We start from the raw sequence: 112640 nt of genomic DNA, 5'->3' as shown, positions 1-112640 counted from the left end.
GCGTGATCTTCGAGCGCGTGGCCGCCCGCATCGCCGCCGGCGAGCTCGGGCCCCATGCGAGCGGACTGGCGGGCCTGCGCGTGCGGCTCAACGAATCGCACGTGGCCTGGGCGGCGTACGAGGCGGTGCTTTGACGGGGGAAGGCCGCTGCAGCTTCCTGGTGCCGGGGGACCTCGGCACCCGCACCGGCGGCTACGCCTACGACCGGCACATCATCGAGGGATTGCGTGCGCGGGACTGGGCAGTCGAGGTGCTGTCGCTGGGCGACGGCTATCCGGCGCCGGATGCCGCCGCACTGGCGCGCGCCGCACAAGTCGTCGAGGCGCTGCCGGACGGCGCGCTCGCCGTGGTCGATGGCCTGGCCTTCGGTGTCCTGCCGGAGCTCGTGCGTGAGCATGCGCAGCGGCTGGACTGGGTCGCGCTGGTGCACCATCCGCTGGCGCTCGAAACGGGGCTGGATGCCGATCGGCAGCGAGCGCTGTTCGACAGCGAGCGGCGTGCACTCGCCCATGCGCGCGGGGTCATCGTGACCAGCCCGTCCACGGCGCGCGCGCTGGCGGACTTCGATGTCGTGCCGTCGCGCATCGTGGTGGTTGAGCCGGGGACCGAGCCGGCGCCGCCGGCGTCGGGCTCGGGCGGCGATGTCCTGTCGCTGCTGTGCGTGGCGACCGTGACGCCGCGCAAGGGCCACGTGCTGCTGGTCGAGGCGCTGGCCGGATTGAAGGATCGGCACTGGGTCCTGCACTGCGCTGGCAGCCTGGTGATGGACGCCGCCTGCAGCTCCGCGCTCGTGCAGGCCATCGACGCCCACGGCCTGCGCGAGTGCGTGCTGCTGCATGGCGAGCTGGACGAGCCGGGCCTGCGCGCGCTCTACGCCCAGGCCGACGCTTTCGTGCTGCCTTCGTTCCACGAGGGTTACGGCATGGCGCTGGCCGAGGCGCTGGCGCATGGGCTGCCGGTGATCAGCACGCGTGCGGGGGCCATCCCCGACACCGTGCCGGATGCGGCGGGCATGCTGGTGACGCCTGGCGATGTCGGCGAGCTGCGCGACGCGCTGCAGCGCCTGATGGACGATGCGCCGTGGCGTGCGCAGCTTGGTGCCGCAGCGCGGGCCGCTGGCGGCCGCCTGCCTGGCTGGGCGCAAAGCAGCGCGCGCTTCGCATCTGTGCTCGCGGGCTTTCGGCGGCAGGCGGTGGCCAGGCCATGACAGGCTTCAGTGCCGACTGGCTCGCGCTGCGCGAGCCTTTCGATCTTGCGGCGCGTGCCGAATCCGCTGCGACGCTGGACTTGCGCGGCATGGCGGGGCGGATGCGCCACGATGCGCGTCCGCTCGATGTCCTGGACCTGGCTTGCGGCACCGGCGCCAATCTGCGCGCGCTGGCGCCAAGCTTGGGCGGTGCGCAACGCTGGCTGCTGGTCGACCATGATCCGCGGCTCCTGGCTGCGCTGCCGGGTGCCTTTGCGGCGTGGGCGCACGCGCAGGACCTGATCTTGCGCACCGATGACCAACGCCTTCACGTCGAAGGGTTGGATTGGAATGCAGAGGTGCGATGGCAGCGCGCCGATCTCGCGAGCGCGCTGGACGCAGTGCCCTTTGCGGGTGCGCAGCTCGTCACCGCGGCGGCGTTGCTGGACCTTGTTTCCGCATCCTGGCTCGATGCGCTTTTCGATCGGGTGTGCAAGGCGAACGCGGCGGCGTTCTTCGCGCTCAGTGTCGATGGGCGCGTGAGCTGGGACCCTGTCGTCGAAGAGGATGAAGCCGTCGACCGGCTGTTTGCGGCGCACCAGCGGCGTGACAAGGGCTTTGGTGCTGCGCTCGGCGGCAAAGCTCCGGCGGCAGCGGCAGCTCGCCTGGCTGCCGAGGGTTGCCGCGTCACCTTGTCGGACAGCGATTGGCGCATCGAGGAGATGCGCATGCTGCAGGCCATGATCGACGGCGTGGGCAGCGCTGCGCTGGAACAGGCTCCGAGCGCGCACGCGCTCGTTCAGGCGTGGCAGGTGAAACGGCGGGCGCTAGCGCCACGCAGCTGCCTGCGCGTCGGTCATACAGACCTTCTGATGCTGCCGGCGTAGACGCCCACCAAGCGCCAAAGCAACGTCTCCATCGCGAGGCCGGGCCAGGTGCGAAATGCGCTGCCAATGGCCTGACCCTGCCTGCCTGAACTCTCGCTTTTTCTGTCGAAATAGAGGCAAAGCGATCCGTAGTCACAAGAATCGTCGTTGCTTCGACTGGCCTGCGCACGCGAAGGCCTGGAAGGGGTGGGCGCGGTGGCCGAGGTGCCGCGCGCCCTCTTTATTTCTCAGGATCGAGTCATGCGAACTTCTTATGCCCTCACCGGGTCCCTGATACTGTCCTTGCTGCTGAGCGCCTGCGGCGGCGGTGGCAGCAATGGCAGCGAACTGGCTGCGCTGGCCGCGCTCGCAGCCGTGGGCACAGCCACGAGCACAAGCACCGGGGCGAGCACCGTCGATCCAGGCACCGACGGAACCAGCACCGACGCCCTCGGAGCCAACACCGACACCGGAGCAAGCACCGGCACCGGAACCACCACGGACACCAGCGGAACAAGCACCATCAAGATCAATACGCTGCTGGCCGTGAACGTCGAGGAGTCCGGCCTCCATTGCGCCAGTGGCGGTGTGCGTATCGACGCGGGGCTGGACAGCGATGGCAACGGCCAGCTTTCGGCTAGCGAGGTCGGGAGCGCCCAGTACATGTGCCAGGGTGCTGCTGGCCCGTCCGGCACGCTGGTGCAAATGCGCGACGAACCCCGCGGCGCACATTGCGCGGACGCCGGCAAGGCGATTCACGTGGGCATCGACGGCGACGGCAACCGCATGCTCGACGACGCCGAGATCAGCAGCACGGGCTACGTGTGCAACGGCACGGACGGCACCATTGCCGCCAGCGGATTGAACATGCTGGCGAGCGTTGTCAGCGACGCCGCGGCGGCGAATTGCGCTGGGGGCAGCAAGGTCATTGCAGGGTTGGACAGCAACGCGAACGGCATGCTGGATGCGGATGAAATCAGCGCCACGAGCTACATCTGCAACTGCGCCGGAGGCCCCCAAGTCGACGTCACCGGTGCGGCGGTGCAGGCGCAACCCAATACGTGCTACATCGCCCGCAACGCCACGGCGCAGGTGGTGGTGACATTGCCCGCCAATCCGGTCATCGGCGACGTGGTGCGCGTCCGCGGTGCCGGCATGGGCGGCTGGAAGGTCGCGCAGAACCCCGGGCAGTCGGTAGACACGAAGAACCTGGGCGGTATGGCGGGGGCCAACTGGACCATGCGCGAATCCAACCTGCCCTGGACGACCAGCAATCCGTTTGGCGATGCCCCTTTTGACCGGCGTCGTGTCGTCTTCTCGGCTGACGGCAGCAAGCTGGCGGCGTCGGTGTTCGACGGCCAGATCTATACATCGACCGACAGCGGCGCGAGCTGGACGGCGCACGAGTCCGATCGAGCTTGGCAGTCCATCGCCTCCTCGGCCGACGGCACAAAGCTGGTGGCGGCGGACGGCAGACTCGGTCAGATCTACACCTCGACCGACAGTGGCGTCAGCTGGACGGCGCGGGATTCCGGTCGGCGATGGTCTTCTGTAGCCTCGTCCGCCGACGGCAGCAAGCTGGTCGCGGCGCCGGAGCAGAATGGCCAGCTCTACACCTCCACCGACAGCGGCGTCAGCTGGACGGCACGCGGGCCCAGTCGAAGCTGGACTTCCGTGGCCTCGTCCGCCGACGGCAGCAAGCTGGTCGCGGCAGCAAGTAGCCAGCTCTACACCTCCACCGACAGCGGTATCAGCTGGACGGCGCGCGAGTCCGCCCAGGCCTGGACCTCGGTGGCTTCGTCGGCGGACGGCAGCAAGCTGGTGGCGGTGGCATCCTTGGGCCGGATCTACACCTCTACCGACAGCGGCGTGAGCTGGACGGCCCGTGGTGAGTCCGACCAGCAATGGTCATCCGTGGCCTCCTCTGGAGATGGCAGCAAGCTGGTGGCGGTAGCGGTCGGCGGCCAGATCTACACCTCGATCGACAGCGGCGTGAGCTGGACTGCGCGCGAATCCAACCGCATCTGGTATTGGGTGGCTGCCTCGGCCGACGCCAGCAGGATGGTGGCGATCGCGGACGGCTTTCAGATCTTCATGTCCGAAGCCTCGACCACCCTGGGTGCGGGAGGCTCGATCAGCGGCAGTTCGTCCGATTCCATCGACCTGCGATATGCCGGCAACGGTGTGTTTGCCGTGCTGAGCCACGAGGGCAGCCTGACGACTCAATAGGCCGAGCTGCCGCCGCCCCTTTCTCAGGATCTAGTCATGCGAACCGCGTATCTTTCCATTCCGGCCTTGATGGTTTTCTTGCTGCTGAGCGCTTGCGGTGGGGGCGGCGCGAGCGATGGAAGCGGGTTGGCTGCCATCGCTGCCCTGGAAGTTGCAGGCACCGGCACCGCCGGCAGCGGCAGCGCGGGGACGAACACCAGCACCAGCACCGCCGGCATCAAGACATTGGTGTCGGTGAACGCCGAAGTGACTGGCGCGAACTGCGCCAGTGGCGGCGTGCGCATCGAAGCAGGTCCGGACAGCGACGGCAGCGGCGTGCTCACGGCCAGCGAGGTCGGCAGCACCCAGTACGTGTGCCACGGTGCAGCGGGCACCTCCGGCAGCCCTGGCGCCACCGGGCTCTCGGGAGTGGCGGGCGGCAATGGCCTGAGCACGCTGGTGCAGATGCGCGACGAACCGAGCGGGGCGAACTGCGCGGCCGGCGGCAAGGCGATCGACGCGGGCGTGGACGGCAATGCCAACGGGCTGCTCGAAGCGGCAGAGATCGGCAGCACCGGCTATGTGTGCGATGGCATCCGCGGCGCGAACGGCAGAGATGGCGCCAACGGTGTTGACGGCACGAGCGGCACCAATGGCACCAACGGTACGAATGGCACCAGCGGAGCGGAGGGCGCCAATGGCACGGACGGGCTGAACACGCTGGTGAACATCGTCAGTGAGCCCGCGGGCGCGAACTGCATCTACGGCGGCAGGAAGGTCGAGGGGGGCCTGGACCGCAACCACAGCGGCGTGCTCGACGTGGGCGAAGTCGGCACCACGAACTACATCTGCAATGGCGCGCCCGGCGCCACGCTCGCCTGGGTCGACGTCACCGGCACCGCGGTGCAGGCGCAACCCAACACGGGCTACGTCGCGCGCAACGAGACGGCGCAGGTGGTGCTGACCTTGCCGGCCAATCCCGCCATCGGCGACGTGGTGCGCGTCAGCGGTGTCGGCGTGGGCGGCTGGCGGATTGCGCAGAACGCCGGGCAGTCGGTGTACACGAAGAGCCTGGGCGGCATGGCCGGCGTGACCTGGACGGAGCGCGAGTCCGATCAACGCTGGCGTGCCGTGGCCTCGTCGGCCGACGGCAGCAAGCTGGTGGCGGCGGTGGACGGCGGCAAGATCTACACCTCGACCGACAGTGGGGTGAGCTGGACGGCACGCGAGGTCGTTGGCGAATGGCGGTCGGTGGCCTCGTCGGCTGACGGCAGCAAGCTGGTGGCAGTGGCATACCGCGGCAAGATCTACAACTCGACCGATGGCGGCGCGAGTTGGACCCCGCACGAGTCCGATCGACAGTGGTGGTCGGTGGCCTCGTCGGCCGACGGCAGCAAGCTGGTGGCGGTGGTGCTGTTCGGGGGGATCTACACCTCGATCGACGGCGGCGAGAGCTGGACGGCAAGCGGCTTCGGCTTCGGTCTGAATTGGCGTGCCGTGGCCTTGTCGGCCGATGGCAGCAAGCTGGTCGCGGTGGAGTACGGCGGTCGGATCTACACCTCGATCGACAGCGGCGTGAGCTGGACAGCAGGCAACGACGATCGGTGGTGGGCGTCGGTGGCCACGTCGGCCGACGGCAGCAGGCTGGTGGCGGTGGAGGAGGGGGGCCCTATCTACACCTCCAGCGACGGTGGTGCGAGCTGGACGGAGCGCGAGTCCCCTCGATCTTGGCAGTCGGTGGCCTCATCGGCCGACGGCAGCAGGCTGGTGGCGCTGGTCTACCCCGGTCAGATCTACACCTCGATCGACAGTGGTGCGAGCTGGACGGAGCGCGCGTCGACTCGAGATTGGTTTGCCGTGGCCTCTTCGGCCGATGGCAGCAAGCTGGCGGCGGCAGTGATGGGCGGTCAGATCTACACTTCCTCCATCTCGACCACTTCGGGTGCCGGTGGTTCGATCAGCGGTTCCGCGTTCGACGCCGTCGAACTGCAGTACGTGGGTCGCGGCATGTTCACCGTTCTGAGCCACGAGGGCAGCCTGACGATCCAATAGCCGCCGCGTTCGCCGTCAGCGCGCCGGCTGCAGATCCAGGTCCCACAGCACATCCGCTCCCATGCGGAACACACGGGCAGGAGGCCGTGGGCAATCGCGCATCGCCGCGCTGCCCGGGAGCGCCAACCCCGGCCGCCCGCTGCCGATGAGCACCGGCGCGACGCTGAGGTGCAGCCGGTCCATGCACCCCTGCGCAATGAAGCGCGAGACGGTAATGCCCCCGCCCTCGACGAAGAGCACCCGCAGGCCGCGCTGCTGCAAGGCCGGCAGCAGCACGCGCAGGTTGGGCGGGCCGCCGGCGTTGCTCATCAGGCCGGGCAGGCCCAGCACCTGCTCGGCGCCCACGCGCTGCGCCGCCTCTGCCGCACGTGTGGCATCGCAGACCAGCAGCGTGGGAGCCTGCCGGTCCGACAGCGCGCGCAGCGTCGGCACCACTCGTAGCGACGGGTCGATCAGTACGCGCACCGGGTGCTCGCCCGCGACGCGGCGCGTGGTGAGCTGCGGGTTGTCGATGGTGGCGGTGCCGGCGCCCACGATCACGGCGTCGCACAGCGCTCGCAGCCGGTGCAGATGTACCAGCGCCTCGGGCCCGTTGACGAAGTTGGAATCACCCCCACGCGTCGCGATGCAGCCGTCGAGACTCTGGCCCAGCTGCCCGATCACCCACGCGGCACCTTCGGGCGGCCGGTCGAGCACGGGCTTGAGCAGCGCGAAGAGCTCGATGGCTTCTTCGTCCCATGCGTCCTCGTGAAGCACGAAGCCGCGCGTGGGATGCCATGCGAAGTGCCGTGTCGCATCGGGTAGCGGCCTTGGCCGCAGGCCGCGGCGATGGCGAACGATATCCAGGCACAGGGGCCACAGCGCATCGATGCCGGGCAGCGTTGACAGGGTCCGCATCAGGGATGGGCGCAGGTTGCGGGCATTCACCACCTGGGCTTGTAGTAGGGGTCGTCCATCGTAGCTCCTGGCGCATCGGTAGCGCCGCTGTGCGCCAGGGCGAACGCGGCGGCGACCCAGACGAGCGCGACGGCAGCGACGATCAGCGGTTCGACCCAGGTCCTGGCGGTCGCGATGGCGGGTGCAGCCGGGCGTCGCAGGCGCCGGCGGGTCCAGCGCACCAGCGGCCCGGACGTGAAGGCGCCGGCCAGTAGCAGCAGTGGCTGCGGCCGGGCCTCCGTCAGCAGCGCCGTGGCCAGCATCAAGGCCAGCCATGCCAGCACCGCCACTATTGCGCCGCTCGCGCCGAAGGCGATCCGCACGAAAGGCCAGAGCCACAGCGCGCCGCCCGCCACCGCGGCGGCGAGCGCCAGGCTCGCCTCGAAGAGCAGCGCCGAACCCGAGCGCATGGCGATGGCGGCCAGCCCGAGGCTCGCGATCACCAGCACCGCGGCCGCGTCGGCGCGGGCCGCGTGCTCGCGCAACACGGCGCGGATCACCGCCAGGCCCAGCAGCCAGAGGCCGATCATGAGCGGCAGCGGCTGGGCGGCCAAGGTTGCGAGGGCCAGCGCCCACAGGAGGCCGGCAGCCAGCCACTCCGTCCGGCGGCTGGCATGCAGCGCCTCCAGCCCCAGCCCCACCAGGGCTGCCGCGACGTAGATCCAGGGCAGCCGCTCGGTCAACGCGTCGGGCGGCAACTGCCAGCCGAGCAGCCACACGGCCGCACCGACGATGGCCACGGCCACGCCCGCGGCTGCCCAGCGCCGTCCCTGCACGCCGCCTAAAGCGCCGCGCAGCATGCCTGTCACCGTGAACGCGACGAGCAGCGGCATCAGCAGGCTCTGGAACAGGGGATGGTGAAGATCCATCGTCTCGTTATGACGGGTAGGCCGATATCCGTCAATGCTCGCGTTCCCACGACCAGCGGCTGGATGGGCTCTCGCGAGCATGTAGCTAGAGTCTTTGCCTGCCAACGGCGTGGTCCTTTTTCGGAAGGCATGTCCCCGAAGGGGGCCACGCGATGCGAAGGGCGCTGAAGGACAATCCCACATGCGAAGCCGTTTCGCCTTTGCGCCGAAGCCCTCCGGGCAAGCTGGAGCGGAACGAGCCGCCCTCAACAACGAGAGACCTCCATGAGTTCAGGCCAAGACATCGTGATCATCGGCGGCGGCCATGCCGCTGCGCAGCTGTGCGCCGGACTGGCCGAGGCCGGGCAGGGCGCCCGCGTGCACCTGGTGTGCGAGGAAGACAGCATTCCCTACCACCGCCCGCCGCTGTCCAAGACCTTCCTCAAGAGCCCCGAAGAGGCGCCGCAGCTGCACCGTGCCGAGGCCTGGTATGCGGAGGCCGGCATCACGCTGCACCTGGGCGATCCGGCGCTTTCGATCGATCGTGCGGCGCGCACCGTCACCTTGCGCTCCGGCGCGGTGCTGGGCTGGGAGCGGCTGGTGCTCGCCACCGGTACGCGCGCGCGACGCCTGCCGGCGCTGGTTGGGTTGTCGAACGTGGCGCTGCTGCGGGCAGCGGACGAGGCGGCGCAGTTGCGCTCGATGCTCGGCACCGCGCAGCGGGTGATGGTGCTGGGCGGCGGCTTCATTGGGCTGGAGGTGGCGGCCACGGCCCTGGCGCTGGGCAAGCAGGTGACGGTGCTTGAAAGTGCGCCGCGCCTGCTGAGCCGGGCGGTGTCGCCTGCGCTGTCGGAGCATGTGCTCGCGACACATCGCGCCGCCGGCATGGACATTCGCATCGGCGTGAAGACCGGTGCCTGGCAGACCGACGGGAAGCGCCTCTCCGCCATCGAGGTCGACGGCGAGGCGCTCCCGGTAGACCTGCTGATGGTCGGCATCGGCGCCGTGCCGGAGACCGCATTGGCACAGGCCGCCGGTCTTGAATGCGCCGACGGCATCGTGGTCGATGCCTACATGCAGACCAGCGACGAGGCGGTGCTCGCGGTAGGTGACTGCACGCGTTTCCCGGACCGGCGCGCCGGCCAGGCGCTGCGGCTCGAGTCGGTGCAGAACGCCAACGATCAGGCGCGCACGGCCGTGGCGACCCTGATCGGTGCGGCGCGCCCGCACGACGCCGTGCCATGGTTCTGGTCCGATCAGGGCAGCCTGCGCTTGCAGATGGCCGGGCTGGTGCCGGCGGAAGGCACGCCCGGCGCGAGCACGGTGCGCCGCCCGGGCGCGAACGCGGCGGCCTTCTCGCTGCTGCACTATGTGGATGGCGTGTTGCGTTGCGTGGAATCAGTCAACGCGCCTGTCGACCACATGATGAGCCGCAAGCTGCTGGAAGCCGGGCGCAACCCAGACCCGGCGGTGGCATCGGACCCCGCCGTGCCCTTGAAGACGCACCTGGCCTAGCGCCCGCTGGCGAGCCTAGCTGCTGGCCGCCGCGGTGCGTTTGCTGGTGCGCTCTTCGGCAGCGGCGTTGCGGCGCAGTTCCGCATCCATGGCGCGCGTGCCGGCGGCGAGCGCGGCCTCGTAGGTGTCATAACCATCTTCGGCGGCTTTCAGGACCTTCTGCGGCGTGCCGCCGTCATCGGTCTGCAGCAATGTCCAAACGAAGGAGCCGGGTGCCGCCTCGTCAATGGTGAGTTTGAGGGGAGGGTGTTTCATGGCTCATTCATGGTGAGCGGCGGAGTGCTCGAATTCTGTAGGCGAAGTTCCAACGTCGTAGCGGTTACACGATGGGCACCTGTGCTCAACTCGTTCGTCCCGCCTCTGCCTGCTGCTTGCCGCCGATGGCCGCGGCCTGCGTTCCGGCGCGCAGCAGCAGCGCGCCCAGCAGCGCCGCCCCCGCCGCGAACGCGGCGCCGACCACGAAGGCCAACTGGTAACCGCCCACCAGCGCGGGCAGCGGTCCGGCGCCAGCTGCGGCCATGCCCTCGGTGCGAGCCGAAGCCAGGCTCGCCAGCACGGCCAGGCCCAAAGCGCCGCCCATCATGAATGCGGTGTTGACGATGCCGGAGGCCAGGCCCGATTCACTCGGTGCAACGTCGCTCATCGCGACCAGCAGCATGGGATTGAGCGCGATGCCGGCGCCCAGGCCAAGCAGTGTCATGCCGGGCATCACGTGCAGCAGGAAACTGCCTTGGACCGGCGCGCCAGCAAAGAGCAGCAGGCCCGCTGCGGCCAGCAGCAGCCCGAATGCCAAGGGGCCGCGGTTGCCGAAGCGCATCACCAGTCTGGCCGACAGGCCAAGCGAAAAGGCGGCCATGATCAGGTTGGCCGGCAGGAAGGCCAGCCCCACCTGCATCGGGCTGTAGCCCAGTACGAGTTGCAGGTAGAGCGCCGAGATGAAGAACCAGGCGAACATCGCGGCGGCCCAGAGCACGCCCATCACATTGGCGACGGCGACGTTGCGCAGCCCGAACAGGCGCAGCGGCATCAGCGGGTGGCGAACGCGCGCCTCGATGGCGATGAACGCTGCCAGCAGCAGCGCGGCGAGGCCGAGCAGGCCGAGTGTCTGCATGGAGGTCCAGCCGGCCTCGTTGCCGTTGACGATGGCATAGACCGCCAGCATCAGCGAAGCGGTGACCGAGAGCGCGCCGGCGACGTCGAGCCGCTCGCCGGCCGCCTGGCCAGGCAGGTGTGGCAGCAGTGCCAGGCACAGCGAATAGACAGCCACGCCGATCGGCAGGTTGACGAGAAAGATCCAATGCCAGCTCAACGTATGTGTCAGCAAGCCGCCGAGCAGCACGCCGATGCTGCCGCCGCCGGCGCACACGAAGCCGTAGACACCCATCGCCTCGGCGCGTTCGGCCGGCTCGGTGAACAGGTTCATGATCAGCGAGAGCGCCACCGCCGAGACCACGGCGCCGCCCAGGCCTTGGACCGCGCGCGCCGCGATCAGCAGCGCCTGCGAGTTCGACAGGCCGCAGGCAAGTGAAGCCAGCGTGAACAAGGTGATGCCGGCGAGGAACAGCCGGCGGTGCCCGAAGAGGTCGCCCAGTCGGCCGCCCAGCAGCAGGAAGCCGCCGAAGGTCAGCATGTAGGCATTGATGACCCAGACGAGCGAGGTCTCGCTGAAGCCGAGATCGGAACGGATGGAGGGAAGGGCGACATTCACGATCGTGGTGTCGAGCACGATCATGAGCACGCCAAGGCAAAGGACCATCAGCGCCAGCCAGCGCCGGCGCCCTTCCATGTGTTTCCGGTTCATGTTGTTGTGATTTGTGGATGGTGTACACAAACCATATCAAAGATGCTGGACGGCGTCCACATCTTGCGGAGATTTCGAGGCGCTGCACCCGTGAGGCGTGTTCGCCTTTGTGGTTGCCGTGCCGTGCCGCTGGCGCTGGCGACAGGGTGGGGGCGCCGCGGCCCCTTGGCGCCCGGCTCAGTACCTGTAGGGGTTGTTCGGCCGGCGGTCGTAGTAGTTGGGCACGCCGTCGCCGTCGCGATCACGGTCGTAGCGGTTCGGCACGCCATCGCGATCGTTGTCGCGCCAGCCGCGTTCACGGTGGTAATAGCGGCGGTCGTCATAGTGGCGCGGCGGGGGTGCGTAGTAGGCCCGCGGCGGCGGAGGCGGCGCGGGAACGACGATCACCCGGTTGTCGTAACCGTAGCGGCCATCATGTGCATGGGCCGGCGCGGTGGCGAAGGCGCCGAGCGAGAGCAACGCAGCGGCGCCGACAGCGAAAGAGATCTTCTTCATGCGAGCTCCTAATGGTTCAACGAAGTGCCTTCATCGTGCGCCGCCTGTGTGAAGCAGCGGTAAGTCGAAGGCGAATTCTTGTATAGCCGTGTCACCCTTCCAGACAACGCCGCTGCAAAAATGAACGCCTACGTTCGCATTATTTGTTTACATATAGCTAAAATGTATTACATGAATACAGATCGAGACAACTTCCACGACTGGGCACGGGAGAAGACCGACAACAGCTTCGACAAGATGACGCCGCTCGAGCGTTACGAGGAAGCGGACCCGGAGGCCGTCGGCTGGGGACGCGTGGTCCTCCTTGCGCTGGTGGGCGGCGGCCTGGTTGCCGGATTCAAGTGGTTTGCCGGGCTTTGAGCATCAGCTTCAGCCACTCCTGGGCGGCACGCCGCCGCCTTTTTGGCGCTCCCGAAACAATGCGGCGCGCATCAGGAAGATGGTCGTGACGGGCGCACTGAGCGCGACGAAGAAAGCGATCAGCACCGCATGGAGGAAGAGCTGTGCCCCTTGCACCGAGAAGTAGACGGTCGTTGCCAGCGTGATGCACCACGTGCCGAGCGTGGAGCCCAGCGTGGGCGCGTGAATGCGCCTGAAGAAGGTGGGAAGCCGCACCAGCCCGAAGGAGCCGATCGCGGCGAAGGCGGCGCCGGCGACGGCGAACACTGCGGTCAGGATCTCGGCCCAAAGCGGCAGCGGGCCCGCAATGAATTGGTTCATTCGATCACCTCGCCGCGCAGCAGGAATTTGGCGAGCGCGGTGGAGCCGACGAAGCCGAACAGAGCGATCAGCATCGCTGCCTCGAAGTACACGTTGCTGGCGTAGACGATGCCGAGCACCAGCATCATGAGCATGCCGTTGATGTAGAGGCAGTCCAGCGCCATGACGCGGTCCTGCGCGGTGGGACCGATGAGCAGCCGCGCCAGCGCGCAGAGCATGGCCACGGCGAGCAACAGCAGCGCCAGCTTGAGTGCCCAGAGGAGTACCGGAGTCATGATTCGAAGATCTCCATCAGTGGACGCTCGTAGCGGGTCTTGATCATCTCGATGAAGGCCGCCGCGTCGTCCTCGTCGAAGACGTGGATCAGCAGGGTCGCGCGGTCCAGCGCGATCTCGCCCCAGGCCGTGCCGGGCGTGAGGCAGAGGATCATCGCCAGCGTGGCGAGCGCGTTGGGATCTCGCATCGCGAGCGGTACGTGCACGAAGCGAGGCGACATCTCGCTGCTGCGGCGGGTGAGGAGCAGGCGGGCGACGGTGAACGCCGAAACCACGAGGTCGAAGGCCACCACGCCGCCCAGCCGTATTGCCAGGAAGGGCTTGCGCATCTTCACGCGCGCGGGCCGCAGGCTTTGCGTCAGCAGCGGGACTGCGATCGCGAGCAGGGCCGCGAGCAGCAGCGTGGCCGCATGCAGCGACTGGTTCAGCAGCAGCCAGACGACGAAAAGCGCCAGCGACAGCAGCGGCGAGGGCAGCCAACGCTTGATCATGGCGCGGAGTCTCCCTTGGAGAGGGTCGTCGGGCCGGGCCGCTGACGGGCACCGAACACGGCTTCGCGATAGGCGCGGGGGGAACGCAGCCCCTGGGCGGTGGCGCTGGCGTGCTGCATGACGGGCTCGGCCATCAGCGTGAGCGCCAGGCAGGCAGCCAGCAGCGCCGCCACCGGAAGCACCTCGAGCGCACGCAGCGCGGGCAGGGTTCCGTGCGGCTGGGTCCAGAAATGGCGGATCCCGGTGCGGCTCAGCGCGATCAGCGTGAGAAACCCGGAGGCGAGCAACAGCGCGGTGAAAGCCCAGTCGGCCGGCGCGAGGGCGCGCGCTCCGCCCAGAAGGCCCGAGAGCATCGCGAACTTGCCGACGAAGCCCGACAGGGGCGGCAAGCCCGCCAGCAGCAGCGTGCATCCGAGAAAGCTGAAGCCCAGAAAGGCAATGCCGGCGGGAATGGCCCGGCCGTAGAGTGCCTGCGCCTCGTCGTCGAGGTTGACCTCTTCCAGGTTGCTCAGGTCTTCCGCGAGGAAAGGCGCGCCGCCGGATGTCTCGTGCGGCGCGATGCTCAGGCCGGCGTTGCGCCAGCGCTCGATCATGTCGATCAGCAGGAAGAAGGCGCTGACTGCCAGCGTGGAGCTCAACAGGTAGTAGAGCGCGCCGGCCCAGACCGATGGCTGGCCGAGGCCGATCGCCGTCAGCAGCGTGCCGGCGGACACCAGCACGCTGAAGCCGGCCAGGTTGGACAGGCGCTGCGTGCCGACGATGCCGAGCGCACCACAAAACAAGGTGGCCAGTCCGATCGCGATCAGCGCTCCTTGTCCGAACAGCGCCGAGCTGCCTGCGTCGGGAGCGAACAGCAGAGTCCACAGCCGCAGCAGCGTGTAGATGCCGAGCTTGGTGAGCAGCGCGAACACCGCGCCCACCGGCGACACTGCGGCGCTGTAGGCCGGCACCAGCCAGAAGTTGAGCGGCCAGGCGCCGGCCTTGGCGAAGAAGGCCGTGGCAAGGATGGCCGCCGCCGCGTGCACCAGCCCGCGATCGGCCGGCGCCAGCTGCGCGATGCGCAGCCCAAGATCGGCCATGTTGAGGGTTCCCGTCGCCCCGTAGAGCAGGGCCGCGCCGACCAGGAACAGCGATGAGGCCGCGAGGTTGATCGCCACGTAGTGCAGGCCGGCCTGCACGCGCAGTCGGCCGGAGCCATGCAGCAGCAGGCCGTAAGAAGCAGCCAGCATGACCTCGAAGAAGACGAAGAGGTTGAACAGGTCGCCGGTGAGGAACGCGCCGTTGAGGCCCATGAGCTGCAGCTGCAGCAACGGGTGGAAATGCACGCCCGCGCGGTCCCAGCGCGAGGTGGAATAAATCGAGGCGCAGAAGGCGACCACGCCGGTGAGCGCGACCATCAGGGTCGAGAGCCGGTCGGCCACCAGCACGATGCCGAAGGGCGCGCGCCAGTTGCCGGGCAGGTAGACCCCGATCGAACCGGGACCACTCCCGGTCCCCGCGGCGTTGACCCAGCGCAGCAGAGCCAGTGCGGCCAGAAGGCCCAGCAGGCCCGAGACCACGCTCAGGAAGGATTTGGTGCGACGGCGGTCCTCGCCCATGATGAGCATCAGCGCGGCCGTGAGGAGCGGCAGCAGGATCGGCACCGCGACCAGGTGCGGCATGCTGAACTCGAGCAGGCGGTCGAGGAAGGAGACGAGGCCCGTCATTCCCTGAGCTCCTTCGCTTCTTCACCGTCCACGTGGTCGGTGCCGCTGAGCCCGCGCGAGGCCAGCAGCACGACCAGGAACAGTGCCGTCATCGCGAAGCCGATCACGATGGCGGTCAGCACCAGCGCCTGCGGCATCGGATCGGCTGTGTTGGCCAGGGTGGCGGCAAGGCCGGGGACCAGCACCGGCTCGCTGTCGACCTTGACGCGGCCCATGCTGAAGATGAAGAGGTTGACGCCGTAGGAGATCAGTGTGAGGCCCATGATCACCTGGAAGGTGCGCGGGCGCAGCAGCAGGTACACACCCGAGCCGGTGAGGACGCCGATCGCAATGGCGAGCACGGCTTCCATCAGGCGGCGCCCTTCGCTTGGAGCGCGGCGCGCTCGGCTTCCTTCTCCGCCTGTTCATCGGCCCAGCGATGGCTGCGGATGGATTGGTGCGCCAGCGCCGTGAGGATCAGCATCGTCGCGCCGAGCACGAGCGCGAACACGCCGATGTCGAAGAAGAGGGCGCTCGGCACGTGCACTTCGCCGAGCACCGGCAGGTGCAGGTGCGCGGTGTGCGTGGTGAGGAAGGGATAGCCGAAAGGCAGGGCGCCCGAGCCGGTGGCCAGTGCCAGCAGCAGGCCGAGGGCGATCCAGCGGCGTGGATAGATGCGCAGGTGTTCCTCCACCCATTCGGCACCCGAGACGATGAACTGGAGCAGGAGCGCCACCGACATCACCAGCCCGGCGACAAAGCCGCCGCCCGGCTGGTTGTGCCCGCGCATGAAGAAATAGACCGACACCAGCGCGGCCAGGGGCAGCAGAAAGCGCACCAGCACGGCCGGCACCATCAGGTAGCCGATGGCCGTGTCCGGGGCGCGGCGCGGGTTGAGCAGATCGCTGCTGCCGTCATCGGGTTGAGCCCGCTGCTGTGCGGGCAAGGCCATCGATTCGCGCGCAGGGCGGAAGCGCCGCAGCAGCGCATAGACCGTCAGCGCCACGATGCCGAGCACCGTGATTTCGCCGAAGGTGTCGAAGCCGCGGAAGTCGACCAGCATCACGTTGACCACGTTGGTGCCACCGCCTTCGGACAGCGCGCGGTCGAGGAAGAAGGGCGAGATGCTCTGTGGGAAAAGCCGGGTCATCATCGTCCATGCGAGCGCCGCCATGCCGGCACCTGCGGCGGCTGCCACCAGCAGGTCGCGCCCGCGCCGGCCCCACGGCCTGAGCCGCGCGCGCACCGGCTGCGGCTTGGCAGTACGCATCGGCAGCCAGCGCAGGCCGAGCAGGATCAGCACCATCGTCACGGTCTCGACCACCAGTTGCGTCAGCGCGAGGTCGGGCGCCGAGAACCAGATGTAAGTGGTGCAGCACACCAGGCCTGCGCCGGAGGCCAGCATCAGCGAGGCCAGGCGATGGAACTTGGCCTGCCACGCAGCCGCAAGCGCACAGGTGCAACCGATCACCCAGGTCATGGCGAACATCGGCGAGAACGGCAAGAGCTCGCGCGTGCCTCGGCTCGCCGGCGTGAGCCAAAGCGATGCCCCGGCTCCCGCCACCGCCACCACGACGAGCAGCAGCAACTGCATCTGCATGCGCCGCGTTCCCAGCACGCGGCGGCTGCGCCTGCCGGCCTCGCTCAGGCGGGCAATGAGGTTTTCGAACATGCGCTGACCGTCGAAGCGATGCAGCAGAGGGGTATGTTCGAGCGCTCCGTGCGCGCGGCCTCGCCGCTGCAGCAGGTAGAGCCCGGCACCGCCGACCAGCGCGACAGCGCTCATTGCGAACGGAAGGTTGAAGCCGTGCCACACCGCAAGGCTGTATTCGGGCAGCGTGCCGCCGACCACGGGCGCCGCGGCAGTGGCGAGAAAGCTGCCCACCGACCAGGCGGGAGCCACGCCCACCACCAGGCAGATCAGGACCAGCAGGTCGGCCGGCACGCGCATCCAGCGCGGCGGCTCGTGTGGCTGCTTCGGCACCTCGGGCCCGGGCAGTGGGCCGAAGAAGACGTCGAATACGAAGCGGGCGGAGTAGGCCACGCTGAAGACGCCGGCCAGCGTGGCAATGACGGGGAGGCTCCGGTTGACCCACGGCGTCGCCTGGATGAAGACGGTCTCGGCGAAGAACATCTCCTTCGAGAGGAAGCCGTTGAGCAGCGGTACGCCCGCCATCGACGCGCTGGCAATGATGGCCAGGGTGCCTGTGATGGGCATGAGCTTGAGCAGGCCGCTGAGCTTTCGGATGTCGCGTGTGCCGCTCTCGTGATCGATGATGCCGGCTGCCATGAAGAGCGAGGCCTTGAAGGTCGCATGGTTCATCACGTGAAAGACGGCCGCGACGGCGGCGAGCGGGCTGTTGAGCCCGAGCAGCAGCGTGATGAGCCCCAGATGCGAGATGGTCGAATAGGCGAGCAGCGCCTTGAGGTCGCGCTGGAACATCGCCACGTAGCCGCCCAGCAGCAGGGTGGTGGCGCCGGCACCGCCCACCAGCCAGAACCAAGATTCGGTGCCGGAGAGGACCGGCCACAACCGCGCCATGAGGAAGACGCCCAGCTTCACCATCGTGGCCGAATGCAGGTAGGCCGACACCGGCGTGGGTGCCGCCATGGCGCGCGGCAGCCAGAAGTGGAAAGGGAATTGAGCGCTCTTGGTGAAGGCGCCGAGCAGCACGAGCAGCAGCACCAGTGGATAGAGATGGCTGGCGCGGATCTGATCGCCGGAAGCCAGCACTGCGTCGAGCTCGTAGCTGCCGACGATGCGGCCCAGCACCAGCACCCCGGCCAGCAGGCACAGCCCGCCCGCGCCGGTGACCGTGAGCGCCATGCGCGCGCCGCGCCGCGCATCGCGGCGGTGATGCCAATAGCCGATCAACAGGAAGGAAAACAGGCTGGTGAGCTCCCAGAACAGCACCATCTGGATCAGGTTGCCCGAGAGCACCACGCCCATCATCGATCCCATGAAGGCGAGAAAGAAGGAGAAGAAGCGCGGCACCGGGTCCGAGGGTGACATGTAGTAGCGCGCGTACAGCACCACCAGTGCGCCGATGCCGAGCACGAGCATGCAGAACAGCCAGGCGAAGCCGTCCATCCGGAACACGAGGTCGAGGCCCAGCGCGGGAATCCAGCGGACCTCTTCGCGGATCACGTCGCCTGCGGCCATGCGAGGAAAGAGCCACGCCACCTGCACCGCGCAGCCCAGCGCGATCAAGCCTGCAAGCGTCGATTCCCGGTTGCGCGCATTCGACGGCAGCGAGGCCGCGATCACACTGGCGATGAAGGGAAGTGCGACGAGGAGGACAAGGGGCATCGCGTTCGATTCTATCGAGCGGCCCCCGCGCGAACCCCTTCGGTCAGGCGCCGAATTGCTGCACCGAGCGGATGCCGAGCCAGGTGAGAAAGAGCGAGCCGCCGACATGCAGCGCCGCAGTGCCCAGCGCCAGGCCCAGGCGCTCGTTCATCAGCATCGCGACGACTTCGGCCGAGAAGCTCGAAAAGGTGGTGAGCCCGCCGAGGAAGCCGGTGATGAGCAGGAGGCGCCAGGCGGGGTCGAGCTGCGGCATGGCCTGGAACACGGCGACCGCGATGCCGATCAGGTAGCCGCCGACCAGGTTGGACGCGAGGGTGCCGTAGGGGAAGGCGGTGGTCGTGAGCCAGAGGCCCAGGCCCCAGCGGCACAGGGCCCCGATCGAGGCGCCAGCGCAGATGGCGAGGACGTGCGGCAGCATGCGAGGAAGTATCTCCCCCTTCAAGGCGCCATCTGCCGCGGCAGCCAGGTGACCAGGTCGGGGGCGAAGTAGATGAGCAACACCGCCGCCATCATCAGCGCGAACATCGGCAGGGTCACGCGCGCGATGTAGAGCAGGTCCTTGCCGGTCATGCCTTGCAGCACGAAAAGGTTGAAGCCCACCGGCGGCGTGATTTGCGCCATCTCGACCACCAGCACGACGAAGATGCCGAACCACAGCGGATCGATGCCCGCCGCCAGCACCGTCGGCATCACCACGCCCATGGTCAGCACGACCATCGAAATGCCGTCGAGGAAGCAGCCGAGCACGATGTAGAACACCGCCAGCATGACCACCAGCTGGAACTTCGACAGGCCGAGCGAGCCGATCCATTCCGCAAGGTGTCTCGGGAGGCCGATATAGCCCATGGCAAGCGTGAGGAACGCGGCGCCGGCGAGGATCAGCGCCATCATGCAGTACAGGCGCGTGGCGCCCAGCAGCGAGTCCTTGAAAGTCTGCCAGTTGAGCGAGCCCTGCGCCGCCGAGATCGCCAGCGCCCCGACAACGCCGACGGCCGCAGCCTCGGTGGCGGTGGCAATGCCTGCGTAGATCGAGCCCAGTACGGCAAGGATCAGTATCGCGACAGGTATCAGGCTCAGCGATTCGCGCAGCTTCTGCACGAAGCTCATCGGCGGATCGGGCGGAGGAACGCGCTGCGGATTCATCAGTGCCCACACCGCGATATAGCCCGAGAACAGCACGGCCAGCAGGATGCCCGGCACCACGCCGGCGATGAAGAGCTTGGCGATCGACACGTCGGCGCTCACGCCATAGACGATCATGATGATGGAGGGCGGGATGAGCAGGCCCAGCGTGCCGGCCCCGGCCAGCGTGCCGATCACCATGTCGTCCGGGTAGCCGCGCCGCTTGAGCTCGGGCAGCGTCATCTTGCCGATGGTTGCACAGGTGGCGGCGCTCGAGCCGGAGACGGCTGCAAACACTGCACACCCTGCCACGTTGGTGTGCAGCAGCCGACCTGGCAGCCGCTGCATCCATGGCGCCAGGCCCTTGAACATGTCCTGCGACAGGCGGGTGCGGAAAAGCACCTCACCCATCCAGAGGAACAGGGGCAGGGCAGTGAGTGTCCAACCCGAGGCCGAACCCCAGATGGTGACCGCCATCGCATCACCTGCGGGGCGGGCGGAGAACAGCTGCATGCCGATCCACGCGACACCCGACAGCGTGAGGCCGATCCAGACACCGCTGCCGAGAATGAGGAAGAGGCTCGCGATCAGCAGCGCGGCGACGGCGATGTCATTCATGTCGGAGGGCCTCGGTGGGATCGGCCTTCATCGGCCTGCCGCGCCACTCGATCAGGAACTCGTCGACCGCGGCGACGGCGAAGATCAGCGCACCGAGCGCCATGCTCAGCTGCGGCAGCCACAGCGGCGTCGCGTCGTTGCCTGTCGAGATGTCGTTGTAGGCATGCGATTGCCATGCAAGACGTACGCTGTAGAAGGCGAAGATCGTGGCCAGCAGTGCCGCCGCTCCCGTCGCCCAGCGCTCCAGCCACTTTCGCGCCCGGTCGTTCAGGCTGCCGAGCAGCAGCGTGACACGGATGTGCTCGCCGCGTTTCAGGGTATGGGCCAGCGCCAGGAAGCCAGCGCCTGCCATCAGATAGCCGGCATAGGCATCGAGCCCCGGGATGTTGAAGTGGAGCTGCCGGCCGACGATGGACAAGAGCACCGAGGCCAGCAGACCGATCATGAAAAGCGCCGCCAGAGCGGCGGCGCTGTCGTAGAGGAAGTCGAGCGTCTTGCGCATCCGGCTCACGCGCTGCTACATCTTCTTGTAGGCGTCTACCACGGCCTGCCCTTCGGGGCCGGCCTTGTCGAGCCATTCCTTGATCATGGTGTCGCCGACCTTCTTCATGTCGGCCTTGAGCTGCGCCGACGGGGAATGGATCGTCATGCCGTTCTTCTTGAGCAGATCCAGGTATTCGACGTTCTTCTTTTTCGAAATGTCCCAGCCGCGCTTCTCGGCCTCGGCGCCAGCCTTGAGCAGTCCGTCCTGGGTGGCCTTGTCGAGCGCGTCGAAGGCCTTCTTGTTCACGAGCACCGCGTTCTTGGGTAGCCAAGCCTGCGTGTCGTAGAAGTTCTTGATGTACTCGTAGGTCTTGGTGTCGTAGCCAGTCGAACCGGAGGACATGTAGGACTCGATCACGCCTGTAGCCATGGCCTGAGACAGCTCGGCCTGTTGGACCGTGACCGGCTGGGCGCCGACCAGTTCGCCGATGCGCGCGGTTGCGGGGCTGTAGGCACGCCACTTCACGCCCTTCAGGTCGGCGGCTGAAGCGATTTCCTTCTTGACGAAGATGCCCTGGGGCGGCCAGGCCACCGAATACAGCAGCATCATCCCTTGCTCGGCCAGCTTCTTCTCGAGTACCGGCTTCTGGGCCTGGTAGAGCTTCCAGGCGGCGTCGTAGCTGTCGGCCAGGAAGGGAATGCCGTCGGTGCCGAAGATCTGCCACTCGTTCTGGTAGTTGACGAGCAGGATCTCGCCCATCTGCGCTTGTCCGCCCTGGACGGCGCGCTTGATTTCCGGTGCCTTGAAGAGAGCGGCGTTGGCATGAACGGTGATCTTGAGCTTGCCGCCGGTCGCCTTGTCGACGTCGCTCGCGAACTGCGTGATGTTCTCGGTGTGGAAGTTGGTGGCCGGGTATGCCGTGGGCAGGTCCCACTTGGTTTGCGCAAGGGCCGCTGCACCGAGGGCGAGGCCGGCGAGGGCGATGCCGAACTTGTGAATCATGGGGTCTCCAGAACGTACGGATAGAAAAGGCGTCGAGGAGCATACGTGCAAATATCGGGCCATTGCGTGGGGCTTTCCCCTGACGGCGTCTAGTGTCTCGTATGGGAGGCGCTCGCAAAAAAGCCGCCCGAGGGCGGCTTTCGACTGGATGCGGCCCGGCCGCAAGCCGGATGCTCAGGGCTTCGGGTCGGCTTTCCTTGCCGTGCCCTCGGCCTTGTCTTTCTTCGACTCGGCCTTGGCGACCCTGGTCGCCGGCGCCGCGCCGTCGAACGCTTGGCCGTTGACGGTCAGGCCCTGGGCCGACAGCTTGACAGCCGCCTTTTCCTTCACACCCTTGACCCGGCTCATCAGGTCGGGCCAGCTCTTGAAGTCTCCGCCCTTCTTTCGCTCGTCGATGATGCGCTTGGAGAGCGAAGGACCTACTCCCCGGATGGCATCGAGCTCGGCATCGCTCGCCTTGTTTGCATCGACGGCCGCCCACGAGGCAACGGCAAACAGCATGGCCATGATGGCCAGAATCTTCTTCAGCATTCTTGAAATTTCCCTGTCAATTGTGAAAGAGACGCGCCCTCGCGTCCCGCCGCATGCGGAATGCATGCGGGCTGGATTTGATCCAGAAGATCGCGAACGGTGTTGACGTTGCGACAATTTGAGGGATTTCAGAGCTCTTCCACACGCCGCGGCGGATAGCTGTCCCAGGCTTGGCAGCCGGGGCAATGCCAGAAATGCTGGTGCGCCTCGAAGCCGCAGGCGGCGCAGCGGTAGCGCATCAGCGGCCGCGTGGCCTGGTCCAGAGCCCGCTGCACCGGCTGGTGGTACTGCTCATGCGCGAAGCGCTCGCCGGCCAGCCAGCGTGCGGCCGCCACCAGCGAGGGTTGACGACTCAGGTGGGCGATGTAGCCGTCGCGCGGCTCCGGGGGTCCGGGGGCTTCCGCCGCGATGTCGTCGGGCAGCACCGGGGTGCCTCCCAGTGCCATGATGGCTTCGAGGACGTCGATGGAAGGCGACTCTGCATAGCGGCGCTGCAGCATGAGCAGTGCCTCGCCACCGTGCTGCGACGCGACCGCCGCCTGCTGGAGCATCGTGGCATAGAGCGGCAGCGCCAACGGGGCGGTCTCGCACAGCGCGGCGAGCGTGTTGTAAGCGCCGACGGAATCGCCGTTGCGCAGTTGCAGTGCGGCCGTGTCGATGGCCGGCCGCGGCGCTTGCGGCGCCAGCGCGACCGCCTGGTTCAGCAGTTGGGCCGCGGCTTGGGTATCCCCGGTAGCCACCTGCTCGGCGGCTTGCTCGCACAGGTGATGCGCGCGTCGCACGCTGTAGCTGGCCTGCTCGGCCTCGTCGAGCTTGTGCGCGACGGCAGCGGCCTGTGCCCACTCACGTGAGCGCTCGTAGATGGCAAGCAGCGCCAACCGGGCCTCGTTCTCGTAGCGGGTGCCTTCGAGCTTCTGCAGCGCGGCTTCGGCGCGGTCGAGCAGACCGGCGCGCAGGAAGTCCTGCGCCAGCGCGTGTTGTGCGCGGTCTCGATCGGCTCGGCTCAGGTCGCCCCGGCCCAGCAGGTGCTCATGCACGCGCACGGCGCGCTGGTACTCGCCGCGGCGGCGGAACAGGTTGCCGAGCGCGAAATGCAGCTCCTGTGTGTCGGGGTCGTTCTGTACGGCCTCGATGAAGGCGTCGATGGCCTGGTCCTGCTGCTCATTGAGCAGGAAGTTCAGGCCGCGGAAATAGGCTTTGGGTGCCTGAAGGTTCTCGATGCGCAGCTGACGAAGATCGAAGCGCGAAGCGAGCCAGCCCAGGATGAATGCGAGCGGCAGGCCAAGCAGCAGCCAGCTGAAATCAAAGTCCATGTTGGCGTACGGCGGGCAGGTCGGTCGCGGCGGTCGGGGGTGCGGGGGCGGCGCCTGACGTGGCAGCAGGGGCCGTTGCGCCAGGCAACTGGGCCGCTGCGCTGCGGTGCTTCCACCAGCCCGGCAGCATGCCGAGTGCGCCCACCACCAGCCCGCCGGCAAAGGCGGCGAGCACCACCAGCACCAGCGGAGCGCGCCAGGAAGTGCCGAAGAAGAAGTAGACGGTTGCGTCGTGCTGGTTGTTCAGCGCGAAAGCGAAGAGGGTAAAAAAAATGGCTGCCTTGAGCAGCCACAGGAAGTATTTCATGCGCGTCCCCGTTGGCGGGGGAATTCTATGCTTCAGCCTTCGCGTCGACGCTGCTCGGCATCCAGCTCCGCGGTGCGTGCATCGACCGCTTCCCGCAGGGCCTTGCCGGGCTTGAAGTGCGGCACGCGCTTTTCGGGGATCTGCACGCTTTCGCCCGAACGTGGATTGCGCCCAATGCGGGGTGGACGGCGATTCACCGTGAAGCTGCCGAAGCCGCGGATCTCGATGCGGTGCCCGCGCACCAGCGCGTCGCTCATTGCGTCAAGAATGGTCTTGACCGCGTATTCGGCGTCGCGGTGCGTGAGTTGCGCGAAGCGCGCGGCCAGCTCCTCAACAAGGTCTGAACGAGTCATAAACCACAGAAGGACACGGTGAGCCAGAGCTCACCGTGTCTTCGTCTGTTTACTTCTCGTTGTTGGAGTCGAGCTTGGCGCGCAGCAGTGCGCCCAGGCTGGTCGTGCCCGCGTTCTCGCGTGCCGACTGCTGGCTCAGGTTGGCCATGGCGCCCTGCTCGTCGGCCAGGTCCTTTTGCTTGATCGACAGCTGGATGTTGCGGGTCTTGCGATCCACATTGACCACCACGGCCGTGACTTCGTCGCCCTCCTTGAGCACGTTGCGGGCATCTTCCACGCGGTCGCGGGAGATCTCGCTGGCGCGCAGATAGCCGATGATGTCTTCGCCCAGATCGATCTCGGCGCCGCGCGGGTCGACCGTCTTGACCTTGCCCGTCACGATCTGGCCCTTGTCATTCACCGTGGTGAAGGTGGTGAAGGGATCGCTGTCGAGCTGCTTGATGCCGAGGCTGATGCGCTCGCGGTCGACATCGACGGCCAAAACGATCGCCTCGACTTCCTGACCCTTCTTGTAGTTGCGCACGGCGGTTTCGCCGGGCTCGTTCCACGAGAGGTCGGACAGGTGCACCAGGCCGTCGATGCCGGCAGCGAGGCCCACGAACACGCCGAAATCGGTGATCGACTTGATCGGACCCTTGACGCGGTCGCCGCGCTTGGTGTTCTGCGCGAATTCCTGCCACGGATTGGCCTTGCACTGCTTCATGCCCAAGCTGATGCGGCGCTTGTCTTCGTCGATCTCGAGGACCATGACTTCGACTTCGTCGCCCAGCGAGACGATCTTGTTGGGGGCGATGTTCTTGTTGGTCCAGTCCATTTCGGAGACGTGGACCAGGCCCTCGATGCCGGGTTCCAGCTCGACGAAGGCGCCATAGTCGGCAATGTTGGTGACCTTGCCGAACAGGCGCGTGCCTTGCGGGTAGCGGCGCGAGACGCCCATCCACGGGTCGTCCCCCATCTGCTTGAGACCCAGCGACACGCGGTTCTTCTCGGTGTCGAACTTGAGGATCTTGGCCGTGATTTCCTGGCCGGCCTGTACCACTTCGCTCGGGTGGCGGACGCGGCGCCAGGCCATGTCGGTGATGTGCAGCAGGCCGTCGATGCCGCCAAGGTCGACGAACGCACCGTACTCGGTGATGTTCTTGACCACGCCGCGCACGACTGCGCCTTCCTTCAGCGTTTCCATCAGCTTGGCGCGCTCTTCGCCCATGCTGGCCTCGACCACGGCGCGGCGCGAGAGCACCACGTTGTTGCGCTTGCGGTCGAGCTTGATGACCTTGAATTCGAGGGTCTTGTTCTCGTAAGGGGTCAGGTCCTTGATCGGACGGGTATCGATCAGCGAGCCCGGCAGGAAGGCACGGATGCCATTGACCAGGACGGTCAGACCGCCCTTGACCTTGCCACTGGTGGTGCCGGTGACGAAGTCGCCGGATTCGAGCGCCTTCTCGAGCGCGAGCCATGAGGCCAGGCGCTTGGCGGTGTCGCGCGAGAGGATGGTGTCGCCGTAACCGTTCTCGACGCTGCCGATGGCCACGGAGACGAAATCGCCGGCCTGTACTTCGAGTTCGCCCTTGTCGTTCTTGAACTCCTCGATCGGGACATAGGCCTCGGACTTGAGGCCGGCGTTGACCACGACGTGGTTGTGTTCAACGCGCACGACTTCGGCGGTGATGACCTCGCCGCTGCGCATTTCGGAACGCTTCAGGGATTCTTCGAATAGATCGGCAAAAGATTCAGACATGTGTCATTTCCTTCCGTCACGCAGGGTTTGCAGTCGCACCATCGCGGCTGGCTGGGTCTGGAGACGGCGGTTGTGGGCTTGAGGCCCGGGTTGAGTTGAACAACCAGCAAGCCGGTGCGCTGTCGCGCGGCGGGGACCTGCTGGACCGAAAACACCTCTCAAGAGGACTTGAAAGGCTGTACTTCCTGCCACAAGGCAAGCACTTGCTCGACCGATTGCTCGACCGAGAGAGTGGAGTTGTCCAGGAGGCGGGCATCAGGCGCCGGTTTCAATGGCGCGACACTGCGGGAGGAGTCCCGAAGGTCACGCGCTTCGAGGTCGGCGCGAAGACCGGCGAGTGTAGTCGAAATACCCTTTGAAATCAATTGCTTATGCCGCCTTTCCGCGCGCTGGGCGGCACTCGCGGTCAAGTAGACCTTCAGGGCGGCATCGGGAAAGACGACCGTGCCCATGTCGCGGCCGTCGGCCACCAGGCCAGGCAGGCGGCGGAAGCTCTTCTGCAGCGCCAGCAGGGCCTGTCGCACCGTCGGAAGGGCGGAAACGCGGGACGCGTCCATGCCCGCCGCCTCTGTACGGATGGCGTCGGTGACGTCCTCGCCGGCCAACAGCACCTTGCCGTCTGCAAAGCGCAGGGGCAGGTTGCGCGCGAGTTCGGCGATGCGTGATTCGTGCGCCGCGTCCGCCTCGAGTCCGCTCCGGCGCATCGCGAGGCCTGTCACCCGGTAGAGCGTGCCCGAGTCGAGATAGTGGTAGCCCAGTTGGTACGCTACTGCAACGGCCAGCGTTCCCTTGCCCGATGCGGTGGGGCCGTCGATGCAGATCACCGGCACCTCGGTCGCCTTGGCCACCGAGAAAAGGGTCTCGAAGTAGTCGGGAAAGGTCTTGGCGACGCAGTGCGGCTCGAGGATGCGCACGGGCAGGCCGCGCGGATTGAAGGCGGCCAGCGAGAAGCACATTGCAATCCGGTGATCGTCGTAGGTACGGATGCTCGCGGCACGCCAGTCAGCCGCACGCAGAGGATGCACGCGCAGGAAATCGGGGCCGTCCTCGACGATGGCCCCCAGTTTGCGAAGCTCGCACGCCATGGCCTCGATGCGATCGGTCTCCTTGACTCGCCAGCTTGCGATGTTGCGCAGCAGGCAGGGGCCATCGGCGTACAGCGCCATGGCTGCCAGCGTCATCGCGGCATCCGGGAGGTCATTGGCGTCGAGCTCGATGGCCCTGAGCGGCCAGGCACCGCGCGAGATCGCCAGCCAGTTGGGGCCGCTCTCGACCCGAGCGCCCATCTGCCGTGCCGCCTCGACGAAGCGGATGTCACCCTGGATCGAGTCCGCGCCCACGCCCTCGATACGGAGGCCTTCGCCCTCGGCAATTGCGCCGATCGCAATGAAGTAGCTGGCCGAGGAGGCATCGGCTTCGATGTGGATGTCTCCGGGCGAGCGGTAGCGGCTGCCGGCCGGAATGACGAAGCGTTCCCAGCCCTCGCGCCGGACCTCGATGCCGAATCGTGACAGCAGGTTGAGCGTGATCTCGACATAGGGCTTGGAGATCAGCTCACCGACCACCTCGATCGTGATGTCGCGCCCCCCGGCCAGCCCGCCTGATGTCGCCGTCCCAAGGGGCAGCGCCAGCAGCAAGGCAGTCAGGAACTGGCTCGATACATCGCCACGCACGCGAATCGGCGCGGCAAGCTGGAGCGCGTCGAGTGGAACCGGATGGACGGCCAGCGGGGGATAGCCGGGATTGCCGAGGTAGTCGATGCGACAGCCGAGCTGCATCAGCGCATCGACGAGGTCGCCGATCGGTCGCTCATGCATGCGCGGCACACCGGAGAGCTCGAACTCGCCCCCGAGCAAGCACAGCGCCGCTGTCAACGGTCGCATCGCGGTGCCGGCATTGCCGAGGAAGAGCTTGGCACCGGAGGTGCGGAGCCGGCCGTCGAGGCCCTCGATGCGCAGCGCGGCGCCCGCGCGATCGATGCGGCAGCCGAGCGCGGCGAGGGCATCGAGCATCACCCGCGTGTCGTCCGAGTCCAGCAGGTCGTGTACGGTGGTCGTGCCGCTGGCGAGCGCCGCCAGCAGCAGTACCCGGTTGGAAATGCTCTTGGAGCCCGGCAGACGCACGGTGCCGCCGGCACCCGCGAGCGGTGGGAGGTCGAGGAAGGGCGTGGAGAACATGGTCAGTCGGGCGATACGCCGGCGCCAGGCTGCCATCGTGCACGGGCAGCACTCGCTGCGGCGATAGCTTCTTCAAGTGCCTGCGAATCGCCAGCGCTCATCAGGGCTTCGAGCTGCGAGAGGGCTGCGCGGAAGGCCTCTGACTGCTGCAGTATTTGCTCGCGATTGGCAAGCAGTACGTCGCGCCACAGCGCGGGGTCACCTGCAGCGATGCGCGTGAAGTCGCGAAAGCCGGGGCCGGCCAGCTCCAGAAAGCGCTGACCTTCGGGCTGCCCCGTGATGGCATTGGTGAAGGCAAAGGCGAGCAGGTGGGGAAGGTGGCTGACGGCCGCAAAAGCCTTGTCGTGCGCGTCTGGCGTCATGGTCACGACCTTGGCACCGATTCCGGACCAAGCCTGCGTCGCGCGCTGCACGTTCGAACGCAGCGTGGCCTTGACGGGCGTCAGGACCACTTGGCGGCCTGCGTAGAGTCCCGCATTGGCATGCTCGACGCCGGCGACCTCCTTGCCGGCGATCGGATGCGCAGGAACGAAGCTGGCGAACTGATCGTGCAGGCCGCGTCGCGCCGCCTCGATCACGTCGCCCTTGGTCGAACCCACGTCCATCACGAGCATCTGCTCGGTGATGCCGTGGCGAATCGCCTTGAAGGTGGCTTCGGAGGCGCCGACCGGCACCGCGATCAGCACCAGATCGGCGCCCGACACGGCGAGCAATGCGGAGGGCGCCGCGACATCGATCACGCCCAGCTGCCGGGCACGCTCGGTCGTCGAAGGCGACTTGCTGTACCCGACCACGCGCTTCACCAGCTTGGCGCGCTTGAGCGCCAGCGCGAAGGAGCCGCCCATCAGGCCGCAGCCGATCAAGCCGAGCTGTTCGAACATGGCGGCGGCCTCAGGCAGTGACGGGGTAGGCCCCGATGACCTTGTAGAACGCGCAGAGCTTGCGCAGTTCGGCAAGGGCGGCGGCCACGTTGGGCTGCGAAGGATGGCCGTCGAGATCGATGTAGAAGTAGTACTCCCATTGGCCGGTGCGTGCGGGGCGCGACTCGAAGCGCGTCATCGAAACATCGTTGACCTTCAGCGGTACCAGCAGGTCGTGCACGGCGCCGGGCCGATTGGGCACGGAGACCACCAGGCTGGTGCAGTCCTTGGTCGAGGCCGGCGGCATGGCGAGGGTCTGCGGCAAGCAGATGACCGCGAAGCGGGTGCGGTTGTACGAGTCGTCCTGAATTGCATGCGACACGATGTGCAATCCGTAGCGCGTGGCCGCCCGCTCGCTGGCCAGGCCGGCCCAGGCAGGGTTGCCGGCAGCGAGGCGGGCGCCTTCGGCATTGCTGGAGACGGCACGCCGCTCTGCATGCGGCAGGTGCTTGGACAGCCATGTCTGGCACTGCGCGAGCGCCTGCGGGTGCGCGAGGACCGCCTCGATACCCTCCAGCGAATTGACCGTGCGCAGCAGGTGGTGCCGCACCAGCAGGCTGACCTCGCCAACCACGTGGGTCGGAGAATGCAGGAACAGGTCAAGCGACCGTGTGACCACGCCTTCGGTGGTGTTCTCGACACCGACCACGCCGTATTGCGCGCTGCCAGCCGCCGTGGCGTGAAAGACCTCGTCGAAACTGGCGCAATAGATCAGGTCCGCGGCGCCGCCGAAGTACTCGATGGCCGCCTGCTCGCAGAAGGTGCCCTCGGGGCCCAGCACGGCGACGCGCTGCGGCGACTCGAGCGCCAGACAGGCCGACATGATCTCGCGCCAGATGGCGGCCACATGCAGCGCCTTGAGCGGGCCCTGGTTGCTCTGCTGCATCTTCTCGATCACCTGCGCAACGCGGTCGGGCCGAAAGTAGGGCGTGCCTTCGCGCTTCTTGACCTCACCCACCTGCTCCGCCACGTGAGCGCGTCGGTTGAGCAGATCGAGCAGTTGCCGGTCGAGCGAGTCGATCTGCACCCGCAGATCGGCAAGGCTGGCGGAAGGATCGGAATCGGAAGGTTGGGGCGTGGAAGCGGTCATCGGTCAGGTCGCACGCATCTCTACGCGTGGGACTGCTCGAATTCTCGCATGTAGCCCACCAGCGCCTGCACGCCTTCCAACGGCATCGCGTTGTAGATGCTGGCCCTCATGCCGCCGACCGACTTGTGGCCCTTGAGCTGCAGCAGGCCGGCTTCGCGAGCGCCCGCGAGGAAAGCCTCGTTGCGGCTCTCGTCCTTGAGAAAGAAGGGCACGTTCATGCGCGAGCGGCAGTCGGGCGCAACCCGGTTCTCATAGAACGGCGAGCGGTCGATGAAGTCGTACAGCAGCTGCGCCTTGGCAATGTTGCGTAGTTCCATCGCCGCGACCCCGGTCAGCGCGCCCTCGGTTTGTTGCCGCAGCCACTGGAAGGTGAGTCCGGCAATGTAGATGGCCCACGTCGGCGGCGTGTTGTACATGGACTTGTTGTCGGCAACGATCCGGTAGTTGAAGGCGCTCGGACAGATATCGAGCGCATGCCCCAGCAGGTCGTCTCGCACGATCACCAGCGTGAGACCCGCCGGGCCGAGGTTCTTCTGGGCGCCGCCGAAAGCCAGGCCGACGCGGTTCCAGTCGATAGAACGCGAAGCCACGTGCGAGGAGAAGTCGATGACCAGCGGGGATTTGCTGCCCAGCGCCGCCAGGTCGGGCAGCTCCTGGAACTCGACACCGTGGATGGTCTCGTTGGAGCACAGGTGCACGTATGCGGCGTCGGCCGAGAGCTGCCAGGTCGCAGGCGCGGGAAGCCGTGTGTGCTGGCCGTCGGCGTTCGAGGCCGCAACGCGCGAGTGGCAGTAGCGCTGCGCTTCCTTCTGCGACTTGGCGCTCCAACTGCCGGTGATCACGAAGTCGACGTTTCCGCCGCGCGACAGGTTCATCGGAACGATGGCGTTCTCTCCCAGGCCGCCGCCCTGCATGAAGAGGATGTGAAACTGCTCGGGCACGGCGAGCAACGTGCGCAGGTCGGCTTCGGCCTGGGCGCAGATCGCGCCGAACTCCTTGCCGCGATGGCTCATCTCCATCACGCTCATGCCGCTACCCCGCCAATCCAGCATCTCGGCGGCGGCGCGTTGCAGCACCGGCTCCGGCATCGCGGCTGGGCCAGCGGAGAAGTTGTACGGGCGCCGACCCGCGCCGGTCGTCACTTCTTCGCGGGCGCCTTGGGCGCCGACTTGGCGGGCGGTGCGCCTTCGGTCGGAGCCCCCAGGGCCTTGGCGACGTTGGCGTCGAGCGTGCGCATTTTCGGCTCGATGCTGGAGCGGGTTTCGGCCACCAGCTTTTCCGTGAGTGCGGTCTGCATCTTGGGATTGAGTTCCTGGTACTTCTTGCTCAAGGGCGAGTTGATCCAGGCCAGCAGCTGACGCAGTTCTTCTTCACTGAAGTTGTCTCGCAGGATCGGGCCTAGCGCGTCCGGCGCGAGCGCAACGGCCTTGTCGCGCACGATGGGGTAGGCGTCGTCGAAGTACTTCTTGAGCTCGGCGTCGGCAGCCTTGGCGGCGGCCTCCCGCTTCTCGGCGGGGACTTGCGTCTGCAGGTATTGCGAGCCGGCCTGCGCGATGGGGGCGCTGGATTGCTCGACCAGTCCGCGTGCGAGCGCCTCGATGCCGGGGCGCTGCAGATCGAGGAACTGCTTGACCATTGCCGGCTTGTCCTGGGCCATGGCCGCCGAGCTGCCGGCGAGCGCGACCGCGAGGAGCGCGAACTTGATTTTTTTCACTGAGGGTTCTCCGTTGAAGATGTTGAAGTAGCGTCGTCGGCGCCGTCGTCGTTTTCCGCATTCGCGTCGTTCTCGACGATGCGCTGCAGGCCGCTGAGCTTGGCGCCTTCGTCGAGCCCGATCAGCGTAACGCCCTGCGTTGCGCGGCCGAGTTCGCGGATTTCGGAGACGCGGGTGCGCACGAGCACGCCCTTGTCGGTGATGAGCATGATTTCGTCGTCGGCGTGCACCAGGGTGGCAGCCACGACCTTTCCGTTGCGCTCACTTTGTTGGATGGCAATCATGCCTTTGGTTCCGCGGCCGTGACGCGTGTACTCGGTAATGCTTGTGCGTTTTCCGTAACCATTTTCTGTGGCAGTGAGCACGCTCTGCTGCTCGTCCTCGGCCACCAGCATGGCGATCACGCCCTGGCCGTCCTCCAGCGTCATGCCGCGTACGCCGCGCGCGTTGCGGCCCATGGGTCGCACGTCGTTCTCGTCGAAGCGCACGGCCTTGCCACCGTCGGAGAACAGCATCACGTCGTGCGCGCCGTCGGTCAGCGCTGCGCCAATGAGGTAGTCGCCCGGGTCCAGGTCGACCGCGATGATGCCTGCCTTGCGTGGATTGCTGAACTCGTCGAGCGCTGTCTTCTTGACCGTACCCATGGAGGTCGCCATGAAGACGTACTGGTTGGCCGGGAAGGTGCGCTTCTCGCCCGTGAGCGGCAGCACGACATTGATCTTCTCGCCTTCCTGCAGCGGGAACATGTTGACGATCGGCCGCCCGCGAGAGCCGCGCGAACCCGCCGGAGCCTCCCACACCTTGAGCCAATAGAGCCGGCCGCGGTTCGAGAAGCAAAGGATGTAGTCGTGCGTGTTGGCGATGAACAACTGGTCGATCCAGTCGTCTTCCTTGGTGGCTGTCGCCTGCTTGCCGCGCCCGCCGCGCTTCTGCGCACGGTACTCGCCAAGCGGCTGGCTCTTGATGTAGCCGGCGTGGGAGAGGGTGACGACCATGTCGGTCGGCGTGATCAGGTCCTCGGTGGACAGGTCGAAGGCGCTGTGCTCGACCTGGCTGCGGCGTGCGCCCGGCTTGGTCTGCCCGAACTCCTGCTTGAGTGTGGCGAGTTCGTCGCCAATGATGGTCGAGACGCGCTCGGGCTTGGCCAGGATGTCCAGCAGATCGTCGATCTCGGCCATCACTTCCTTGTACTCGGCCACGATCTTGTCCTGCTCCAAGCCGGTAAGGCGCTGCAGACGCATCTGCAGGATTTCCTGGGCCTGCGTGTCCGAAAGACGGTAGAGGCCGTCCGAGCTCATCCCGAAGTCGCGCTCCAGCCCGTCCGGGCGATAGTCGTCGGCATTGACGGTACCGCCGTCGGCGCGCGTGCGCGTGAGCATCTCGCGCACGAGCTTGCTGTCCCAGCGGCGCGTCATCAGCTCGGCCTTGGCGACTGGCGGCGTCGGCGCGTTCCTGATGATGGCGATGAACTCGTCGATATTGGCCAGCGCAACCGCCAGGCCTTCAAGTACGTGGCCGCGCTCGCGTGCCTTGCGCAGGTTGAAGACCGTGCGGCGCGTCACGACTTCGCGCCGGTGCTGCAGGAACACCTCGACCAGGTTCTTCAGGTTGCACAGCTTCGGCTGGCCATCGACCAGCGCAACCATGTTGATGCCGAAGGTGTCCTGGAGCTGAGTCTGCTTGTAGAGGTTGTTCAGCACGACCTCGGGCACCTCGCCGCGCTTGAGCTCGATCACCAGCCGCATGCCCGACTTGTCGGACTCGTCCTGGATGTGGCTGATGCCCTCGATCTTTTTCTCGTGGACCAGCTCGGCCATGCGCTCCTGCAGCGTCTTCTTGTTGACCTGGTAGGGCAGCTCGTCCACGATGATCGCCTGCCGCTGGCCGCGGTCGATCTCCTCGAAGTGGCACCTGGCGCGCATCACCACCTTGCCGCGGCCCGTACGGTAGCCGTCCTTGATGCCGTTGACACCGTAGATGATCCCGGCCGTTGGGAAGTCGGGCGCCGGGATGATCTCCATCAAGTCGTCGATGCTGGCGTCCGGGTGGCGTAGAAGGTGCAGGCAGCCGTCGACGACTTCATTCAGGTTATGAGGTGGGATGTTGGTCGCCATCCCGACAGCAATGCCGCCTGAACCATTGACCAGCAGGTTTGGCAGCTTGCTTGGCAATACCAGCGGCTCTTTCTCGCTGCCGTCGTAATTCGGACCGAAATCGACAGTTTCCTTGTCGATGTCGGCCAGCATTTCATGCGCAATCTTCGCGAGCCGGATTTCCGTGTAGCGCATCGCCGCCGCGTTGTCACCGTCGACCGATCCAAAATTGCCCTGTCCATCGACCAGCATGTGGCGCATCGAGAAATCCTGGGCCAGCCGCACGATGGTGTCGTAGACCGACTGGTCACCGTGCGGGTGGTACTTGCCGATGACATCGCCGACGATACGTGCCGACTTCTTATAAGGACGGTTCCAGTCATTGTTGAGTTCGTGCATCGCGTACAGGACGCGCCGATGCACCGGCTTGAGGCCGTCGCGCGCATCGGGGAGGGCCCGCCCCACAATCACGCTCATGGCGTAATCGAGATAGCTGCGGCGCATTTCCTCTTCGAGGCTGATGGGTAAAGTTTCTTTGGCGAACGAGGTCATGGGCAGCGGGCTGACGGCAGGGAACCGGAAATTTTACGCCGTGCAGGGTGTCGCACCGCCGCAACACAAGGCCTGGATTCCGCCTCCGTCCTACGGTTCAGGGGCGCCTGCCGGGCGGTTTGCGAAAGATCCCATGGCACAATCGCCTCAACGTTTTGGGTGGTGGTCACTTAAAGCGTCCTTGATTCGCAGCGCGGCTGCGGCTTTTTCCCCAAGAGGAGAACCATGAAGAAACTGAATAAAGTGGCGATGATGTTTGCAGTCGCTGCGCTCGCCACTGCCGCCGGCGCGCAGACCCGTGTCACCGCCGCAAATGGTGGCCCAGTCATCGACAACTGGCAAAACGGTACCGGCGAATTGGTGTGGAAGAACGGCACGAACGAATTGTGCTGGCGCGATGCAAACTGGACGCCTGCTACTGCTGCCGCTGGCTGCGATGGCGCCTTGGTGCCGCCGCCGCCGCCCGCTGCCGTGATCCCTGCTGCGCCCGCACCCGCTGCTCCGCCGGCTCCTCCGGCTGTTGCAGCCTCGAAGGTCACCTTCGCTGCAGACGCCTTCTTCGACTTCGACAAATCCGTCCTCAAGCCCGAAGGCCGCGCGAAGCTGGATGACTTGGTCTCGAAGATCCGCGACGTGAACCTCGAAGTGATCATCGCTGTCGGCCACACCGATTCGATCGGCACTGACGCCTACAACCAACGCCTCTCGGTCCGCCGCGCCGAAGCCGTCAAGGCCTATCTGGTCTCGAAGGGCATCGAACGCAACCGCGTCTACACCGAAGGCAAGGGCGAGAAGCAGCCGGTCGCCGACAACCGCACCAAGGAAGGCCGCGCCAAGAACCGCCGCGTGGAAATCGAAGTGGTCGGTACCCGCGCGAACCGTTGATTCGCAAGAATCCTCAAAAGAAACCCCGCCTCGGCGGGGTTTTTTAATGGGCAAATGCGATGCGGATTCGTCGAGCCTGGGTTAAGGCAATTCGCGTCGTTTCATAATCCGCATATGACCGAAACAGTGAACGCCGATCCAGCGGAACTCGCTAAATTTTCTGATCTGGCTCACCGCTGGTGGGATCTGGAAAGCGAATTCCGGCCGCTCCATGAAATTAATCCACTCCGCCTCGAGTGGATCGAAAGTATCACGCCCATAGCAGGGCGCCGGGTGCTTGACGTGGGCTGCGGCGGTGGAATCCTCTCCGATGCGATGGCGCGGCGCGGCGGCGAGGTGCTTGGCATCGACTTGGCAGACAAGGCCCTCAAGGTGGCTCAACTGCACGCGCTGGAAGCTGCAACCCGTGGTGTGACGTATCGCCAGATCAGCGCCGAGGCGCTGGCCGCCGAGCAGCCAGGGAACTTCGACGTCGTCACTTGCATGGAGATGCTGGAGCACGTGCCTCAGCCGTCCTCGGTCGTGAAGGCCTGCGCCGAGCTGGTCAAGCCGGGTGGCTGGGTCTTCTTCTCGACGATCCATCGCAACCTCAAGTCATTTTTATTGGCAATCGTCGGCGCGGAATACGTGCTGGGCATGCTGCCGCGCGGCACGCACGAGTACCGGAAACTGATCCGGCCGAGCGAGCTGGCTGCCCACTGCCGCGCTGCGGGGCTCGAGCTGCTTGAGACACGCGGTCTGCAGCACAATCCGCTCACGCGCCGCTATTGGCTCAGCGACGACACCAGCGTCAACTACATGTTTGCGACCCGCAAGCCCCCGGCGCCCCATTCATGATCTCTACTGCCGGGACCAGAGCCGTCTTGTTCGACCTGGACGGCACGCTGATCGACAGTGCACCCGACCTGGGCGCCGCTGCCGATCAAATGCGCACCGACCGCGGGCTGGCCTCGCTGCCGCTGGAGCGCTATCGCCCGATGGCCGGCGCTGGCGCGCGAGGGATGCTGGGGGTGGCCTTTGGTATCACGCCCGACGTGCCGGATTTCGCGCCCATGCGCGAGGAATTTTTCCTCAACTATGAAGCTCGGATGATGCGCGCGCGGGTATTCGAGGGCGTGGCTGAGTTAGTGGCATCGCTTTGCGCACAGGGCCTGCAGTGGGGCGTGGTCACCAACAAGTCGGTCCGCTTTACAGAGCCGCTCACGCGTGCGATGCCGTTGTTCGCCACGGCGCGTGCAATCGTCAGCGGCGACACCACCCCGTATGCCAAGCCGCATCCCGAGCCCCTTTTGGAGGCGGCACGTCGACTCGGCGTGCCGCCTGAGCGCTGCATCTACGTGGGCGACGATGAGCGCGACATGGCAGCTGGGCGGGCCGCGGGCATGCGCACCGTAGCCGCAGCCTACGGCTACATGGGTGCAGACGCAGACCTCACGCGCTGGGAAGCCGACGCGGCCATCGAATCGCCCCTGCAGCTCTTGCAACTACTGGAAAAGACCTAAAATACCTGCTTGGGGCTGCACTGGTTTCGACGTGGGTTCGGAATCGCAGCGGGGCATGTCGAGCTGAATGCGCTCGTAAAACAGATTCAAACAAACTAACTGCAAACGACGAACGTTTCGCACTCGCCGCTTAATTGCCGGTGAGCTTTGCAACAGCACGCCGATGGGCTGGGCAAGGGGGCACGGAGCAATCCGCGCCTCCCGGCTGCAAAGATAATCTACGTCGGCTGGCCTTGATCCGGGTACCTTGGATCAAGGCGAGATCCAAGGGTACTGGCGGCCGGTGTAGCGTGCGACTGCGCGACACCGGTGGCGAGACTCAAAACAGATCGCTAAACATGTAGATCTGCGCGAAGAAGGCTTGCGGACGGGGGTTCAAATCCCCCCAGCTCCACCATTCAACTTGCAAAGACGTTCTCTTTGCGTTCACGATGTCGCGGTTTGCCCCAGGCGGTCGGACATCGGTCATTGTCTCCATGCACCCTTCAAGTACGATGCCGCGCCGAGCGGTTCTGTCGGGCCGGCGCGCATTTCTGGGAGGCACACAATGACAATCACTTCATCTTCTGTGCAGGCTGTCACCTGGAGTGACCTGTGCGATGCCAGCTTCTGGCGCTCGCTCGCGCCACAACTTTGCGTTGGAGGGATGCGGTCGGATGCCGGCACCGCGCCGCGGCAGAGCTATGAACGGCTCGGGCAGCGGATGTCGAATGACGGTTACTTCGACGACTGCGATGAGGTGATCGAGCAGCTGGCGCCACGCGTGGGCGAGGCTGTGAAGCGCTGCGTCGCTGCGGGGCTGCCGGCCGTGTTCGCGTGGGTCTACGACGAGCCGTGGGCTTGCTACGCGCGTCTCCGACCCGTGCTCGCGCACTTCCTGGGCGCCGAGTTCAAGCCGTTGCCGGCGTTCTGGGCATGGCACGTCGATCCAAAAAAGGGGGAGACCGGCTGGAAGCCACACCGTGACAATCGCCACAGCTCACTCGCCGCGGATGGTTCACCGCTCTCGCTCACCTGCTGGATTCCCTTGTCCGACGCGAACCCGCTCAACAGCTGCATGTACATCGTGCCGAAGCATATGGATCCCGGCTACAGCACCCCCTTGGGCATGCCCGAGCCGCCGATGCCCGTCTTCGCGGCGCGCGCGTTGCCAGCGAAGCCCGGCGATTACCTGGTCTGGAATCAGTGCGTCATGCACTGGGGCGGCCCGACCAGCGAGTTTGCCGAGCACCCTCGCATGAGCATGGCATTGGAGTTTCAGCGCGGCGATGTTCAACCCATCATGCAGCCATTCCGATACGGTGACCATCTCCCGGCCATGCCTCCCTTGCTGGAGCAGAAGCCCCATCCTGGCTTCAACGCCCGCCTGCAACTCGTCGCGCGGCAAATACTCCAGTACCAGCACATGTATGGCTTGTCGCACGGTCTCGCTGACCTCGCGGTGTATTTGCTCACGGCGCCCACTCGCAACGACTAGCAACGGGGCCGACTGCAAATTCTGGTTCTTTCTTTCTCGTTCCTCGCGCGGTGTCGCACGCGGGCTATAGTCCGCCTCGCTCGCGCCTGCAGCCGGAGGGGATCGGCCTTCCGGCAGGCACCGGAGACATCCGCGGCCGGCGCGCTGGAGGATACACATGGAATCATCGACCACGCCCACGACCTCGAACTACTACGATGTCGTTCCATACGAGTCCCATCCCTTTCCGCAATCGACGGTCGAGCACCTGGAGGCGCTCGCGTTTCTTTTCGGCCTCCCCACACCGCCGATCAAGCAAGCGCGCGTGCTCGAACTGGGCTGCGCCGCCGGCGGAAACCTGATCCCCATCGCCGCCCGCCATCCGGAGGCGTCGATGACGGGCGTGGATCTGTCCTCGGTGCAGATACAGCAGGGTCAGGCAGCCATCGACCGAGCGCAACTGAAGAACATCGAACTCCGCGCCCTGGACATCACGGGCATCGACGCTAGTTTCGGCCAGTTCGACTACATCATCTGCCATGGCGTCTACAGCTGGGTGCCGGCGCCGGTGCAAGACGCGATCCTGCGCATCTGCTCGCAAAACCTGGCGCCCGAAGGCGTGGCCTACATCAGCTACAACGTGTACCCGGGCTGGAAGGCGCGCGAGATCGTGCGCGATGCCATGATCCTGCGGGGCGCGCCGCGCGACGAACCCGACGAAAAGCTTTCCTACGCGCGCGGCATGCTCGAGTTCCTGGAGCAGTCGGCACGGCCCGACAGCGTGCTCAAGAAGACGTTGGAAGAGAACATGCCGATCGTGCGCAACTCGGGGGCGTACTACCTCCTGCACGAGTTCCTCGAGCCGCACAACGCGCCTTGCTACTTCAAGGAATTCGCTGCACGCGCCGGCGCCCACGGCCTCAGCTATCTGGCCGACGCAGAGCCCTCCACCATGTTCGTCCAGAACTACGGGGAGAAGGTGCGCGATCCCCTCCTGCGCGAATGCGGCGGCAGCCAGATCATGATGGAGCAGTACCTGGATTTCCTGGTCAACAGGACCTTTCGACAGACGCTTCTGGTCAAGCAGGAGCGTGCTGGGGACATTCGCTATCGCCTCGACGCCGCACGCATCCGCGGACTCGAGTACGCCGGTGTTTTCTCGGCCGAAGACGGCGAGGTGCTCACGCTCGATGCGCGCGAGCAGGTCTGCCGCGCGATACGCAACCTCAAGGTCACGCTGCGACTACCAGTTCACAAGGCCGTGGCTCAGATGCTCGATGAACGATACCCGGCGAGCATGCCGATCGATGCGCTGATCGCCGCGGTCTCGGCACGCACCGGCGAGCCCCGCGCTGCCGTGGAGCCGCCGGTCATGGCGATGCTCGAGGAACTGCTGATCCTCGGCGCGGTGCGCATCCGGCGCACGCCGCCGCAGGCGAGCGTCGCGGTGTCGGCCTTTCCGCGGGCGGCGGACGTAACGCGCAATGCACGAGGTCTCGCGTTGAGTGCGGGACCAACGGCCGTCGCCTGCAACCAATGGCACGAACTGGTGGGACTCTCCTTGCTCGAGCGTTGCTTGCTGCCCTTGCTCGACGGCAAGCATTCGCACGACGCACTGGCACAGCACCTGGCTGCCGAGGCCCGTGCGGGACGCCTGCGTTTCATCAAGGACGAGAAGCCGTTGACAGAAGAAGCGGCGCTGCGCGAATTCACGCAGCGGCAGGTCGCCCTGGCCTTGCGCGACCTTCGTCGAAAGGCGCTGATCGAGGCATGATGCACTCCTTTGCCAAAAGGAGATCTCGGTGAAACAACCCATATGGACCACGGCAGCGCGTAGCGGTGTGTTGGCGGCCCTGGCGCTTGCCGCAGCGGCTCAATTGCATGCCGCTTCACAGGCGCCTGCGGCGGCCGAGAACGGCATGGTGGTGAGTGCCCAGCATTTGGCGACCAGGGTGGGCGTGGATGTGCTCAAGCGCGGGGGCAACGCCATCGATTCGGCGGTGGCGGTGGGCTACGCGCTCGCAGTGGTCTATCCGGCGGCCGGGAACCTGGGCGGCGGCGGCTTCATGACTGTGCAACTGGCTGACGGCCGCAAGACCTTCCTCGACTTCCGCGAAAAGGCGCCGCTGGCGGCAACCGCCAATATGTACCTCGACAAGGACGGCAATGTGGTCAAGGGGCTGAGCACGCTTGGCCATCTTGCGGTCGGTGTTCCGGGCACCGTTTCAGGCCTCGAGCTGGCGCGCCAGAAGTACGGCACGCTGCAGCGCGCTGCGCTGATTGCGCCTGCGATCGCGCTGGCCGAACGTGGCTTCACGCTGGAGCAAGGTGACATCGACATGCTCGCGACAGCCAGCGCCGAGTTCAAGAAAGACCCGGCAAGCGGCGCCATCTTCCTCAACAAGGGCGAGCCCTTCGCGGTCGGGCAGAAGCTGGTGCAGAAGGACCTGGCAAAAACGCTCAAGGCCGTCAGCCAGAAGGGGCCGGAGGGCTTCTACAAGGGCTCCGTCGGTGCGGCCATCGTCAAGTCGAGCCAGCAGGGCAAGGGCATCATCACCCAGGCCGACCTCGACCAGTACACAACGCGCGAGCTGGCGCCGGTCGAATGCGACTATCGGGGCTACCGCGTGATCTCGGCGCCCCCGCCGAGTTCCGGTGGGGTGGTGATCTGCGAGATGCTGAACATCCTCGAGGGCTATCCGCTCAAGGACCTAGGCTTCCGCTCGGCCGAGGCGGTGCACTACCAAATCGAGGCCATGCGCCACGCCTACATGGACCGCAACAGCTACTTGGGCGATCCCGATTTCGTGAAGAACCCCCTCGACCGCCTGCTCGACAAGGGCTATGCCGAGAAGATTCGCGCGGTCATCGATCCCAAGAAGGCCGGCGTCTCCAAGGATCTCAAGCCCGGCGTGCCGCCGCATGAAGGCAGCAACACCACTCACTATTCGATCGTCGACCAGTGGGGCAATGCAGTCTCCGTGACCTACACGCTCAATGACTGGTTCGGCGCCAAGGTCACCGCGGCCGGCACCGGCGTGCTGCTCAACAACGAAATGGACGACTTCACTTCCAAGGTGGGCGTGCCCAACCTCTACGGTCTGGTGCAGGGCGAAGCCAATGCCATCGCTCCGGGCAAGCGGCCACTCTCCTCGATGAGCCCGACCATCATGACCAAGGACGGCAAGCCCGTCTTCGTGGTCGGTACGCCGGGTGGCAGCCGCATCATCACGGCGGTCCTCCACACCCTCCTCAACGTGGTGGACTACGGCATGAGCGTGCAGGAGGCGGTCGATGCGCCGCGCTTCCATCAGCAGTGGCTGCCCGATGTGACCAATGTCGAGACGTTCGCGCTCAGTCCCGACACCCGCAAGATATTGACCGACATGGGACACAACCTCGGAGTGCCCCAGCCGGCCAACCACGTGGCAGCGATCATCGTTGGCGCCCCTGCATTGGGCGGCAAGCCGGTAGGCAAGAACCGCTTCTACGGCGCCAACGATCCGCGCCGCAACACCGGGCTCGCCCTCGGCTACTGATGCGCATCGAGGAGATCCTTTATACGCAGGGCTTCGGCACCCGGCGCGTTTGCGCCGGGCTGATCCAACAAGGCTTCGTGCAGGTGGATGGGACGGCGGTCACTGACCCGGCCACGGAGTTCGAGGTTCAGGGCCTGCGTTTCATCGTGCAGGGCAGCGCGTGGGAATACCACGAGAAGGCCTACCTGATGCTGCACAAGCCGGCTGGCACCGAATGCTCGCAGAAGCCCTCGACCTATCCCAGCATCTACACGCTGCTCCCGGCGCCCCTGCGCCAGCGGCCCAACAAGGGCGCGGTGCAGGGCGTGCAGGCCATCGGGCGCCTGGACCAGGACACCACCGGGCTGCTTCTGCTGACCGATGACGGCCAGTTCATCCACCGCATGGGCTCCCCCAAGCACCATGTGCCGAAGATCTACGAGGTGGGCACGAAGCATCCGATCGATCCCGGACAGCTCGAACGTCTGCTGGCCGGCGTGGTGCTCGACGACGATCCCAAGCCGGTGCGGGCAGCGGCTTGCGAAGCCGCCGGCCCGCTGCAGCTTCGGCTGACGCTGACGGAGGGCAAGTATCACCAGGTCAAGCGCATGCTCGCTGCCGTGGGAAATCGGGTCGAGACCTTGCACAGGTCCCGCATCGGCCCACTCGCATTGCCGCAAGACCTGGCGCCTGGCCAATGGCGGTGGCTCGAAACGGACGAGGTCGAGGCTCTGCGAAATGCACGCGCCGGTCAGCCATTGAACAGGATCGATCGTTAAAATTCGAAGCCTGCTTCCGGAACGTCCCCCTTGCGCTTCAAGTTCTCCGTCCCAGGCCGCGTCTTTGCGGCCTTTTTGTTTGCCTGCCTGGTGCTGCCTTCCGTGGCCGCCGAGCCGCCGCCGGTCTTCGTGCTCAATTCGCTCGATGCCACGGTGAGCGTGATCGATCCGTCCAATTGGAGCGAGAAGCAGCGCATCCCGACCGGCAAGGAGCCGCACCATCTCTACCTCTCCCCCGACGAGAGCTCGCTGATCGTCGCCAACTCGGGTGGCGACTCGCTGACCTTCCTCGATCCACGCACCGCGGAGGTCCAGCGCGTGGTGTACGGCATCATCGATCCGTACCACCTGCGCTTCTCGCCCGACATGAAGTGGTTCGTCACGGCCGGCAACCGGCTCAACCACGTCGACATCTACCGCTGGGACGGCAAGGAGCCCAAGCTGGTCAAGCGCATCTCCTCGGGCAAGACGCCCAGCCACATCTGGATCGACGGCAAGAGCACCACCGCGTACGTGTCGATGCAGGACAGCGACGAACTGGTCGCCGTCGACCTTGCCACCCAGACCATCCGCTGGCGAACCCCCACCGGTCCCATGCCTGCCGACATTTTCGGTATCCACGACGGCAAGACCCTGCTGGTGGGGCTCACGGGCAGCGACGGCGTGCAAGTCTTCGACGTCGCGGGGCCGCAGCCCAAGCCCGTCGGCAAGATCCTGACCGGCAAGGGCGCCCATGCGTTCCGCTCGGCCGGCGACGGCCGCAGCGTTTTCGTGAGCAACCGCGTGGCCAACAGCATCAGCCGCATCGACCTGCAGACACTGCAGGTCGGCGATACCTATCCAGTGCCTGGCGGACCCGACTGCATGGATGTCTCGGCCGATGGCAAGACGCTCTACGTGACCTCGCGCTGGGCCAAGAAGCTCAGCGTGATCGACCTGGCGGGCCGCAAGGTGGTCAGGCAAGTGCCCGTCGGCCGCTCGCCGCACGGGGTCTGGACCCTGGATCATGCAAAGCGCTAAGGCTGCGGCCGCTTCCTTCCTTCTTGTAGCGGCCTTCGCTCCCGCCAGCGCGCTCGCGCAGGGCAGTTGTGCCAAGCCGGTCTACATGAGCTTCGACACCGGCCACATGGGCGTGGCCCCACTCGTGGCCGATGTCCTCAAGCGCCAGGATGTGCGTGTTACCTTCTTCGCCGCTGCCGAGCGCACCCAGACGGGCGGTGACAGCCTGGACAATCAATGGGCGCCATGGTGGAAGGCGAGGGCGGCCGAGGGCCACGAGTTCGCCTCCCACACCTACGACCACGCCTACTGGCGCGGTGACATCAAGGGTACCGCCCCGCGCTTTCGCATCCAGCCCTCTTCCGGCGCCTTCGCCGGGCGGGAGTTCACCTGGGATGCGCAGCAGTACTGCGCCAACATCGCCGAAGCGTCCGATCGCCTGCGGCACATCACCGGCAAGCAACCGCTGCCACTGTTCCGCGCCCCTGGCGGCAAGACCTCGCCCACACTGCTGGCGGCGGCCAAGGCCTGCGGTTATGAGCATGTGGGCTGGTCGCCGGCCGGCCTCCTGGGCGACGAGCTGCCGAGCGAGAAGTTCAGCAACGAGAAGCTCCTGCAGCAGGCCCTCGACCGCATTCAACCCGGCGACATCCTGGTCGCGCACCTGGGCATCTGGTCGCGCAAGGACCCGTGGGCGCCGGCAGTGCTGGAGCCCTTGATCGTCGGGCTCAAGGCCAAGGGCTTCTGCTTCGAGACGCTTCGCCAGCATCCGGCGTATCGTGCCTGGATCGCGTCGCATCGCTGACTGGCGTGACGCTGTGCCGATGGACTGGCTGACCGACATCTTCGCCAACGTACAGCAGTGGCTCTTCGAAGCTGCGGTGCAGCCGCTGGTCTACGCCGTGGGTCTCGGCGGCTGGGTCGAGGACGCCTTCGATGCCACGGGCTGGCTGCTGGTGGGGCTGATCCAGATGGGTGTGCTGCTCGCGCTCATCGGCCCGCTGCAGCGCTGGCGCCCGGCCGAGCCGGTCATCGACCGGCCGGCCATCCGCACCGACATCCTCTACACGCTGATCCATCGGCTGGGCCTGTTTCGCCTGGCCATGTTCTTTGCGATCGATCCGCTGTTCGACCAGATGCTCGGCGCGGTTCGGGCGGCCGGCTGGGGCTCCGCTCACCTGGACCAGTTCTGGCCCGGGCTGACCGACATCCCCTGGGTGGCTTTCGCGATCTACCTGGTGGTGCTGGACTTCGTCGAGTACCTCATCCATCGTGGACAGCACCGCTTCAACTGGTGGTGGGCGCTGCATTCGCTGCACCACTCGCAGCGCCAGATGACCATGTGGAGCGACAACCGCAACCACCTTCTCGATGATCTCATCCACGACTCGATCATCGTCGTGGTGGCCCAGCTGATCGGCGTGGCGCCAGGGCAGTTCATCGCCATTGTTGCCTTCACTCAGCTGAGCGAGAGCCTGCAGCATGCCAATCTGCGCTGGAGCTTCGGTGCCCTCGGCGAGCGGCTCTGGATCAGCCCGCGTTTTCATCGCCTGCACCACAGTATCGGCATCGGTCACGAGTCGAAAGGCCCGCGCACGCTCGGCGGCCACAACTTCGGCGTGCTGCTGCCTTGGTGGGACATGCTCTTTTGCACCGTCAATTTCGAGCAGCGTTACGACCCGACGGGCGTGCGCGACCAAGTCGAGCCGGATGCGCAGGGCCGCCTGCGGGAGTACGGCTGCGGCTTCTGGTCGCAGCAGTGGCTGGGACTGAAGCGGCTGGTCGGCCGCGGCTGAGCAGGGGCTCAGCGGAGCACCTTCGCTTTCGGCTACCTGCCATGTGCCTTCCGAGCAGCCGCGCGCGCTCATTCCACCGGGGTCACTGAACCCGCGTTCACGCGCTGGCGTTATCCTCTGCCCCCGATGCGTCTCCTCCTCGACTCCTTCTGGCGATCGGTCGCCTATTGCATGCACCCGCGGGTCATCGTGCTGTCGCTGCTCCCGCTCGGGCTCATGGTGCTGCTGGCGGCGCTGCTCGGTTACTTCTACTGGGACGCCACAGTCGCCTGGACGCGCGAGGCGCTCGAGGCCTGGCCGCTGCTGGCCAGCTTCTGGGGCTGGATCGGGCGGCTTTTTTCCAGCGACGTCACCTCCGTGGTCGCGCCAATGGTGGTGGTGATCGCCGCGACGCCGTTGATCGTGGTGGTGGCACTGCTGGTCGTCTCCGGCCTGATGGCCCCGGCGCTGACGCGACTGGTGGCCGAGCGCCGCTTCCCTTCGCTGGAGCAGAAGAAAGGCGCTTCCTTTCTCGGAAGCGTGTTCCGATCGCTGGGCCTCACGGTGCTGGCACTGCTCGCGCTGGTGGTCTCCATGCCGCTCTGGCTGATCCCGCCGCTGGTGCTGATCCTGCCGCCGCTGATCTGGGGCTGGCTGACGTACCGCGTGATGAGCTTCGACGCCCTCTCCGAGCACGCGAGCTCCGAGGAACGTGCGACGCTGCTGCGCGCCCACCGGCTGCCGCTGCTCGGCATCGGCGTGCTGTGCGGCTATCTTGGCGCCGCGCCCAGCATCGTCTGGGCGTCCGGGCTGCTTTTCGTCGCTGCCTTCCTCGTGCTGGCGCCGCTCGCGATCTGGATCTACACGCTGGTGTTCGCGTTCTCCGCGCTCTGGTTCTCGCACTACTGCCTGGACGCACTGGCCCAGCTCCGGGCGAAGCGTGCGGCGGCGGCCTTTCCCACAACGGCGGCCGAAGCGGCGGATGCCCGCGCGGTCGCAACCCAATGGGGTGCCCCATGACCGGTTTCATCGGCCTGCTCGTCGTCGGCGACGAGATCCTCTCGGGCAAGCGCGCCGACAAGCACATGCCCAAGCTGATCGAGCTGCTCGCCGCGCGCGGCCTGCAACTGGCCTGGGCCGAATACGTCGGCGACGAGCCGACCCGTATCACTGCTGCGCTGGGCCGCGCCTTTGCATCCGGCGACATCGTGTTCTCCACCGGCGGCATTGGCGCCACGCCCGACGATCACACGCGCCAGTGCGCGGCCGCGGCGCTGGGCGTGCCGCTTGCCTTGCATCCCGAGGCCGAGGCCCTGATCCGGGAGCGCATGCAGGACACGGCACGCGAGCAGGGCACCGTCTACGAGCCCGATCGTCCCGACAACATCCACCGGCTCAACATGGGCGTGTTCCCGCTCGGGGCCAGAATCATCCGCAACCCCTACAACAAGATCCCCGGCTTCAGCGTGGCCGACGTGCATTTCGTGCCCGGCTTTCCCGTCATGGCCTGGCCGATGATCGAGTCGGTCCTCGACGAGCGCTACGGCCACCTGTTCGCCCGAGGCCGCTCGGTCGAGAAATCGGTGATCGTCTTCGGAGCCATGGAAGCTACGCTCACGCCGCTGATGGAAGCCGTCGAGCGCACGCATCCTGGCATCAAGGTCTTCAGCCTGCCCAGTGTCGACCACGCCGAACATGGCCGTCACATCGAACTCGGCGTCAAGGGCGAGGCCGCCCGCGTCGATGCTGCTTATGCGCAACTTCTAGAAGGCCTGCACGGCTTTGATGCACGTCTTGGCCCTGAATTGGTGCGTTAGTTCGATTGGCACCAACTTGGTTACAACTTGCCTGTTTTTGGGTGCACCGCTGGAGACTGGGCGCCCCTTTCTGGCCCTGACAATGGCACAGAAACTGCATTCTCGATCCTGCTGATTTCCAACCACTACCAATCCTAGGAGAAGCCTGATGGCTAAGACCGTCGCCGATGTACTGAAACTCGTCAAGGAAAACGAGGTCAAGTTCGTCGACTTTCGATTCACCGACACCCGCGGCAAAGAGCAGCACGTGACCGTGCCGGTCTCGCACTTCGACGAGGGCAAGTTCAACGACGGTCACGCCTTCGACGGCTCGTCGATCGCCGGTTGGAAGGGCATCGAGGCCTCGGACATGCTGCTCATGCCCGACCCGAACACGGCCAACATCGACCCCTTTTTCGAAGAGACCACCCTCATCCTCACCTGTGACGTGGTCGACCCTACGGATGGCAAGCCCTACGAGCGCGATCCGCGCTCGCTGGCCAAGCGCGCCGAGGCTTACATGAAGGCCTCCGGCCTGGGCGACACCGCCTTCTTCGGCCCGGAGCCCGAGTTCTTCGTCTTCGACGGCGTGCGCTGGCAGAACGACATGTCCGGCTGCTTCGTCAAGATCGAGTCCGAAGAGGCCTCGTGGAACACCGGCAAGGAGTTCGAGCACGGCAACACGGGCCACCGCCCTGCCGTCAAGGGCGGCTACTTCCCCGTGCCGCCGGTCGACAGCTTCCAGGACATGCGCTCCGAGATGTGCCTGGTGCTCGAGTCGCTGGGCATCCCCGTCGAAGTGCATCACCACGAAGTGGCGAACGCCGGCCAGATGGAACTCGGCACCAAGTTCAGCACGCTCATACAACGTGCCGACTGGGTCCAGCTGCAGAAGTACGTGATCCACAACGTGGCCCACGCCTACGGCAAGACCGCCACCTTCATGCCCAAGCCGATCGTCGGCGACAACGGCTCCGGCATGCACGTGCATCAGTCGGTCTGGAAGGACGGCAAGAACCTGTTCGCCGGCGACGGCTATGCAGGCCTGAGCGATTTCGCGCTGCACTACATCGGCGGCATCATCAAGCATGCCCGTGCGCTGAACGCCATCACCAACCCCGGCACCAACAGCTACAAGCGCCTGGTGCCCGGTTTCGAAGCCCCGGTGAAGCTGGCCTACTCGGCCAAGAACCGCTCGGCCTCGATCCGCATCCCCTTCGTGGCCAACCCGAAGGGCCGCCGCGTCGAGGCGCGCTTCCCCGACCCGATGATGAACCCCTACCTGGGCTTTGCTGCCATGCTGATGGCCGGCCTGGACGGCGTGGAGAACAAGATCCATCCGGGCGAGGCCGCCAGCAAGGACCTCTACCACCTGCCGCCGGAAGAAGACGCGCTGATCCCGACCGTGTGCCACAGCCTCGACCAGGCGCTCGACTATCTCGACAAGGACCGTGCATTCCTGACCAAGGGCGGCGTGTTCACCGACGCCTACATCGACGCCTATATCGACCTCAAGATGCAGGAAGTCACGCGCTTTCGCATGGCCACGCACCCGGTCGAGTTCGACATGTACTACTCCTTGTAAGGGCATCGCCCGAGCGGCGGGCCTTTCAGTGAAATAAAGGACGGCTTGCCGTCCTTTTTTCCTGGGGTCACGCCCTTCCGTGGCAGCGCTGTCGAATTGCATGAAAATGCCATCCGGGTGCCCACTTCCATACGATGATCATGAAGACTTCTTCCGTTTACCTGCTGGCCGCCATGGCAGCGGTCAGCATCCACATGCAGGTGCAGGCGCAGCAGGAACGTGTCTGGCGCTGCGGCAACGAATACACCAACAACGCGACCGTCGCCCAGCAGCGCGGCTGCAAGGTGATGGAAGGCGGCAACGTGACGGTGGTGCAGGGTAGCCGTCCAGTCGCGGCTGCCGCCCCCAGCGGCGGCGGCGCAGTGCGGGCACCGGCCGGCACTCCGCGCGTCGAAAGCGTGGACCAGCGCGCGCGCGACGGCGAAGCCCGCTCGGTGCTGGAGTCCGAGCTCAAGAAGGCCGAAGAGCGCCAGGCTCAACTGCTCAGGGACTACAACAACGGCGAGCCCGAGAAGCAGGGCAGCGAGTCCCGCAACTACCAGAAGTACCTCGACCGCGTGGCCGAGATGAAGGCCGACATCGCACGCAACGAGAGCGACATCGCAGGCATCCGCCGGGAAATCGGCCGACTTCCGGCCACCCGCTGATGGCCTTTGGAAAGTCCGCTGCCGCCGCCAGGCGCCTCCAGGCTTTCGACCTCCTCTCCACCCTGATCGCGGTGGTGCGCACCGATGGCTCGGTGCTCTTCGCCAACGCCGGCCTCGAGGACGCGCTGGGCACCTCGCGCCGCACACTCGAAGGCTCGCAGTTCGGCGCCTGTTTTCACGAACCCCAGGTGCTGCGCACTGCCATCGATGGCGCCCGCAGCAACGACTTCGCCACGCTGCGCTACGAAGCTTTTCTGCGCCGCGTCAACCACGAGCTCATGCCCGTGCAGGTGACGCTCGCGCAGGGCGACCGCGCGGGTGAGCTCATCATCGAGATGTCACCGCTCGAGCAACAGGCGCGGCAAGACCGCGAGGAGCGCCTGCTCGACCAGGCGCAGGCCAACAAGGAGCTGATCCGCAACCTCGCGCACGAGATCAAGAACCCACTGGGCGGCATTCGCGGCGCGGCGCAGCTGCTGCAGATGGAGGTGGAGTCGCGCGACCTGGTGGAGTACACGCAAGTCATCATTCACGAGGCCGATCGCCTGCAGACGCTTGTCGATCGCCTGCTCGCTCCGCACCGACGCCCGCACGTGGTGGGCGATGTCAACATCCACGAAGTGTGCGAGCGTGTGCGCTCGGTCATCCTGGCCGAGTTCCCGCGCGACCTGCACATCGAGCGCGACTTCGACGTGTCGATCCCGGAGTTCCGTGGCGACCGCGAGCAGTTGATCCAGGCCACCCTCAACATCGTCCACAACGCGGCGCAGGCGCTCGCCGAGAGGCGGGCAGCGGGCGACGCGCGCATCACCTTCAAGACGCGCGTCGCGCGTCAAGTGATATTCAACAAGCAGTGGTATCGACTGGCACTGGAATTGCATGTCATCGACAATGGACCGGGTGTGCCGGACGCAATCAAGGACCGCATCTTCTATCCGCTCGTGTCGGGCAGGGAAGGCGGAACAGGCCTTGGTTTGACGCTGGCACAAACTTTCGTGCAACAACACCATGGGGTGATCGAGTGCGACAGTGTTCCGGGCCGGACTGATTTCAAGATATTGATACCGTTGCCTTAGAACAGGGAAGAAGGAACTGCATGAAGCCGATCTGGATAGTGGATGACGACCAATCGATCCGTTTCGTGCTGGAGAAAGCGCTGCTGCGGGAAGACCTGCCCACCCGCAGCTTCACCAACACCCGTGAGGTGCTCGCCGCGCTCGAAGCCGCGGCCGACGACGAGATGCTTGGCCCCCAGGTGCTGGTGAGCGACATCCGCATGCCCGGTGGCTCCGGCCTCGACCTGCTCGACAAGATCAAGGCCAAGCATCCCGGCCTGCCGGTCATCATCATGACGGCCTTCTCCGACCTCGACAGCGCCGTCTCGGCCTTCCAGGGCGGCGCCTTCGAGTATTTGCCCAAGCCCTTCGACCTGCCGCGCGCGGTGGAGCTGATCCGCCGAGCGGTCGACGAAAGCCAGCGCGAGGAGGTGGCCGAGGAACGCATGGCCGCGACGCCTGAAATGCTGGGCCAGGCGCCCGCCATGCAGGACGTCTTTCGCGCGATCGGGCGGCTGTCGCAAAGCAACGTGACCGTGCTGATCACCGGCGAGTCCGGCAGCGGCAAGGAGCTGGTCGCACGTGCGCTGCACAAGCATTCGCCCCGGGCCGGCGGGCCTTTCGTCGCGATCAACACCGCGGCCATTCCCAAGGACCTGCTCGAGAGCGAGCTCTTCGGCCACGAGCGCGGCGCCTTCACCGGCGCGCAAACCATGCGACGCGGGCGCTTCGAGCAGGCCGACGGCGGCACGCTCTTCCTCGACGAAATCGGCGACATGCCCTTCGACCTGCAGACGCGCCTGCTGCGCGTGCTGAGCGACGGACACTTCTACCGCGTGGGCGGCCACAACTCGGTCAAGGCCAACGTGCGCGTGATCGCGGCCACGCACCAGGACCTGGAGCTGCGCGTGAAGCAGGGCGGCTTCCGCGAAGACCTGTTTCACCGCCTCAACGTCATCCGGCTGCGGCTGCCGGCCTTGCGCGAACGCGGCGAGGACGTGCCCGCGCTCACCCGCCACTTCCTGCAGCAGAGCGCCAAGCAGCTCGGCGTCGAGCCCAAGCGCATCTCGGACGCGGCGCTGGCGCAGCTGTCGACCTTCGCTTTCCCCGGCAACGTCCGGCAGCTCGAGAACATCTGCCATTGGTTGACCGTGATGGCGCCTGCGCAGCTGATCGAGGCCAAGGACCTGCCCCCCGAGGTGATGGCCAGCGCGCCGGTAGAGGCACCGCCTTCCACAGTGAGCGCTGCACCGGCGGCGATCGCCGAGCGCGAGGCGGCCGCTCCTTCGGCCGTTCCTCCCGCAGTCGCGGTGCCGGTCGCGCCGGCTGCCGCCGTCGGCCAGGTCGCTGGCTGGGAAAGCGGCCTGGAGCAGGAAGCCCAGAGCCTGCTGGCGGCTGGGCGCCACGACGTCTGGGACGCCCTGTCGCGTCGCTTCGAGTCGCGCCTGATCCTCACCGCGCTGGCCAACACGCGGGGCCGCCGCATCGAGGCGGCGCAGAAGCTCGGCATCGGGCGCAACACCATCACCCGCAAGATCCAGGACCTGGGCCTGGAATAGGCCCAGGTTGGCGCAAAGCCGTGGCCGCGGCTCGCGCTCAGCGACTGCGCTGGCCCAGCGTCAGCGTGTCGAGCTGAAACTGCCCGCTCTTGTCCCACAACCAGGTGTCGACATAGGTGTGCGCGCCGAGCTTGCCCGGGTTCGGCAGCGGCGACGCGTCGCGGATCAGCTGCGCGATCATGCCGCTGACTTCCGGTGCGTGGCTCGGCGTGCGGCTGAAGTGCACCCCCGTCACACGGCCCGTTGCGTCGATGTCGGTCTCGGTGACCACCACGGCATACACCAGCGGTGGGATCTTCCCCTTGTAGATGCGCTTGGGATAGGCGTTGTAGATGTGCCGGGCGCCTACCTTGCGATAAGCGCGCACGGCCGGCGTCTGCGCGGTGATGAGGCGCACGGTCGGCACCTCGGCAGAGGGCGTGGACACGGCTTCGTCCGCGGGCTTGTCGGTGTCGCGCGAAGCCGCGGGGCCTGCGGCGTCCGGCTTGAAAATCGAACAGGCGGAGAGGCCGAGTGCGGCCGCGAGCAGCGCGGCCTTGACTGCAGCATTGGAAGCTTTCATGCCTCGAGCTCCAGGGTCACGGGTGCATGGTCGCTGGGCTTGTCCCACTTGCGGGGCACGCGGTCGATGACGCAGCCCTTCGCTCGCGCCGCCAGCGGCTCGCTCACCAGGATGTGGTCGATGCGCAGCCCGCGGTTCTTCTGGTAGCCCAGCATGCGGTAGTCCCACCACGAATAGCTCTTCTCCGGCTGCTCGAACAGGCGAAAGCTGTCCACCAGTCCGAGCTGCAGCAGGGCCTTGAAGTGATCGCGCTCCTCGGTGGTGTGATGGATGGTCCCGGCCAGGCCCACGGGATCGAAGCTGTCGCGGTCCTCCGGCGCGATGTTGAAGTCGCCCAGCAAGGCAAGCCGCGGATGCGCCATCAGCTCTCCGCTCAGCCAGTCGCGCAGCCCGCGCAACCACCCCATCTTGTAGGCAAATTTTTCGGTGCCGGGCGCCTGCCCGTTGACGAAGTAGCCGTTGACGATGCGCAGCGCTCCGGAGGGCGTGTCGAGGGTCGCACTGATCACGCGCGAATGGTCGTCAGCGAAGCCGCCGATGTTCTTCGCGACATCGCGCAGCGGAGCGAGGCTCAGGATCGCCACACCGTTGTAGGTCCGCTGGCCGAACACCGCCGCGTGATAGCCGGCCGACTGCAGCACGTCCAGCGGGAACTTGTCGTCGCTCATCTTGAGCTCCTGCAGGCACAGCACGTCGACAGGATTGGCGATCAGCCAATCCAGCACATGCTGCAGCCGGGCGGTGAGGGAATTGACGTTCCAGGTGGCAATTTTCATGAAAGGGTTCAAGTTGTCTTGTACCTCGTCAGCTTAGCAAATGGCCCTCTGCCGAGCGGCTGGTCAATGAGGAGCCGCGGGCTGCTGGGCTGCAGCGGGCCGTCCATGGGGGGGGGAGATCCTGGCCTTGTCCGATCGAATACTCGTCGCGCGGCAGGGCGTGTCGTCCAGGAGTTCGCGCCGGAAGCCGCCACCGAGGACAAGGTCATGTAAGCGGCCGTGCACTGACCCGCCCGCCTTTTTCGCATGCGGCGCCGCGGCAGGCGATCTCAGCTGTCCGCGAAGTGCTCGAAGAGCAGGCCCCGCAGCCACTGGTTGCCCGGGTCGCGGTGGAAGCGTGCGTGCCAGAAGCAGTTGATCGCGATCTCCGGCAGCTTGGCGGGGTGCGCGCGCCAGACCAGCCCGAAAGGCTCGGCGATGCTGCGGGCCAGGCGCTCGGGCACGGTGGCGATCATCGGCGTGGCGCGCAGGATGTGCCCGATGGCAACGAAGTGCGGCACGGTCAGACGGACGCGGCGCGCGATGCCCTGCGCGGCCATCAACTCGTCGACCTGGCCGTGGCCGGTGCCTATGGCCTGCACCAGCAGGTGGTCGGCGGCCGAGAAGTCCTTGAGCGACAGCCGCGCCTTGGCGGCCAGCGGATGCGCCGCGCTGAAGAGGCACACGTAGCGTTGGCGGAACAGGCGCCGCTGGAAGATGCTGGTCTTCAGTTGCGGCAGCAGTCCGATGGCGATGTCCACATGGCCGGCCTCCATCGCATCGCGCAGGTTGACGGCGGTGTTGCGCACGGTGCTGATGGTCACGCCCGGCGCAGTGCTCGCGAGCAACTCCATGAGCAGCGGCGTGAAGTAGATCTCGCCGATGTCGGTCATCGCGAGCGTGAAGCCGCGTGTGCTGGTGACCGGGTCGAAGACGGTGTGCTGGTTCAGGGCCCCGTGGAGCGCGCTCATGGCATAGGCCACCGGCTCCGCCAGTTGCAGCGCGAAGGGCGTGGGCTCCATGCCGCGCGCGGTGCGCAGGAACAACTCGTCGCCGAACACGCGGCGCAGCCGCGCCAGCGCATTGCTGATGGCCGGCTGCGAGAGTCCCAGCGTCTCGGCCACCGCCGAGACGCGCTTTTCGGCCAACATGCGATCGAAGACCAGGAGCAGGTTCAGGTCGATGTCCTTGAGCTCCATGCGCGCACCTTTATTCACGGTGGTGATTCGATAGATTCACGAGATTCTATTGGCCAATGGGAGGACGGAGCCGATGATCGGCGCCATGGACCTGCACATCCGCCCTCTGGGCCGCACCCTCGACGTTCGCCCCGGCGCGAACCTGCTCGAGGTGCTGCGCGAGCACCAGGTGCCGGTGTCGTACAGCTGCATGGCGGGGCGCTGCGGCACTTGCCGCTGCAAGCTGGTCGAAGGCCGGCTGCTCGATGGCGGGCCGGGGCCGGGCGCGATGCGGCCCGAGGGCCCGCGCGAGCACTATGTGCTGGCCTGCCAGAGCACGCTGACCGAGGGCTGCACGATCGAGATCCCCGAGCCGGACGAGGTGGTCGTGCACCCGGCACGCATCGTCAAGGCCACGATCGCAGGCATCGACGTGCTCACGCACGACATTCGACGGCTGCGGCTGAAACCTGCCAAGCCGCTGTCCTTCTCGCCGGGGCAGTACGCGCAGCTGCAGTTCGCGCCCGAGCATGTGCGACCCTATTCGATGGCGCGCACGAGCGGCGACGCGGAGCTCGAATTCCACGTGCGGCGCGTACCGGGTGGGCGCGTCACCGATTACGTGTTCGAAAAACTCAAGCCCGGCGATGCGGTGCGCGTGAGCGGGCCGATGGGCGCGGCCTACCTGCGCACGCGGCACGAGGGGCCCATCCTCTGCGCAGCCGGCGGCACCGGGCTGGCGCCGGTGCTGGCGATCGTGCGCGGCGCGATCGAGGCCGGCATGTCCAACCCGATCCACCTCTACTTCGGCGTGCGTTCGGACGCCGACGTGTACGGGCTGGAGGAACTGCGCGAGCTGCAGGCGCTGCATCCGGCACTGAAGGTGCATGTGGTCGGCGTCACCGGGCCGATGCGCCCGGGCATGCGCCAGGGCCTGATCACCGACGCCATCCTTGCCGATTGGCCGGCCGGCTTCGAGGGATGGCGCGCCTACCTCTGCGGTTCGCCGCCGATGGTGGAAGCCGTCACGCTTCTGCTCGAGGCGCGCGGGCTGCCCATCGAGAAGATCCATGCCGACGCCTTTTATCCGCAGGCAGCCTGAAGCGGCGACCAGAAGAAAGGAGACCCCCTCATGAACCCCAACCCATCGATCGTCTTTCCGCACGAGCTGCGCTGGGAATCGGAGAAGACCAGCCGAATTCCCTTCATGGCCTACACCGGCGAGGAACAGCACAAGAAGGAGCTGGAGCGCTTCTTCTACAGCAAGCACTGGTGCTACGTCGGACTGGAGGCGGAGATCCCGAACGCGGGCGACTTCAAGCGCACCGCGATCGGCGAGCGCTCGGTGATCATGGTGCGCGACGCCGACGGCGGGATCAACGTGGTGGAGAACGTCTGCGCGCATCGCGGCATGCGCTTTTGCCGCGAGCGGCAGGGCAACCGCAAGGAGTTCGTCTGCCCCTACCACCAGTGGAACTACACGTTGAAGGGCGACCTGCAGGGCGTGCCCTTTCGCCGCGGCGTGAAGCAGGACGGCAAGGTCAACGGCGGCATGCCGGCGGACTTCAAGACGCAGGAGAACAGCCTCAACAAGCTCAAGGTGGCCACGCGCGGCGGTGTGGTCTTCGCGTCCTTCGACCATGAGGTCGAGTCCCTGGAGGATTTCATGGGGCCGGCGATCCTGCACTACTTCGATCGGCTCTTCAACGGCCGCAAGTTGAAGATCCTCGGCTACAACCGCCAGCGCATCCCCGGCAACTGGAAGCTGATGCAGGAGAACATCAAGGACCCGTACCACCCAGGCCTGCTGCACACCTGGTTCGTCACCTTCGGGCTCTGGCGCGCCGACAACAAGTCGGAGCTGAAGATGGACGCGCGAGGCCGTCACGCCGCGATGATCTCGACCCGCGGCAGCGCGGGCAAGGCGGCGCAGGTCACGCAGGTCGCCAGCTTCAAGGAGAGCATGCAGCTGAAGGACCCGCGCTTCCTCGACATCGTGCCCGAGCCCTGGTGGGGCGGGCCGACGGCGGTAATGACCACGCTGTTCCCGAGCGTGATCCTGCAGCAGCAGGTCAACAGCGTCTCCACCCGGCACATCCAGCCGGTCGGCCACGACGCCTTCGATTTCGTGTGGACGCACTTCGGCTTCGAGGACGACAGCGAGGAGATGCAGCAGCGCCGCCTGCGCCAGGCCAACCTGTTCGGACCGGCGGGCTTCGTCTCGGCAGATGATGGCGAGGTGATCGAGTTCTCGCAGCAGGGCTTCGAGCAGAAGCCCTACCACCGTACCCTGGCCGAGCTGGGCGGGCGCGAGGTGGAGGACACCGACCACATGGTGACCGAGACGCTGATCCGCGGCATGTATAGATATTGGCGCGAGGTGATGGAGGCATGACCATGGGCTTCGAGGACTACTTCGCGCTCAACCAGCTCTACGCCGACTACGCGCGCGCCGTCGATTCCGGCAACTGGGACCTGTGGCCCGCCTTCTTCATCGACGACTGCAGCTATCGCCTGCAGCCGCGCGAGAACCACGAGCGCGGCCTGCCGCTGGCCACGCTGTCCTTCGAGAGCCGGGGCATGCTGGAGGACCGCGTCTACGGGATTCGCGAGACGCTGTTCCACGACCCGTACTACCAACGCCACGTGGTCGGCCAGCCGCTCGTGCACAAGGTCGACGCGGACGGCACCATCCACAGCGAGGCCAACTACGCGGTGTTCCGCACCAAGCTGAGCGAGCTGTCGACGGTGTTCAACGTCGGCCGCTACATCGACACCGTAGTGCGCCGGCCGGAAGGGCTGAAGTTCGCGTCGCGGCTGGTGGTCTATGACAGCGAAATGATCCCGAACTCCATCATTTATCCGATCTGAGACATCCGAATCCCGAGAGCCAATACCCATGAGGACGAACCCACGATGAGCACCACCACTGACTGGCTCGACGCCGCTGCAGTCGACGAACTGCCCGAAGACGATGTGATGGGCCTGGAGGTGCAGGGGCTCGACATCGCGCTCTACAACATCGGTGGCGAGGTCTTCGCCACCAGCAACACCTGCACCCACGGCCAGGCGCGGCTGTGCGACGGCTTTCTCGAAGGGCACGAGATCGAGTGTCCGCTGCACCAGGGCAAGTTCGACGTGCGCAGCGGCAAGGCGACGTGCGCGCCGGTCACGGAGGATCTGCGCAGCTATCCGGTGAAGATCGAAGGCGGGCGGGTGTATCTGTCGCTGGCCTGATCCCCTTCACGATCAAGCGCCCGGTTGCCTACTCTGGCCGTTCGAGCGTGATGAAGCTGTACGGCAACCCGTTCGACGAGACATGCGATTCGCGCGCGGTTTCGCGCCAAGACGTGTCGAAGCGCGGCGCCCAAGCGTCGCCTTCATAGTGGCGGTCGATCTCGGTCACGATCGCGCGATGGGCGAGCGGCTCCGCCTCGGCGTAGATCTGCGCACCGCCGATCACCCACACTTCGGGCTCCTGCGCCGCCTCGCAGCGGGCCAGCGCCTCTTGCAGGCTGGCGGCAGACTCGGCCCCCTCGGCCTGCCAGCCGGGCTGCCGCGTGATCACGATGTTGCGCCGGCCCGGGAGCGGGCGGAAGCGCAGGGGCACCGAATCCCAGGTCCTGCGGCCCATGATCACCGGCGCGCCGGCGGTCTGCCTTTTGAAATGGGCCAGGTCCTCGGGCAGGTGCCAGGGCATGGAACCCTCGTGGCCGATCACGCCGTTGGCGGCCCGGGCGAGGATAAGGTTGATGCGAATGGCCATGGTTCAGACCTCAGACGGCTACGGGCGCCTTGATGGCCTCGTGATGACGGTAGTCCACCACCTCGAAGTCCTCGTACGCGTAGTCGAAGATCGAAGCGGGCCTGCGTTTGATGACGAGCGTCGGATAGGGGTAGGGCGTGCGGCTGAGCTGCAGCGCCACCTGCTCGGCGTGGTTGCTGTAGATGTGGCAGTCGCCGCCGGTCCAGATGAAGTCCCCCACATCCAGCTCGCATTGCTGCGCAACCATGTGGGTGAGCAGCGCGTAGCTGGCGATGTTGAAGGGCACGCCCAGAAAGATGTCGGCGCTGCGCTGGTAGAGCTGGCAGCTCAGCTTGCCGCGCTCTCCTTCGGCCTGCGCGGGCGCCACGTAGAACTGGAAGAAGGCGTGGCAGGGCATGAGTGCCATCTTCGACAGCTCTGCCACGTTCCAGGCACTGACGATGATGCGGCGCGAGTCCGGGTTGGTCTTGAGTGTGTCGATGACCTGCTGGATCTGGTCGATGTGGCCGCCGTCGGGCGTCGGCCAGCTGCGCCACTGCACGCCATAGACCGGGCCGAGGTCGCCGTCCTCGCGCGCCCACTCGTCCCAGATGGTCACGCCACGCTCCTTGAGCCAGTTGTTGTTGCTCGAACCGGTCAGGAACCACAGCAGTTCCTGGATGATGGACTTGAGGTGCACCTTCTTGGTGGTGACGAGCGGAAAGCCTTCGGCCAGGTCGAAGCGCATCTGGTGGCCGAACACGCTCTTGGTGCCCGTGCCGGTGCGGTCGCTCTTGTGCACGCCGTGGGTATCGACGTGGCGCATGAAGTCTTCGTATTGGGAGCGGGTGGGGCGGGAGGTCATGTCAGCGGAATTTTGCCTTGCTTCAGACCCGGATCACCCGCCCCGGATTCAGCAGGTTCTGCGGATCGAGCCCGCGCTTGATGGCACGCATCATCTCGAGTGCCACCGGCGACTTGTGCTTCTCCAGGGTCTCGACCTTGAGCGAGCCGACGCCATGCTCGGCCGAGAAGGAGCCTTCGAACTGGCGGACGGCCTCGTAGACCAGCGCATTGATGCGCGCCTCGTGGTCGCGCAGGAAGTCGGTATTGTGGGCACCGGCCGGCGCCTGCACGTTGTAGTGCAGGTTGCCGTCGCCGAGGTGGCCGAAGTTCACCAGCCGCACGCCGGGCAGCTCGTATTCGAGCAAGGCGTCGGTCTGCTCCACGAAGGCCGGGATGCGCGACACCGGAATCGAGATGTCGTGCTTGATGTTGAGCCCTTCCTCCGCCTGCGCCAGCGGAATGCTCTCGCGCACGTGCCAGAGCTGGTGCGCCTGCGCCAGGTTCTCGGCGACGACCGCGTCGCTGACGCAGCCGGCTTCGAAGGCGGTTTCGAGCAGGGACTCGAAGCGGGCGCGGGCGTGGTCTTCCGATTCGTTGTCGGAATTTTCGAGCAGCACGCAGTACGGCACGCCGTCGTCCTCGAGGAAGGGCACGCGCAGGGCGGGGAAATGCTTTGCCACCAGGCTGAGCGCGAAGCGGCCCATCACCTCGAAGCCGGTGAGGCCAGCGCCCAGGCGCTTGTGGGCGAGACCCAACAGCTCGACCGCGTGCTCGAGCGTGGGGACGGCCGCCCAGGCTGTAAGCCGCGCGGCTGGCAGGGGATACAGCTTCAGCGTGGCCGCGGTGATGATGCCCAGCGTGCCTTCGCTGCCGATCATCAGGTCGCGCAGGTCGTAGCCGGTGTTGTCCTTGCGCAGACCGCTGGTGCCTTCCCAGATGTCGCCCTTGGGCGTCACCACTTCCAGCCCCAGGCACAGCTCGCGCGCGTTGCCGTAGCGCAGCACCTGCGTCCCGCCCGCATTGGTCGCGAGGTTGCCGCCGATGGTGCAGCTGCCCTCGGCCGCCAGGCTCAGCGGGAAGAGGAAGCCGGCTTTCTCGGCGACCTCCTGCAGGGTCTGCAGCACGCAGCCGGCGTCGACCGTCATGGTGAGGTTGGCGGCGTCGATGCCGCGGACGGCGTTCATGCGCTGCAGGCTCAGCACGACCTGGTTGCCGCTCTCGTCCGGAATCGAGCCGACCGCGAGGCCGGTGTTGCCGCCCTGCGGCACGATCGCCCGGCCGGCGGCGGCGCAGGCCTTTACCACCTCGGCCACCTGCTGGGTGCTGCCGGGCCGCACCACGGCCAGCGCCTTGCCGCGGGAGCGCTTGCGCCAATCCTGCTCCCAGGCACCGAGGTCGCCGTCGGTCAGTACGTTGGCGTCGCCGACCACGGCGCGCAGCTTGTCGATGAGTAAAGCGCTCATTTGGAGACCTCCGCGCTACGCGCCACGGTGCAATTCGCCATCGGAGCGGCCGTGCGGCTCACGACGCAACTCCTTCCAGCGCGCGAGCCCGCGCAAGACGCAGGCGAAGGCGCACGTGCCACGCGCAGGCCGTGAACAGTGCAAGGCAGAGCACGACCTCGCCCACCGCAAGCACGCGGCCGGTGCCATCGATGTCGCTCCACGCGCGCACCACGCCCTCGGTGAAATAGAGCCACACCAGCAGGCTGACCCAGCGGTAGGTGTACATCCGGTTCTTCAGCAGGCCGGCAAGCGGGACGACCAGCGGCAGCACCTTGAGCGCGAGCCAGGAGCCGCCCGGCCGCAGCGGCGCGAGCCACAGTTCCCAGGCCAGCCCGAGCACGATCAGCCCGACCAGGCTGCCGACGGCGAGCCAGCGCGTGGCGGAGACGGAGGAGGGTATGGCGGGTGCGGTCACGGCGGGCAGGAAACGGGGCAACACAGGCAATGGGGGCGGCCGGCGCCAGGCTGGCGCGGGACCCGATGGCATGATAGCCGCCATGAATCGCCGCCAACTCTGGAGGGATCTTTCGCATTTCCCCTGGGGCAACACGGCCGCGGTGCTGGGCGAGCGTTTCCGCAAGGACCGGCTGGGCCTGACCGCCAGCAGCCTGACCTTCACCACCACCATCGCATTGGTGCCTTTCTTCACCCTGGCGCTGGCGCTGTTCACGGTCTTCCCGATGTTCGCGACCATGAGGGGCGGGGTGCAGCGCTGGCTGATCGAGAGCCTGATCCCGGACAACATCGCGCGCCAGGTGCTGGGCTACCTCAACCAGTTTGCGAGCAAGGCCAGTGGGTTGGGCTTTGCGGGGCTGCTGGTGCTGCTGGTCACGGCCATCGCGCTGATCCTCACCATCGACAAGACGCTGAACAGTATCTGGCGCGTGCGCACGCCGCGGCCCTTCGCGCAGCGGGTGCTCGTCTACTGGGCCGCCATCACGCTCGGGCCGCTGGTGCTGGCGCTGAGCCTGAGCACCACCGCCTATGTCTTCTCGGTCTCGCGCGAGTGGGTCGGCGGGCTCGGCATGCTCAAGCTGGTGTTCGACACCTTCGAATTCGTGCTGCTGGCCGGCGGCGTGGCCTCGCTCTACCACTACGTGCCCAATACGCACGTCAAGTGGGCCCATGCGTGGGCGGGTGGCTTCTTCGTGGCGGCTGCCATCGAGATCGCCAAGCGGGTGCTCGCCTACTACCTGAGCCTGGTGCCCACCTACTCGGTGCTCTACGGCGCCTTCGCGACCGTGCCCATCCTGTTGGTGTGGATCTATGTCGCCTGGGTCATCGTGCTGCTGGGCGCCGTGATCGCGGCCTACCTGCCCAGCCTGCTGAGCGGCGTGGCGCGGCGCGGCGGCATGCCCGGCTGGCCCCTGCAGCTGGCGGTGGAGGTGCTGCAGCAGCTGGCGCTGGCGAAAGCCACGCTTGCCAAGGGGCTGGGCGCGGCCGAGCTGGTGGCTCGGATGCGGGTCGATGCGCTGCAGCTGGCGCCGGTGCTGGAGGCGCTGGTTGCGCTCGACTGGATCGGGCCACTGGCCGAAGCGCCGGACGACGAGGACCCGCGCTATGTGCTGCTGGCCGACCCCGGCCGCACCTCGCTCGAGCCGCTGCTCGTGCAACTGCTGGTGCCACGCTCCCCGCCTCTCGAAAACCTGTGGCAGCGCGGCCCCTTGCGCACGCTGCTGCTGCAGGATGTGCTGCCTTGCCGATAATGGCGGCGGTCCGTTCCACCTCGCTCATTCGACCTTGACCGATTCCGCCACCCCCGAGACCCTGCGAGCCGCCGGCGACACCCTGTGGGTCGTCTGTCTCTGTGCCGAATGGTGCGGCGCCTGCCGCGAGTACCGGCCGCTGTTCGAGAAGGTGGCACATGCCCATCCGCAGTTCCGCTTTGCCTGGGTCGACATCGAGGACCATGCCGAGCTGGCCGACGACTTCGACGTGGAGACCTTTCCAACCTTGCTCGTGGCGGGGGAGTCCGGCACCCGCTTCCTCGGGCCCATGCTGCCGCATGGCGAGACGCTGGCGCGCCTGCTCGGCGCACTGCAGCCGGCGCAGGCCCCGAGCGCCGAGGTCCAGACGCTGCTCGGTGCGCTGGCGCGCGAGCCCGGTACCTTCGAAATCGGCTAGGTGCCTTGCATGCGCATCGTGCGGGCGCTGCGGGTCGAAATGCCGGACATCAACGCGCTGCGTTGAGGAAGTCCCGCAGCGCGAACAGCACCTCGTCGGGCGCCTCGCTCATCAGCTGATGGCCGGCGTTGACGTGGACCACGCGCGCGCCGCTCGCCTTGCCGAGCAGTGCCTGCGTGGCACGCGGCGGCGTCATCTGGTCGGACTTGCCGAGCAGGAACAGAGTGGGGCACTGCACCGCGGCCATCGCGGCTTCGCCGCCCGCATAGTCGTCGCAGGCCTTGAAGCCGATGTGGAACACGTTGGCGTCACGGTTGCTCGCCAGCACGCGCCGCATCAGCGCGCGCGAGCCGCCGTACAGCCAGGTACCGGGCCCCAGCGTGGAGGGCGGAGGTGCCAGCATCGAATGCGAGAAGTTGTTGACCATGTCGATGGCGCGCAGCGGCTCGTTCAGCGCACCTTCGAGCAGTGCCGGCGAGACCTTCATGGGATAGGCGGTGCCGACCAGTGCCAGGTGTGAGACGCGGTCCGGCGCGCGGGCGGCAACCTCGAGCGCGATCAGCGAGCCGAAGCTGTGACCGATCAGCGCTGCCTTCTCGACGCCTGCCGCATCCAGCAGTGCGATCACGAAGCGGGCCGCCTCTTCCACGCTCGCAGGCGGCGGACCCTCGCTTCGGCAATGCCCCGGCAGGTCGAGTGCCAGCACGTTCCAGCCATGGTGCGCGAACCAGCGGCTTTGCAGGATCCACACGCTGTGGTCGTTGAGCACGCCGTGGATGAAGACCGCGGTCGGCCTTGCGGCGTCGAAGGCCTTGCCGCCGCTGTAGCAGTACGTCTTGTGGCCATTGACGACGAGCTCCATCACGTGCCTGCCTTCTCTGCCGCCTTCAGCGCGCGCTTGAGGTCGTCGATCAGGTCGGCGGGGTCTTCCAGCCCGATCGAGAGCCGGATGGTGCCCTGCGAGATGCCCCCCGCGGCCAACGCCTCGTCCGTCATGCGGAAGTGCGTGGTGCTCGCGGGATGGATCACCAGGCTGCGGCAGTCGCCCACGTTGGCCAGGTGGCTGAAAAGCTTGAGCGTCTCGATGAAGACCTTGCCCTGCTGCCGGTCGCCCTTGAGGTCGAAGCTGAAGACCGCGCCCGCACCCTTGGCGCCGTGGCGCAGCAGCTTGCCCGCCAGCGCATGGCCGGGATGTGTTTCGAGCAGCGGATGGCCCACGTGCGCGACGAAGGGATGCGACGCCAGGAACTCCACGACCTTCTGCGTGTTGTCGATGTGGCGCTCCATGCGCAGCGGCAGGGTCTCGATGCCCTGCAGCATCAGCCAGGCGGTGTGCGGGCTCATCGAGGCGCCGAAGTCGCGCAGCCCCTCGCGCCGCGCGCGCAGCAGGAAGGCGCCCACTGTGCTCTCCTCGCTGAACACCATGTTGTGGAAGCCTTCGTAGGCCTGGGTCAGCTCCGCGAACTTGCCCGAGCGCTCCCAGTCGAAACTGCCGCCGTCCACCACCACGCCGCCGATCACCGTGCCATGGCCCGAGAGGAACTTGGTGGCGGAGTGGTAGACCAGGTCGGCGCCCCAGTCGAAAGGCTTGATCAGGTAGGGCGAGGTCAGTGTGGAGTCGACCAGCAGCGGTACGCCGGCCGCGTGCGCGATGTCGCTGACGGCGGGGATGTCGAGCACGTCGAGGCCGGGGTTGCCCACGGTCTCGCCAAAGAGCAGCCGCGTCTCCGGCCGGATCGCGGCACGCCAGCCGTCGAGGTCGCCGGGCTTGACGAAGGTCGTCGCGATGCCGAAGCGCCGCAGCGTGTAGTGCAGGAGATTCTGCGAGCCGCCGTAGAGCGCCGTGCTGGCGACGATGTGCGCGCCCGCGCCCATCAGCGTGGCGATCGACAGATGCAGTGCCGCCTGCCCGCTGGCCGTGGCGATCGCGCCGATGCCGCCTTCCAGCGCGGCCACCCGCTGTTCGAACACCGCGTTGGTCGGGTTGCTGATGCGCGAGTACACGTGGCCCGCACGCTCCAGGTTGAAGAGCGCCGCTGCATGGTCGCTCGATTCGAAGACGAAGGAGGTGCTGAGATGGATCGGCACGGCGCGCGCGCCGGTGGCGGGGTCGGGCGCGGCACCGGCGTGAAGCGCGAGCGTGTCGAAGCCGGGATCGGAATAGCCGGGCATGGAGGCCTTTCGAAGCAAGGTCGTTTCTGCAATGCCCCGTTACGCGCGCAATGACTGCGACAGCGGCAGGGCCCGTGGGCGGGCGGCCATTGTGGGCTATATTCAATTTCGGCAGCAGCGCCGAGCGAGGAGCAACACCATGAAAGTCAGCGACATCCTGCGCGTGAAGGGCAACACGCTCTACACCATCACGCCCGAAGAACCCCTGGCGGACGCCGTCACCATCATGGCGGACAAGGACATCGGTTCGCTGGTGGTCATGGAGCATGGCGATCTCGTGGGCATGCTGACTTTCCGCGAGGTCATCGTCGCCATCGTCGGCAATGGCGGACAGGTCGGTGGCACGCTGGTGCGCAAGGCCATGGACGACCACCCCGTCAGCTGCACGCTGGAGACCGACCTCGACGAGATCCGCCGCATCATGCTCGAGCGGCACGCCCGCTACATGCCCGTCATGGACCAGCGCATGCTGATGGGCGTGATCAGCTTCTACGACGTGGCCAAGGCGGTGGTGGACAGCCAGAACTTCGAGAACAAGATGCTCAAGGCCTACATCCGCGACTGGCCTGCGGAAGACGAGTCGTCCTGAGCCCTCCAACGTCCCGCAGGTGCCAGTGCGCCGCTTCCGTTGCCTTCGCGCGAAGCGCGGCGGCATCGCCTTCTCGCCTGGCCCCACCTTCTAGCCAAGTGCCTTGCCCACAGTGACGACGCCGTAGGTCAAGACCAGGCCCGTCACAAGGCGGCCGAAATGGGCCGTACTTAGATGTTGAAACAGCCGGTTGCCGGCGAGATACGACAGAAGGGAAATCACCGGAAGACAAAGATTCCCTGTGTGAAAAAGCTGCGGCTGGTTGATCGCCAGCGTCGCCAACTGGGTCAGCGCGAACGCCAGATAGCCGAGGGCTATGGTGCGCCTGATCTCTTCCTTGTCGTCGGACAGCGTGCCGGCGTAGACAACCAGTAGCCCGCCCCCCATATTGCTAAGGCCGTGGGCCAGGCCCATGACGGCCAGGTAGGTGTTCTGGTAACTGGCCACGACGCGATTGAGCCAAGCAAGCGCGCGCGACGACAACCTGAGGACGCCAAGCCCGAGCAGGGCAAACCCCACGACTATGGGCATCCAGCGGGTATCCATGCCCCAGAGGGTAGTGAGCAGCCCTAGGAAGATCATCGGCAGTGTGATCCGCGCAATCCGCAAGATGGCTTGCTTGTTGCATGGCAGCCCTCCGTGGAGCTGGCAGAGGTTGACGGTCACGGAGCAAGGCAGCAGCACGGCCAGGGTTTCGCCGAATTCCATGCCGAGCAGCAGGAGGGTGGGCGTTCCAAACAGCAGCAGTCCCACTCCCACCAGCGATTGGACGATGGAGCAAATCAGTACGGCCAACGGCAGGTAGAGATACAAGCCGGCGTTCGGCACGATTTCAGACGGCATGCTTCGTGCTCTCTTCCAGCATTGCGGACTTGCCCGTACGCCTTGTGCCGGGACTGCGGTTGGAGTAGTAGGCTCCCACGCAGATGACCATGGTTGCAAACAGGATGCTGGCAAGCGAGGCCGGCGAGAACGCATAGAGGCCGCTCACGATCTGCACAACGAAGTGAGTGATGGGCCCCAGGCCGTTCAGGAAGACCACGGTCACCGGGCTCAGCCGCTTGATACCCAACTGCAGCGAGAACAGCGGAATCAGGTTGCCGAGGATGGCGATGAACAGCATTTCCGGATAGAACTGCTGCAGATCGGCCCGCAGCACCGGACCATCGACCAGGACAGCAGCGGTCAGGATGAGCAGGAAGAAGCGGTAGGCCATGATGGTGGAAGGGGCCACGCCAAGGGTGTTGAGCTTTTTGGCCACCACGGTGTTCAAGGCCATGGAGATGCCGCAGACCAGCGACATGGCCACACCGAAAACATAGCTGTCGAACCCCACCGCGGGCCGGCTCGACTGTCCGGAGAAAACCACCCCGGCGGTGATCAGCATCGCTGCCATGAGAGCGACGGCGGACAGCAGCTCGGCAGGTTCGCGCCGGCGCTGGCCGAGCAGGACGATGGCGATGCCGATGGTTGCCAGCGGCAACACGGAATTGATCAGCGTGGCCGATATCGCCGGCTCGAGATGCTTCACCGCGAAGAAGAAGCCGAACCAGTTGCCCACGGTGGTCAGGTTCGACAGGCCGATGTAGAGCCACACCTGGCGCGAGAAGCGCCGGTAGATCCGGCCATGCGCCCAGAAGGTGTACGCATTGAACAGCACTGCGATCAGCGTGAAGACGCACAGCAGGGTGACGTAGACATCCACGTTGACTAGGAACGCGGACAGGAAAACTCCGTTCACCGCCGACAGCAGCACGAAGAACAGCACCAATGCAACGCCGATGAGGTTGTTCATTTTTGCAGGGGGTTGGCTGCCGGAAGGTCGCAGATGAAAAAATGGGAGCTGAGGCGGCGCTGCTTCCACAGATGCAGCAGGCCCGCGGGGGCCTTGGCTTCGACCTGAAAGGAAGGCGCCGTGAAATCGGCCACCAGGGGCGGAGCCACCGAAGGCGCGACGATGACGGGGCAGCCCGCGGGCAAGGTGGCGAACTGCGCTTGGTGATAGTGGCCTGCCAGGATCGCGATGATGCAGGCGCGCCGCGCGACCCATTCCTGGAACGCCGCGACTTGGCGCATGCCCATTCCTTCCATCGCCGGTACGTGCGCGGGCACGGGCGGGTGATGCATTGCCAGCAAGGTGGGCCGAGGGTCGCAATCCAGTTCCAGCGCCATGCTTTGCAGCAAGTTTTTGCCCAGCTCGCCGTGGTCCTGGCGGGCGACGCAGCTGTCGGCGAGCAGCAGCCTCAAGCCCTCGACTTCGAGGCGCAGCATTCCGCCGCGAGGTGGCGACACATCGGGGAACAGGCGATGGAGCAGCGTCGCGTCGTCGTGGTTTCCAGGGACCAGCGCGCAAGGGCCGCAATCGCCCAGCAGATTTCGCAGCAGCTCATACTGTTGCGGTCTTCCGTGCTGCGTGAGGTCTCCGGTGACGAGCACGAGCCGGGGCTGCGGCCGCACTTGGGCCAGCGCCGCCAGTGCCGAACGTACTCGCCGCGTGTTGGCCGAATCAGCCGCGTCGACATGCAGGTCGGAGAGCTGGGCTATCAGCATCGCCTATCCCCTGAGCGTGCTCAGCAGACGCGGCAGCAACTCAAGTGTCGGCAGGAAGTAGTCGGGCCGGACCGGGCCGGTGCGTTCGGCGCCGGGCGCGTATTTGCCGGTGCCTACCAATGCCGAGGCGGCGCCGATGCGCGCGGCACCGAGCACATCGGTCCCGAGGTCGTCGCCGATCACCAGCGTTTCGTTGGCACGGCAGTCGACATGGGCGAGTGCCCGATGGAAAAAAAGCTCGGCAGGCTTGCCGGTGACGGTCGCCTCTTTGCCAGTGGCGGCTTCCAGCCCGACGATGAAGCTGCCGCAATCGAGCTTGGGGCCGTCATGGTCGAACCAGAACAGCCCTTTCTGGGGCACCACCAGTTCAGCCCCGGCCCGCAGCATCAGGAATGCCCGATTCAGCACCTGAAAGTTGAACTGCTCGCCGATATCGCTGATCACCACCACATCGGGCTCTTGATCATCGATCGCGACACCGTCGAACATCGGCCGGACCGAGGGCGGCACGATCAGGTGGCAGGTCATCCCGGGCCGAGACTTGAGGTACTCGACGCATGCGGTCGTCGCGGTCTGGATCTCGTGGCCCTCGATGGGTAGTCCCTGGCGCTGCAGCTCAGCCGCGATCAGCTCCGGCCCGCGGCCGGTGATATTGGTGAGGAAGCGCATGGCGATCCCGTGGCGACGGACGCTGGCCAGGGCCTCGATGGCGCCGGGCAGCGCCTGTCCGCGTGCAATCAGCGTACCGTCGATGTCGAACAGAACAGACTTGATCATGCTTGGCAGTGCCGTGGTGAAGTTCAAGGGCTGGGGATGGCTTCGTCCGGCATGCCGGCAGCTTCCTTGGCGCCGGTAAGGGAGGTCGCGGCCATGACGAGAGGCAGCAGTTGCGCGAGGGCTAGTTCACCGTTGCAAGGGGGCAGCCAGCGGGTCATGCCGGCGTCGATCAGTGTTCCGCGCAGCCAGGGCTGCGAGCTGCAGACAGTGTGGTCACCGCCTTTCGTGCTGCGCTTGACCAGTTCGCCGTGGAGATTGGCGCGGGCCCTCGCCCCCGGCGGCGATTGCAGATAGAGATCCGACTGCCAAGCCTCGCCCAAAGGAGCAGGCGCGCCGGGAATGGTCTTCAGCCCTGGCAATCCGGCCGCAGCGACCGCAGTCGCCAACAAGTCGATCACCGCGCCTGCCGTCATGCCGATGTCGCGCAGCCGTTCCCGGTGAAACACAAGCAACCCGTTCTCGGCAGGATGAAAGAACACGATCGATCGAGTTGGATCGATGGCACCATCCGGACGGCTTGCGATCCAGCCGAGTTTGGCGAAGAGGACATTGGGGCTCACCTCCCACGCGATCGGCAGCATGCCGTGGTCGGAGTTGACGATGAAGCGCACCTGCGGGCCGATCCGCTCGGCCAGCGCGGCGATCAGCTTGTCCAGCCAGTCCATGACCTCAAGAAAGGCACCGGCCAGAGGCCCGTTCAGCTGCTCGTTCCTTACGGCGTGGCGCAGCAGTTGATGACACAGCAAGTCGATCACGGGGTAGTAGCCGACAACGAGGTCCGCGTCACCGGCCTGCACGGCGCCAAGTATGTCTGCTGCAAAGCTGTCATGGACGTCATGCATCAGCGAAACCAGCAATTCCTCGGCCAGCCCCTGGCCGCCTTGGTCAATGCGCCGGCCCAGCTCGCCACCCGCGTAGAGCTTGCCTGGATTGGCCACGACGTAGGGCGTCGCGCGGCCCCTGCGCGTGCGTGCCTCCGCGGCGGTGCCATGCACCAGTACCGGGTGATAGCCAAGGAAGATCAGTTTGGGCTGCCCGTCGATCCACGCGCCGCGCAGGCGCAGGGCGAGGTGCGTGTCGCCCGCCACCGCGACGGACAGGAGCCAGGGCTCTTCAGGTTGGCCAGAGCTGAACGCGCAGCGCCAGCATTCGCAACCTTGGTCATCGAGCAGCACGATTTCACGGTCGTTGGCCTCGACGCGCAAGTTGAGCGCCAACGCGGCGATCGACAGGATCTCACCGTCACCGAGCACGCGCGGAGCGGCCAGGGGCGGGCGAAATACATCGGTGGCCGACAGCAGCCAGGGCCAGAGGCGATCAGGCTGAACGAAGGGCGCCGCACAGGTGCGGATGGTGTGAAGCTGATCGGCATAGAGGTCCCAAACCATCCTGATGTCCCTGGGCCAGGCCTGGAAGCCTTCGACATAGGCCGTGGGATCGCCTTTGACGGCTTGGGGCACGTCGTAGCCCAGCAATCTGTGCTCCTCTGACTCTCGTCCGCTCCAGATCGTGAACAGCGAAGGCGGCGTCTGGCAGTTCGGCGCCAGCGGCGTCAACGGCACGGTGCGATGCTGCGCGTGCAAAGCCGCCAGTCCCGAGCCCGGGCACGCCGCGCTGTAGGCGCGCACCAGCTCGTGCGGCAGTCCGTCGACCAGCAACCACACGATGCGCGGCAATGCCATTTCGGATCAAGTCCGTGCGGCGGCGGCTGCGGGCTGCAACAGCGAGGCCGCCAGCGCCTCCACCTGGACGCGCAGCGTGTCAAGCGAGCCTTCGTTGGTCACCGTGTGGTCTTCGCGGATTCGCGTGATCTGCGCATCGAGCGGACTGTCCTTCACCAAGGTCAGATCGCCGCGGCCTTGCAGCCGCTGGTTGCGCAGGACTGCGCCAGCCAACACGCGAACCACGGTGAAGCCGTTGCGCTGCAGCCAGGGCCAGTCGGTCTGGTCGTCTCGCAGATCATCGTTGAGCACCACATCGGTGTCGGTGCCGGCGAGGCGTCCGCCGAAATGGCGCACCAGGGATTGCGGCGCGATGCGGCGCATCTCGGTTGCGATGACCTCCAGCAGGTGCTGGTCTTGCTGGCCGGCCGTCAATTCCACCCCGCATTCGCGGTAGAAGCCGGCTTGCAGCTGGTACAGCGGGGCTGCAAGCTTCAGGATCTGCACGCTGAGCCCTGACTGCTCGAATGCGGACTTCAGCAAGCTTGCGACGGTGCTCTTGCCGGCGCCGCTCGGCGCGATGAGGCTGACTCTCAGTTGCTTCACAGAGCCTCCTCGACTACCTGGGCCGCAGGCACGGCGTCCACGCCGAAGCGGTAGTCCCACGGCAAGCTCTGCAGGGCGCGCATCGTGTCGCTGGGCACCTCCGCCGCGTATGCGCGCGTGGCCCACGGCAAACCATGCCAGGTCGCAGTGACGAACTGGTGCGGCCACTCGAACAGGTCGCTGGGCGACATGGCTTCCTTCTCGGTCCTTTCCACCGCAACCTGTTGCGCCTGCCTGCCCTCGTGGATCCGGGGCAAGATGACCCGGCTCAACCGACCGCGTGCCTGCGAGGGCTTGCCGATCGCGGCCAGGTAGCGGGACGGCTCAAGCAACACCTTGTGGTAATCAGGCAATGGCGTGCCGTCGTCGGCCTCGAAGCCGACGCCCAGCCGTTTCGCCAGATCGACATGGCTGCGCAGTGTGCCGATCCCGACATGGGGGTAGTCAGGCCAGCCTCGCGCCCTGAACTGGCCATCCCTGTGGTCTAGCAGCAGCTTGTCGCCGGAGAAGTAGACATATTCGCCGCTGGTCAACAGCGAGAGCATGGTCGTGGTCTTGCCGGCGCCTTTGGCGCCAACGAGCGCAATGACATCATCGCTGTCGCGGTGCCTGACAGCCGCACTGTGCAAGACCAGGGTCCCGTGCGCCTGCTCGGTGAGCAGCCCGTAGTAGCGCACCAGCTCGATCAGATGGATGAAGGCCGTGTCGGCTTCACCATAGAAGTCAACGCACGCTGCCGTTGCGTCGATCTCGTAGCCCACCTCGCGCTCCTCGTCCCAAGCGAGCTTCAAGCCCTCCGCCGAGACGCCGCGCTTGACTTCCAGATTGAAGATTGCGGCCGAACTGCGACGCAGAACGAAGGGCTCGACGCAACGCGTGCGCATTGCTGCGTCGAATTCCACAGCCGGCCGCAAGTTGAGCGTCAGGTCCGCGGTGCGCGCTAAAGCCACAGGCACGAACCACGGCTGCAGAAAATCCATCAACGCGTGAGCCAGGCCCCCGGTTGCGCCGACCCATCGCAGGCGCAGCCGTACGACCCCATTCCCGAGAGCGACGCTGTTCATGCCCTCTGACCCCGCTCGTTGAACGTGCGCCAGTCCTGATGCTCGCGCACGTACTCTTCCAGGAAGGTCAGCTTCGAGTAGTTGGTGCGCTCGCACACCAGGCCGACGCTGAGCATGAATGCATCGACCGCGTCATTCAGCCTGGCAAGGTCAGCGTAGATCAGGCGCTCGTCGGGCTGGCCGCGTGTCTTCAGGTATTCGATCTCGCACTGCTGCAGCCGCCCTTGTGGGGAGTTATCGTTGCGCACGCGGCTGTCCTCGAAATTGATCATGAAGATGTTGCCGGTCTCCACCGCTTCGCACGCCATGTCGCAGCGCGTGCGCCGCCACGAGGGCAGCGCGGACAGCGGCAGCTTGAAGAAGGACGCCATGGATTCCTCGGGCGTACCGGTGATGCGCTGGTCGGCATAGTTGCGCTCCCACCGCTCCAGCGCATCTTCACGGTACAGCTTCTTCTTGTAGGTGACGACTGGATCGTCCCAACTGGACTTGCGCACCCGGCTCCAATGCATGATGGAGACGTAGCCGGCCATCCGCTCCGGATTGGGCTGGATGCGACAAAAGTCGTTGTCGTAGGACCAATGCTGGATCTCGTCGCCCAGTTGAGGAGCGAAGCCCCCGATGCGGCGATCGTCCAGTGCTGCGTACCATTGGCGATTCAGCACGTGATAGTCGTATTCACCTGCGATGTTGAACTTCTGCTCGAGCTCGGTATCGGGCATGCCCTTGATGTAGTAGCACTCGAAGTTGTTGAGGTAGAGGTGGTTGACCTCGAAGCCTTCGCGTAGCGTATCGATGAGGTGTTCGGCCCGGCAGATGGCGACGGGATGGGGGGCTTTGATCAGGTGGGTGATGCGCTTTTCCACTCGCGTCAGAAGGTGGGTGACGCGAAGCATTTCGCCATCCAGGGCGACAACAGCGAGCGGAAGTTCATCCGCCGCCAGGTTGGCGCAGGCAATCGCGGCGGGCTCGGCGCTGCGCCGCAGGCCGTGATCGGTGATTTCGCCGAAAGCCGCCAACTCCCCGCGCAAGTCGAGTAGCAGCGAATGATGGTGATCGCGCACGTTGGCCGGGGCGCAGCGCAGGCTCAACCTTGCGCGCTGCGCCGGCAGCGGCTCGTTGTGACGAAGGGTCCAGTCGCCGAAAGCAATGAAAAGATCAGTCATGGATGTGAAGTGCCGAAGATGCCGGTTCAGGACGTGGCGAGTTGGGTTTGCGCAAGGGCCTGGGCTTCGCGAACGAAATCCAGCTTGGAGAAGGTGTCGTGACGAAAGGCGATCTGCTTGCGCTCCAGGAACCGCTTGACGTAGTCCGCAATGTGCTCGAACTCCTCCATGACGTCCCGCAGGGGATGGAAAGTGCGGGTGCGGCAGTATTCGACTTCGCACTGGGCGAAGGCATGCCGTGGGGAGGTGGTGCGGCAGATGTCGAAGTACACGCCATAGACGTTTCCGGTGCGCAGCGATTCGAAGTTGACGTCGAATCGCTTTCTGCGAAACGCCGGCAGCCGGCGCACCTTGGCGGTGGTCATCGTCCTGACATGCGCCGGTGCCTGGCCGAGCTCGATGTTCAGGTTGCCCGCCACGGTTTCACGGCGGATCTCCGCGTTCTCGATGAACCACTTGCGCTTGAGCGTCATACGGCCGTCCGCTTGCGGAATGAATGAGATGTAGCCGGCTTCATCCGGATCGCCGCTGACCTCGAAGATGTGGGACTCGTAGTCGAAGACCTGGAAGTCGCGATCCAACTCGGGCACGTAGCCTGCGAGCTTGCGATCGAGCACCTCGTCGTACAGCTGGTTGATGAGCTGCCAAGTGTCCGGTATGCCCTCGAAGGTGAACTTGCGCTCCATCTCGATGTCCGAGCGCCACTTGCTGAACCAGCAGTCGTCGTTCAGCAAGGGCCAGGCCTGCGCCAGGCGAGGCTGCCCCGCCTGCAGGAGCGACACCAGCTCGCCCCATGGCAGATTGGGCTGCGGGGGAGCGCGGTGATACTGCAGATACACGGCGCCGGGCTCGCCCTGCTGCACGTAGCGATAGAAGGTCAGGTGCTCCGGCCCGGCGGTGGCCATGACCATCGGAACCAGCCCCGGGGCGGCGGGCGCGCCGTGGGGCTGCAAGCGGTCCAGTGCCGCCTGCAGCCGGAGCGTCGCGGCATCGCTCACCTGCCGCTGCGCGGGACTGAAGTAGCGAAAGTCATAGCCGAAGCTGTCGACCTCGGTCCTCGCTCCGCCGGCCAGCTGTATCGCTTGGACTTGCATCGGCGCGCCGGAGACAAACAAGCCGTTCTCCCCATGTTGCATGCTGTCCGAGCGTGCGTGCAGCACCGCGATCGGCGGAAAGGCGCGGTCCACCGGTGCGCAATGGTCGCCGGCCTTGAAGAGAAAGATCAGCACGGAGTGGGTCATGATGGGATGAGGGCAGATGAATTCACGGTGAGACGTTGGGTTCTGGAGGCCAGTGCCTGCTGATAAAGCGGCAGTGACTCGACAGCCGGGACGCCGTGCTCGCGCAGCAAGATGGCCAGGTGACATAGCGTGGAGGCCTGCTCGAAGACGAAGCCGGCTGCGAAAGGCACGAGCGGCGCCAATGCGGCATAGGGCCTGGGCGACACCACGATGACTGGACCATCGTGAGCGAGGATGCGCTCATGGAGCCGGGCAACCAGCGCGCCCAGCGCCGCAGGGGACGGGATGTCGGTGAGGGACACGCAGGCCGCGATGCTGAGCTGCTCGATGTCGCGGGAGGCGTCGACGACCACCGGCACGCCGCTGGCGTAGCCCGCCGAGATGATGCGAGTGCCGTCTTTTTCCGGTGGCGTGCCGATGGCGTCGAGCAAGGAATAGTCGATGATGTAGAGCTGGCCGCCGTCGCTGACCCATTCCAGCTGGACGCGGCCGAACTCGACCTGCGCTTGCCGGGTGGCCCGGTAGAGCAACAATCGCTGTGCCGTGGTGATGGCCGGCGCCCCGATGGGATTGCTGCCGGTTTCGACGTCCGCCGGGATATCGAGCATGAAGGTCACCGTGGAAGCGGTGCCGCGGTTGATGGCCAGCAGCCCCTCCGGGGACCATTCGCACAGAACACCATCGGCTTCCGTGGCTTGGCGGGCCACCTGTGTAATCAGTCCGCCTTCGCCGCGTACGAAATCGCGCAGCACGAAAGTGCTGGGTGCCGGGCCCAGCAACTCGCGCAGCCGTGCGATCACCTGCTCCCGTGACACTGTCAACTGGCGTACGCGGGACGAAAGATCCAGCAGTTGCTGTGGCTGCCTGAAGCGGCGCATCAGCTCGGTGCCCATGCTTTCGTCCAGACCGGCCCGGTTGGCGCGGATGAGCAGGGCGGTGGCCGCCGGCAATCCGAGGCGCTGCGCGAAGTCGGCCATGGGCTTGCGCTTGCTGCGGAAGTACTGCGCGAAGTCCGGCAGGGGCTTGAATGCCTCGATCTCTTCGTCGGTTGCGCCATAGAGCGGAACGATTTCGCAAACCGGTGCCCGCACCTCACGCGCGTTGCCGATGGTGGTGATGGGGCGCGCTTGCAGCAGCCACAGCTGCGTGCCGTCGTGCGCCCATTCAACGTCGGTCGGTTCGCCGACCTCGATCGCGACCACCTGCTCGACAAGGTTGGCCACTGACCGGAACAAGGCTGTGAGCTCTCGATCGAGTTCCGGCGTGACCCGATCTCCGTCGACTTGCGCGCGCACGCCGCGGACCTCACCGGAAACCAGCACGTCACCGCATCCGGACACGGCTTCCACAATGCACAGGGGCTCGCGGCTGACGGGATCATGGCTGAAGGCGACGCCGGCCCACGCGGCCTGCACCATGCGCTGGAGGATGACCGTCATTTCACTCGGGGCGGTCAGGGAGCCGCTGCGCAGGCGCTCGATCAGCGCGGCACGGCCGAAGCAGGAAGCCCATACGTCCTCGATGGCCTGTTCCAGCGCCCGTGCGCCCTGAACGTTCAGGCGCGTGACGAAGAGGCCGGCGTAACTGTGGTCGTACGCATCCTCCACCGAGCAGGACGAGCGCACCGCCAGCGGCTCGTCGAACCCCAGGCCGGCTTCGCGAAGCCTGGCGCCCAGAAGCTCTTGAGCCTCAGGGCGCCACAGTGGACGGATCACGCTCTGGAGTTCATCCAGATGTTCGTCCAGGAACGCCGAGGACGTGACGTTGATGGTGGTGAGGATTCTTTCGATGGCGTGGCGCATGGCGCCATGGTTTTCCCACCATGCAGCCAAGTCCTGCTCCGTCACGGCCGTGAGTGGCGGGACAGCAAGACGGACGCCGAGTTTCTTGATCTGGTTGTACTTTCCGGGCATTGTTATTCCTTCAAAGATCGGCTTCCACGCTCACCACTTTCAGTGGCTGGCCTTCGTAGGGATGAACCCCCAGCTTCTTGTGAAAGTCCTTGAAGATCAGCGAGGCGATAACTCCGGCGGCGTTCTTGTACTTGCCTGCGTAGAGGTTGATGTCCCCGCGCACGTGCCAGAACATCATCTGGCCGATGTTCATGCCGGCGAACACCCGCACGCGGTGCAGGCAATACAACTGGATCGTCCAGTGGCCGATGAAACCGATGTCGCCAAGCGGGGCCGAGAGGTTGATGAACATGCCCAGCCGCGCGACCGAGGAGCGCGCTGCGTAGGTCGGCACGAAGTGCTCGCTGCCCATCCTTTCGACCGTCGAGGCCAGGTAGAGGCGCTGTGGGTCCAGCACCAATCCTTTCGCCGGGATCTGGATGATGCGGGTGAGTGCCTTTTCCGCCGGATCGATCACGTCCTGGTCGTAGACGAGCAACTCGTGGTGCAGCCGGAAGTTGTAGCTGTTCGGATTGATGTTTTCCGGGATGAACGGATCGATGACGATGTCGCCCATTCCGACGCGCTTGGCGATTTCGCTGCCTGTAAGAATCATGATGGGTCCAGAAAGGCTTTTGAAGCCACGACGGATTGGGAGCCCGAGTAGCGGCCCGCGTAGGTGTCGATGTGGCCGAAGTTTTGCCAGAAGCAGATTTTTCCGATCCTCATGCGTGGGTAGACCCGGATGGCCTGGGTCGTGCAGATTTCAAGCGTCCAGTTGATGACGGCGCCGACATGCCCCAGCGGCGCACTGGTTTGCACCCACATACCCATCGCGGCGGTGGAGTGGTTGGCGAAGAGCTCGGCACTGACCCGCACGCCCCCTATGCGCTCTACCGTGTGGCCCAGGTAGAAAGCACCGGGCTGCAGCACGTAGCCGATTTCCGGAATGGCGATCTCGGTGGTTGGCGTGGAAATGGTCGGATCGACGACATCGCCATCGAGTCGCAGCAGCTTCTCGCCAAGATGGAAGCCGTAGGAATTCGGCTCGATATACCGGGCGTCATAGGGCTCGATGACGATGTGCCCGGCTTGGCGCATCGCTTCGATCTCGCAGCCGGTCAGTATCACGGTGCGGTCTCGTCGGTTTCAAACCGAACGCGAACCCGCGCGGCAATGGTCGCGGCGTTGCGCAACGCCGCGTCGAGCGTGTCGCCCGTGGCGCCGATATAGGCAAAGATGTCGTTGCCGTGCGGGGGGCGCTTGATGACGGAACCGGCCTTGGGTAGTACGGTGAAGTTGAAGATATCCGGGTGGGGCAGGAGGCCCTGGGGAATTTCCACGCTTTGCAGGCAGCCCTCGTCGCACAGCATGGTCAGGCCCACCGCCACTCGGCCCGTAGGCCGGAGCATGGGGACCGGCGATGGCGGCTTGTCCTCGGCGACGCGGAGGGCTGCACTGATCGAGCAATACCCGTAGCTGATCTTCGCCATGTACTGCAGGGAGCCGCCGCCCGGGCGGGCCGCGATCTCGACGATATGCGGCTTTCCATCGTGAAACCGGAGCTCGGCGTGCAGCACACCCCGCTCGATGCCCTGCGCCTTGGCGCCCAACAGGACGGCCTTCGACACGGCGGCAATCTGCTCGGCCGACAGCGCTGTCGGCGTGCTGTAGAGATCGTTGTCGAACACGTCCATTTCCATCGACAGGCGATCCGCGATCGAGCCAATGTAAATCTGGTCGCCTTCGACAATGGCTTCGACGCAGTGTTCGGGCCCTTGCAGAAACGCCTCGGCCAGCAAGGTGTGAGGGCCCATCTCGTCGCATTCCGCTTCGGCGAAGCGGTGCGAATGGTTGTTGTTGCCGGCCATGGCCTGGGCGAACCGCTGTGCCAACTGCTGGGCGTTGTCGGCGCGGTAGACGTGCTCCGAATCGGCGCCCAGCGTGGGCTTGATCACCACCGGGTAGCCGACGCGTTCGGCAAAGCGGGTGGCATCCTCGACTTCATCGCAGCGCGCGAACTCGGGATGCGGGGCGTTGTGCCGGCGGTGGGCCTCACGCATGAGCAACTTGTTGCGGCTGCAGCGCGCGGCTTGGATCGAAGGCCCAGGCAGTTTCAGGCGCTCCGCGAGCACGGCCGTGGCGATGACCGAAGCCTCGTCTGTCGTGATGATGGCATCGAAGCGCTCGGCTTTATGCCACGCGGTGGCGATGACGATGAAATCGTTGATCTGCCGGCTGGGCACAACCTTCAGTCCCTCGAAGGCGTAGCGGACCCCTGGACTGGTGGTGAGATAGAAGAGCTCGTAGCCCTTGGACTTGAACACGTCATAGCGGTAGTGGAGCGCAGGGCCGCGGCTCAGAACTTCGACAATCAGCAGTTTTTTCTTGTTGCTCATTTCAAGAGTTTCGTTTTTCGTCCTGCGCATCGATTTCGCGCGGAGTCTGGGCCAGGGTGGGTGCTCGGCCGGTGGTCACTGAAACAAATAGGCCAGGCCTTTTTCAGCGAAAGCTTCTTGCGCCTGTGGGATATCGAGCAGCCCGCAGCGGGACAGCATGCGCAGGGAGCTGCGGCAGACGCGCCGCACCCCTTCATGGTCGACCTCGCCGTTGAATGTTTCGCCCAGGATGATCTGGATCTCAGACTCGCTGAATCCCTGCGCGCGCAGGTCGTTCTCGGCACCGGTCTTGTCCGACAGGTGGAGCGAGTTGAAGATGTCGGGCATCAGGTCGATCAGCAAGCGCTGCTCTCGCGCGGACAATCGCGGGAAGAAGTCCACCATCAGCTCGGTGAAATAGATGTTGTGCGCCGCTTCGTCTCTGGCATGCGCCATGACAAGTTCACGCAGTGCAGCAAACACCGTGTAATCGGTGGCCTGGGACAGGCTGGACGCGATCATCGTCTCGTTCACGCAGGCGATTGCAAGGAGGATCAGTTGAGCGTCCGGTTCGGTGCCTGTTTTCACAAGCGCCAGCGTCCTGTCCAGGGCAGAGCTCCTGTAGCGCAGGAGGTAAGGCATCTCGCCGTTGGAGATGTTGTTTCTCAGGTCCATGCACATCAGCGCATGGAAGCCCTCATCCGTGTAGACCTTGTACGCATCCAGCACAAACTCCGGGGCGATGTTGCTGGACATGACGAACTGCAGCGCCGGGTTCACCATCTCGATCTCGATCGCCTCAGTCGCAGCCAGATACCGGTACAGGTGCCGGCGTTGCAGTGCCTTGATGACGGGCTCACCCTTTCCAAAGACCAAGGGATGTGCGTTCAACCGCACCAGGTGCGGCGAAAAGTAATTCATGTCGTCTGACATGGCCATGTTCTGGGGGCCAGTAAGGCCCAGCCATTTCAAGGACGCTTTCTTGTCCCACTCCGAACTCCATGTGGAAGTCGGTACAGCCCAGGGGGAAGTCTTTGTCGGCTGCATTTTTTTCTCAAGGTCGGGGGACCGCAGTTTGACGGCCTTGAGTAGTTCTGCAAGCTACCAAAGTTAGTAGGTTCCATTTGCGCCGGGCTTGTGATAAGACGAGATGGTGCTCCATCAATTCGGGATCGGTCGTCCGAACGCAGAGGACAGTGGGTCAACCGGTCATCGCAGCATCATGTGCAAAGTGATGTTTGAAAGACCGATATGGCAAGACGCAGACAGCGCCTGACATTGCAGGAGGCACGTGAGTTATGGAGCAGATGGAAGCTGGGCCAGACATTGACGGAGCGCAGCGCAGTGCCGGATCGCGCCGGCACGCTGCATGGCGCCAATAGGCCAATGGGGCGACCTGCAACACCTTGCAGATCAGCGTGACCTCGCGGCGGTTCTGACCGATGAGCTCCATCAAGACTTCAGAGATGGCCGAGCTCCGCCTGGGCGAAAAACGCGCTGGCTCAAGGCCGACATCCGCGACTGGCCGGTGGAAGGCGAGCCGTCCTGAGCGCCTGTGCGCGCGGGCACCGCGCGTTTTGCGTCTGGCCGAGATTCAGAGCTGGTCACTCGGGACAAACCACGAGAACATCAGCAGCTGAAGGCGCGTCAGCATGCTGGAGTCGGGTTCGTCGTCCAGCACTTCGTTCGATTCATCGCCGGTGCCCACCCATTGAACTCCCTGGCCGTCGGGACCGAGCTTGACGCGGTACACACCTTCGACATTGTCCAGCTGATAGGCGTAGTGCAGCGCTTGCGTGAGCTCGAAGCTCCGTACCCGCACGCCGAATTCGGTATTGAGCAATGCCGATCGCGGGTCGAGGTTCATGGAGCCGAGCAAAACCCATTCGCGGTCAATCAACGCCAGCTTGCCGTGCAGCCGGCCTTGCGCGTCGCGCAGCGCGCGGCGCATGACCCCATTGCGCTTCATCTGGCGCGAGCTCACCTCGAACAGTTCGACGCCTGCCTGCAGCAGCGCGACCCGATAGCTGTTGTAGTTGACGTTGACCAGCGGCTCGTCCGTGTCGGCCAGGGAGTTGGTGATGACGGTGATGGGCAGCCCGCGCGCACGCGCGGCGCGGATGCGTTCCATCCCCTTGTCCCCCGGAATGAAGTACGGCGAAATCACGAGCAACTGCGACTTGGCGGCTTCCATGGTCGCGTACCAGCGTTGCGCGAGAGTCACCATGTTCGCAGGTCGCGTGCCGAGGGCCTTGTTCGGACTGTCTGCAAAGGCCTCTGCCTCGGCATGCATCCACCGGAGCTCTCCGCGGCCGAGTTCCTTGCCAAGCGGGGGCTCACCGAATGCGTCGGCGTCGGGTGGCGCATCAGGCCGGGGTGCATGGGCCTCGGAGCTGGCGAGCTCGAACTCGTCTTTCAGGGTGTCCGCAGTGTCGCGCGTGTGCACCACCTGCGCCAGTGGATACACCACGTCGCTGTTCCAGTACTCGTCGAAGATGCGCGCGGACTGGGGCACGACGGGGCCGGCCATCAGAAGCTCGAAGTCGAGAAAGTTGGCCCCCTCGCTGCGCATGAAGTATTCGTCGGCCATGTTGCGCCCGCCTGCGATCGCTATGGCGCCATCCGCAACCAGGAGCTTGTTGTGCATGCGATGGTTGAGGCGGCTGAAGTCGCCGAAGAAGCTGACCCAGCGCGTGGACTTGTGCTCGCGGCCACTCGCAAATGGATTGAACAGGCGGATTTCGGCGCTGGCCTCCGTGGCCAATGCGAGCAGAGCGCGGTCGAGGCCAACCGTATGGAAGTCATCGAGCAGCAACCGGACTCTCACGCCGCGCCGGGCTGCGTCACGCAGCTCGCGCAGGATCAAGAGGCCGGTCTTGTCGTTGCCGAGATGGTAGGTCTGCACATCCAGCGATGCTTGCGCTCGGCGGATGAGCTCGAGCCGGGCATCGAGCGCGAAACTGGCCTGCGGCAAAGGCCGCACGGCAGACCGGTCGCCGGGCCCGGCGTGCGATGACAGCGCGATGCGCGCAAGTCTTGTTTCCGGCGAAGCGGGAATCGCCTGCTCGGGGACGCGGAGCGCCGGTGGCGGCAAGCTCGCGCAGCCGGTGGTCAGGCACGCGATGACGAGCGTTGCGTAGCGCAGCAATGAAATCATGAGGATCGAAAGTCAGGGTTGGGAAACCGCATCCGGCGGGCGCGAAAAGGATGCTACGCAGCTGACTTCGAGATGACTGCGCTCGAAGAGATTTGGCGAGATTCGCGCGGCCGTGGCGCGATGTCACTCCTTGATATTTGCGGCTTGCACGATCTTCTGGTTGCGCGCGTACTCGGCCTGCACGAACTTGCCGAGTTCCTCGGCCGTGCCGCTGCCGGGCAGGGCGCCTTGCTCCTGCAGCTTGGTGCGCACCTCCGGGTCCTTCAGCACCGCGTTGAGTTCTTCGTTGAGGCGCTTCACGGTCGCCGGCGGCGTGGCCGCCGGCGCGAAGATGCCGGTCCAGCTCACCATCGAATAGCCCTTGAGGCCTGGCATCTCGTCAAACGCCGGCACGTTGGGCAGCGCCTCCAGCCGCTTGCTGCCCGTGACACCGAGCGCCTTCAGGCGGTTGCCGTTGACGTGCGGTATCGCGCTGGTGCTGACCAGCATCGCGAGGTCGACCTGGTTGCCGATCACGTCGGTTGCGATCTGCGCGCCGCCGCGGTAAGGCACGTGGGTCACGAAGATGCCGCTTTTTTCCTTCAGCAGTTCCATTGCCAGTTGAAGCACGGTGCCCACGCCCGAAGTGGCGTAGTTGTACTTGCCGGGCGAGGCCTTCGCGAGCTTCACGAAATCGGCATAGCTCTGCACCGCCAAGCCGGGACGCGCCACCAGCACCATGGGCGCCGTATTGAGCATGCCCACCGGCGCCAGGTCCTTCAGCGGGTCGAACTTGAAGGCAGCGGGGTTGATCAGCTTGCCGATGGCGATCGCGCTGTCAGGGCCGGCGACGAGCGTGTAGCCGTCGGGCGTTGCGTTCACCGCCTTGGCCACGCCGATCGCGCCGCCGGCGCCGGTCACGTTCTCGATCACCACGGACTGCTTGAGCCGCTCGCCCAGCTTGGTGGCGACGAGCCGGGCGTTGAAGTCCACGCTGCCGCCGGCCGAGTAGGGCACGATCAGCGTGATGGGCTTGGCTGCGGGCCAGGCGGCCTGAGCGATGGCGGCGCCGGGCAGGGCAGCGGCCAGTAGGAGGGAGGCGAGACGCAGGGGCTTGGACTTGGGCTGAGGCTGGGGCATGGTCAGTTTCCGGAGGGGATGGCGTCGGGGGGCAGTTGCACGCGCAGTGCGTCGAACTCCTGGCTCCACTGCGCGCGCCATGCACGGCGCGTGCCGTCGTCGATCCATGCGCCGTCCAGCCCGTTGTGCATGAAGCTGCGCAGATCGTCGAGGCCGAAGCCGAAGTCCCGCACCATCATGGCCCAGGCCTGCGTGGGCGTGACCTTGTGCAGCGTGGGATCGTCGGTGTTGGGATGGATGCGCAGGCCGAGCCCAGGCATGCGGCGGATGGGATGGTCCAGAGCCCAGCGCTCGGGCGGGAGCGTGCGCAGGTAGTAGGAGTTGGTCGGCACCACTGTGAAGAGCACGCCGCGGTCGGCGCATTCGCGCGCAAATGCAGGCTGGTCCACCACCGTGTAGCCGTGGTCGATGCGATCCACCTGCAACAGGTCGAGCGCGGTGCGTACGTTGGTCCACGGCATGCCGAACTCGCCGGCATGGGCGGTGGTCTTCAGGCCGGCACGGCGTGCGTCGCGGTAGGCCTGCAGGAAGAGCTCCGGCGGACGGTCGACCTCGCGGTAGTCGATGCCGATGCCGATCACCTCCTCGCAGCGGTTCGCCGTCACCCACTCCACCATCTCGACGGCGGCTTCAGGCGTGGCCTCGCGATCGATCGCCGCGATCAGGCGACCGGTGATGCCGAAGTCGCGCTCGGCGTCCTCGATGGCGCGGACGATCGCCGCTTGCGCGTCCACGTAGGCAATACCGGAAACATGCACCGTGCCCGTCGGATTCCAGAAGAACTCGCTGTAGCGCACGTGGTGGGCCGCAGCGTCCTCGAGGTATTCGAGCGTCAGCCGGTGCAGGTCGTCCGGCGTGCGCAGCAGCTGGGCGTCGAGGGCGCGCAGGACGCGCAGCACGCCCACCGGCTTCTCGCCGCGCGTGTAGAAATCCTCCACCTCCTGTTCGGCCAGCGGTGACCCGGCACGGCGATTGAGCGCGGCGAAGGTGGCGTGGCGCACGGTGCCGAACAGGTGGCAATGCAGCTCCACCTTGGGCATCGCGTGCAGGAAGGCGTCGAGTGGCGCGGGCGTCATGCAGGCCGGTCTAGTGAGTGGCAGGTCATCATCAAGTTTAGACCTCGGCTTGCAGCGTGCATGGGCGCCAAATTGGTGGAATACTGTATGTTCGTACAGTTTTTCGAAGCGAAAGACCATGCCCGATGCTTTCATTCCCCTCCACGCCATCAAGGGTCGCGGCGCGGCGACCCGGCTGCCGCATCGTTTCGAGCGCGACGAGCGCGACGCCTTCGACGATGGCTGGGGCACGCTCGAGGAAGGCTCTTCGGAGCCGCTCCAGCCGGTGCAGACGGAGGTGCGCTTCGAGGATGTGAAGTCGGTTTTGAGCGAGAACGACTCGCCCGACATCCATTTCGACCGCTCCATCAATCCTTACCGCGGTTGCGAGCACGGCTGCATCTACTGCTTTGCGCGCCCGACCCACAGCTACCTGAACCTCTCGCCCGGCCTGGACTTCGAGACCAAGCTGATCGCCAAGCGCAACATCGTCGAGGTGCTGCGCACCGAGCTCGGCCGGCGCGGCTACCGGCCGCAGAATCTGGCGATCGGCACCGCGACCGATTGCTACCAGCCGATCGAGCGCGAGCTTCGGCTCACGCGCTCGGTGATCGAGCTGCTCCAGGAGGTGCGCCATCCCTTCGGGCTGGTCACCAAGTCCAGTGCCGTCGAGCGCGACCTCGACCTGATCGCGCCCCTGGCGGCGCAGCACTTGGCAGCGGTCTACGTCACCATCACCACGCTCGACGGCGATCTCGCGCGCAAGCTGGAGCCGCGCGCCGCTGCGCCGCACCGGCGGCTGCGCACGGTGCGCACGCTGGCCGAGGCGGGCGTACCCGTGGGCGTGAGCGTGGCGCCGCAGATTCCCTTCGTCACCGAGGACATGGAGAAGGTGCTCGAGGCCGCCTGGGAGGCTGGCGCGCGCAGCGCCTTCTACACGGTGATCCGCCTTCCGTGGGAAGTGGCGCCGCTCTTCAAGCAGTGGCTGGAGCTGCACTACCCGCAGCGTGCCGCGCGCATCATGGCGCGCATCCACGAGATGCGCGGCGGCAAGGACTATGACGCGTCGTTCGGCACGCGCATGGTCGGCAGTGGCCTCTGGGCCGAGTTGATCCGACAGCGCTTCGAGAAGGCAACGCAGCGCCTGGGCTTCAACCGAGAGCGCATCGCGCTCGACCTCAGCGCGTTCCGGCCACCCGGCGCGGCGGGGCAGGGCAGTCTGTTCTAGCGCCGGCCGCGCTGCCGGCGCTGCGCGACGCGACGCCGCACCAGTCGCCGCCAAGGGCCTTCACGAGAAACACCGAGGTCGCGAGGCGCTGCCCTTGCAGTTGCGCGGCCTGGCGCTCGGCCGTCAGCAGCGATTGCTGCGCGCTGATCACGTCGAGGTAGGTGGAGGCGCCGCCCTCGTAGCGGCTGGTCGCCATGTCCAGCACGCGGCGCGCCGAATCGACGGCGGCGAGCGACTGCGTCACCGCGCGGTCGAGTGCGGCCAGGCCGGTGATGCCGTCCTCCGCCTCCTGCATCGCCGTCAGCACCACGCGCCGGTAGTTCGCGACAGTGGCCTCATGCCCCGCCTGTGCGAAGTCGACGTTGGCACGCACGCGCCCACCGTCGAACAGCACCTGCGTGGCCGAGACGCCGACCGACCACAGCAGGCTGGGCGCATTGAACAGGCTCTCGATGGCACGGCTGTCCACGCCCACCATCGGCGCCAGCATCACACTGGGATAGAAGGCTGCCGTGGCGACGCCGATCTGCGCGTTGGCCGCGGCCATGGCGCGCTCCGCCGAGGCGACATCGGGCCGGCGCTCCAGTGCCTCCGAAGGCACGCCGATCGGGATGGCCGGCGGCACGATGGGGCGCAGGTCCGGCGCCAGCGCAAAGCTGGGCGCCGGCGTGCCGCTCAGGGTGGCGAGCGCATGCTCGTACTGCAAGCGCTGCTTCGTCAGCACGTCCACCTGCGCCAGGGTGCTGTCCAGCAGCGCCTGCTGCTGCGCCACGTCCAGCCCCGAGACGGCGCCGAGCTCGTGGCGCGCCGTCACCAGTTCCAGCGCGCGACGCTGCAGCGCAATCGAGCGCGACAGCACGTCGAGCTCGATGTCGGTCGCGCGCAAGTTGAAATAGGCCGAGGCGAGGTCGGTGGTGAGCAGCAGGCGCGTGTTTTCCAGGTCGGCCGCCGATTGCTCGGCAGACGCGGTCGCGCCTTCCACCGAGCGCTGCACGCGGCCTGCGAGGTCCAGCTCGTAGCTTGCGTTGAGCGAGAGCGCGAAGTCGTTCTGCACCGTCGAGAAGTTCTGCGCCGTGTAGTTGGTGAGCGGGCGGTTGGCGGAGATCTTCAGCCGTGCCGCGCGTGCGCCCAGCCCCAGCTGCGGATAGCGCGCAGCGTCGGCCGCGGCCAGTGAGGCGCGCGCTTGCGCGAGCCGTGCGCCTGCGAGCGTCAGCGTGGGGCTGTTGCGCAGCGCCTGCTGTTGCAGGCGATCGAGCTGGGCGTCGCCGAAGCGTTGCCACCAGGGGCCTTTGTCGAGTGCATCGCCGGGCGCGGCTTCGCGCCAGGGCGCCTCCAACTGCCAGCTCACCGGCACCTCGACCTGCGGCGCGCGATAGTCCGGACCGGCGGCGCAGGCCACCAGCAGCAGCGCACCTGCCGCGACCGCCCAGGGACGCAACTGCACGTTCACGCCGGTGCCTTGGCGACGGCCACCACGTCACCCTCGGCCAGCGAATCGGAGGGGTTGAGGATGAGCCGATCGTTGGCGGCGATGCCGTCCAGCACCTCCACCGTCTCGCCGTAGTTGCGGCCGATGTTGACGGTGCGCAGGCGCACGCGCCCTTCGGCATCGACCGTCGCGACGCGCGTGCCTTCAGGACGGAACAGCAGCGTGTTGGCCGGGATGCTGAGCGCGTGGCTGGCTGCCAGCGGCAGCGAGACCTGCACGTAGGCACCCGGCAGGAGCAGGCCCTCGCGGTTCGGCAGCGCGACCTCGACCTGCATCATCCGCGTGGCCGTGTCGATGGCGCCGGAGGTGCGCGCCACCTCGCCCTTGAAGCTCTGGCCGCGCAGCTCGCCCTGCGTCACGACCACCGGCTGGCCGGCCTTGACCAGCTGCGCATAGGCCTGCGGCACGTTGATGTACACGCGCAGCGGATCGGTCTGCGCGAGCAGGAACAGCGGCCGGCTGCCGCCCGCGTCGATCAGGTCGCCGACGTCGACGTTGCGCCGCGTGATGACGCCGGCAAATGGCGCGACGATGCGCTTGAACCCTTCGGTCTGGCGCAGCCGCTGGACGTTGGCGTCGGCCGCGGCCACGTTGGCCGTGGCCTGCGCGAGGCCGCTGCGCCGCTCGTCCAGGTCCTGCTGCGAGACCACGTCTTTCTTCCGCAGGTTCTCCCAGCGCGCCACCGTGCTCTTCGCCAGCTCGAGCCCCGAGGCCGCCTGCTGCCGCGCTGCGATGGCTTGCGAGAGCTGCTGGTCGATTTCAGGCGTCTCGATCTCGGCCAGCAGTTCGCCCTTCTGCACCTGGCTGCCGATGTCCTTGGTCCAGCGCTTCAGGTAGCCGCTGGCGCGCGCGGAGATCGGCGACTGCACGAAGCCCTGAAGCGTGCCCGGCAGCGCCAGCGTCTGGCCTGCTGTGGCGGTCTGCGGCAGCACGGTCTTGACGTACTGCCTGGCGAGCTCGGTGGAGGAGGCTTCGAGCTCCCGCGCATTGGCGAAGCGCACGAACACCGTGCGCGCCGCGCCGACGGCCAGCAGCACCAGCACGATGAGGACGGCGATGCGCGTGCGACGCACGATCTGGCGCCGCCGCAGCAGCTCGTGGCGCTCGCCTTGCTCGTCGGCGGCGATCGGATGGATGGCCAATGCCGCGTGGCGTTGCTCCGTCATGCTTTCAACTCTCCTGGGGCGCCGTGCCCTGCACGGGCGGCGCGGTCAGTTCGGCTTCGCGCGCGGCCTTGCGGTGGGCCATGCGGCTATGGATGCCGGCATACACAGCCGGCACGAAGAAGAGGGTGGACACCGTCGCGAACAGCAGGCCGCCGATCACGGCGCGGCCCAGCGGCGCATTCTGCTCGGCGCCTTCGCCCAGGCCCAGCGCCATCGGGATCATGCCGATGATCATCGCCAGGGCCGTCATCAGCACCGGCCGGATGCGCGTGGCCCCGGCCTCCAGCGCCGCCGACAGCGGCGGCACGCCGGCATCCAGCCGCTCGCGCGCGAAGGACACCAGCAGGATGCTGTTGGCGGTGGCCACGCCCATGGTCATGATCGCGCCGGTCAGCGCCGGCACGCTCAGCGTGGTGCCCGTGAGGAACAGCATCCAGGCAATGCCGGCCAGCGCCGCGGGCAGGGCGGTGATGATGATCGCGGCGTCCAGCCACGACTGGAAGGTGACCACGATCAGCAGGTACACCAGCACGATCGCCATCGCGAGCCCGACGCCCAGCCCGACAAAGGAGGACTGCATGGTCTCCACCTGGCCGCGAATTGCGACCTGGCTGCCGCGCGAGAGCTTGGGCCGCACTTCGTCGACCAGCTTCTTGACCTCGCCTGCCACGCTGGCGAGGTCGGTGCCCTGCACGCTGACGTACACGTCGATCACCGGCGAGATGTTGTAGCGCGAGACCACCGAAGGCTGCCGCGCGGCCTGCGCCTCGACCAGGTTGCCCAGGAGCTGCGGCGGCCCGGCCGCGGCCCCCTGGCCGCCCACCGGGATATTGAGCAGCGCATCGAGCGAGTCGACCTTGTACTGGGGCGTCTGCACCGCGACGCTGTAGACCACGCCGTTCTGCGGATTGAGCCAGAAGGCCGGCGCCGTCTGCGAGCTGCCTGAGAGCGCGATCAACACGTTCTGGCCGACGTTCTGGGCCGTGAGTCCGACCTGCTGCAGCCGCGTGCGGTCCATCTGCAGGCTCACACTGGGGCCATCCAGGCGCTGGTGCACATGGGCGTCGACCGCACCTGGAATCTTGCGGATGGCCTTGACCAGTGCCGCGGCGTGCTGCGCATTGCCGGCCAGGTCGTTGCCGCTGAACTGCACGTCGATGGCCGCGGGCAGCCCGAAGTTGAGGATCTGCGTGACGATGTCCGCGGGCTGGAAGAAGAACTCGGTGCCGGGGAAGCGCTTCGGCAGCTCCGCGCGCAGCAGCGATACGAACTCTTCGGTCGGCCGGTGGCCGTCGCGCAGCGAGAGCAGGATCTCGCCGTCGAGCGTGCCGATGGTGCCGGCGTTGCTGTACGAAAGATTGATGCCGCTGTTCGGCACGCCCAGGTTGTCGAGGACGGTCTCGAGCTCGTCCTTCGGCACCAACTCGCGGATCGCGGCTTCCACTTCATCGGCCAGCCGCGCTGTCTCTTCGATACGGGTGCCGGTGGGCGCACGCATGTGCAGGCGGATCTGGCCTGCGTCCACGCCGGGAAAGAAGTCGCGGCCCAGCACCGGATACAGCAGGCACGACAGGAGGCAGAAGCCCAGGAAGAGGGCGATGAAGCTCCCGCGCTTGGACAGCAGCGCCGACAGGACCAGCGTGTAGGCGCGTCGCACGCGCTCGAAGCGCCGGTCGAAGCTGCGGTAGACCCGCTGCAGCAGGCTGGGCCTGGCGTCGGCGGCGGCGCCGCCGTGCGGGTGTTGCGCGTGCACGCGGCCCATCAGCAGCATGACCAGCGTCGGCACCAGCGTTCGCGACAGGATGTAGGAGGCCAGCATCGCGAACACCACCGCCTCCGCCAGCGGCACGAACAGGAAGCGCGCCACGCCCGAGAGGAAGAACATCGGCACGAACACGATGCAGATGCACAGCGTGGACACGAAGGCCGCGGTGCCGATCTCGCCGGCGCCCACCATGATCGCCTCGTTGAGCGGCGTGCCCATGTGCAGGTGGCGCTCGATGTTCTCGATGGTCACGATCGCCTGGTCGACCAGGATGCCGACCGAGAGCGCGAGCCCGCCCAGCGTCATGAGGTTGAGCGTCTGGCCCAGCGCATGGAGCGCCAGGATCGAGGCCAGGATCGACAGCGGAATCGTCGCCGCGATGATCAGCGTGCTGCGCCAGTTGCCCAGGAAGATCAGCACCATCGCGGCGGTCAGCAGGGCGGCAATGACGGCCTCGAGCACCACCCCCTGCACGGCCGCCTTGACGAACAGCGACTGGTCGAACAGCGGCGTGACCTTGATGTCCGGCGGCATGCCCTGCTGCGCCACCGGCAGCAGCGCACGCAGGTTGGCGACGATGTCCAGCGTCGACGCGCTGCCGTTCTTGATCACCGACAGCAGCACGCCGCGCACGCCGTCCTGCCGCACGATGTTGGTCTGCGGCTGGAAGCCATCGCGCACGTAGGCCACGTCGCGCAGGTAGGTGGTGGCTCCGTTGGCCGTGCGCACCGGCAGGTCGTTCAGTCCGGCCAGCACCTCGGGCGAGCCGTTCATCTTCACGCTGTATTCGGTGGTGCCGAACTTGGCGGTGCCCGAGGGCAGGATCAGGTTCTGCGCGTTCACCGCATTCACCACGTCGGCCGGCGAGAGCCCGCGGGCCTGCAGGGCCTGGGTGTCGAGGTCCACCGAGATCACGCGGTTCTTGCCCCCGTAGGGGAACGGAATGGCGACGCCCGGAATGGTGATGAGCTGTGGCCGCAGCTGGTTGATGGCCGAGTCGAAGAGCGAGTTCTCCGGCCGCTCGCTGCTCGACAGCGCGAGCTGAATGACCGGGATGCTCGAAGCCGAGTACTTGATCACCAGCGGCGGCGTGATGCCGGGCGGCAGCTGGCGCACCTGCGTCTGCACCGAGGCCACGGTCTGGGCGATTGCAGTCTCGATGTTGGCCGTGGGCTGGAAGAAGATCTTGATCACGCTCACGCCGGCCAGCGACTGCGACTCGATATGCTCGATGTCGCTCACCGTGGTGGTGAGGCCGCGCTCGGTCTGGCCCGCGATGCGCTGCCCCATCTCCTGGGCCGGCAGGCCGCCGTAGTTCCAGATGATGCTGAGCACCGGGATGTTGATCTCGGGGAAGATGTCGGTCGCCATGCGTGCGAGCACGAAGGGCGTGGCGAGCACGATCAGCATCGCCATCACGATGAAGGTGTAGGGGCGGCGCAGAGCGAGCGAGACCATGGAAACGGCTTGTTACTTCCCGTCGAAGGGCGCCATCATAAGTAGAGAACGCAACACAATAGTTCCAATGGCCGAGCTTTACTTATCTTCGTCGGAGAGCCCACCTTGCTGGCTGGTGGTGATGGGCGTCTCGGGGTGCGGCAAATCCACCCTCGGGGCCGCGCTGGCCCAGGCCCTGGGCCTGCCGCTGATCGAGGGCGACGACTTCCATTCGCCCGGGAACGTCAGCAAGATGCACGCCGGTATCGCGCTGACCGACGCCGACCGGGCCGGCTGGCTTGAGACGCTGGCGGGTGCGCTCGCCGCTCATCCGCGCGGGGCGGTGCTGACCTGCTCGGCGCTGAAGCGCGCCTACCGCGACCGGCTGCGCGCCGGGGTGCCTCGCCTCCTCTTTGTCTTCATGGAATTGTCGCGTGAGGAGGCCGAGCGCCGCGTCGCCGGGCGCGGAACGGGGCACTTCTTCTCCCCGAGCCTGGTCGCCGATCAGTTCGCGACTTTGGAATCGCCGGTCGGGGAGGCCGATGTGCTGGCGGTGGATGCGACGGCGCCGCTGCCCGGGTTGGTGGAGCGGGTGAGTGGCTGGGTGCGCCAGGCGTCGTGAAGCCGAACTGGCGGGATCGCGCTTTTGCGCGTGAGCGGCAGCCCGGGCTCAACCCCGCAGGAAACGGGCGTGATGCGCCAGATGGTCCGCCACGAAGCTCTGCACGAAGTAGTAGCCGTGGTCGTAGCCCTCGTGCCGGCGCAGCGTGAGCGGCTGCCCGACAGCGCGGCAGGCGGTCTCGAGCCGGTGTGGATGCAGCTGGTCGGGCAGGAACTTGTCCGCCAGGCCCTGGTCGACGAGGATGCCTCCAGGGTAAGGCGCGGCGGTCTGCGACTGCATCAGCGCACTCGCATCGTGTGCCAGCCATTGCTCGCGGTCCGGGCCGAAGTAGCCGCCGAAAGCCTTCTCGCCCCAGGGGCACTCGCTGGGCGCGCAGATCGGCGCGAAGGCCGAGAGCGAGGCGAAGCGGCCCGGATGGCGCAGGGCCAGCGTGAGCGCCCCGTGGCCGCCCATCGAATGGCCGAAGAGACCCAGGCGGTGGATGTCGATGGGGAAGTGCGCGCCCAACAGCGGCAGCAACTCGTGGACGATCCAGCTTTCCATGCGCCAGTTGGTCGCCCAGGGCGCCTGCGTGGCATCGAGGTAGAAGCCGGCGCCGACGCCGAAGTCCCAGTTGTCGCTCTCGCCGGCCACCTGGGCGCCGCGCGGGCTGGTGTCGGGCGCGATCAGCGCCAGGCCCAGTTCGGCCGCGAGCCGTTGGGCGCCGGCCTTGACCATGAAGGTCTCCTCGTTGCAGGTCAGGCCTGCCAGGTACATCAGGGCCGGCACCGGGCCCTGCTGCGCCTGCGGCGGCAGGAAGACCGAGAAGCGCATCGGCAGGCCGATTTCGCGTGCGTCGTGTTCGTGGAAGGCTTGGGTGCCGCCGAAGCAGCGGTGTTCGGAAAGCGTGCGGATGCCTGGGTTCATGGTCGAAAAGCGTTCACCAGTTCGGAGTCTTCACGGTCATCTCCGCGGGCTGTCAGTACAAGACCACGCCGCGGATCGATTCGCCGCGCTTCATCAGGTCGAAGCCCTTGTTGATGTCCTCCAGCGGCATGGTGTGCGTGATCAGGTCGTCGATGTTGATCTTGTTTTCCATGTACCAGTCGACGATCTTCGGCACGTCGGTTCGGCCGCGCGCGCCGCCGAAGGCCGAGCCTTCCCACTTGCGGCCGGTGACGAGCTGGAAGGGGCGGGTGCTGATCTCGGCGCCGGCCTCGGCCACGCCGATGATGATGCTGCGGCCCCAGCCCTTGTGCGTGCACTCCAGCGCCTGGCGCATCACCTGCGTGTTGCCGATGCACTCGAAGCTGTAGTCGGCGCCGCCGTCGGTCAGCTGCACGATGGCGTCGACGATGTTGGCGTGCTCCTTGGGGTTGAGGAAGTGCGTCATGCCGAACTTGCGTGCCATCGCTTCGCGCGCCGGGTTGAGGTCGACGCCGATGATCTTGTCGGCGCCCACCATCTTGGCGCCCTGAATCACGTTGAGCCCGATGCCGCCGAGACCGAACACCACCACATTGGCGCCGGCTTCGACCTTGGCGGTGAAGATCACGGCGCCGATGCCGGTGGTCACGCCGCAGCCGATGTAGCAGACCTTGTCGAAGGGCGCATCCTCGCGGATCTTGGCCATCGAGATCTCGGGCGCCACCGTGTAGTTGCTGAAGGTGGAGGTGCCCATGTAGTGGAAGATGGGTTTGCCGTCGAGGCTGAAGCGGCTGGTGGCATCGGGCATCAGGCCCTTGCCTTGCGTGCCGCGGATCAGCTGGCAGAGGTTGGTCTTGCGCGAGAGGCAGAACTTGCACTGCCGGCACTCGGGCGTGTAGAGCGGGATGACGTGGTCGCCCTTCTTGAGCGAGGTCACGCCGGGGCCGACATCGACCACGATGCCTGCGCCTTCGTGGCCGAGGATGGCCGGGAAGATGCCTTCGGGGTCGGCGCCCGAGAGCGTGTAGTAGTCGGTGTGGCAGATGCCCGTGGCCTTGATCTCGACCAGGACCTCGCCGAACCTGGGGCCTTCGAGGTCGACGGTTTCGATGGACAGGGGGGCGGCAGATTTCCAGGCGACAGCAGCTTTGGTTTTCATGAGTAGGCGAAAAAAGTGTCAAAGGCGGGCACAGCCAGCGGTTCACTTTATGCCATACCCTGCTACAAACGCGCCATGAAGAAGATCCTCGTCCTCAATGGCCCCAACCTCAACCTGCTCGGCACCCGCGAGCCCGCCCAGTACGGCCACGAAACACTGGCGGATGTCGAGCGCCTGTGCGCCGAGGCGGGTACGAAGCTGGGCGTGGGCATCGAATGCCGGCAGTCCAATCACGAGGGCCATTTGATCGACTGGATTCATGAGGCCGGCCGCGAGGTGGCGGCCGGCCGCATGCTGGGCGTGGTGATGAACCCCGGCGCCTATACCCACACCTCGATCGCGCTGCACGACGCGATCAAGGGCGCAAGCGTCCCGCTGGTGGAACTGCACATCTCGAACGTGCATGCGCGCGAGGAGTTCCGCCACCATTCGTACATCTCGCCGGCGGCGCGCGGCATCATCGTCGGCTTCGGCGTCAAGGGCTATGCGCTGGCGATCGAGGCGCTGGTGCGGGTGAGTGCATGAGCCTTGATCGACCGGGCCTGTTCACGGGCGAAGACGGCGCGCTGCGCTGCCGCTGGTGCCAGTCCACCGGGGCCTACCAGCACTACCACGACAACGAGTGGGGATTCCCTGTCACAGACGACCGGCGCCTGTTCGAGAAACTGTGCCTCGAAGGTTTCCAGGCGGGCCTGAGCTGGCTCACCATCCTCAACAAGCGCGAGGCCTTTCGGCGCGCCTTCGCGGAGTTCGATGCCGAACGCGTCGCGCGCTTCAAGCCGAAGGACGTGGAGCGCCTGCTCGGCGATGCGGGCATCGTGCGGCACCGCGGCAAGATCGAGTCGGCCATCAACAACGCGCAACGGGTGCTGGAATTGCGCGAGCAGTTCGGCTCGCTCGCCGCCTATGCCTGGGGCTTCGAGCCTGACCCTGCCTCGCGCCCTCGGCGCATCACCCACGAGGCGCTGACGGCAATGACGACGTCCCCGGAGTCGGTGGCGATGTCCAAGGACCTGAAGAAGAGGGGCTGGAGCTTCGTCGGCCCGACGACTGTCTATGCGTTCATGCAGGCCATGGGGCTGGTCAATGACCATGTCGAGGACTGCCATGCGCGCGACCTCGCGCTGGCGGCGCGCGACAAGCTGAAGGTGCCGCGCTAGGCGGCCAGCGGGCCAGCCACCTTGCGGTGGCTCACGCGGCCCTGGCTGTCGACGCTCTCGAGATGCACGTCGAAGCCCCAGAGGCGGGCGACGTGCTTGAGCACTTCGTGTGCGTCGTCGTGCAGCGGGCGGTCGTTGTGCTGGGTGTGGCGCAGGGTCAGTGAACGATCGCCGCGCAGGTTGACGCTCCAGACCTGGATGTTGGGTTCGCGGTGATTGAGGTCGTACTGCCGCGACAGCGACTCTCTCAGCTGCCTGTAGCCGCTGTCGTCGTGGATGGCAGACACCTCGAGCTCTGACTCGCTCTGCTTGTCGCTGATCGCGAAGAAGCGGAAGTCGCGCATCAGCTTCGGGGAGAGAAACTGGCCAACGAAGCTCTCGTCCTTGAAGTTGCGCATCGCGTAGTCGAGCGTCTGCTGCCAGGGCGAGCCGGCCAGGTCGGGGAACCAGCGGCGGTCCTCCTCGGTAGGGTCCTCGCAGACGCGTCGCAAGTCGGTGTACATCGCGAAGCCCAGCGCATAGGGGTTGATGCCGCTGTAGGCGCGGTGGCCGACCGGCGGCTGGAACACCACGTTGGTGTGCGACTGCAGCCACTCCATCATGAAGCCGTCGGCCAGCAGGCCCTCGTCGTACAGGGTGTTGAGCAGGGTGTAGTGCCAGAAGGTCGCCCAGCCCTCGTTCATGACCTGGGTCTGGCGCTGCGGGTAGAAGTACTGCCCCACCTTGCGCACGATACGCACCACTTCGCGCTGCCAGGGCTCCAGCAATGGTGCATTCTTCTCAATGAAGTAGAGCAGGTTCTCCTGCGGCTCGGAGGGGAAGCGCTTGGCGGCTTCTTCTTCTTCGGCGGTGCGGCCGGCGCGCTTGGGAAGGGTGCGCCAGAGGTCGTTGACCTGTTGCTGCAGATGGTGCTCACGGTCCTCGCGGCGCGCCTGTTCCTGGCTCAGCGACAGGCGCTGCGGACGGCGGTAGCGGTCCACGCCGTGGTTCATCAGCGCATGGCAGGAGTCGAGCAGGTCCTCGACGGCCGGCAACCCGTGCCGTTCTTCGCACTCGCTGATGTAGTGCCGGGCGTAGACGAGGTAGTCGATGATGGACGAGGCGTCCGTCCACATCTTGAAGAGGTAGTTGCCCTTGAAGAAGCTGTTGTGCCCATAGGCGGCATGGGCGATCACCAGGGCCTGCATGGCCATGGTGTTCTCTTCCATCAAATAGGCGATGCAGGGGTCGGAGTTGATGACGATCTCGTAGGCCAGGCCCATGTGGCCGCGGCGGTAGTTCTTCTCGGTGGAGATGAACTGTTTGCCGTACGACCAGTGGCGGTAGATGACCGGCATGCCGACCGAGGCGTAGGCGTCCATCATCTGCTCGGCCGTGATGATCTCGAGCTGGTTGGCGTAGGTGTCCAGGTTGTAGCCGCGCGCCACACGGGCGATCTCGCTGTGGTATCGCTCGATCAGCTCGAAGGTCCAGTCCGAAGGGCTGGGCAGAGGTTCTCGTTTCCTGGCGTTCACACCGTCCCCCTCTCCTTTTTGAACAGGTCGCGGAACACCGGGTAGATGTCCGCCGCGTCGGCGACCTTGCGCATCGCGAAGTTCTTGTGGGAATCGACCAGCTGTGTGTACTCCTCCCACATGTTCTGCTCGGCGTCCGCCACCTGCACGTAGGCGTAGTAGCGCACCAGCGGCAGCAGGTGATCGGCCAGGAGCTCCCGGCATCGGCCGCTGTCCTGGTGCCAGTTGTCGCCGTCGCTGGCCTGGGCGCCGTAGATGTTCCACTCGTTGCTCGGAAAACGCGCGCGGACGATGTCGTGCATCAGCGTGAGCGCGCTGGAAACCACCGTACCGCCGGTCTCGGTGGCGTGGAAGAACTCTTCCTCGCTGACTTCGCTGGCCTGGGTGTGGTGCCGGATGAAGACCAGCTCGATCTTCTCGTAGTGGCGCGTCAGGAACAGGTACAGCAGCATGAAGAAGCGCTTGGACATGTCCTTGCGCGCCTCGTCCATCGAGCCGGAGACGTCCATCAGGCAGAACATCACGGCCTTGGCGGAGGGGATCGGCACCTTCACCCGGTTGCGGTAGCGAAGGTCGATCGGGTCCAGAAAGGGGATGTGCTTGGCCTTCGCCCGCAGCTCCTCGATCTTGGCCTCGGTGTCGCGGATCTCGCGTTGCACAAGCGCATCGGCCGCGCGCGGGCTGCGCTTGAGGTGCAGCAGGTGGGCCTCGAGCTCGCGGATCTCTCGCCGCGAGTCGCCGCCCAACGCGATGCGCCGCGCCAGTGCGCCGCGCATGGAGCGCACCACGTGCAGGTTGGTGGGCATGCCGTCCTGCGTGAAGCCGGCGCGGTGGCTTTTCCATTCCGGCACCTCGGCCAGCTGGGTGCGGATCAGATGGGGGAGTGCGAGGTCCTCGAAGAAGACCCGCATGAACTCTTCCTTGGTGAGGCGGAAGACGAAGTCGTCCTCGCCGCCTTCGCCGTCGCCGGCCTGCGAGCCGCTGCCCTTGCCACCACCGCCGCCCTGGGGCCGCTCGATGCGGTCGCCCTTGACGTACTCGCGGTTGCCCGGGTGCACGTACTCGCGGTCGCCGCCGGGCCCGTGGCCGAACACCGGCTCGGACACGTCACGCTTGGGCAGCGTGATGTCCTCGCCCTGCTCGAGGTCCCGGATGTTGCGCCCGCTGACGGCACGCCGCACGGCTTCCCCGATCTGCTCGCGATAGCGCCGCAGGAAACGCTCGCGGTTGCCGATGGACTTGTTCTTCCCCGACAGACGACGGTCGATGATCTGCTGCAGCATGGCCACGGCCCTGACTCCCTTGTCAGCTCATCATGAGCTCTTGCGTACGCGCAGATACCACTCGCACAAGAGGCGGACCTGCTTGGCGGTGTAGCCCTTCTGCACCATGCGGTTGACGAAATCCTCGTGCTTCTTCATCTCGTCGGCGCTGCTCTTGGCGTTGAAGCTGATGACGGGCAGCAGCTCCTCGGTGTTGGAGAACATCTTCTTCTCGATCACCGTGCGCAGCTTTTCGTAGCTGGTCCACAGCGGGTTCTTGCCCGCGTTGCCGGCGCGCGCGCGCAGCACGAAGTTCACGATCTCGTTGCGGAAGTCCTTGGGGTTGCTGATGCCCGCGGGCTTCTCGATCTTCTCGAGCTCGGCGTTGAGGGAGCCGCGGTCGAACACCTCGCCGGTGTCCTGGTCACGGTACTCCTGGTCCTGGATCCAGTAGTCGGCGTAGGTGACGTACCGGTCGAAGATGTTCTGGCCGTACTCTGAGTAGCTTTCGAGGTAGGCGGTCTGGATCTCCTTGCCGATGAACTCCGCATAGCGCGGCGCCATCAGCTCCTTGATATACGACAGGTACTTCTGCTCGGTCTCGGCCGCGAACTGCTCGCGCTCGATCTGCTGCTCGAGCACGTACATCAGGTGCACCGGGTTGGCGGCAACCTCGCCGCTGTCGAAGTTGAAGACCTTGGAGATGATCTTGAACGCGAAGCGGGTGGACACGCCGCTCATGCCCTCGTCCACGCCCGCGTAGTCGCGGTACTCCTGGATCGACTTGGCCTTGGGATCGGTGTCCTTGAGGTTCTCGCCGTCGTACACCTGCATCTTGCTGAAGATGCTGGAGTTCTCCGGCTCCTTCAGCCGCGTGAGCACCGAGAACTGGGCCATCATGCGCAGCGTGCCGGGCGCGCAGGGCGCCAGCGACAGCGAGGAGTTGCGCACCAGCTTCTCGTAGATCTTGATCTCTTCGGAGACGCGCAGGCAGTAGGGCACCTTGACGATGTAGATCCGGTCGAGGAATGCCTCGTTGTTCTTGTTGTTGCGGAAGGCCTTCCATTCGCTCTCGTTGCTGTGCGCAAGCACGATGCCGTCGAAGGGAATGGCGCCGAAGCCTTCGGTGCCCTTGAAGTTGCCTTCCTGCGTGGCGGTCAGCAACGGATGCAGCACCTTGATGGGCGCCTTGAACATCTCGACGAACTCCAGCAAGCCCTGGTTGGCCAGGCACAGCCCGCCGGAGTAGGCGTAGGCGTCCGGGTCGTCCTGCGCATAGGTCTCGAGCTTGCGGATGTCGATCTTGCCGACCAGCGACGAGATGTCCTGGTTGTTCTCGTCGCCGGGCTCGGTCTTCGCCACCGCGATCTGGCGCAGCACCGAGGGGTAGCGCTTGACGACCTGGAACTGCCGGATGTCGCCGCCGTATTCCTCGAGCCGCTTCACCGCCCAGGGCGAGAGGATGCGGTTGAGGTAGCGCTGCGGGATGCCGTATTCCTTCTCGAGGATCTCGCCGTCCTCGGTGGCGTTGAAGAGGCCGAGCGGCGATTCGTTGACCGGCGATCCCTTGATGGCATAGAAGGGCACCTGCTCCATCAGCTGCTTCAGCCGCTCGGCGATCGAGCTCTTGCCGCCGCCGACAGGGCCGAGCAGGTAGAGGATCTGCTTTCTCTCTTCGAGCCCCTGCGCCGCGTGCCGGAAGTAGGACACCACCTGTTCGATGGCGTCCTCCATGCCGTAGAACTCGCGGAAGGCCGGGTAGATCTTGATGACCTTGTTGGCGAAGATGCGCGACAGGCGCGGGTCGTTGCGCGTGTCGACGAGCTCCGGCTCCCCGATGGCCTTGAGCATTCGCTCGGACGCGGTCGCGTAGGCCGTGGGCTCCCGTTTGCAGATCTCGAGGTACTCCTGCAGGGAAAGGACCTCTTCGCGAGTCCGCTCGTAGCGGGCGGCGAAGTTACTGATGACATCCATAAACACCTCCATCGAGTCAGCGGGGCGCTGCCCGGAGTTTCCGTGCTGCACACATCGCATCGTTCGCAGGAATGGTGCCAGGTGAGTTGAGCACGCTTACGAAAAACTCCTCGAGCAGTAACTTGGCTCAAAGCATAGAACAAACAGGGCGTCGAGCAAATTGGTTTTCAAATAAGAACGAACCGTCCGTCTAAAAGTTCCAACGCGGAAGCGGAAGCAATCGGCATAAATGCGCTGCAATCGAGGAAAGCTTAGGACAGGAGACATAGCACCTTCACCGCCTGTACCGCATATGCCGATGTAGGACATCATCTTCGATTCGCGCTGGGACGTCAGCAGGACATGAGCAAAGACTATTTCCCACATGACGTAAACGCGACAGCGGCCGGCGAGATGAAAAAAAACGCCCCGAAGGGGCGCCATTTTGTTACTCGACCTTTCCGATCTTCCGGACTGCTTCGGTCATCACTCCAGCGTCGGTGCGCCAGTAGGACTGGAACTCGGGCGCATCGAGATAGGCCATGGGACTGCCGGCCTTCTCGATGACCTGGACCACGGCTGGATCCGCCGCCGCCTTGGCCGAGGCCGCGCGCAGCTTCCTGACCACGTCGTCCGGCGTGCCCGCCGGAACGAACAGCCCGGACCACTGCGCGAACTTCACGTTGAACCCGGCCTGTTCGAGGCTGGGGACGCCCGGCAGCGCTGCCAACGGCCGGTCGCCCCAATGCGCGAGCGCCCGCAGCTTGCCGGCCTTGATCTGCTGCACCACCGTCGCAGGCCCGCTGGCGACCGCGTCCACCTGGCCCGCAAGCAGAGCGACCACGGCAGGACCCGCGCCGGTGTAGGGGATGTGGGTCATGCGAAAGCCCGCTGCGCTCTTCAGCATTTCCATCGGCACGTGCATGGTGCCGTAGTTGCCGGAGCTGCCGTAGTTGTAAGCGCCAGGCCTGCGGCGTGCATCGGCCACGAACTCGGACAGCGTCTGCCAAGGCGCGTCGGCGCGGACCGCGAGCACGGTCGGATCGGCCGTGAAGCGAGCGATGGGGGTGAACTGGCTCGTCTGGTAGGCAGGCTTGCGCTCCAGGAGCAGGTCGGCCTCCGGCAGGATGGAGATCGAGGACAAGCTCAGCAGCACCGTGTAGCCGTCCGCTGGCGCGCGGGCCACGAAGCCGATACCCACCGCGCCGCCGGCGCCTGCCCGGTTCTCGACCACGACGGTCTGCCCGAGCTCGCGCGACAAGCCCTCCGCCACTGGCCGAGCGACCGTGTCGGCCACCCCGCCTGGCGGGAACGGCACGATCATGGTGATCGGCTTGGCCGGCCAGCTCGACTGGGCGGGCGTGCTTGCGGCAATGCAGCAAGCGACGGCGAGCAGCGTGGCTCGCAGCAGGGCGCGGCGGGGTCGGTGCATGGTTCTTGTCTCCGTTCTATGCAGCTATGCAGGGAAGTACTTGCGGAACTTTGCATCCGGGGATGCCGCGGAAACGTCCAGGCCTCAGGCGAAGCGGTTCTCCAGCGTGCCGAGCCCGTCGATCTCGATGCGGACCGTGTCACCCGCCTTCAGGTAGCGCGGCGGCGTGAAGCCCATGCCGACACCAGCCGGCGTACCGGTCGCGATCACGTCGCCCGGATACAGCGTGATGCCGCGCGAGCAGGTCTCGATCAGGCTCGGGATGTCGAAGATGAAATCCGTGGTGCGGGCGTCCTGGCGCAACTCGCCGTTGACCCAGCAGCGCACCCGGGTCTGCGTGCCGTCCAGCGCGTCGGCACTGACGATCCAGGGCCCCATCGGACAGAAGGTGTCGAAGGATTTGCCGAGATCCCATTGCTGGTGCCGCATCTGGACATCGCGCGCGGTGATGTCGTTGACGATGGTGTAGCCGAAGATGTGCGACATCGCTTCGGCGCGCGCGATGTTGCGGCCGGTCTTGCCGATGACCACGGCCAGCTCGGCCTCATAGTCGATCTGCGCCGAAATCGTGTCGCCCGGCAACCGGACCTCGTCGGCTGGCCCGATCACGCATTCGGGCACCTTCGTGAACACGATCGGCCATTCCTGGGGGTTCGCCGCGTTGTTCTTGAACACCGAGCTCGACAGCTCCTTGGCGTGCGCGTGGTAGTTACGGCCGACGCAGAACAGGTTGCGGCGCGGCAGGGGCAAAGGGGCTTCGAGCCTCACATCGGCGAGCGCCAGGGTCTCGCCGGTGGGCGCGGGCCACGCCGTGCCGACGGCCCGGTCTTCGATGAGGGGCAGGACACCGCGCTGCGCGCGACCGGCGTCGACGGCGAACGGGTGGAGGCTCTGCCCGTCATCGGCAACCAGCCCGACATGGCGGCGGCCTTGATACTGGTAGGAAGCGATGCGCAAGATGATCTCCTTGACGAGACCAAATGCTACCTTGAGCGGCCAATTCGGCCGCAGCCGCGCGACCGTGCACGGGCCTGAACCCATCAAGCCCGGACGCAGGGTTTTCCCTTGAGCGTGGCTAGCTGAAGAACTCCTTGGCCTTGTCGAACCAGCCCTTGTCGGTCGGGCTGTGCTTGTCGCCGCCCTTCCTGAGGGACTCGTCGAGTTCCTTCATCAGCTTGCGCTGGTGCTCGGTGAGCTTGACCGGCGTCTCGACGCGGATGTGGCAGTACAGGTCGCCGGGGTAGCTCGAGCGCACGCCCTTGATCCCCTTGCCGCGCAGGCGGAACTGCTTGCCGCTCTGGGTGCCGTCCGGAATGTCGATGGCCGCCGGGCCCTTGAGCGTGGGCACGCTGATCTCGCCGCCGAGCGCTGCGGTCGTGATGCTGACCGGCACCACGCAGTGCAAGTCGTCGCCGTCGCGCTCGAACAGCTCGTGCTTCTTCAGGCGGATCTCGATGTAGAGGTCGCCGGGCGGGCCGCCATTGGTGCCGGGCTCGCCATTGCCGGTGCTCCGGATGCGCATGCCATCGTCGATGCCGGCCGGGATCTTGACCTCGAGCGTCTTGTGGTTCTTGATCTTGCCCTGGCCGTGGCAGGTGGCGCAGGGCTCGGGAATGATCTTGCCGGTGCCGTGGCAGGTGGGGCAGGTCTGCTGCACGCTGAAGAAGCCCTGGCGCATCTGGACGACGCCGTTGCCATGGCAGGTGGTGCAGGTGATGGGCTTGGTGCCGGGCTTGGCGCCGGTGCCCTTGCAGGTGCCGCAGTCGTCCCAGCTGGGGATGCGGATCTGCGCATCCTTGCCGTCGGCCGCCTCCTCGAGCGTGATCTCCATCGCGTAGCTCAGGTCGCTGCCGCGGAACACCTGGCGGCCGCCGGCCCGGCCGCCGGCTCGGGCGCCGAACACGTCGCCGAAGATGTCGCCGAACGCTTCCGCAAAGCCGCCGAACCCTTCGGCTCCCGGGCCGCCGCGCATGTTGGGATCGACTCCCGCATGGCCGTACTGGTCGTAGGCGGCGCGCTTCTGCGGGTCCGACAGCATCTCGTAGGCTTCCTTGACCTCCTTGAACTTGGTCTCGGCATCCTTGCTGTCGCCATGGTTGCGGTCGGGGTGGTGCTTCATCGCGAGCTTGCGATAAGCCTTCTTGATTTCCTCCTCGCTTGCGTTCTTGGGAACGCCGAGGGTTTCGTAGTAGTCGCGTTTGGTGGCCATGTTCGGTAGCGGTGTCGAGAACAGAAAAGGCCGGATCGCCTTGTCAGGAGATCCAGCCTTGCACGGGCGTCTTCAGGTCAACCCTTCTTGACTTCCTTGACTTCGGCATCGACCACGTTGTCGTCGGCCGCGGCGCTGCCCGCAGCTTCCGGGCCAGCACCGGCTGCCCCGCCGCCCGGTGCCGCTCCGGCCGCACCGCCAGCCGCGGACTGGGCGTCGGCGTACATCTTCTCGCCGAGCTTCTGGCTGGCGGTCATCAGCGTGTTGGTCTTGTCCTCGATCGCTGCCTTGTCCTCGCCCTTGAGGACTTCTTCCAGTTCCTTGATCGCGGCTTCGATCTTTTCCTTCTCGCCGGTTTCAAGGCTCGCGCCATGCTCGGCCAGCGACTTCTTCACGCTGTGGGCCATGGCTTCGCCCTGGTTGCGGGCCTGGGCCAGCTCGACCTTCTTCTTGTCCTCGGCCGCGTTGAGCTCGGCGTCCTTCACCATCTTCTGGATCTCGTCCTCCGACAGGCCCGAGTTCGCCTTGATGGTGATCTTGTTCTCCTTGCCGGTGCCCTTGTCCTTGGCGCCGACGTGCAGGATGCCGTTGGCGTCGATGTCGAAGCTGACCTCGATCTGCGGCGTGCCGCGCCCGGCCGGCGGAATGCCCTCGAGGTTGAACTCGCCCAGCAGCTTGTTGCCCGCGGCCACCTCGCGTTCGCCCTGGAACACCTTGATGGTCACGGCCGGCTGGTTGTCTTCGGCCGTCGAGAAGGTCTGCGCGAACTTGGTAGGAATCGTGGTGTTCTTCGTGATCATCTTGGTCATCACGCCGCCCATCGTCTCGATACCGAGCGACAGCGGGGTCACGTCGAGCAGCAGCACGTCCTTGCGATCGCCCGAGAGCACCTGGCCCTGGATCGCGGCGCCGACGGCCACCGCCTCGTCGGGGTTGACGTCCTTGCGCGGCTCGCGGCCGAAGAACTCCTTCACCTTTTCCTGCACCTTGGGCATGCGGGTCATGCCGCCGACCAGGATCACGTCATGGATGTCGTTGACCGACACGCCGGCGTCCTTGATGGCAGTGCGGCAGGGCGCAATGGTGCGCTCGATCAGCTCGTCGACCAGGCTCTCCAGCTTGGCGCGGGTGAGCTTGATGTTCAGGTGCTTCGGGCCCGAGGCGTCGGCCGTGATGTAGGGCAGGTTGACGTCGGTCTGCGCGCTGTTCGACAGCTCGATCTTCGCCTTCTCGGCCGCTTCCTTCAGGCGCTGCAGGGCGAGCACGTCCTTGCTCAGGTCCACGCCCTGGTCCTTCTTGAACTCGCCGATGATGTAGTCGATCACGCGCTGGTCGAAGTCCTCGCCGCCGAGGAAGGTGTCGCCGTTGGTCGACAGCACCTCGAACTGCTTCTCGCCGTCGACGTCCGCGATCTCGATGATCGAGATGTCGAAGGTGCCGCCGCCCAGGTCATACACGGCGATCTTGCGGTCCGCGCGGTCCTGCTTGTCGAGGCCGAAGGCCAGGGCAGCCGCCGTTGGCTCGTTGATGATGCGCTTCACGTCCAGCCCGGCGATGCGGCCCGCGTCCTTGGTGGCCTGGCGCTGGCTGTCGTTGAAGTAGGCCGGCACGGTGATCACGGCCTCGGTCACGGCCTCGCCGAGGTAGTCCTCGGCGGTCTTCTTCATCTTGCGCAGGATCTCGGCGCTGACCTGGGGCGGCGCCAGCTTCTTGCCGCGCACCTCCACCCAGGCGTCGCCGTTGTCGGCCTTGCTGATGGTGTAGGGCATCAGGTCGATGTCCTTCTGGACTTCCTTCTCCTCGAACTTGCGGCCGATCAGGCGTTTGACGGCGTAGACGGTGTTCCTGGGGTTGGTCACCGCCTGGCGCTTGGCCGAGGCGCCGACGAGCACTTCGCCGTCTTCCTGGTACGCGACGATCGAAGGCGTGGTGCGGGCGCCTTCGGAGTTCTCGATGACGCGAGTCGTGTTGCCTTCCATGATCGACACGCACGAGTTCGTGGTGCCGAGGTCGATGCCGATGATTTTGCCCATGTTGTTTCTCCTGAACGCGAAAAAGATGTTGTTGTGAACTTGTGGATAACCCGGCTCGATTCAAGGGAAGAAGCGGGGATTTCCTGTGGGTTTCGTGGGGATCAGTTGGCCGGTGAGACGGTCACCAATGCGGGCCGCAGCACCCGCTCGGCGATGGTGTAGCCCTTCTGCAGCACGCCGACGATGGTGTTGGGCTCCTGGCCTTCGACCGGCACCACGGAGATCGCCTGATGCTGGTGCGGATCGAACCTGCTGCCGGCGGCCGGCGCGATCTCGATCACCTTGTTGCGCTCCAGCGCGCTCTTGAGCTGGCGCAGCGTGGCTTCGGCGCCTTCGCGGATCTGCTCGGGCGTGGCGTCCTTGTGCGCCTGGCCGGCCTCGAGGCTGTCGAGCACCGGCAGCAGGCTCTCGGCGAAGGACTCGATGGCGAACTTGCGGCCCTTGGTGATCTCCTCATCGGCGCGGCGGCGTGCGTTCTGCACATCGGCCTGGGCCCGCAGGAACTGGTCGGTCAGCTCGGCGTTCCTGGCCTTGAGCTGGGCGATCTCGGCCGTGGCGGCGGTCAGCGCATCCGCCTCGTTGGCGGCTTGCGCGGCCTCCAGTTCCTCGGGGCTGGCTTCGCCTTGCAGCGTATCGGGATTCGATGGTGGGTTTTGCGGGTCAGTCATGCTCAAAAAGCCGGCGGCCTCGCCGGGTACTCAAGAAGAAGAGAACGATCACGGCCAACTGGGGCCGATGGGGGAGATTTCAAGCAAAAAAATGCGCCCCGGGAGGCGCATTTCGCGAGCGGCAGCGGTACGCCGCGGACGGCTGCTCAATGGGTGTCGAGCAGCTCCACATCGAATTTCAGGGTGGCGTTCGGCGGGATCACGCCACCGGCGCCGCGCGCACCGTAGCCCAGCGCGGGCGGAATGATCAGCGTGCGCTTTCCGCCGATCTTCATGCCGGCGACGCCCTCGTCCCAGCCCTTGATGACCTGGCCGGCGCCGAGCGAGAAGGCGAAGGGGTCGTTGCGGTCGCGGCTGGAATCGAACTTCGCGCCTTGCACGCCGTCGTTGTAGAGCCAGCCGGTGTAGTGCACGTGCACGTGGTGGCCGGCTTGCGCTTCGGCGCCATCGCCGACAACGCTGTCTTCATACTGGAGGCCGGAGGGAGTGGTGGGCATGGCGTTTCCTTGGGGATTGAGGGAAAGCCCTGCAGTTTAACGAGGCGCCGGTGGTGTCTCCGGCGGCGGCTCGAGCGGCTTGAGCGGCGGCGGGACGTTCTTCTTGACCTGGTTGAGCTGCCATTTCACCGCGAAGGCCTGCAGGTCCGAGAGCCGCCTGAGCAGGTCCTGGCCCGTGGGTGTCAGGCTGTAGCCCTCGCCGCCGTGGCTCACGATGCCGGCCTCTCGCATCTCCTTGATGCGGGTGTTGAGCGTGTTGGGCGTGATGTTGCCGACGCTGTCCTGCAGCAGCCGGAAGGTCTGCGCGTGGCCGTCGCGCAGCGCCCACAGGACGCGCAGCGCGTAGCGCGCTTCGAGCAACGCGAGCAGTTGGCTGACCGCCGCGTTTTCCTTGCTGCTCATTCAGGGCATCTCCTCGGGAGGACGGCGGCGGCGGCGAGCGGCGCTGCATGTTCTTGTCGACCCGGCCACCGACCGGGCCGGCGACTATATCCCAGATGGCAGTGTGCTACAAGTTTCATAGCTGGCCGGGCAAGCCAGCTGCGGGCTGCGAAAGCAGGGGGCTCAGGCGCCGGGGTAGCGCGCCATGGCTTCGCCGAGGCGCACCGCGCGGGCCGGCGCCCAGGCGGGATTGAATTCCAGGGGCGGCTTGGGGAACAGCATCACCACCGTCGAGCCGAGCAGGAAGCGGCCCATCTCCTCGCCTTGCCCGAGCACGATCTGCCGATCTTCATAGCGCCATTCGCGCAGCTCGCCGCCGCGCGGCGGGTTGACGACCCCATGCCAGACGGTCGCCATGCTGCCGACGATGGTGGCGCCGACCAAGGCCAGCACGAAGGGCCCGCGCGCCGACTCGAAGACGCACACCACGCGCTCGTTGCGCGCAAAGAGGCCCGGCACGCCGCGCGCCGTGACCGGGTTCACCGAGAACAGGTCGCCCGGCACGTGGATCATCCGCACCAGCCGCCCTTCGCAGGGCATGTGGATGCGGTGGTAGTCCTTCGGGCTCAGGTACAGCGTGGCGAAGCTGCCGTGCTGGAACTGGGCAGCCAGCGCCGCGTCGCCGCCCACCAGCGCGGTGGTGGTGTAGAGATGGCCCTTGGCCTGGATGATCTGGTCGCCCTCGATCGGGCCGAACTGGCTGATCGCGCCGTCGACGGGGCAGACCAGGTCGGCCTGCGCGATCGGCCGCATGCCGGGCTTCAGGGCGCGGGTGAAAAACTCGTTGAAGCTGGGGTAGCTCGCGATGTCGCTGTTCAGCGCCTCGGCCATGTCGACGCCGTACTTGGCGACGAAGCGCCGGATGATCCACGTCGTGACCGCGCCGCGCTCCTTGCCCGCCACCCAGCCGGCAAAGTTGGTCAGCGCCTGCTTGGGAAACAGGTACTGCGGCAGGACGGCGAATCGGGACACGGCGGGCTTCCGGAAAAGGAAGGCGATTCTAGCCAGCGCTCCGGCGGTCGCCTGCGGGACGGCGCCTACTCCGGCTTGATGTTCGCGGCCTTGATCACCTGCGCCCACTTCTCGACTTCGGCCTTCTGGAAGGCGGCGATCTGCGCGGTGCTCATGTCGGCCGGCTGCATGCCGAAGCCCTTGAGCTTGTCCTGCATCTCGGGCTCGGCCAGGATCTTGCGGATCTCGGCGTGCATCCGGTCGACCACCGGCGCCGGCGTGCCGGCCGGCACGAAGATGGCCTGCCACGACAGCACCTCGAAGTCCTGGAGGCCGGGCAGGCCCGACTCCGCCACGGTCGGCACGTCCGGCAAGGAAGGCAGGCGCTTGGCCGAGCTGACCGCGATCGCGCGCAGCTTGCCGCTCTGGATGTGCGGGCCGGCGACCACCGTGGTGTCGAACATCATGTCGACCTGGCCACCGATCACGTCCTGGATCGCCGGACCGCTGCCCTTGTAGGGCACATGCGTGAACTTGACGCCCGACTTGTAGGCGAGCAGTTCCAGCGTGAGGTGCTGCGAGGTGCCGGTGCCGGCCGAAGCGGAGGAGAGCCCGCCCGACTTGGTCTTGCTGGCTTCCAGCACATCCTTCAGCGTCTTGTAGGGACTGGCCTGGTTCACGACCAGCACCACCGGATTGGTCCCGATCAGCGTGACCGGCGCGAAGGACTTCAGCGGGTCGTACCCGATCTTCGGATAGAGGCTCACGTTGATGGCATGCGAGCTGATGGTGCCCCCGAGCATCGTGTAGCCGTCGGGCGCGGCGCGCGAGGCGATTTCGGAGCCGATGCTGCCACCTGCCCCGCCCTTGTTGTCGATCACGACGCTGGTGCCGAGCACCGGCCCGAGCTTCTGGGCAATCAGGCGGCCGAGCACGTCGGTGGTGCCGCCGGCCGGAAAGGGCACGATGTAGGTGATGGCCTTGCCGGACGGCCATTGGCCTTGCGCGAGGGCGGACAGGCCCGGCAGGCCCGCGGCGAGCGAGGCGAGCGCGGTGTGGATCAGGGTGCGGCGTTGCATGAAGTTGTCTCCTTGAGGTGCAGGTAATAAATAGAGGGCGGCATGTGCAGTGTTTGCCGGCGATAAGCGCCCGGGGCGCCCGGAGCGCCCAAGGCACTCAAGCGCTCAAGGCGCCTCGACGATCTCGACCCAGTTCGGGTTCTTGCCGACCGGTAGCCGCTGTGGCGTGCCGAGAGCTCCCGTTGCAGCATCGATGGGGTACACCGAGGCGCTGTGGGACTCCTGTCCGACGGCGACGAGGTAGCGCCCGCTCGGATCGATGGCGAAGCCGCGCGGTGTCTTCTCGGTCGGTGTCTGCCCCAGCGGCTGCAGCCGGCCTGTCGCGGTATCCACCTTGAAGGCCGACAGCGTGCTGGACGTGCGCTCCGACGCGTAGAGATAGCGGCCGTCCGGTGTCAGATGCAGATCCGAGGCCCACGGCTTGCCCGTGAAGCCTTCGGGCAGGGTGCTGGTGCTTTGCTGCAGCTGGAGCGTGCCGCGCGCGGCGTCCCAGGCGTACACATGCAGCCGGGCGTCGAGCTCGTCGAGGAGGTACACGAATCGCTGCGCCTTGTCCCAGACGAAGTGGCGCGGTCCGGACTTCGCGGCCCCGGTCGTCAGCGCCGGCTCGTTGGGCGACAGCATGCCGGCCTCTGCATCGAAGCGCCAGCTCGAGACCTGGTCGCCGCCGAGGCTGGTCGCCAGCACGTAGCGGTTGCTGGCATCGGCGTGGATCGCGTGCGCATTCGGCGCTGTCGGAAGCAGCTGGTGGACCGCGCCCACAGCGCCTGTCTTGTCGACACTGTTGACCGTGATCTTGTGCCCCGGGTAGGAGGCTGCGAACAGCCAGCGCCCGGTCGCGTCGGTGTCGATGTTCGCCATGCTGTCGGCCAGCGGCGCTTCGCCCAGCTTCTTCAGCCTGCCGCTCGCGCGATCGATGGAGAAACTCAGGACCCGGAAAGGTTGCGAGCGAAGCGCGGCGTACAGGAAACGCTTGTCGGGGCTGACCGCCAGCGGCATGACCATGCCGCCGACATTCACCGATTCGACCATCTTCAGCGTGCCCTGGTGGCGGTCGAGCTCGAGAACCGAGATCTCCTCGCTGTCCGCATTGGACACGTAGACCCAGGTAGCGGCCGACGCGCCGCCGCCGAGCCCGATGAGTCCGGGCGCGAGCAGCAGTGCCAGGCGGCGCAGCGTGCGAGAAGCAGTGGCTTGATGCATGTTCTTGTTCTCGATGCTTTGAAGGGCTCAGGGCATGTACTGCCCGCCGTTGACCTCGAGGCTCTGGCCTGTCACATAGCCCGAGAGCTGCTCCGAGGCGAGATAGAGGAAGGCGCCCACGCAATCGTCCGGGGAGCCGATGCGGGCCATCGGAATGGTGGCCTTGAAGGACTCGAGCATCTGCGGTGTCGAGTAGCGGTCGTGGAACGGTGTCTGGATCACGCCCGGGGCCACCGCGTTGACCCGGATGCGATCGGCCGCGAGTTCCTTTGCCAGTCCGCGGGTTGCCGTGGTGACGAAGCCCTTGGCGCCGGCATACAGGTAAGCCCCGGGCCCGCCGCCGTGGCGCGCCGCGACCGACGACACGTTGATGATGCTGCCGCCGCGTCCCTGCGCGCGCATCAGCGGCACCACCTCGCGACAGAACGCGAGCACGGAGCGCGCGTTGAGATGCATGACCTCGTCGAAGAGCGCGTCCTCGAAGTCGGCGATAGGCACGCGCTGGACCAGCCCGCCCGCGTTGTTCACCAGGACGTCGATGCCGCCCCAGCGCGCCTTCGTCTCGAGCACGACCCGACGAATCGCCTGCGTGTCGCGCACATCCCCCTGCAGGGCGAAGGCCTCGCCACCGTCGGACGTGATCGCATCGACCAGCGCCTTCGCGGGACCGGCCGAGGCGTTGTAGTGCACCGCCACCCGCATCCCGCGTGCAGCGTACGCGCGGGCGACGGCGGCGCCGATGCCGGTGCTCGCGCCGGTGACCAGTGCGATCCGGCCTTTGAGGTCTTCCATGGCTTCTCTTCCTTTCAGGTGACGGGTGCGGGGTTGAACAGAACCAGTGCGTTGTGCAGCTTCCAGTGCTCGGCCCAGGTTTTCTTGCGGCCGCTCGCGACGTCGAGCATCAGGCGGAACAGCTCCCAGCCCACGTCCTCGATGCTCGCCTCGCCGTCCGCGATGCGGCCTGCATTGACGTCCATCAGGTCGTGCCAGCGGCGGGCCAGCTCGCTGCGCGTGGCGACCTTGATCACCGGCACCTCGGCCAGCCCGTAGGGCGTGCCGCGGCCGGTGGTGAAGACGTGCAGGTTGATGCCGGCCGCGAGCTGCAGCGTGCCGCAGATGAAATCGGAGGCCGGCGTTGCCGCATAGAGCAGGCCCTTCTGCCGCGCCTTTTCACCGGGCGGCACCACGCCGGAGATCGGCGCGCTGCCCGACTTCACGATCGAGCCCATCGCCTTCTCGACGATGTTGGAGAGCCCGCCCTTCTTGTTGCCGGGCGTGGTGTTGGCGCTGCGGTCGACCCGTCCGCGGTCCAGGTAGGCGTCGTACCAGGCCATTTCGCGGATCATGGCCTCGGCCACCTCGGGCGTGGTGGCCCGCGAGGTCAGCTGGTCGATGCCGTCCCGCACCTCCGTCACTTCCGAGAACATCACGGTGGCGCCGGCGCGTACGAGCAGGTCGGTGCAGAAGCCGACGGCCGGGTTGGCCGTGACACCCGAGAAGGCGTCGCTTCCGCCGCACTGCACGCCGACCACCAGCTCGCTGGCCGGCACCGTCTCGCGCCGCCGGGCGTCCAGCCGCTCCAGGTGTTCCTCGGCCTGGCGCAGGATGGAATCGACCATCGACATGAAGCCGACGTGCGCTTCGTCCTGCAGGCAGACCACGTCGAGCTTCGGCTCGGCCGTTTCGCCGATATCGGCCACGTTGCGCTCGTCGATCAGCGGGATGGTGCCCGGCGGCAGCAGCCGCTCGGGCTGCAGCTTCTCGCAGCCCAGGCTCACGACCATCACCTCGCCGCCGAAGTTCGGGTTGAGGCTGATGTTGCGCAGCGTGCGTATCGGAATGACGGCGTCGGGCGCATCGATGGCCACGCCGCAGCCATAGCCGTGCTCCAGCGCGACCACGTCGTCGACGTTCGGGTACTTCGGCAGCAGCTCGGCCTTGATGCGCTGCACCGCGAAATCGGTGACGCCCGCCACGCATTGCACAGTCTGGGTGATGGCCAGGATGTTGCGCGTGCCGACCGAGCCGTCCGGGTTGCGATAGCCCTCGAAGCTGTACCCCTCGAGCGGCGCCGGCGTCGGGGGCTTCACGGTCGCGATCGGCAGGCCATCGAGGGCGCGGGCGGCGGGCATTCGCAGAAGGCGCTCATGGACCCAGCTGCCGGCCGCGATGGGCTTCAGCGCGTAACCGATCACGACGTCGTAGCGGCGCACCTCGCCGCCTTCGGGAATGTCGGCCAGCGCGACCTTGTGCGCCTGCGGCACTTTCTCGACCAGGGTCAGCCCGGAGGGGAAGACCGTGCCTGCGGGCAGGCCGCCGTCGTTGGCCACGATCGCGACGTTGTCGCGCTCGTGCATGCGGATGGT

General features: G+C 66.2%; 106 protein-coding genes, 1 other RNA gene and 1 other annotated feature (2 of these 108 only partly in view). Of the genes, 35 read left to right on the top strand and 72 right to left on the bottom strand.

The genetic code is table 11. The annotated features are described in order from the left end of the window. The 5 genes from G3W89_RS21560 to G3W89_RS21540 form a co-directional block, all read left to right on the top strand. Positions 1–134, top strand: partial view of a 6-pyruvoyl trahydropterin synthase family protein gene (locus tag G3W89_RS21560; RefSeq protein ID WP_162576086.1) — the 3' end only. Its footprint begins 265 nt before the window's first position; the window shows 134 of its 399 coding nt (coding positions 266–399); its start codon lies off the left edge, out of view; its stop codon occupies positions 132–134. After that, on the top strand, positions 131–1207 hold the full coding sequence (locus G3W89_RS21555; RefSeq protein ID WP_162576085.1) for a glycosyltransferase family 4 protein: 1077 nt from the start codon (positions 131–133) through the stop codon (positions 1205–1207). The genes G3W89_RS21560 and G3W89_RS21555 overlap by 4 nt, the downstream gene beginning before the upstream one ends. Beyond that, positions 1204–2073 carry a class I SAM-dependent methyltransferase gene (locus tag G3W89_RS21550; RefSeq protein ID WP_162576084.1) on the top strand — a complete coding sequence of 290 codons (870 nt, stop codon included), beginning with the start codon at positions 1204–1206 and terminating at the stop codon, positions 2071–2073. The genes G3W89_RS21555 and G3W89_RS21550 overlap by 4 nt, the downstream gene beginning before the upstream one ends. Positions 2074–2313: 240 nt before the next feature. Next, entirely contained in the window at positions 2314–4281 is a 1968-nt protein-coding gene (locus G3W89_RS21545; protein ID WP_162576083.1) for a WD40/YVTN/BNR-like repeat-containing protein, read from the top strand. Positions 4282–4317: 36 nt separating this feature from the next. Beyond that, on the top strand, positions 4318–6312 hold the full coding sequence (locus G3W89_RS21540; RefSeq protein ID WP_162576082.1) for a WD40/YVTN/BNR-like repeat-containing protein: 1995 nt from the start codon (positions 4318–4320) through the stop codon (positions 6310–6312). Positions 6313–6327: 15 nt separating this feature from the next. On the opposite strand, the gene G3W89_RS21535 is transcribed toward G3W89_RS21540, so the two are convergent. After that, complete coding sequence (locus tag G3W89_RS21535) at positions 6328–7239, bottom strand: dihydrofolate reductase family protein (protein WP_162576081.1); 912 nt, start codon at positions 7237–7239, stop codon at positions 6328–6330. Continuing rightward, on the bottom strand, positions 7236–8117 hold the full coding sequence (locus tag G3W89_RS21530) for a hypothetical protein (protein ID WP_162576080.1): 882 nt from the start codon (positions 8115–8117) through the stop codon (positions 7236–7238). The genes G3W89_RS21535 and G3W89_RS21530 overlap by 4 nt, the downstream gene beginning before the upstream one ends. Positions 8118–8381: 264 nt before the next feature. Between G3W89_RS21530 and G3W89_RS21525 the strand changes: the two genes are divergently transcribed. After that, a complete protein-coding gene (locus G3W89_RS21525; protein WP_162576079.1) occupies positions 8382–9611 on the top strand; it encodes an NAD(P)/FAD-dependent oxidoreductase in 1230 nt (409 codons plus the stop codon). Between the two features lie 15 nt (positions 9612–9626). On the opposite strand, the gene G3W89_RS21520 is transcribed toward G3W89_RS21525, so the two are convergent. The 3 genes from G3W89_RS21520 to G3W89_RS21510 all read right to left on the bottom strand — a co-directional run bounded on the left by G3W89_RS21520 (position 9627) and on the right by G3W89_RS21510 (position 11907). Beyond that, entirely contained in the window at positions 9627–9866 is a 240-nt protein-coding gene (locus G3W89_RS21520; protein WP_162576078.1) for a hypothetical protein, read from the bottom strand. Positions 9867–9951: 85 nt separating this feature from the next. After that, positions 9952–11412 (bottom strand): DHA2 family efflux MFS transporter permease subunit, encoded by a 1461-nt coding sequence (locus tag G3W89_RS21515; protein WP_162576077.1) that lies wholly within the window; start codon positions 11410–11412, stop codon positions 9952–9954. 177 nt (positions 11413–11589) lie between these two features. After that, on the bottom strand, positions 11590–11907 hold the full coding sequence (locus G3W89_RS21510) for a thrombospondin type 3 repeat-containing protein (protein ID WP_162576076.1): 318 nt from the start codon (positions 11905–11907) through the stop codon (positions 11590–11592). A 171-nt stretch (positions 11908–12078) separates the two neighbouring features. Between G3W89_RS21510 and G3W89_RS21505 the strand changes: the two genes are divergently transcribed. Next, the gene (locus G3W89_RS21505) at positions 12079–12267 is read left to right on the top strand and encodes a hypothetical protein (RefSeq protein ID WP_162576075.1); all 189 of its coding nucleotides are present in this window, start codon (positions 12079–12081) and stop codon (positions 12265–12267) included. A gap of 9 nt (positions 12268–12276) precedes the next feature. Here the strand turns inward: G3W89_RS21505 and mnhG are convergent, their stop codons facing one another. From mnhG to gyrA, 21 genes are all read right to left on the bottom strand, one after another. Next, the gene (gene mnhG, locus G3W89_RS21500; RefSeq protein ID WP_162576074.1) at positions 12277–12627 is read right to left on the bottom strand and encodes a monovalent cation/H(+) antiporter subunit G; all 351 of its coding nucleotides are present in this window, start codon (positions 12625–12627) and stop codon (positions 12277–12279) included. After that, positions 12624–12902: a K+/H+ antiporter subunit F gene (locus tag G3W89_RS21495; RefSeq protein ID WP_162576073.1), complete on the bottom strand. Its 279-nt coding sequence runs from the start codon at positions 12900–12902 to the stop codon at positions 12624–12626. The genes mnhG and G3W89_RS21495 overlap by 4 nt, the downstream gene beginning before the upstream one ends. Then, positions 12899–13390 carry a Na+/H+ antiporter subunit E gene (locus G3W89_RS21490; protein ID WP_162577589.1) on the bottom strand — a complete coding sequence of 164 codons (492 nt, stop codon included), beginning with the start codon at positions 13388–13390 and terminating at the stop codon, positions 12899–12901. The genes G3W89_RS21495 and G3W89_RS21490 overlap by 4 nt, the downstream gene beginning before the upstream one ends. Beyond that, positions 13390–15099 (bottom strand): monovalent cation/H+ antiporter subunit D, encoded by a 1710-nt coding sequence (locus tag G3W89_RS21485; RefSeq protein ID WP_162576072.1) that lies wholly within the window; start codon positions 15097–15099, stop codon positions 13390–13392. The genes G3W89_RS21490 and G3W89_RS21485 overlap by 1 nt, the downstream gene beginning before the upstream one ends. After that, positions 15096–15449 carry a Na+/H+ antiporter subunit C gene (locus G3W89_RS21480; protein ID WP_162576071.1) on the bottom strand — a complete coding sequence of 118 codons (354 nt, stop codon included), beginning with the start codon at positions 15447–15449 and terminating at the stop codon, positions 15096–15098. Before G3W89_RS21480 ends, G3W89_RS21485 begins: the two co-directional genes overlap by 4 nt. Beyond that, a complete protein-coding gene (locus tag G3W89_RS21475; protein WP_162576070.1) occupies positions 15449–18388 on the bottom strand; it encodes a monovalent cation/H+ antiporter subunit A in 2940 nt (979 codons plus the stop codon). The genes G3W89_RS21480 and G3W89_RS21475 overlap by 1 nt, the downstream gene beginning before the upstream one ends. A 43-nt stretch (positions 18389–18431) precedes the next feature. After that, on the bottom strand, positions 18432–18806 hold the full coding sequence (gene crcB, locus G3W89_RS21470; RefSeq protein WP_174258275.1) for a fluoride efflux transporter CrcB: 375 nt from the start codon (positions 18804–18806) through the stop codon (positions 18432–18434). A 20-nt stretch (positions 18807–18826) separates the two neighbouring features. After that, complete coding sequence (locus G3W89_RS21465; protein ID WP_162576069.1) at positions 18827–20128, bottom strand: TRAP transporter large permease; 1302 nt, start codon at positions 20126–20128, stop codon at positions 18827–18829. Then, positions 20121–20630 carry a TRAP transporter small permease gene (locus tag G3W89_RS21460; protein WP_162577587.1) on the bottom strand — a complete coding sequence of 170 codons (510 nt, stop codon included), beginning with the start codon at positions 20628–20630 and terminating at the stop codon, positions 20121–20123. Before G3W89_RS21460 ends, G3W89_RS21465 begins: the two co-directional genes overlap by 8 nt. A gap of 15 nt (positions 20631–20645) precedes the next feature. Beyond that, a complete protein-coding gene (locus G3W89_RS21455) occupies positions 20646–21614 on the bottom strand; it encodes a TRAP transporter substrate-binding protein (protein WP_162576068.1) in 969 nt (322 codons plus the stop codon). 174 nt (positions 21615–21788) lie between these two features. Then, positions 21789–22145, bottom strand: a complete 357-nt coding sequence (locus tag G3W89_RS21450; protein WP_162576067.1) for a ComEA family DNA-binding protein — start codon at positions 22143–22145, stop codon at positions 21789–21791. A gap of 128 nt (positions 22146–22273) precedes the next feature. After that, positions 22274–23458, bottom strand: coding sequence for a lipopolysaccharide assembly protein LapB (gene lapB / locus G3W89_RS21445; RefSeq protein WP_162576066.1), 1185 nt, complete (start codon positions 23456–23458; stop codon positions 22274–22276). Then, positions 23448–23765: a LapA family protein gene (locus G3W89_RS21440; protein WP_162576065.1), complete on the bottom strand. Its 318-nt coding sequence runs from the start codon at positions 23763–23765 to the stop codon at positions 23448–23450. The genes lapB and G3W89_RS21440 overlap by 11 nt, the downstream gene beginning before the upstream one ends. Before the next feature lie 32 nt (positions 23766–23797). Continuing rightward, positions 23798–24118 carry an integration host factor subunit beta gene (locus G3W89_RS21435; protein WP_068685143.1) on the bottom strand — a complete coding sequence of 107 codons (321 nt, stop codon included), beginning with the start codon at positions 24116–24118 and terminating at the stop codon, positions 23798–23800. Between the two features lie 49 nt (positions 24119–24167). Beyond that, entirely contained in the window at positions 24168–25856 is a 1689-nt protein-coding gene (gene rpsA / locus G3W89_RS21430; RefSeq protein ID WP_162576064.1) for a 30S ribosomal protein S1, read from the bottom strand. 158 nt (positions 25857–26014) lie between these two features. After that, the gene (locus G3W89_RS21425; protein ID WP_162576063.1) at positions 26015–28033 is read right to left on the bottom strand and encodes a bifunctional 3-phosphoshikimate 1-carboxyvinyltransferase/cytidylate kinase; all 2019 of its coding nucleotides are present in this window, start codon (positions 28031–28033) and stop codon (positions 26015–26017) included. Between the two features lie 2 nt (positions 28034–28035). Continuing rightward, the gene (locus tag G3W89_RS21420; RefSeq protein WP_162576062.1) at positions 28036–28914 is read right to left on the bottom strand and encodes a prephenate dehydrogenase; all 879 of its coding nucleotides are present in this window, start codon (positions 28912–28914) and stop codon (positions 28036–28038) included. A 10-nt stretch (positions 28915–28924) separates the two neighbouring features. Next, a complete protein-coding gene (pheA, locus tag G3W89_RS21415; protein WP_162576061.1) occupies positions 28925–30043 on the bottom strand; it encodes a prephenate dehydratase in 1119 nt (372 codons plus the stop codon). Positions 30044–30063: 20 nt separating this feature from the next. Continuing rightward, positions 30064–31131 carry a 3-phosphoserine/phosphohydroxythreonine transaminase gene (serC, locus tag G3W89_RS21410; protein WP_162577586.1) on the bottom strand — a complete coding sequence of 356 codons (1068 nt, stop codon included), beginning with the start codon at positions 31129–31131 and terminating at the stop codon, positions 30064–30066. 50 nt (positions 31132–31181) lie between these two features. Then, positions 31182–31757, bottom strand: a complete 576-nt coding sequence (locus tag G3W89_RS21405; protein WP_162576060.1) for a DUF2059 domain-containing protein — start codon at positions 31755–31757, stop codon at positions 31182–31184. Continuing rightward, positions 31754–34402, bottom strand: a complete 2649-nt coding sequence (gene gyrA, locus G3W89_RS21400) for a DNA gyrase subunit A (protein WP_162576059.1) — start codon at positions 34400–34402, stop codon at positions 31754–31756. The genes G3W89_RS21405 and gyrA overlap by 4 nt, the downstream gene beginning before the upstream one ends. A gap of 225 nt (positions 34403–34627) precedes the next feature. Between gyrA and ompA the strand changes: the two genes are divergently transcribed. The 17 genes from ompA to ntrC all read left to right on the top strand — a co-directional run bounded on the left by ompA (position 34628) and on the right by ntrC (position 51958). Beyond that, the gene (gene ompA / locus G3W89_RS21395; RefSeq protein WP_162576058.1) at positions 34628–35287 is read left to right on the top strand and encodes an outer membrane protein OmpA; all 660 of its coding nucleotides are present in this window, start codon (positions 34628–34630) and stop codon (positions 35285–35287) included. Between the two features lie 114 nt (positions 35288–35401). Then, complete coding sequence (gene ubiG, locus G3W89_RS21390) at positions 35402–36124, top strand: bifunctional 2-polyprenyl-6-hydroxyphenol methylase/3-demethylubiquinol 3-O-methyltransferase UbiG (protein ID WP_162576057.1); 723 nt, start codon at positions 35402–35404, stop codon at positions 36122–36124. Next, positions 36121–36789, top strand: coding sequence for an HAD family hydrolase (locus tag G3W89_RS21385; RefSeq protein WP_162576056.1), 669 nt, complete (start codon positions 36121–36123; stop codon positions 36787–36789). The genes ubiG and G3W89_RS21385 overlap by 4 nt, the downstream gene beginning before the upstream one ends. An 11-nt stretch (positions 36790–36800) precedes the next feature. After that, positions 36801–37186: a transfer-messenger RNA gene (gene ssrA / locus G3W89_RS21380) on the top strand. 150 nt (positions 37187–37336) lie between these two features. Continuing rightward, positions 37337–38266: a phytanoyl-CoA dioxygenase family protein gene (locus tag G3W89_RS21375; protein ID WP_162576055.1), complete on the top strand. Its 930-nt coding sequence runs from the start codon at positions 37337–37339 to the stop codon at positions 38264–38266. Between the two features lie 157 nt (positions 38267–38423). Beyond that, on the top strand, positions 38424–40019 hold the full coding sequence (locus tag G3W89_RS21370) for a methyltransferase regulatory domain-containing protein (RefSeq protein ID WP_162576054.1): 1596 nt from the start codon (positions 38424–38426) through the stop codon (positions 40017–40019). 145 nt (positions 40020–40164) lie between these two features. Then, positions 40165–41784, top strand: a complete 1620-nt coding sequence (gene ggt / locus G3W89_RS21365) for a gamma-glutamyltransferase (protein ID WP_174258332.1) — start codon at positions 40165–40167, stop codon at positions 41782–41784. After that, the gene (locus G3W89_RS21360) at positions 41784–42542 is read left to right on the top strand and encodes a pseudouridine synthase (RefSeq protein WP_162576052.1); all 759 of its coding nucleotides are present in this window, start codon (positions 41784–41786) and stop codon (positions 42540–42542) included. Before ggt ends, G3W89_RS21360 begins: the two co-directional genes overlap by 1 nt. Positions 42543–42572: 30 nt before the next feature. Further along, positions 42573–43562, top strand: a complete 990-nt coding sequence (locus G3W89_RS21355) for a YVTN family beta-propeller repeat protein (RefSeq protein WP_162576051.1) — start codon at positions 42573–42575, stop codon at positions 43560–43562. Further along, positions 43549–44346 carry a polysaccharide deacetylase family protein gene (locus tag G3W89_RS21350; RefSeq protein ID WP_162576050.1) on the top strand — a complete coding sequence of 266 codons (798 nt, stop codon included), beginning with the start codon at positions 43549–43551 and terminating at the stop codon, positions 44344–44346. Before G3W89_RS21355 ends, G3W89_RS21350 begins: the two co-directional genes overlap by 14 nt. Before the next feature lie 19 nt (positions 44347–44365). Continuing rightward, complete coding sequence (locus tag G3W89_RS21345; protein WP_162576049.1) at positions 44366–45337, top strand: sterol desaturase family protein; 972 nt, start codon at positions 44366–44368, stop codon at positions 45335–45337. A 126-nt stretch (positions 45338–45463) separates the two neighbouring features. Then, a complete protein-coding gene (locus tag G3W89_RS21340; protein WP_162576048.1) occupies positions 45464–46336 on the top strand; it encodes an EI24 domain-containing protein in 873 nt (290 codons plus the stop codon). Further along, entirely contained in the window at positions 46333–47133 is an 801-nt protein-coding gene (locus G3W89_RS21335; protein ID WP_162576047.1) for a competence/damage-inducible protein A, read from the top strand. Before G3W89_RS21340 ends, G3W89_RS21335 begins: the two co-directional genes overlap by 4 nt. Before the next feature lie 148 nt (positions 47134–47281). Beyond that, positions 47282–48697 carry a type I glutamate--ammonia ligase gene (gene glnA / locus G3W89_RS21330; RefSeq protein ID WP_162576046.1) on the top strand — a complete coding sequence of 472 codons (1416 nt, stop codon included), beginning with the start codon at positions 47282–47284 and terminating at the stop codon, positions 48695–48697. Between the two features lie 140 nt (positions 48698–48837). Then, positions 48838–49344: a hypothetical protein gene (locus G3W89_RS21325; RefSeq protein ID WP_162576045.1), complete on the top strand. Its 507-nt coding sequence runs from the start codon at positions 48838–48840 to the stop codon at positions 49342–49344. Beyond that, positions 49344–50420, top strand: a complete 1077-nt coding sequence (gene glnL / locus G3W89_RS21320; protein ID WP_162576044.1) for a nitrogen regulation protein NR(II) — start codon at positions 49344–49346, stop codon at positions 50418–50420. Before G3W89_RS21325 ends, glnL begins: the two co-directional genes overlap by 1 nt. A gap of 20 nt (positions 50421–50440) precedes the next feature. Further along, a complete protein-coding gene (gene ntrC, locus G3W89_RS21315) occupies positions 50441–51958 on the top strand; it encodes a nitrogen regulation protein NR(I) (RefSeq protein WP_162576043.1) in 1518 nt (505 codons plus the stop codon). A 37-nt stretch (positions 51959–51995) separates the two neighbouring features. Here ntrC and G3W89_RS21310 read toward each other — a convergent pair whose 3' ends face one another. From G3W89_RS21310 to G3W89_RS21300, 3 genes are all read right to left on the bottom strand, one after another. Next, positions 51996–52520 (bottom strand): hypothetical protein, encoded by a 525-nt coding sequence (locus G3W89_RS21310; protein WP_162576042.1) that lies wholly within the window; start codon positions 52518–52520, stop codon positions 51996–51998. Next, entirely contained in the window at positions 52517–53296 is a 780-nt protein-coding gene (gene xth, locus G3W89_RS21305; protein ID WP_162576041.1) for an exodeoxyribonuclease III, read from the bottom strand. Before xth ends, G3W89_RS21310 begins: the two co-directional genes overlap by 4 nt. 269 nt (positions 53297–53565) lie before the next feature. Next, positions 53566–54474, bottom strand: a complete 909-nt coding sequence (locus tag G3W89_RS21300; protein WP_162577585.1) for a LysR family transcriptional regulator — start codon at positions 54472–54474, stop codon at positions 53566–53568. An 85-nt stretch (positions 54475–54559) separates the two neighbouring features. On the opposite strand from G3W89_RS21300, the gene G3W89_RS21295 reads away from it, so the two are divergent. The 4 genes from G3W89_RS21295 to G3W89_RS21280 are packed head-to-tail and all read left to right on the top strand — an operon-like array spanning position 54560 to position 57690. Continuing rightward, positions 54560–55555 (top strand): 2Fe-2S iron-sulfur cluster-binding protein, encoded by a 996-nt coding sequence (locus tag G3W89_RS21295; RefSeq protein WP_162577584.1) that lies wholly within the window; start codon positions 54560–54562, stop codon positions 55553–55555. Between the two features lie 30 nt (positions 55556–55585). Continuing rightward, the gene (locus G3W89_RS21290) at positions 55586–56848 is read left to right on the top strand and encodes an aromatic ring-hydroxylating dioxygenase subunit alpha (protein ID WP_162576040.1); all 1263 of its coding nucleotides are present in this window, start codon (positions 55586–55588) and stop codon (positions 56846–56848) included. Positions 56849–56850: 2 nt separating this feature from the next. Further along, on the top strand, positions 56851–57324 hold the full coding sequence (locus tag G3W89_RS21285) for an aromatic-ring-hydroxylating dioxygenase subunit beta (RefSeq protein WP_162577583.1): 474 nt from the start codon (positions 56851–56853) through the stop codon (positions 57322–57324). A 45-nt stretch (positions 57325–57369) separates the two neighbouring features. Beyond that, entirely contained in the window at positions 57370–57690 is a 321-nt protein-coding gene (locus G3W89_RS21280; RefSeq protein ID WP_162576039.1) for a non-heme iron oxygenase ferredoxin subunit, read from the top strand. 28 nt (positions 57691–57718) lie between these two features. Here G3W89_RS21280 and G3W89_RS21275 read toward each other — a convergent pair whose 3' ends face one another. Genes G3W89_RS21275 through G3W89_RS21260 form a run of 4 tightly spaced genes read right to left on the bottom strand, consistent with a single transcriptional unit; the run spans position 57719 to position 61036 of the window. Beyond that, positions 57719–58219, bottom strand: a complete 501-nt coding sequence (locus tag G3W89_RS21275; RefSeq protein WP_162576038.1) for a dihydrofolate reductase — start codon at positions 58217–58219, stop codon at positions 57719–57721. Positions 58220–58229: 10 nt separating this feature from the next. Next, complete coding sequence (locus G3W89_RS21270) at positions 58230–59063, bottom strand: thymidylate synthase (protein ID WP_162576037.1); 834 nt, start codon at positions 59061–59063, stop codon at positions 58230–58232. 22 nt (positions 59064–59085) lie between these two features. Next, positions 59086–60507, bottom strand: a complete 1422-nt coding sequence (locus tag G3W89_RS21265) for an FAD-binding oxidoreductase (protein WP_162576036.1) — start codon at positions 60505–60507, stop codon at positions 59086–59088. Positions 60508–60565: 58 nt separating this feature from the next. Continuing rightward, the gene (locus tag G3W89_RS21260; protein ID WP_162576035.1) at positions 60566–61036 is read right to left on the bottom strand and encodes a DUF2069 domain-containing protein; all 471 of its coding nucleotides are present in this window, start codon (positions 61034–61036) and stop codon (positions 60566–60568) included. On the opposite strand from G3W89_RS21260, the gene G3W89_RS21255 reads away from it, so the two are divergent. Continuing rightward, entirely contained in the window at positions 61035–62255 is a 1221-nt protein-coding gene (locus G3W89_RS21255) for a YihY family inner membrane protein (RefSeq protein ID WP_162576034.1), read from the top strand. The genes G3W89_RS21260 and G3W89_RS21255 overlap by 2 nt on opposite strands. A gap of 34 nt (positions 62256–62289) precedes the next feature. Beyond that, on the top strand, positions 62290–62673 hold the full coding sequence (locus G3W89_RS21250) for a thioredoxin family protein (RefSeq protein WP_232076672.1): 384 nt from the start codon (positions 62290–62292) through the stop codon (positions 62671–62673). 49 nt (positions 62674–62722) lie between these two features. Here G3W89_RS21250 and G3W89_RS21245 read toward each other — a convergent pair whose 3' ends face one another. Both G3W89_RS21245 and G3W89_RS21240 read right to left on the bottom strand, forming a co-directional pair. Then, entirely contained in the window at positions 62723–63535 is an 813-nt protein-coding gene (locus G3W89_RS21245; protein ID WP_162576032.1) for an alpha/beta fold hydrolase, read from the bottom strand. Further along, positions 63535–64845 carry an O-acetylhomoserine aminocarboxypropyltransferase gene (locus G3W89_RS21240; protein WP_162576031.1) on the bottom strand — a complete coding sequence of 437 codons (1311 nt, stop codon included), beginning with the start codon at positions 64843–64845 and terminating at the stop codon, positions 63535–63537. Before G3W89_RS21240 ends, G3W89_RS21245 begins: the two co-directional genes overlap by 1 nt. Before the next feature lie 139 nt (positions 64846–64984). Between G3W89_RS21240 and G3W89_RS21235 the strand changes: the two genes are divergently transcribed. Then, the gene (locus G3W89_RS21235; protein ID WP_162576030.1) at positions 64985–65434 is read left to right on the top strand and encodes a CBS domain-containing protein; all 450 of its coding nucleotides are present in this window, start codon (positions 64985–64987) and stop codon (positions 65432–65434) included. 90 nt (positions 65435–65524) lie between these two features. Here the strand turns inward: G3W89_RS21235 and G3W89_RS21230 are convergent, their stop codons facing one another. The 17 genes from G3W89_RS21230 to add all read right to left on the bottom strand — a co-directional run bounded on the left by G3W89_RS21230 (position 65525) and on the right by add (position 84121). Beyond that, positions 65525–66277 carry a hypothetical protein gene (locus G3W89_RS21230; protein WP_162576029.1) on the bottom strand — a complete coding sequence of 251 codons (753 nt, stop codon included), beginning with the start codon at positions 66275–66277 and terminating at the stop codon, positions 65525–65527. Beyond that, positions 66267–67229 (bottom strand): DMT family transporter, encoded by a 963-nt coding sequence (locus G3W89_RS21225; RefSeq protein ID WP_162576028.1) that lies wholly within the window; start codon positions 67227–67229, stop codon positions 66267–66269. Before G3W89_RS21225 ends, G3W89_RS21230 begins: the two co-directional genes overlap by 11 nt. Next, the gene (locus G3W89_RS21220) at positions 67226–67984 is read right to left on the bottom strand and encodes a metallophosphoesterase (protein ID WP_162576027.1); all 759 of its coding nucleotides are present in this window, start codon (positions 67982–67984) and stop codon (positions 67226–67228) included. The genes G3W89_RS21225 and G3W89_RS21220 overlap by 4 nt, the downstream gene beginning before the upstream one ends. A 3-nt stretch (positions 67985–67987) precedes the next feature. Continuing rightward, positions 67988–68788 carry an HAD-IIA family hydrolase gene (locus tag G3W89_RS21215; protein WP_197893573.1) on the bottom strand — a complete coding sequence of 267 codons (801 nt, stop codon included), beginning with the start codon at positions 68786–68788 and terminating at the stop codon, positions 67988–67990. Then, complete coding sequence (locus tag G3W89_RS21210; RefSeq protein ID WP_162576026.1) at positions 68785–70443, bottom strand: alkaline phosphatase family protein; 1659 nt, start codon at positions 70441–70443, stop codon at positions 68785–68787. The genes G3W89_RS21215 and G3W89_RS21210 overlap by 4 nt, the downstream gene beginning before the upstream one ends. Before the next feature lie 6 nt (positions 70444–70449). After that, the gene (locus tag G3W89_RS21205; protein WP_162576025.1) at positions 70450–71028 is read right to left on the bottom strand and encodes a dephospho-CoA kinase; all 579 of its coding nucleotides are present in this window, start codon (positions 71026–71028) and stop codon (positions 70450–70452) included. Next, the gene (locus tag G3W89_RS21200) at positions 71025–72092 is read right to left on the bottom strand and encodes a hypothetical protein (protein ID WP_162576024.1); all 1068 of its coding nucleotides are present in this window, start codon (positions 72090–72092) and stop codon (positions 71025–71027) included. Before G3W89_RS21200 ends, G3W89_RS21205 begins: the two co-directional genes overlap by 4 nt. After that, positions 72089–73258 (bottom strand): hypothetical protein, encoded by a 1170-nt coding sequence (locus G3W89_RS21195; protein WP_162576023.1) that lies wholly within the window; start codon positions 73256–73258, stop codon positions 72089–72091. Before G3W89_RS21195 ends, G3W89_RS21200 begins: the two co-directional genes overlap by 4 nt. 26 nt (positions 73259–73284) lie before the next feature. Further along, on the bottom strand, positions 73285–74499 hold the full coding sequence (locus G3W89_RS21190) for a hypothetical protein (protein ID WP_162576022.1): 1215 nt from the start codon (positions 74497–74499) through the stop codon (positions 73285–73287). After that, positions 74496–76412 (bottom strand): PEP/pyruvate-binding domain-containing protein, encoded by a 1917-nt coding sequence (locus tag G3W89_RS21185; RefSeq protein WP_162576021.1) that lies wholly within the window; start codon positions 76410–76412, stop codon positions 74496–74498. The genes G3W89_RS21190 and G3W89_RS21185 overlap by 4 nt, the downstream gene beginning before the upstream one ends. A 10-nt stretch (positions 76413–76422) precedes the next feature. After that, positions 76423–77007 (bottom strand): dCTP deaminase, encoded by a 585-nt coding sequence (locus G3W89_RS21180; RefSeq protein WP_162576020.1) that lies wholly within the window; start codon positions 77005–77007, stop codon positions 76423–76425. After that, complete coding sequence (locus G3W89_RS21175; RefSeq protein ID WP_162576019.1) at positions 77004–77522, bottom strand: dCTP deaminase; 519 nt, start codon at positions 77520–77522, stop codon at positions 77004–77006. The genes G3W89_RS21180 and G3W89_RS21175 overlap by 4 nt, the downstream gene beginning before the upstream one ends. Continuing rightward, entirely contained in the window at positions 77519–78790 is a 1272-nt protein-coding gene (locus G3W89_RS21170) for an ATP-grasp domain-containing protein (RefSeq protein ID WP_162576018.1), read from the bottom strand. The genes G3W89_RS21175 and G3W89_RS21170 overlap by 4 nt, the downstream gene beginning before the upstream one ends. A gap of 75 nt (positions 78791–78865) precedes the next feature. Beyond that, positions 78866–79702, bottom strand: a complete 837-nt coding sequence (locus G3W89_RS21165) for a diiron oxygenase (RefSeq protein ID WP_162576017.1) — start codon at positions 79700–79702, stop codon at positions 78866–78868. A 454-nt stretch (positions 79703–80156) separates the two neighbouring features. After that, positions 80157–80266 (bottom strand) — a sequence feature (AL1L pseudoknot). Positions 80267–80363: 97 nt separating this feature from the next. After that, positions 80364–81926, bottom strand: coding sequence for a phospholipase D family protein (locus G3W89_RS21160; RefSeq protein WP_162576016.1), 1563 nt, complete (start codon positions 81924–81926; stop codon positions 80364–80366). A 123-nt stretch (positions 81927–82049) separates the two neighbouring features. Then, positions 82050–83045, bottom strand: a complete 996-nt coding sequence (locus G3W89_RS21155; RefSeq protein WP_162576015.1) for a Bug family tripartite tricarboxylate transporter substrate binding protein — start codon at positions 83043–83045, stop codon at positions 82050–82052. A 2-nt stretch (positions 83046–83047) separates the two neighbouring features. Further along, positions 83048–84121, bottom strand: coding sequence for an adenosine deaminase (gene add / locus G3W89_RS21150; protein ID WP_174258274.1), 1074 nt, complete (start codon positions 84119–84121; stop codon positions 83048–83050). 118 nt (positions 84122–84239) lie between these two features. Between add and G3W89_RS21145 the strand changes: the two genes are divergently transcribed. Then, complete coding sequence (locus G3W89_RS21145) at positions 84240–85328, top strand: PA0069 family radical SAM protein (RefSeq protein WP_162576013.1); 1089 nt, start codon at positions 84240–84242, stop codon at positions 85326–85328. Here the strand turns inward: G3W89_RS21145 and G3W89_RS21140 are convergent. The 3 genes from G3W89_RS21140 to G3W89_RS21130 are packed head-to-tail and all read right to left on the bottom strand — an operon-like array spanning position 85279 to position 91206. After that, a complete protein-coding gene (locus G3W89_RS21140) occupies positions 85279–86778 on the bottom strand; it encodes an efflux transporter outer membrane subunit (RefSeq protein WP_232076671.1) in 1500 nt (499 codons plus the stop codon). The genes G3W89_RS21145 and G3W89_RS21140 overlap by 50 nt on opposite strands. Beyond that, complete coding sequence (locus tag G3W89_RS21135; protein WP_162576012.1) at positions 86775–87983, bottom strand: efflux RND transporter periplasmic adaptor subunit; 1209 nt, start codon at positions 87981–87983, stop codon at positions 86775–86777. Before G3W89_RS21135 ends, G3W89_RS21140 begins: the two co-directional genes overlap by 4 nt. Before the next feature lie 4 nt (positions 87984–87987). Then, positions 87988–91206, bottom strand: a complete 3219-nt coding sequence (locus tag G3W89_RS21130) for an efflux RND transporter permease subunit (RefSeq protein WP_162576011.1) — start codon at positions 91204–91206, stop codon at positions 87988–87990. Between the two features lie 67 nt (positions 91207–91273). On the opposite strand from G3W89_RS21130, the gene G3W89_RS21125 reads away from it, so the two are divergent. Further along, entirely contained in the window at positions 91274–91807 is a 534-nt protein-coding gene (locus G3W89_RS21125; protein ID WP_232076670.1) for a gluconokinase, read from the top strand. 48 nt (positions 91808–91855) lie between these two features. Here the strand turns inward: G3W89_RS21125 and fghA are convergent, their stop codons facing one another. Together fghA and G3W89_RS21115 are read right to left on the bottom strand one after the other, a co-directional pair. Further along, complete coding sequence (fghA, locus tag G3W89_RS21120) at positions 91856–92713, bottom strand: S-formylglutathione hydrolase (protein WP_162576010.1); 858 nt, start codon at positions 92711–92713, stop codon at positions 91856–91858. A gap of 52 nt (positions 92714–92765) precedes the next feature. Further along, positions 92766–93872, bottom strand: coding sequence for an S-(hydroxymethyl)glutathione dehydrogenase/class III alcohol dehydrogenase (locus G3W89_RS21115; protein WP_162576009.1), 1107 nt, complete (start codon positions 93870–93872; stop codon positions 92766–92768). Positions 93873–93947: 75 nt separating this feature from the next. Between G3W89_RS21115 and aroQ the strand changes: the two genes are divergently transcribed. Together aroQ and G3W89_RS21105 are read left to right on the top strand one after the other, a co-directional pair. Beyond that, entirely contained in the window at positions 93948–94397 is a 450-nt protein-coding gene (aroQ, locus tag G3W89_RS21110) for a type II 3-dehydroquinate dehydratase (RefSeq protein ID WP_162576008.1), read from the top strand. After that, positions 94394–95032, top strand: a complete 639-nt coding sequence (locus G3W89_RS21105; RefSeq protein WP_162576007.1) for a DNA-3-methyladenine glycosylase I — start codon at positions 94394–94396, stop codon at positions 95030–95032. The genes aroQ and G3W89_RS21105 overlap by 4 nt, the downstream gene beginning before the upstream one ends. Here G3W89_RS21105 and G3W89_RS21100 read toward each other — a convergent pair. From G3W89_RS21100 to garD, 15 genes are all read right to left on the bottom strand, one after another. After that, positions 95029–96546, bottom strand: a complete 1518-nt coding sequence (locus G3W89_RS21100; protein WP_162576006.1) for a SpoVR family protein — start codon at positions 96544–96546, stop codon at positions 95029–95031. The two genes, G3W89_RS21105 and G3W89_RS21100, sit on opposite strands and share 4 nt — an antisense overlap. Continuing rightward, positions 96543–97829: a YeaH/YhbH family protein gene (locus G3W89_RS21095; protein ID WP_174258331.1), complete on the bottom strand. Its 1287-nt coding sequence runs from the start codon at positions 97827–97829 to the stop codon at positions 96543–96545. Before G3W89_RS21095 ends, G3W89_RS21100 begins: the two co-directional genes overlap by 4 nt. A gap of 30 nt (positions 97830–97859) precedes the next feature. Beyond that, a complete protein-coding gene (locus G3W89_RS21090) occupies positions 97860–99782 on the bottom strand; it encodes a PrkA family serine protein kinase (RefSeq protein WP_162576004.1) in 1923 nt (640 codons plus the stop codon). A 427-nt stretch (positions 99783–100209) separates the two neighbouring features. Continuing rightward, the gene (locus tag G3W89_RS21085) at positions 100210–101193 is read right to left on the bottom strand and encodes a Bug family tripartite tricarboxylate transporter substrate binding protein (RefSeq protein WP_162576003.1); all 984 of its coding nucleotides are present in this window, start codon (positions 101191–101193) and stop codon (positions 100210–100212) included. Positions 101194–101277: 84 nt separating this feature from the next. Next, on the bottom strand, positions 101278–102150 hold the full coding sequence (locus G3W89_RS21080; protein WP_162576002.1) for a fumarylacetoacetate hydrolase family protein: 873 nt from the start codon (positions 102148–102150) through the stop codon (positions 101278–101280). Between the two features lie 118 nt (positions 102151–102268). Continuing rightward, complete coding sequence (gene dnaJ, locus G3W89_RS21075; protein ID WP_162576001.1) at positions 102269–103402, bottom strand: molecular chaperone DnaJ; 1134 nt, start codon at positions 103400–103402, stop codon at positions 102269–102271. Positions 103403–103479: 77 nt separating this feature from the next. Beyond that, positions 103480–105435, bottom strand: coding sequence for a molecular chaperone DnaK (gene dnaK / locus G3W89_RS21070; protein WP_162576000.1), 1956 nt, complete (start codon positions 105433–105435; stop codon positions 103480–103482). A 101-nt stretch (positions 105436–105536) separates the two neighbouring features. Then, positions 105537–106103 (bottom strand): nucleotide exchange factor GrpE, encoded by a 567-nt coding sequence (grpE, locus tag G3W89_RS21065; RefSeq protein ID WP_162575999.1) that lies wholly within the window; start codon positions 106101–106103, stop codon positions 105537–105539. 146 nt (positions 106104–106249) lie between these two features. Next, complete coding sequence (locus G3W89_RS21060; RefSeq protein WP_162575998.1) at positions 106250–106600, bottom strand: FKBP-type peptidyl-prolyl cis-trans isomerase; 351 nt, start codon at positions 106598–106600, stop codon at positions 106250–106252. A 36-nt stretch (positions 106601–106636) separates the two neighbouring features. After that, complete coding sequence (locus tag G3W89_RS21055) at positions 106637–107002, bottom strand: winged helix-turn-helix transcriptional regulator (RefSeq protein WP_162575997.1); 366 nt, start codon at positions 107000–107002, stop codon at positions 106637–106639. Positions 107003–107164: 162 nt separating this feature from the next. After that, entirely contained in the window at positions 107165–108013 is an 849-nt protein-coding gene (gene asd, locus G3W89_RS21050; RefSeq protein ID WP_162575996.1) for an archaetidylserine decarboxylase, read from the bottom strand. 65 nt (positions 108014–108078) lie between these two features. Continuing rightward, positions 108079–109071, bottom strand: coding sequence for a Bug family tripartite tricarboxylate transporter substrate binding protein (locus tag G3W89_RS21045; protein WP_162575995.1), 993 nt, complete (start codon positions 109069–109071; stop codon positions 108079–108081). Between the two features lie 105 nt (positions 109072–109176). Further along, entirely contained in the window at positions 109177–110274 is a 1098-nt protein-coding gene (locus G3W89_RS21040) for a lactonase family protein (protein WP_162575994.1), read from the bottom strand. A 27-nt stretch (positions 110275–110301) separates the two neighbouring features. After that, positions 110302–111066, bottom strand: coding sequence for an SDR family NAD(P)-dependent oxidoreductase (locus G3W89_RS21035; protein ID WP_162575993.1), 765 nt, complete (start codon positions 111064–111066; stop codon positions 110302–110304). 14 nt (positions 111067–111080) lie between these two features. Next, positions 111081–112640: the 3' portion of a galactarate dehydratase gene (gene garD / locus G3W89_RS21030; protein ID WP_162575992.1), read on the bottom strand. 33 nt of this gene lie beyond the right edge of the window; only the last 1560 of its 1593 coding nucleotides appear in the window; its start codon lies off the right edge, out of view; its stop codon occupies positions 111081–111083.

This window comes from Variovorax sp. PBL-H6 (genome assembly GCF_901827155.1).
Lineage (GTDB): Bacteria > Pseudomonadota > Gammaproteobacteria > Burkholderiales > Burkholderiaceae_C > Variovorax.
This window is presented reverse-complemented; position numbering and strand designations above follow the sequence as displayed.

What these genes read in the sequence shown, in the direction of transcription:
- G3W89_RS21200 (WP_162576024.1), bottom strand. Translation starts at nt 72,092, where the DNA reads ATGAACAGCGTCGCTCTCGGGAATGGGGTCGTACGGCTGCGCCTGCGA.
- G3W89_RS21105 (WP_162576007.1), top strand. Translation starts at nt 94,394, where the DNA reads ATGAGCCTTGATCGACCGGGCCTGTTCACGGGCGAAGACGGCGCGCTG.
- G3W89_RS21085 (WP_162576003.1), bottom strand. Translation starts at nt 101,193, where the DNA reads ATGCACCGACCCCGCCGCGCCCTGCTGCGAGCCACGCTGCTCGCCGTC.
- ntrC (WP_162576043.1), top strand. Translation starts at nt 50,441, where the DNA reads ATGAAGCCGATCTGGATAGTGGATGACGACCAATCGATCCGTTTCGTG.
- G3W89_RS21530 (WP_162576080.1), bottom strand. Translation starts at nt 8,117, where the DNA reads ATGGATCTTCACCATCCCCTGTTCCAGAGCCTGCTGATGCCGCTGCTC.
- dnaK (WP_162576000.1), bottom strand. Translation starts at nt 105,435, where the DNA reads ATGGGCAAAATCATCGGCATCGACCTCGGCACCACGAACTCGTGCGTG.
- G3W89_RS21375 (WP_162576055.1), top strand. Translation starts at nt 37,337, where the DNA reads ATGACAATCACTTCATCTTCTGTGCAGGCTGTCACCTGGAGTGACCTG.
- G3W89_RS21045 (WP_162575995.1), bottom strand. Translation starts at nt 109,071, where the DNA reads ATGCAACGCCGCACCCTGATCCACACCGCGCTCGCCTCGCTCGCCGCG.
- aroQ (WP_162576008.1), top strand. Translation starts at nt 93,948, where the DNA reads ATGAAGAAGATCCTCGTCCTCAATGGCCCCAACCTCAACCTGCTCGGC.
- G3W89_RS21450 (WP_162576067.1), bottom strand. Translation starts at nt 22,145, where the DNA reads ATGCTGAAGAAGATTCTGGCCATCATGGCCATGCTGTTTGCCGTTGCC.
- G3W89_RS21280 (WP_162576039.1), top strand. Translation starts at nt 57,370, where the DNA reads ATGAGCACCACCACTGACTGGCTCGACGCCGCTGCAGTCGACGAACTG.
- G3W89_RS21440 (WP_162576065.1), bottom strand. Translation starts at nt 23,765, where the DNA reads ATGAAATACTTCCTGTGGCTGCTCAAGGCAGCCATTTTTTTTACCCTC.
- G3W89_RS21135 (WP_162576012.1), bottom strand. Translation starts at nt 87,983, where the DNA reads ATGACGGAGCAACGCCACGCGGCATTGGCCATCCATCCGATCGCCGCC.
- G3W89_RS21165 (WP_162576017.1), bottom strand. Translation starts at nt 79,702, where the DNA reads ATGTCAGACGACATGAATTACTTTTCGCCGCACCTGGTGCGGTTGAAC.
- G3W89_RS21035 (WP_162575993.1), bottom strand. Translation starts at nt 111,066, where the DNA reads ATGGAAGACCTCAAAGGCCGGATCGCACTGGTCACCGGCGCGAGCACC.
- G3W89_RS21270 (WP_162576037.1), bottom strand. Translation starts at nt 59,063, where the DNA reads ATGACCTCCCGCCCCACCCGCTCCCAATACGAAGACTTCATGCGCCAC.
- G3W89_RS21455 (WP_162576068.1), bottom strand. Translation starts at nt 21,614, where the DNA reads ATGATTCACAAGTTCGGCATCGCCCTCGCCGGCCTCGCCCTCGGTGCA.
- G3W89_RS21525 (WP_162576079.1), top strand. Translation starts at nt 8,382, where the DNA reads ATGAGTTCAGGCCAAGACATCGTGATCATCGGCGGCGGCCATGCCGCT.
- G3W89_RS21130 (WP_162576011.1), bottom strand. Translation starts at nt 91,206, where the DNA reads ATGGTCTCGCTCGCTCTGCGCCGCCCCTACACCTTCATCGTGATGGCG.
- G3W89_RS21325 (WP_162576045.1), top strand. Translation starts at nt 48,838, where the DNA reads ATGAAGACTTCTTCCGTTTACCTGCTGGCCGCCATGGCAGCGGTCAGC.
- lapB (WP_162576066.1), bottom strand. Translation starts at nt 23,458, where the DNA reads ATGGACTTTGATTTCAGCTGGCTGCTGCTTGGCCTGCCGCTCGCATTC.
- G3W89_RS21060 (WP_162575998.1), bottom strand. Translation starts at nt 106,600, where the DNA reads ATGCCCACCACTCCCTCCGGCCTCCAGTATGAAGACAGCGTTGTCGGC.
- ompA (WP_162576058.1), top strand. Translation starts at nt 34,628, where the DNA reads ATGAAGAAACTGAATAAAGTGGCGATGATGTTTGCAGTCGCTGCGCTC.
- G3W89_RS21170 (WP_162576018.1), bottom strand. Translation starts at nt 78,790, where the DNA reads ATGAGCAACAAGAAAAAACTGCTGATTGTCGAAGTTCTGAGCCGCGGC.
- G3W89_RS21090 (WP_162576004.1), bottom strand. Translation starts at nt 99,782, where the DNA reads ATGGATGTCATCAGTAACTTCGCCGCCCGCTACGAGCGGACTCGCGAA.
- G3W89_RS21055 (WP_162575997.1), bottom strand. Translation starts at nt 107,002, where the DNA reads ATGAGCAGCAAGGAAAACGCGGCGGTCAGCCAACTGCTCGCGTTGCTC.
- G3W89_RS21245 (WP_162576032.1), bottom strand. Translation starts at nt 63,535, where the DNA reads ATGGAGCTCGTCGTCAATGGCCACAAGACGTACTGCTACAGCGGCGGC.
- G3W89_RS21505 (WP_162576075.1), top strand. Translation starts at nt 12,079, where the DNA reads ATGAATACAGATCGAGACAACTTCCACGACTGGGCACGGGAGAAGACC.
- G3W89_RS21225 (WP_162576028.1), bottom strand. Translation starts at nt 67,229, where the DNA reads ATGAACAACCTCATCGGCGTTGCATTGGTGCTGTTCTTCGTGCTGCTG.
- G3W89_RS21155 (WP_162576015.1), bottom strand. Translation starts at nt 83,045, where the DNA reads ATGCCCCAGCCTCAGCCCAAGTCCAAGCCCCTGCGTCTCGCCTCCCTC.
- G3W89_RS21260 (WP_162576035.1), bottom strand. Translation starts at nt 61,036, where the DNA reads ATGCCATCGGGTCCCGCGCCAGCCTGGCGCCGGCCGCCCCCATTGCCT.
- G3W89_RS21350 (WP_162576050.1), top strand. Translation starts at nt 43,549, where the DNA reads ATGCAAAGCGCTAAGGCTGCGGCCGCTTCCTTCCTTCTTGTAGCGGCC.
- G3W89_RS21235 (WP_162576030.1), top strand. Translation starts at nt 64,985, where the DNA reads ATGAAAGTCAGCGACATCCTGCGCGTGAAGGGCAACACGCTCTACACC.
- G3W89_RS21230 (WP_162576029.1), bottom strand. Translation starts at nt 66,277, where the DNA reads ATGCCGTCTGAAATCGTGCCGAACGCCGGCTTGTATCTCTACCTGCCG.
- G3W89_RS21360 (WP_162576052.1), top strand. Translation starts at nt 41,784, where the DNA reads ATGCGCATCGAGGAGATCCTTTATACGCAGGGCTTCGGCACCCGGCGC.
- G3W89_RS21335 (WP_162576047.1), top strand. Translation starts at nt 46,333, where the DNA reads ATGACCGGTTTCATCGGCCTGCTCGTCGTCGGCGACGAGATCCTCTCG.
- G3W89_RS21520 (WP_162576078.1), bottom strand. Translation starts at nt 9,866, where the DNA reads ATGAAACACCCTCCCCTCAAACTCACCATTGACGAGGCGGCACCCGGC.
- G3W89_RS21465 (WP_162576069.1), bottom strand. Translation starts at nt 20,128, where the DNA reads ATGAATGACATCGCCGTCGCCGCGCTGCTGATCGCGAGCCTCTTCCTC.
- glnA (WP_162576046.1), top strand. Translation starts at nt 47,282, where the DNA reads ATGGCTAAGACCGTCGCCGATGTACTGAAACTCGTCAAGGAAAACGAG.
- G3W89_RS21300 (WP_162577585.1), bottom strand. Translation starts at nt 54,474, where the DNA reads ATGGAGCTCAAGGACATCGACCTGAACCTGCTCCTGGTCTTCGATCGC.
- G3W89_RS21210 (WP_162576026.1), bottom strand. Translation starts at nt 70,443, where the DNA reads ATGGCATTGCCGCGCATCGTGTGGTTGCTGGTCGACGGACTGCCGCAC.
- G3W89_RS21275 (WP_162576038.1), bottom strand. Translation starts at nt 58,219, where the DNA reads ATGGCCATTCGCATCAACCTTATCCTCGCCCGGGCCGCCAACGGCGTG.
- G3W89_RS21295 (WP_162577584.1), top strand. Translation starts at nt 54,560, where the DNA reads ATGGACCTGCACATCCGCCCTCTGGGCCGCACCCTCGACGTTCGCCCC.
- fghA (WP_162576010.1), bottom strand. Translation starts at nt 92,713, where the DNA reads ATGAACCCAGGCATCCGCACGCTTTCCGAACACCGCTGCTTCGGCGGC.
- G3W89_RS21385 (WP_162576056.1), top strand. Translation starts at nt 36,121, where the DNA reads ATGATCTCTACTGCCGGGACCAGAGCCGTCTTGTTCGACCTGGACGGC.
- G3W89_RS21195 (WP_162576023.1), bottom strand. Translation starts at nt 73,258, where the DNA reads ATGACTGATCTTTTCATTGCTTTCGGCGACTGGACCCTTCGTCACAAC.
- grpE (WP_162575999.1), bottom strand. Translation starts at nt 106,103, where the DNA reads ATGACTGACCCGCAAAACCCACCATCGAATCCCGATACGCTGCAAGGC.
- G3W89_RS21485 (WP_162576072.1), bottom strand. Translation starts at nt 15,099, where the DNA reads ATGACGGGCCTCGTCTCCTTCCTCGACCGCCTGCTCGAGTTCAGCATG.
- ggt (WP_174258332.1), top strand. Translation starts at nt 40,165, where the DNA reads ATGGTGGTGAGTGCCCAGCATTTGGCGACCAGGGTGGGCGTGGATGTG.
- G3W89_RS21115 (WP_162576009.1), bottom strand. Translation starts at nt 93,872, where the DNA reads ATGAAAACCAAAGCTGCTGTCGCCTGGAAATCTGCCGCCCCCCTGTCC.
- G3W89_RS21125 (WP_232076670.1), top strand. Translation starts at nt 91,274, where the DNA reads ATGGCCGAGCTTTACTTATCTTCGTCGGAGAGCCCACCTTGCTGGCTG.
- G3W89_RS21095 (WP_174258331.1), bottom strand. Translation starts at nt 97,829, where the DNA reads ATGCTGCAGCAGATCATCGACCGTCGTCTGTCGGGGAAGAACAAGTCC.
- G3W89_RS21420 (WP_162576062.1), bottom strand. Translation starts at nt 28,914, where the DNA reads ATGTTCGAACAGCTCGGCTTGATCGGCTGCGGCCTGATGGGCGGCTCC.
- G3W89_RS21475 (WP_162576070.1), bottom strand. Translation starts at nt 18,388, where the DNA reads ATGCCCCTTGTCCTCCTCGTCGCACTTCCCTTCATCGCCAGTGTGATC.
- G3W89_RS21310 (WP_162576042.1), bottom strand. Translation starts at nt 52,520, where the DNA reads ATGAAAGCTTCCAATGCTGCAGTCAAGGCCGCGCTGCTCGCGGCCGCA.
- G3W89_RS21265 (WP_162576036.1), bottom strand. Translation starts at nt 60,507, where the DNA reads ATGAGCGCTTTACTCATCGACAAGCTGCGCGCCGTGGTCGGCGACGCC.
- G3W89_RS21255 (WP_162576034.1), top strand. Translation starts at nt 61,035, where the DNA reads ATGATAGCCGCCATGAATCGCCGCCAACTCTGGAGGGATCTTTCGCAT.
- G3W89_RS21160 (WP_162576016.1), bottom strand. Translation starts at nt 81,926, where the DNA reads ATGATTTCATTGCTGCGCTACGCAACGCTCGTCATCGCGTGCCTGACC.
- G3W89_RS21340 (WP_162576048.1), top strand. Translation starts at nt 45,464, where the DNA reads ATGCGTCTCCTCCTCGACTCCTTCTGGCGATCGGTCGCCTATTGCATG.
- G3W89_RS21290 (WP_162576040.1), top strand. Translation starts at nt 55,586, where the DNA reads ATGAACCCCAACCCATCGATCGTCTTTCCGCACGAGCTGCGCTGGGAA.
- G3W89_RS21370 (WP_162576054.1), top strand. Translation starts at nt 38,424, where the DNA reads ATGGAATCATCGACCACGCCCACGACCTCGAACTACTACGATGTCGTT.
- G3W89_RS21145 (WP_162576013.1), top strand. Translation starts at nt 84,240, where the DNA reads ATGCCCGATGCTTTCATTCCCCTCCACGCCATCAAGGGTCGCGGCGCG.
- serC (WP_162577586.1), bottom strand. Translation starts at nt 31,131, where the DNA reads ATGCCGGAGCCGGTGCTGCAACGCGCCGCCGCCGAGATGCTGGATTGG.
- G3W89_RS21460 (WP_162577587.1), bottom strand. Translation starts at nt 20,630, where the DNA reads ATGCGCAAGACGCTCGACTTCCTCTACGACAGCGCCGCCGCTCTGGCG.
- G3W89_RS21480 (WP_162576071.1), bottom strand. Translation starts at nt 15,449, where the DNA reads ATGGAAGCCGTGCTCGCCATTGCGATCGGCGTCCTCACCGGCTCGGGT.
- G3W89_RS21240 (WP_162576031.1), bottom strand. Translation starts at nt 64,845, where the DNA reads ATGCCCGGCTATTCCGATCCCGGCTTCGACACGCTCGCGCTTCACGCC.
- G3W89_RS21540 (WP_162576082.1), top strand. Translation starts at nt 4,318, where the DNA reads ATGCGAACCGCGTATCTTTCCATTCCGGCCTTGATGGTTTTCTTGCTG.
- G3W89_RS21435 (WP_068685143.1), bottom strand. Translation starts at nt 24,118, where the DNA reads ATGACTCGTTCAGACCTTGTTGAGGAGCTGGCCGCGCGCTTCGCGCAA.
- G3W89_RS21495 (WP_162576073.1), bottom strand. Translation starts at nt 12,902, where the DNA reads ATGACTCCGGTACTCCTCTGGGCACTCAAGCTGGCGCTGCTGTTGCTC.
- gyrA (WP_162576059.1), bottom strand. Translation starts at nt 34,402, where the DNA reads ATGACCTCGTTCGCCAAAGAAACTTTACCCATCAGCCTCGAAGAGGAA.
- rpsA (WP_162576064.1), bottom strand. Translation starts at nt 25,856, where the DNA reads ATGTCTGAATCTTTTGCCGATCTATTCGAAGAATCCCTGAAGCGTTCC.
- G3W89_RS21550 (WP_162576084.1), top strand. Translation starts at nt 1,204, where the DNA reads ATGACAGGCTTCAGTGCCGACTGGCTCGCGCTGCGCGAGCCTTTCGAT.
- xth (WP_162576041.1), bottom strand. Translation starts at nt 53,296, where the DNA reads ATGAAAATTGCCACCTGGAACGTCAATTCCCTCACCGCCCGGCTGCAG.
- G3W89_RS21510 (WP_162576076.1), bottom strand. Translation starts at nt 11,907, where the DNA reads ATGAAGAAGATCTCTTTCGCTGTCGGCGCCGCTGCGTTGCTCTCGCTC.
- add (WP_174258274.1), bottom strand. Translation starts at nt 84,121, where the DNA reads ATGACGCCCGCGCCACTCGACGCCTTCCTGCACGCGATGCCCAAGGTG.
- pheA (WP_162576061.1), bottom strand. Translation starts at nt 30,043, where the DNA reads ATGACCGCTTCCACGCCCCAACCTTCCGATTCCGATCCTTCCGCCAGC.
- G3W89_RS21190 (WP_162576022.1), bottom strand. Translation starts at nt 74,499, where the DNA reads ATGACCCACTCCGTGCTGATCTTTCTCTTCAAGGCCGGCGACCATTGC.
- G3W89_RS21220 (WP_162576027.1), bottom strand. Translation starts at nt 67,984, where the DNA reads ATGCTGATAGCCCAGCTCTCCGACCTGCATGTCGACGCGGCTGATTCG.
- ubiG (WP_162576057.1), top strand. Translation starts at nt 35,402, where the DNA reads ATGACCGAAACAGTGAACGCCGATCCAGCGGAACTCGCTAAATTTTCT.
- G3W89_RS21515 (WP_162576077.1), bottom strand. Translation starts at nt 11,412, where the DNA reads ATGAACCGGAAACACATGGAAGGGCGCCGGCGCTGGCTGGCGCTGATG.
- glnL (WP_162576044.1), top strand. Translation starts at nt 49,344, where the DNA reads ATGGCCTTTGGAAAGTCCGCTGCCGCCGCCAGGCGCCTCCAGGCTTTC.
- mnhG (WP_162576074.1), bottom strand. Translation starts at nt 12,627, where the DNA reads ATGAACCAATTCATTGCGGGCCCGCTGCCGCTTTGGGCCGAGATCCTG.
- G3W89_RS21545 (WP_162576083.1), top strand. Translation starts at nt 2,314, where the DNA reads ATGCGAACTTCTTATGCCCTCACCGGGTCCCTGATACTGTCCTTGCTG.
- dnaJ (WP_162576001.1), bottom strand. Translation starts at nt 103,402, where the DNA reads ATGGCCACCAAACGCGACTACTACGAAACCCTCGGCGTTCCCAAGAAC.
- G3W89_RS21185 (WP_162576021.1), bottom strand. Translation starts at nt 76,412, where the DNA reads ATGCCCGGAAAGTACAACCAGATCAAGAAACTCGGCGTCCGTCTTGCT.
- G3W89_RS21040 (WP_162575994.1), bottom strand. Translation starts at nt 110,274, where the DNA reads ATGCATCAAGCCACTGCTTCTCGCACGCTGCGCCGCCTGGCACTGCTG.
- G3W89_RS21285 (WP_162577583.1), top strand. Translation starts at nt 56,851, where the DNA reads ATGGGCTTCGAGGACTACTTCGCGCTCAACCAGCTCTACGCCGACTAC.
- G3W89_RS21345 (WP_162576049.1), top strand. Translation starts at nt 44,366, where the DNA reads ATGGACTGGCTGACCGACATCTTCGCCAACGTACAGCAGTGGCTCTTC.
- crcB (WP_174258275.1), bottom strand. Translation starts at nt 18,806, where the DNA reads ATGCTGCCGCACGTCCTCGCCATCTGCGCTGGCGCCTCGATCGGGGCC.
- G3W89_RS21425 (WP_162576063.1), bottom strand. Translation starts at nt 28,033, where the DNA reads ATGTTCTCCACGCCCTTCCTCGACCTCCCACCGCTCGCGGGTGCCGGC.
- G3W89_RS21180 (WP_162576020.1), bottom strand. Translation starts at nt 77,007, where the DNA reads ATGATTCTTACAGGCAGCGAAATCGCCAAGCGCGTCGGAATGGGCGAC.